The 112,408-nt window shown below is 62.0% G+C and carries 117 protein-coding genes, 2 tRNA genes and 1 riboswitch (2 of these 120 only partly in view); of the genes, 84 read left to right on the top strand and 35 right to left on the bottom strand.

Annotation, left to right across the window (positions count from 1 at the left end; genetic code table 11):
• Together BM173_RS06480 and BM173_RS06470 are read left to right on the top strand one after the other, a co-directional pair.
• Nucleotides 1-1,036, top strand: the 3' end of a protein-coding gene (locus tag BM173_RS06480; RefSeq protein WP_090479008.1) for a site-specific DNA-methyltransferase. It extends 1,940 nt beyond the left edge of the window; only the last 1,036 of its 2,976 coding nucleotides appear in the window; the start codon falls outside the window, past its left edge; the stop codon is at nt 1,034-1,036.
• Between the two features lie 360 nt (nt 1,037-1,396).
• Nucleotides 1,397-3,454: a 3'-5' exonuclease gene (locus BM173_RS06470; protein ID WP_090479002.1), complete on the top strand. Its 2,058-nt coding sequence runs from the start codon at nt 1,397-1,399 to the stop codon at nt 3,452-3,454.
• A 130-nt stretch (nt 3,455-3,584) separates the two neighbouring features.
• Here BM173_RS06470 and BM173_RS06465 read toward each other — a convergent pair whose 3' ends face one another.
• Nucleotides 3,585-4,598, bottom strand: coding sequence for a hypothetical protein (locus BM173_RS06465; RefSeq protein WP_143089583.1), 1,014 nt, complete (start codon nt 4,596-4,598; stop codon nt 3,585-3,587).
• A 729-nt stretch (nt 4,599-5,327) separates the two neighbouring features.
• Here BM173_RS06465 and BM173_RS06460 point away from each other — a divergent pair.
• From BM173_RS06460 to BM173_RS06430, 7 genes are all read left to right on the top strand, one after another.
• Complete coding sequence (locus tag BM173_RS06460) at nt 5,328-6,218, top strand: exonuclease domain-containing protein (protein WP_090478995.1); 891 nt, start codon at nt 5,328-5,330, stop codon at nt 6,216-6,218.
• A 77-nt stretch (nt 6,219-6,295) separates the two neighbouring features.
• Complete coding sequence (locus BM173_RS06455) at nt 6,296-7,147, top strand: hypothetical protein (RefSeq protein WP_090478992.1); 852 nt, start codon at nt 6,296-6,298, stop codon at nt 7,145-7,147.
• Nucleotides 7,148-7,331: 184 nt separating this feature from the next.
• Nucleotides 7,332-8,003 (top strand): hypothetical protein, encoded by a 672-nt coding sequence (locus BM173_RS06450; protein ID WP_143089582.1) that lies wholly within the window; start codon nt 7,332-7,334, stop codon nt 8,001-8,003.
• Nucleotides 8,004-8,014: 11 nt separating this feature from the next.
• Complete coding sequence (locus tag BM173_RS06445) at nt 8,015-8,806, top strand: hypothetical protein (protein ID WP_090478987.1); 792 nt, start codon at nt 8,015-8,017, stop codon at nt 8,804-8,806.
• Nucleotides 8,807-8,894: 88 nt separating this feature from the next.
• The gene (locus BM173_RS06440) at nt 8,895-9,485 is read left to right on the top strand and encodes a hypothetical protein (RefSeq protein WP_143089581.1); all 591 of its coding nucleotides are present in this window, start codon (nt 8,895-8,897) and stop codon (nt 9,483-9,485) included.
• 105 nt (nt 9,486-9,590) lie between these two features.
• A complete protein-coding gene (locus BM173_RS06435) occupies nt 9,591-10,634 on the top strand; it encodes a hypothetical protein (protein ID WP_090478982.1) in 1,044 nt (347 codons plus the stop codon).
• On the top strand, nt 10,612-11,223 hold the full coding sequence (locus BM173_RS06430) for a hypothetical protein (protein WP_143089580.1): 612 nt from the start codon (nt 10,612-10,614) through the stop codon (nt 11,221-11,223). The genes BM173_RS06435 and BM173_RS06430 overlap by 23 nt, the downstream gene beginning before the upstream one ends.
• Before the next feature lie 22 nt (nt 11,224-11,245).
• On the opposite strand, the gene BM173_RS06425 is transcribed toward BM173_RS06430, so the two are convergent.
• The 5 genes from BM173_RS06425 to yghU all read right to left on the bottom strand — a co-directional run bounded on the left by BM173_RS06425 (nt 11,246) and on the right by yghU (nt 16,708).
• The gene (locus BM173_RS06425; RefSeq protein ID WP_245755800.1) at nt 11,246-11,647 is read right to left on the bottom strand and encodes a hypothetical protein; all 402 of its coding nucleotides are present in this window, start codon (nt 11,645-11,647) and stop codon (nt 11,246-11,248) included.
• 326 nt (nt 11,648-11,973) lie between these two features.
• Nucleotides 11,974-13,446, bottom strand: coding sequence for a hypothetical protein (locus BM173_RS06420; RefSeq protein WP_143089579.1), 1,473 nt, complete (start codon nt 13,444-13,446; stop codon nt 11,974-11,976).
• Between the two features lie 141 nt (nt 13,447-13,587).
• The gene (locus BM173_RS06415) at nt 13,588-15,600 is read right to left on the bottom strand and encodes a site-specific integrase (protein ID WP_090478971.1); all 2,013 of its coding nucleotides are present in this window, start codon (nt 15,598-15,600) and stop codon (nt 13,588-13,590) included.
• Between the two features lie 133 nt (nt 15,601-15,733).
• A tRNA-Gln gene (locus tag BM173_RS06410) sits at nt 15,734-15,808 on the bottom strand.
• Between the two features lie 48 nt (nt 15,809-15,856).
• The gene (yghU, locus tag BM173_RS06405; RefSeq protein ID WP_090478968.1) at nt 15,857-16,708 is read right to left on the bottom strand and encodes a glutathione-dependent disulfide-bond oxidoreductase; all 852 of its coding nucleotides are present in this window, start codon (nt 16,706-16,708) and stop codon (nt 15,857-15,859) included.
• A gap of 91 nt (nt 16,709-16,799) precedes the next feature.
• Between yghU and BM173_RS06400 the strand changes: the two genes are divergently transcribed.
• From BM173_RS06400 to BM173_RS06390, 3 genes are all read left to right on the top strand, one after another.
• The gene (locus BM173_RS06400) at nt 16,800-17,804 is read left to right on the top strand and encodes a DNA topoisomerase IB (protein WP_090480198.1); all 1,005 of its coding nucleotides are present in this window, start codon (nt 16,800-16,802) and stop codon (nt 17,802-17,804) included.
• 269 nt (nt 17,805-18,073) lie between these two features.
• Nucleotides 18,074-20,134: an NAD(+) synthase gene (locus BM173_RS06395; protein ID WP_090480195.1), complete on the top strand. Its 2,061-nt coding sequence runs from the start codon at nt 18,074-18,076 to the stop codon at nt 20,132-20,134.
• Nucleotides 20,135-20,243: 109 nt separating this feature from the next.
• Complete coding sequence (locus BM173_RS06390) at nt 20,244-21,587, top strand: MFS transporter (RefSeq protein WP_090478965.1); 1,344 nt, start codon at nt 20,244-20,246, stop codon at nt 21,585-21,587.
• Here BM173_RS06390 and BM173_RS06385 read toward each other — a convergent pair whose 3' ends face one another.
• The gene (locus BM173_RS06385) at nt 21,588-22,181 is read right to left on the bottom strand and encodes an FMN-dependent NADH-azoreductase (RefSeq protein WP_090478962.1); all 594 of its coding nucleotides are present in this window, start codon (nt 22,179-22,181) and stop codon (nt 21,588-21,590) included.
• Between the two features lie 15 nt (nt 22,182-22,196).
• Nucleotides 22,197-22,898 carry a pirin family protein gene (locus tag BM173_RS06380; protein WP_090478958.1) on the bottom strand — a complete coding sequence of 234 codons (702 nt, stop codon included), beginning with the start codon at nt 22,896-22,898 and terminating at the stop codon, nt 22,197-22,199.
• A gap of 106 nt (nt 22,899-23,004) precedes the next feature.
• Here BM173_RS06380 and BM173_RS06375 point away from each other — a divergent pair, with 106 nt between their 5' ends.
• Nucleotides 23,005-23,934, top strand: coding sequence for a LysR family transcriptional regulator (locus BM173_RS06375; RefSeq protein WP_090478955.1), 930 nt, complete (start codon nt 23,005-23,007; stop codon nt 23,932-23,934).
• On the opposite strand, the gene BM173_RS06370 is transcribed toward BM173_RS06375, so the two are convergent.
• The gene (locus BM173_RS06370; protein WP_090478952.1) at nt 23,931-25,010 is read right to left on the bottom strand and encodes a branched-chain amino acid aminotransferase; all 1,080 of its coding nucleotides are present in this window, start codon (nt 25,008-25,010) and stop codon (nt 23,931-23,933) included. The two genes, BM173_RS06375 and BM173_RS06370, sit on opposite strands and share 4 nt — an antisense overlap.
• Before the next feature lie 431 nt (nt 25,011-25,441).
• A complete protein-coding gene (locus BM173_RS06365; RefSeq protein WP_090478949.1) occupies nt 25,442-25,999 on the bottom strand; it encodes a hypothetical protein in 558 nt (185 codons plus the stop codon).
• 71 nt (nt 26,000-26,070) lie between these two features.
• Between BM173_RS06365 and BM173_RS06360 the strand changes: the two genes are divergently transcribed.
• The 11 genes from BM173_RS06360 (at nt 26,071) to BM173_RS06315 (ending at nt 38,733) form a co-directional block, all read left to right on the top strand.
• Nucleotides 26,071-26,787, top strand: a complete 717-nt coding sequence (locus tag BM173_RS06360; protein ID WP_090480192.1) for a TlyA family RNA methyltransferase — start codon at nt 26,071-26,073, stop codon at nt 26,785-26,787.
• 59 nt (nt 26,788-26,846) lie between these two features.
• On the top strand, nt 26,847-28,379 hold the full coding sequence (locus tag BM173_RS06355; RefSeq protein WP_090478946.1) for an acyl-CoA carboxylase subunit beta: 1,533 nt from the start codon (nt 26,847-26,849) through the stop codon (nt 28,377-28,379).
• A gap of 374 nt (nt 28,380-28,753) precedes the next feature.
• Complete coding sequence (locus BM173_RS06350) at nt 28,754-30,793, top strand: S9 family peptidase (RefSeq protein WP_090478944.1); 2,040 nt, start codon at nt 28,754-28,756, stop codon at nt 30,791-30,793.
• A 79-nt stretch (nt 30,794-30,872) separates the two neighbouring features.
• Complete coding sequence (gene mce / locus BM173_RS06345; RefSeq protein WP_090478940.1) at nt 30,873-31,322, top strand: methylmalonyl-CoA epimerase; 450 nt, start codon at nt 30,873-30,875, stop codon at nt 31,320-31,322.
• A gap of 22 nt (nt 31,323-31,344) precedes the next feature.
• Nucleotides 31,345-33,501, top strand: a complete 2,157-nt coding sequence (gene scpA, locus BM173_RS06340; protein WP_090480189.1) for a methylmalonyl-CoA mutase — start codon at nt 31,345-31,347, stop codon at nt 33,499-33,501.
• Entirely contained in the window at nt 33,498-33,779 is a 282-nt protein-coding gene (locus BM173_RS14415) for a hypothetical protein (protein ID WP_143089578.1), read from the top strand. Before scpA ends, BM173_RS14415 begins: the two co-directional genes overlap by 4 nt.
• Complete coding sequence (gene bioB, locus BM173_RS06335; protein WP_090478937.1) at nt 33,779-34,792, top strand: biotin synthase BioB; 1,014 nt, start codon at nt 33,779-33,781, stop codon at nt 34,790-34,792. Before BM173_RS14415 ends, bioB begins: the two co-directional genes overlap by 1 nt.
• Entirely contained in the window at nt 34,789-35,568 is a 780-nt protein-coding gene (locus tag BM173_RS06330) for a heme-dependent oxidative N-demethylase family protein (protein ID WP_090478934.1), read from the top strand. The genes bioB and BM173_RS06330 overlap by 4 nt, the downstream gene beginning before the upstream one ends.
• Nucleotides 35,569-35,716: 148 nt before the next feature.
• Nucleotides 35,717-36,148 carry a hypothetical protein gene (locus tag BM173_RS06325; RefSeq protein ID WP_090478931.1) on the top strand — a complete coding sequence of 144 codons (432 nt, stop codon included), beginning with the start codon at nt 35,717-35,719 and terminating at the stop codon, nt 36,146-36,148.
• Between the two features lie 74 nt (nt 36,149-36,222).
• Nucleotides 36,223-38,289, top strand: a complete 2,067-nt coding sequence (locus BM173_RS06320) for an acetyl-CoA carboxylase biotin carboxylase subunit (protein WP_090478929.1) — start codon at nt 36,223-36,225, stop codon at nt 38,287-38,289.
• A 183-nt stretch (nt 38,290-38,472) separates the two neighbouring features.
• Nucleotides 38,473-38,733: a hypothetical protein gene (locus tag BM173_RS06315; RefSeq protein WP_090478926.1), complete on the top strand. Its 261-nt coding sequence runs from the start codon at nt 38,473-38,475 to the stop codon at nt 38,731-38,733.
• Between the two features lie 6 nt (nt 38,734-38,739).
• Here BM173_RS06315 and BM173_RS06310 read toward each other — a convergent pair whose 3' ends face one another.
• Genes BM173_RS06310 through BM173_RS06295 form a run of 4 tightly spaced genes read right to left on the bottom strand, consistent with a single transcriptional unit; the run spans nt 38,740 to nt 41,653 of the window.
• Nucleotides 38,740-39,201 (bottom strand): GNAT family N-acetyltransferase, encoded by a 462-nt coding sequence (locus tag BM173_RS06310; RefSeq protein ID WP_090478923.1) that lies wholly within the window; start codon nt 39,199-39,201, stop codon nt 38,740-38,742.
• Nucleotide 39,202: 1 nt separating this feature from the next.
• Nucleotides 39,203-39,973, bottom strand: coding sequence for a cyclase family protein (locus BM173_RS06305; RefSeq protein ID WP_090480186.1), 771 nt, complete (start codon nt 39,971-39,973; stop codon nt 39,203-39,205).
• 10 nt (nt 39,974-39,983) lie between these two features.
• Nucleotides 39,984-41,093, bottom strand: a complete 1,110-nt coding sequence (gene aroB, locus BM173_RS06300) for a 3-dehydroquinate synthase (protein ID WP_090478920.1) — start codon at nt 41,091-41,093, stop codon at nt 39,984-39,986.
• Nucleotides 41,084-41,653 (bottom strand): shikimate kinase, encoded by a 570-nt coding sequence (locus tag BM173_RS06295; RefSeq protein ID WP_177201828.1) that lies wholly within the window; start codon nt 41,651-41,653, stop codon nt 41,084-41,086. The genes aroB and BM173_RS06295 overlap by 10 nt, the downstream gene beginning before the upstream one ends.
• A gap of 76 nt (nt 41,654-41,729) precedes the next feature.
• On the opposite strand from BM173_RS06295, the gene BM173_RS14850 reads away from it, so the two are divergent.
• The 5 genes from BM173_RS14850 to BM173_RS06275 all read left to right on the top strand — a co-directional run bounded on the left by BM173_RS14850 (nt 41,730) and on the right by BM173_RS06275 (nt 47,101).
• Entirely contained in the window at nt 41,730-41,864 is a 135-nt protein-coding gene (locus BM173_RS14850; RefSeq protein WP_281247525.1) for a hypothetical protein, read from the top strand.
• Nucleotides 41,861-43,681 carry a hypothetical protein gene (locus tag BM173_RS06290; protein ID WP_090478915.1) on the top strand — a complete coding sequence of 607 codons (1,821 nt, stop codon included), beginning with the start codon at nt 41,861-41,863 and terminating at the stop codon, nt 43,679-43,681. Before BM173_RS14850 ends, BM173_RS06290 begins: the two co-directional genes overlap by 4 nt.
• A gap of 7 nt (nt 43,682-43,688) precedes the next feature.
• Nucleotides 43,689-44,567: a tyrosine recombinase gene (locus BM173_RS06285; protein ID WP_090478912.1), complete on the top strand. Its 879-nt coding sequence runs from the start codon at nt 43,689-43,691 to the stop codon at nt 44,565-44,567.
• Nucleotides 44,568-44,577: 10 nt separating this feature from the next.
• A complete protein-coding gene (locus BM173_RS06280; RefSeq protein WP_090478909.1) occupies nt 44,578-45,522 on the top strand; it encodes an acetyl-CoA carboxylase carboxyltransferase subunit alpha in 945 nt (314 codons plus the stop codon).
• A gap of 112 nt (nt 45,523-45,634) precedes the next feature.
• Nucleotides 45,635-47,101 carry a M48 family metalloprotease gene (locus tag BM173_RS06275; protein WP_090478907.1) on the top strand — a complete coding sequence of 489 codons (1,467 nt, stop codon included), beginning with the start codon at nt 45,635-45,637 and terminating at the stop codon, nt 47,099-47,101.
• An 84-nt stretch (nt 47,102-47,185) separates the two neighbouring features.
• Here BM173_RS06275 and BM173_RS06270 read toward each other — a convergent pair whose 3' ends face one another.
• Nucleotides 47,186-47,377 (bottom strand): Flp family type IVb pilin, encoded by a 192-nt coding sequence (locus BM173_RS06270; protein WP_090478904.1) that lies wholly within the window; start codon nt 47,375-47,377, stop codon nt 47,186-47,188.
• Between the two features lie 123 nt (nt 47,378-47,500).
• Nucleotides 47,501-47,680, bottom strand: a complete 180-nt coding sequence (locus BM173_RS06265) for a Flp family type IVb pilin (protein WP_090478901.1) — start codon at nt 47,678-47,680, stop codon at nt 47,501-47,503.
• 86 nt (nt 47,681-47,766) lie between these two features.
• Here BM173_RS06265 and BM173_RS06260 point away from each other — a divergent pair, with 86 nt between their 5' ends.
• Together BM173_RS06260 and BM173_RS06255 are read left to right on the top strand one after the other, a co-directional pair.
• Complete coding sequence (locus BM173_RS06260) at nt 47,767-48,189, top strand: (deoxy)nucleoside triphosphate pyrophosphohydrolase (RefSeq protein WP_090478898.1); 423 nt, start codon at nt 47,767-47,769, stop codon at nt 48,187-48,189.
• A gap of 44 nt (nt 48,190-48,233) precedes the next feature.
• A tRNA-Arg gene (locus BM173_RS06255) sits at nt 48,234-48,310 on the top strand.
• Nucleotides 48,311-48,494: 184 nt separating this feature from the next.
• Here the strand turns inward: BM173_RS06255 and BM173_RS06250 are convergent.
• Complete coding sequence (locus BM173_RS06250) at nt 48,495-48,860, bottom strand: metallopeptidase family protein (protein WP_245755799.1); 366 nt, start codon at nt 48,858-48,860, stop codon at nt 48,495-48,497.
• Between the two features lie 132 nt (nt 48,861-48,992).
• Here BM173_RS06250 and BM173_RS06245 point away from each other — a divergent pair, with 132 nt between their 5' ends.
• The 4 genes from BM173_RS06245 to BM173_RS06230 all read left to right on the top strand — a co-directional run bounded on the left by BM173_RS06245 (nt 48,993) and on the right by BM173_RS06230 (nt 53,031).
• The gene (locus BM173_RS06245) at nt 48,993-49,484 is read left to right on the top strand and encodes a hemerythrin domain-containing protein (RefSeq protein WP_090478892.1); all 492 of its coding nucleotides are present in this window, start codon (nt 48,993-48,995) and stop codon (nt 49,482-49,484) included.
• Between the two features lies 1 nt (nt 49,485).
• Complete coding sequence (locus tag BM173_RS06240) at nt 49,486-51,036, top strand: phospholipase D-like domain-containing protein (RefSeq protein ID WP_090478889.1); 1,551 nt, start codon at nt 49,486-49,488, stop codon at nt 51,034-51,036.
• On the top strand, nt 51,033-51,644 hold the full coding sequence (gene folE, locus BM173_RS06235; RefSeq protein WP_090478885.1) for a GTP cyclohydrolase I FolE: 612 nt from the start codon (nt 51,033-51,035) through the stop codon (nt 51,642-51,644). Before BM173_RS06240 ends, folE begins: the two co-directional genes overlap by 4 nt.
• Nucleotides 51,645-51,792: 148 nt before the next feature.
• Nucleotides 51,793-53,031 carry an alpha/beta fold hydrolase gene (locus BM173_RS06230; protein ID WP_177201827.1) on the top strand — a complete coding sequence of 413 codons (1,239 nt, stop codon included), beginning with the start codon at nt 51,793-51,795 and terminating at the stop codon, nt 53,029-53,031.
• 88 nt (nt 53,032-53,119) lie between these two features.
• Here BM173_RS06230 and BM173_RS06225 read toward each other — a convergent pair whose 3' ends face one another.
• A complete protein-coding gene (locus BM173_RS06225) occupies nt 53,120-53,380 on the bottom strand; it encodes a hypothetical protein (RefSeq protein ID WP_090478879.1) in 261 nt (86 codons plus the stop codon).
• Between the two features lie 79 nt (nt 53,381-53,459).
• Nucleotides 53,460-53,939 carry a peroxiredoxin gene (locus BM173_RS06220; protein ID WP_090478877.1) on the bottom strand — a complete coding sequence of 160 codons (480 nt, stop codon included), beginning with the start codon at nt 53,937-53,939 and terminating at the stop codon, nt 53,460-53,462.
• A 177-nt stretch (nt 53,940-54,116) separates the two neighbouring features.
• Between BM173_RS06220 and BM173_RS06215 the strand changes: the two genes are divergently transcribed.
• The 11 genes from BM173_RS06215 (at nt 54,117) to BM173_RS06165 (ending at nt 68,967) form a co-directional block, all read left to right on the top strand.
• A complete protein-coding gene (locus tag BM173_RS06215) occupies nt 54,117-54,575 on the top strand; it encodes an S-adenosyl-L-homocysteine hydrolase (protein ID WP_090478874.1) in 459 nt (152 codons plus the stop codon).
• Between the two features lie 110 nt (nt 54,576-54,685).
• Nucleotides 54,686-56,128, top strand: coding sequence for an adenosylhomocysteinase (ahcY, locus tag BM173_RS06210; RefSeq protein WP_090478871.1), 1,443 nt, complete (start codon nt 54,686-54,688; stop codon nt 56,126-56,128).
• 89 nt (nt 56,129-56,217) lie between these two features.
• A complete protein-coding gene (locus BM173_RS06205) occupies nt 56,218-58,560 on the top strand; it encodes a PAS domain-containing sensor histidine kinase (RefSeq protein WP_090480183.1) in 2,343 nt (780 codons plus the stop codon).
• A complete protein-coding gene (gene tsaE, locus BM173_RS06200) occupies nt 58,557-59,006 on the top strand; it encodes a tRNA (adenosine(37)-N6)-threonylcarbamoyltransferase complex ATPase subunit type 1 TsaE (protein ID WP_090478868.1) in 450 nt (149 codons plus the stop codon). The genes BM173_RS06205 and tsaE overlap by 4 nt, the downstream gene beginning before the upstream one ends.
• The gene (locus tag BM173_RS06195) at nt 59,003-59,992 is read left to right on the top strand and encodes an aminoglycoside phosphotransferase family protein (RefSeq protein WP_090478865.1); all 990 of its coding nucleotides are present in this window, start codon (nt 59,003-59,005) and stop codon (nt 59,990-59,992) included. Before tsaE ends, BM173_RS06195 begins: the two co-directional genes overlap by 4 nt.
• Nucleotides 59,989-60,711 (top strand): nucleotidyltransferase family protein, encoded by a 723-nt coding sequence (locus BM173_RS06190; RefSeq protein ID WP_090478862.1) that lies wholly within the window; start codon nt 59,989-59,991, stop codon nt 60,709-60,711. Before BM173_RS06195 ends, BM173_RS06190 begins: the two co-directional genes overlap by 4 nt.
• Entirely contained in the window at nt 60,704-63,736 is a 3,033-nt protein-coding gene (gene addB / locus BM173_RS06185) for a double-strand break repair protein AddB (RefSeq protein WP_090478859.1), read from the top strand. The genes BM173_RS06190 and addB overlap by 8 nt, the downstream gene beginning before the upstream one ends.
• On the top strand, nt 63,733-67,203 hold the full coding sequence (gene addA / locus BM173_RS06180) for a double-strand break repair helicase AddA (RefSeq protein ID WP_090478856.1): 3,471 nt from the start codon (nt 63,733-63,735) through the stop codon (nt 67,201-67,203). Before addB ends, addA begins: the two co-directional genes overlap by 4 nt.
• Before the next feature lie 51 nt (nt 67,204-67,254).
• Nucleotides 67,255-67,575 carry a thioredoxin gene (gene trxA, locus BM173_RS06175; protein WP_090478853.1) on the top strand — a complete coding sequence of 107 codons (321 nt, stop codon included), beginning with the start codon at nt 67,255-67,257 and terminating at the stop codon, nt 67,573-67,575.
• Nucleotides 67,576-67,642: 67 nt separating this feature from the next.
• Nucleotides 67,643-68,428, top strand: coding sequence for a LysR substrate-binding domain-containing protein (locus BM173_RS06170; protein ID WP_090478850.1), 786 nt, complete (start codon nt 67,643-67,645; stop codon nt 68,426-68,428).
• Entirely contained in the window at nt 68,356-68,967 is a 612-nt protein-coding gene (locus BM173_RS06165; RefSeq protein WP_245755797.1) for a GNAT family N-acetyltransferase, read from the top strand. The genes BM173_RS06170 and BM173_RS06165 overlap by 73 nt, the downstream gene beginning before the upstream one ends.
• Here the strand turns inward: BM173_RS06165 and BM173_RS06160 are convergent.
• The 4 genes from BM173_RS06160 to BM173_RS06145 all read right to left on the bottom strand — a co-directional run bounded on the left by BM173_RS06160 (nt 68,964) and on the right by BM173_RS06145 (nt 72,856).
• The gene (locus BM173_RS06160) at nt 68,964-69,572 is read right to left on the bottom strand and encodes a GNAT family N-acetyltransferase (protein WP_090478843.1); all 609 of its coding nucleotides are present in this window, start codon (nt 69,570-69,572) and stop codon (nt 68,964-68,966) included. The two genes, BM173_RS06165 and BM173_RS06160, sit on opposite strands and share 4 nt — an antisense overlap.
• Nucleotides 69,573-69,682: 110 nt before the next feature.
• Complete coding sequence (locus tag BM173_RS14580; protein ID WP_177201826.1) at nt 69,683-70,177, bottom strand: hypothetical protein; 495 nt, start codon at nt 70,175-70,177, stop codon at nt 69,683-69,685.
• Nucleotides 70,178-70,454: 277 nt separating this feature from the next.
• Nucleotides 70,455-70,712, bottom strand: a complete 258-nt coding sequence (locus tag BM173_RS06150; protein WP_090478840.1) for a hypothetical protein — start codon at nt 70,710-70,712, stop codon at nt 70,455-70,457.
• Nucleotides 70,713-71,047: 335 nt separating this feature from the next.
• The gene (locus BM173_RS06145) at nt 71,048-72,856 is read right to left on the bottom strand and encodes a DUF7380 domain-containing protein (protein ID WP_090478836.1); all 1,809 of its coding nucleotides are present in this window, start codon (nt 72,854-72,856) and stop codon (nt 71,048-71,050) included.
• A 462-nt stretch (nt 72,857-73,318) separates the two neighbouring features.
• Between BM173_RS06145 and BM173_RS06140 the strand changes: the two genes are divergently transcribed.
• Nucleotides 73,319-73,588 (top strand): hypothetical protein, encoded by a 270-nt coding sequence (locus tag BM173_RS06140; RefSeq protein ID WP_090478833.1) that lies wholly within the window; start codon nt 73,319-73,321, stop codon nt 73,586-73,588.
• Between the two features lie 69 nt (nt 73,589-73,657).
• Nucleotides 73,658-74,092: a hypothetical protein gene (locus BM173_RS06135; protein WP_090478830.1), complete on the top strand. Its 435-nt coding sequence runs from the start codon at nt 73,658-73,660 to the stop codon at nt 74,090-74,092.
• A gap of 173 nt (nt 74,093-74,265) precedes the next feature.
• Here the strand turns inward: BM173_RS06135 and BM173_RS14575 are convergent, their stop codons facing one another.
• On the bottom strand, nt 74,266-74,433 hold the full coding sequence (locus BM173_RS14575; protein ID WP_177201825.1) for a hypothetical protein: 168 nt from the start codon (nt 74,431-74,433) through the stop codon (nt 74,266-74,268).
• Between BM173_RS14575 and rpsL the strand changes: the two genes are divergently transcribed.
• From rpsL to BM173_RS05960, 35 genes are all read left to right on the top strand, one after another.
• Nucleotides 74,432-74,803, top strand: a complete 372-nt coding sequence (rpsL, locus tag BM173_RS06130) for a 30S ribosomal protein S12 (protein WP_006831873.1) — start codon at nt 74,432-74,434, stop codon at nt 74,801-74,803. The two genes, BM173_RS14575 and rpsL, sit on opposite strands and share 2 nt — an antisense overlap.
• A gap of 24 nt (nt 74,804-74,827) precedes the next feature.
• Complete coding sequence (gene rpsG / locus BM173_RS06125; protein ID WP_090478824.1) at nt 74,828-75,298, top strand: 30S ribosomal protein S7; 471 nt, start codon at nt 74,828-74,830, stop codon at nt 75,296-75,298.
• Nucleotides 75,299-75,418: 120 nt separating this feature from the next.
• A complete protein-coding gene (fusA, locus tag BM173_RS06120; RefSeq protein WP_090478821.1) occupies nt 75,419-77,512 on the top strand; it encodes an elongation factor G in 2,094 nt (697 codons plus the stop codon).
• Between the two features lie 92 nt (nt 77,513-77,604).
• On the top strand, nt 77,605-78,780 hold the full coding sequence (tuf, locus tag BM173_RS06115; protein ID WP_090478818.1) for an elongation factor Tu: 1,176 nt from the start codon (nt 77,605-77,607) through the stop codon (nt 78,778-78,780).
• Between the two features lie 315 nt (nt 78,781-79,095).
• Nucleotides 79,096-79,407 (top strand): 30S ribosomal protein S10, encoded by a 312-nt coding sequence (rpsJ, locus tag BM173_RS06110; RefSeq protein ID WP_006831877.1) that lies wholly within the window; start codon nt 79,096-79,098, stop codon nt 79,405-79,407.
• A gap of 243 nt (nt 79,408-79,650) precedes the next feature.
• Nucleotides 79,651-80,487 carry a 50S ribosomal protein L3 gene (gene rplC / locus BM173_RS06105; protein ID WP_090478815.1) on the top strand — a complete coding sequence of 279 codons (837 nt, stop codon included), beginning with the start codon at nt 79,651-79,653 and terminating at the stop codon, nt 80,485-80,487.
• Nucleotides 80,488-80,489: 2 nt separating this feature from the next.
• Nucleotides 80,490-81,113 (top strand): 50S ribosomal protein L4, encoded by a 624-nt coding sequence (rplD, locus tag BM173_RS06100; protein WP_090478810.1) that lies wholly within the window; start codon nt 80,490-80,492, stop codon nt 81,111-81,113.
• The gene (locus tag BM173_RS06095; RefSeq protein WP_090478807.1) at nt 81,106-81,414 is read left to right on the top strand and encodes a 50S ribosomal protein L23; all 309 of its coding nucleotides are present in this window, start codon (nt 81,106-81,108) and stop codon (nt 81,412-81,414) included. The genes rplD and BM173_RS06095 overlap by 8 nt, the downstream gene beginning before the upstream one ends.
• Before the next feature lie 14 nt (nt 81,415-81,428).
• Complete coding sequence (rplB, locus tag BM173_RS06090; protein WP_090478804.1) at nt 81,429-82,265, top strand: 50S ribosomal protein L2; 837 nt, start codon at nt 81,429-81,431, stop codon at nt 82,263-82,265.
• 6 nt (nt 82,266-82,271) lie between these two features.
• On the top strand, nt 82,272-82,547 hold the full coding sequence (rpsS, locus tag BM173_RS06085) for a 30S ribosomal protein S19 (protein WP_090478801.1): 276 nt from the start codon (nt 82,272-82,274) through the stop codon (nt 82,545-82,547).
• The gene (gene rplV, locus BM173_RS06080) at nt 82,547-82,924 is read left to right on the top strand and encodes a 50S ribosomal protein L22 (RefSeq protein WP_090478798.1); all 378 of its coding nucleotides are present in this window, start codon (nt 82,547-82,549) and stop codon (nt 82,922-82,924) included. Before rpsS ends, rplV begins: the two co-directional genes overlap by 1 nt.
• Nucleotide 82,925: 1 nt before the next feature.
• Complete coding sequence (rpsC, locus tag BM173_RS06075; protein ID WP_090478796.1) at nt 82,926-83,621, top strand: 30S ribosomal protein S3; 696 nt, start codon at nt 82,926-82,928, stop codon at nt 83,619-83,621.
• A gap of 21 nt (nt 83,622-83,642) precedes the next feature.
• Complete coding sequence (gene rplP, locus BM173_RS06070) at nt 83,643-84,077, top strand: 50S ribosomal protein L16 (RefSeq protein ID WP_090478793.1); 435 nt, start codon at nt 83,643-83,645, stop codon at nt 84,075-84,077.
• Nucleotides 84,077-84,283 carry a 50S ribosomal protein L29 gene (rpmC, locus tag BM173_RS06065; RefSeq protein ID WP_090478791.1) on the top strand — a complete coding sequence of 69 codons (207 nt, stop codon included), beginning with the start codon at nt 84,077-84,079 and terminating at the stop codon, nt 84,281-84,283. Before rplP ends, rpmC begins: the two co-directional genes overlap by 1 nt.
• A 10-nt stretch (nt 84,284-84,293) precedes the next feature.
• A complete protein-coding gene (rpsQ, locus tag BM173_RS06060) occupies nt 84,294-84,584 on the top strand; it encodes a 30S ribosomal protein S17 (RefSeq protein ID WP_090478788.1) in 291 nt (96 codons plus the stop codon).
• A gap of 60 nt (nt 84,585-84,644) precedes the next feature.
• Entirely contained in the window at nt 84,645-85,013 is a 369-nt protein-coding gene (gene rplN, locus BM173_RS06055; RefSeq protein WP_006831888.1) for a 50S ribosomal protein L14, read from the top strand.
• Nucleotides 85,013-85,333 carry a 50S ribosomal protein L24 gene (gene rplX, locus BM173_RS06050; RefSeq protein ID WP_090478785.1) on the top strand — a complete coding sequence of 107 codons (321 nt, stop codon included), beginning with the start codon at nt 85,013-85,015 and terminating at the stop codon, nt 85,331-85,333. The genes rplN and rplX overlap by 1 nt, the downstream gene beginning before the upstream one ends.
• The gene (gene rplE, locus BM173_RS06045) at nt 85,326-85,904 is read left to right on the top strand and encodes a 50S ribosomal protein L5 (protein WP_090478782.1); all 579 of its coding nucleotides are present in this window, start codon (nt 85,326-85,328) and stop codon (nt 85,902-85,904) included. The genes rplX and rplE overlap by 8 nt, the downstream gene beginning before the upstream one ends.
• A gap of 41 nt (nt 85,905-85,945) precedes the next feature.
• The gene (gene rpsN / locus BM173_RS06040) at nt 85,946-86,251 is read left to right on the top strand and encodes a 30S ribosomal protein S14 (protein ID WP_090478779.1); all 306 of its coding nucleotides are present in this window, start codon (nt 85,946-85,948) and stop codon (nt 86,249-86,251) included.
• A gap of 11 nt (nt 86,252-86,262) precedes the next feature.
• A complete protein-coding gene (gene rpsH, locus BM173_RS06035; protein ID WP_090478776.1) occupies nt 86,263-86,658 on the top strand; it encodes a 30S ribosomal protein S8 in 396 nt (131 codons plus the stop codon).
• A complete protein-coding gene (gene rplF, locus BM173_RS06030) occupies nt 86,658-87,191 on the top strand; it encodes a 50S ribosomal protein L6 (RefSeq protein ID WP_090478773.1) in 534 nt (177 codons plus the stop codon). Before rpsH ends, rplF begins: the two co-directional genes overlap by 1 nt.
• Nucleotide 87,192: 1 nt before the next feature.
• Nucleotides 87,193-87,537 carry a 50S ribosomal protein L18 gene (rplR, locus tag BM173_RS06025; RefSeq protein ID WP_090478770.1) on the top strand — a complete coding sequence of 115 codons (345 nt, stop codon included), beginning with the start codon at nt 87,193-87,195 and terminating at the stop codon, nt 87,535-87,537.
• Nucleotides 87,537-88,331, top strand: coding sequence for a 30S ribosomal protein S5 (gene rpsE, locus BM173_RS06020; protein ID WP_245755829.1), 795 nt, complete (start codon nt 87,537-87,539; stop codon nt 88,329-88,331). Before rplR ends, rpsE begins: the two co-directional genes overlap by 1 nt.
• 5 nt (nt 88,332-88,336) lie before the next feature.
• Nucleotides 88,337-88,537 (top strand): 50S ribosomal protein L30, encoded by a 201-nt coding sequence (gene rpmD, locus BM173_RS06015; RefSeq protein WP_090480179.1) that lies wholly within the window; start codon nt 88,337-88,339, stop codon nt 88,535-88,537.
• A 94-nt stretch (nt 88,538-88,631) separates the two neighbouring features.
• Entirely contained in the window at nt 88,632-89,162 is a 531-nt protein-coding gene (gene rplO, locus BM173_RS06010) for a 50S ribosomal protein L15 (RefSeq protein ID WP_090478767.1), read from the top strand.
• A 105-nt stretch (nt 89,163-89,267) separates the two neighbouring features.
• Nucleotides 89,268-90,632, top strand: coding sequence for a preprotein translocase subunit SecY (gene secY / locus BM173_RS06005; RefSeq protein WP_090478764.1), 1,365 nt, complete (start codon nt 89,268-89,270; stop codon nt 90,630-90,632).
• Between the two features lie 32 nt (nt 90,633-90,664).
• Nucleotides 90,665-91,309 carry an adenylate kinase gene (locus tag BM173_RS06000; protein ID WP_090478762.1) on the top strand — a complete coding sequence of 215 codons (645 nt, stop codon included), beginning with the start codon at nt 90,665-90,667 and terminating at the stop codon, nt 91,307-91,309.
• 83 nt (nt 91,310-91,392) lie between these two features.
• A complete protein-coding gene (locus BM173_RS05995) occupies nt 91,393-92,043 on the top strand; it encodes an SRPBCC family protein (RefSeq protein WP_245755796.1) in 651 nt (216 codons plus the stop codon).
• Between the two features lie 279 nt (nt 92,044-92,322).
• Nucleotides 92,323-92,691, top strand: coding sequence for a 30S ribosomal protein S13 (rpsM, locus tag BM173_RS05990; protein WP_040963583.1), 369 nt, complete (start codon nt 92,323-92,325; stop codon nt 92,689-92,691).
• 55 nt (nt 92,692-92,746) lie between these two features.
• Complete coding sequence (gene rpsK / locus BM173_RS05985; protein ID WP_090478760.1) at nt 92,747-93,136, top strand: 30S ribosomal protein S11; 390 nt, start codon at nt 92,747-92,749, stop codon at nt 93,134-93,136.
• A gap of 104 nt (nt 93,137-93,240) precedes the next feature.
• Nucleotides 93,241-94,296, top strand: coding sequence for a DNA-directed RNA polymerase subunit alpha (locus BM173_RS05980; protein WP_090478757.1), 1,056 nt, complete (start codon nt 93,241-93,243; stop codon nt 94,294-94,296).
• A gap of 88 nt (nt 94,297-94,384) precedes the next feature.
• Entirely contained in the window at nt 94,385-94,804 is a 420-nt protein-coding gene (rplQ, locus tag BM173_RS05975) for a 50S ribosomal protein L17 (RefSeq protein WP_090478754.1), read from the top strand.
• Nucleotides 94,805-94,896: 92 nt separating this feature from the next.
• Complete coding sequence (locus BM173_RS05970; protein WP_090478751.1) at nt 94,897-96,354, top strand: serine hydrolase domain-containing protein; 1,458 nt, start codon at nt 94,897-94,899, stop codon at nt 96,352-96,354.
• Between the two features lie 130 nt (nt 96,355-96,484).
• Entirely contained in the window at nt 96,485-97,075 is a 591-nt protein-coding gene (locus BM173_RS05965) for a hypothetical protein (protein ID WP_090478748.1), read from the top strand.
• Between the two features lie 148 nt (nt 97,076-97,223).
• On the top strand, nt 97,224-98,000 hold the full coding sequence (locus BM173_RS05960) for a hypothetical protein (protein WP_090478746.1): 777 nt from the start codon (nt 97,224-97,226) through the stop codon (nt 97,998-98,000).
• Between the two features lie 3 nt (nt 98,001-98,003).
• Here BM173_RS05960 and BM173_RS05955 read toward each other — a convergent pair whose 3' ends face one another.
• The 11 genes from BM173_RS05955 to BM173_RS05905 form a co-directional block, all read right to left on the bottom strand.
• Nucleotides 98,004-98,639: a trimeric intracellular cation channel family protein gene (locus BM173_RS05955; RefSeq protein ID WP_090478743.1), complete on the bottom strand. Its 636-nt coding sequence runs from the start codon at nt 98,637-98,639 to the stop codon at nt 98,004-98,006.
• Nucleotides 98,640-98,644: 5 nt separating this feature from the next.
• Nucleotides 98,645-99,340, bottom strand: a complete 696-nt coding sequence (locus tag BM173_RS05950; protein WP_090478740.1) for a PepSY domain-containing protein — start codon at nt 99,338-99,340, stop codon at nt 98,645-98,647.
• A gap of 43 nt (nt 99,341-99,383) precedes the next feature.
• Entirely contained in the window at nt 99,384-100,718 is a 1,335-nt protein-coding gene (locus BM173_RS05945; protein WP_090478738.1) for an amidase family protein, read from the bottom strand.
• Between the two features lie 157 nt (nt 100,719-100,875).
• Nucleotides 100,876-102,288, bottom strand: a complete 1,413-nt coding sequence (lpdA, locus tag BM173_RS05940) for a dihydrolipoyl dehydrogenase (RefSeq protein ID WP_090478735.1) — start codon at nt 102,286-102,288, stop codon at nt 100,876-100,878.
• A 10-nt stretch (nt 102,289-102,298) separates the two neighbouring features.
• Nucleotides 102,299-103,540 (bottom strand): 2-oxoglutarate dehydrogenase complex dihydrolipoyllysine-residue succinyltransferase, encoded by a 1,242-nt coding sequence (gene odhB, locus BM173_RS05935; RefSeq protein WP_090478733.1) that lies wholly within the window; start codon nt 103,538-103,540, stop codon nt 102,299-102,301.
• Between the two features lie 28 nt (nt 103,541-103,568).
• Complete coding sequence (locus BM173_RS05930) at nt 103,569-106,400, bottom strand: 2-oxoglutarate dehydrogenase E1 component (protein ID WP_090478730.1); 2,832 nt, start codon at nt 106,398-106,400, stop codon at nt 103,569-103,571.
• A 105-nt stretch (nt 106,401-106,505) separates the two neighbouring features.
• Nucleotides 106,506-107,396 (bottom strand): succinate--CoA ligase subunit alpha, encoded by an 891-nt coding sequence (gene sucD / locus BM173_RS05925; protein WP_090478726.1) that lies wholly within the window; start codon nt 107,394-107,396, stop codon nt 106,506-106,508.
• Nucleotides 107,393-107,890 carry a hypothetical protein gene (locus BM173_RS05920; protein WP_090478723.1) on the bottom strand — a complete coding sequence of 166 codons (498 nt, stop codon included), beginning with the start codon at nt 107,888-107,890 and terminating at the stop codon, nt 107,393-107,395. Before BM173_RS05920 ends, sucD begins: the two co-directional genes overlap by 4 nt.
• A 29-nt stretch (nt 107,891-107,919) precedes the next feature.
• On the bottom strand, nt 107,920-108,882 hold the full coding sequence (mdh, locus tag BM173_RS05915) for a malate dehydrogenase (protein ID WP_090478720.1): 963 nt from the start codon (nt 108,880-108,882) through the stop codon (nt 107,920-107,922).
• Between the two features lie 291 nt (nt 108,883-109,173).
• Entirely contained in the window at nt 109,174-109,506 is a 333-nt protein-coding gene (locus BM173_RS05910; RefSeq protein ID WP_090478718.1) for a hypothetical protein, read from the bottom strand.
• Nucleotides 109,507-109,627: 121 nt separating this feature from the next.
• Nucleotides 109,628-110,701, bottom strand: a complete 1,074-nt coding sequence (locus tag BM173_RS05905) for a cell wall hydrolase (RefSeq protein ID WP_245755795.1) — start codon at nt 110,699-110,701, stop codon at nt 109,628-109,630.
• A gap of 81 nt (nt 110,702-110,782) precedes the next feature.
• Nucleotides 110,783-110,973, top strand: a riboswitch (cobalamin riboswitch).
• A 91-nt stretch (nt 110,974-111,064) separates the two neighbouring features.
• Between BM173_RS05905 and BM173_RS05900 the strand changes: the two genes are divergently transcribed.
• On the top strand, nt 111,065-112,408 hold the 5' portion of the coding sequence (locus tag BM173_RS05900) for a TonB-dependent receptor plug domain-containing protein (RefSeq protein WP_245755794.1). It continues 603 nt past the right edge of the window; the window shows 1,344 of its 1,947 coding nt (coding positions 1-1,344); it begins with the start codon at nt 111,065-111,067; its stop codon lies off the right edge, out of view.

The raw sequence follows: 112,408 nt of genomic DNA, 5'->3' as shown, positions 1-112,408 counted from the left end.
ATGGTGGAAGCTGCGCATCGAACGCCAGCAGGAAATTGACGCCAGCATCGCCGCCAAGGCGGACACCGAATATCTCTACGACCAGCCCTACGAGGATAAGTCCCGCGTCCGCGTGGCCGGGCCCTTTACGGTCGAAAGCCTCTCGCCCCACCGCGTCCCCGCCGTGGATGTGGACGACAGCCTGTTCGACGAGATCGAGGCTGCCGAGGGCAGGGCGAAGAAAGGCGAGAGCGGCGAACGCGCCGACTTTGCCGAGATGGTGCTCGAAAATCTCAAGCGCTCTGGCGTCCAGCAGCGCGCCAAAGACGACAAGCTCGTCTTCGAAAGCATGAAGCTATGGCCCGGCGAATGGATCGTCGCCGAGGGCACCGTGCGCCAGAAATCGCTGACCGAGGCGGAGGGCGAAGAGGAAACCGAAGCCGGCCCGACCCGTCGCGCCGCCATCTTCGTCGGCCCCGAATACGGCACCATCACGCGCCCGCAGGTCGTGGCCGCAGCACGCGAAGCACAGGAGAATGGCTTCGACATCTTGATTGCCGCTGCCTTCAACTTCGATGCCCACGCCGGTGAAGTCACCAAGATGGGCCCGCTCACTGTCCTGCAGGCGCGTATCAACCCCGACCTGCACATGCCGGACCTTGCCAATACCGGCGCAGGCAACCTGTTCACCGTATTCGGCGAGCCTGACATTCAGGTGCACGTCGAAGGCGACGGCATGGTCAGCATCGAGGTGATGGGCGTCGATATGTATAAGGGCGGCCAGATCGAAAGCGGCGACGCCGACGACATCGCCGTGTGGTTTATCGACACCGACTACAACTACGAAAGCTTCTTCGTCCGCCACGCCTACTTCCCCGGCGCGAACGATCCCTACAAGGCGTTGAAGACGACCTTGAAGGCCGAGGTAGATCAGGAGGCTTGGGATAGCCTCAACCGTGTCCGGTCGCGGCCGTTTGCAAAGCCGAAAGACGGCCGCGTAGCCGTGAAGGTGGTCAACCACCTGGGCGACGAGGTTATGAAGGTGTTGGAGGTTTAGACATGTCGGGTCGACGGCGAGTTGGTGGATCAGGATGGGCCGGTGTCCACGGTTCGTTTGTCGGCATAGGGAAGAAGATTGGTGCCAAAACGAAGGCGGGAAAGCGGAAGATCAAGCGGAAACATCCGGAGTTTTCCGGCCATCTGACGCTTCAAGAAGCCCGCCACGCAGGCCTCTCGATCAGACAATGGCGGTCACAGTCCGACAAGACTGTGAAGCGGGTGGAGACGGAGTTGATGATAGCGCGCAAGGACGTGAAACGCCTTGAGGCGGAACTTCGCCTCGCAGAAGAGGCACGACAAGCCGCTTACAAATCTACGGACCCTGTCACCAAACAGAAGAAAACTTAGGAGCACGTCGATGACACTCCTCTATGCATCCACGTTCGCAGAGGCACTTGGGAAGCTCACCCACCAAGAGCAGAAGCAGGTCAAGATCACGACCGTAGATCTGATGATGGACCCAAAGGGCACAGGTCTAAGTCTCGAACGGCTGACGAGGGCAGGGGACGACAAGGTCTGGTCGGCGCGCGTCTCACGGGACCTGCGTATCATTCTTCGGCGCGACGGCGACGATAACCTGCTCGCGTATGTAGGCCACCACAACGATGCCTATCGCTGGGCCGAGCGGCGCAAATTCATTCCTCACGAGCGGTCTGGCGCCATGCAGATCGTGGAAGTGATTGAAGGTCAGCAAAGGGCCGAGCCTGAATACGGCGACCATTCCGACGCGAAGGAAACCACTGAAGAGTCCGTCCAGCCCTTCTGGTCGTTGACCGACGACCAGCTCCTCGATGTCGGCGTGCCACGTGAATGGCTGAACCAAGTGCAGGAGATGCCGGAGGCTGAGATCGATACTCTATTCGACCGACTTCCCGCTGAGGCTGCGGAAGCCCTTTACGATTTTGCGACGGGTGGGAAGCTTGAGGATCATATTGTCACCCCGGCCGAACCGGGAGCCGATCCCTATTCCCATCCCGACGCACAGCGCCGCTTCCGTGTGTTCGACAATGTCGACGAACTGAAGGCGGCGCTCGATGCCCCTTTCGAGAAATGGGCAGTATTTTTGCATCCGGCGCAGCGTGAATTGGTGCGTCGCAAGGTGACCGGCCCGACCCGCGTTACCGGGTCGGCGGGAACGGGTAAGACCATCGTAGCACTGCATCGCGCCGTGCATCTTGCAGAGCAAAGCGAGATCGTGCGCGTTCTTCTGACCACTTTCTCCCCAGAGCTTGCGCAATCCCTGTGCGCGAAGCTCGAAATCCAGACGCAGGCTCTCCCTGAATTGCGGGAGCGGGTTACAGTCCGGCCGATCGGTGAAGCTGCGGTAGAGCTTTATTGCGAGCAGTTCGGCGAGCCAGATCTTGTCGAGCATGGCCAGATACGGAAGCTAATTGAGGAGGCCGTATCGGCAGGCCTTGGCGCCGACCTTACACCGCAATTCCTGCTAGAAGAATGGCAGGAGCTGGTCGATGCTTGGGGCGTAACCGACCCGGAGAGCTACGCCACACTCCCCAGGATAGGTCGCCGCACCCGTCTGGGTCCAAAGCAGCGGGAGGCAGCATGGGCCGTATTCGACCACGTCCGAACCCGCATGGCCGAGCACGGTTGGGTCACTCGTGCAATGATTTACGACCAACTGACAGGATGGCTTGAGGACGGCGGCAAAATCCCCTTCGAACATGTCGTCGTCGACGAAGCGCAGGACCTTACGGTCGCACAGGTCCGCTTCCTCGCCGCGGTGGGGAAGGGGCGAGACGATGCCCTCTTCCTTGCCGGCGATATCGGGCAGCGCATATTCCGGCTGCCCTTCAGCTGGGCGAAGCTGGGCCTCGACATTCGAGGCCGCAGTCATTCGCTGCGGGTGAACTACCGCACGTCGCACCAGATTAGGGCAATGGCAGACCGTCTGCTTCCGCCTGCGATTACAGATCTGGACGGCGTGGAAGAGGGCCGGCGTGGCACGGTGTCGATCTTTGATGGTCCCACGCCAGAGGTTCACTTGTTTGAAGATAGTGACGCTGAGGGGGATTTTGTGAGCGGTTGGCTGCAACGGTGCATGATGTCCGGGATTCCCTCACATCAGATTGCGTTGCTTGTCCGTAACCACGACCAGCTCGGTCGCGCCCGGAAGGCTGCTGCGGAAGCTGTTGCAGCAACAGGGGTTTCCAAGCGGCCAGTCGTTACTGTGATGCACGACGCGAAAGGCCTCGAATATCGGGCGGTGGCCGTGATGGCATGCGACGAAGATGTAATCCCGGACCCTGACCGGCTAGCCTCAATCGGCGACGTCGCCGAGATGGAAAGCATATACGAGACTGAGCGGCATCTGCTCTATGTTGCTTGCACGAGGGCTCGTGATCAACTGCTCGTCAGCGGCGTCGATCCTGGGAGCGAGTTTCTCGACGACATCACTTGAAGTCACGCGAGTTGAGCGACCCATCGACGTTTGAATTCCACGGCGAACTTGTATGACGCAAACGCCATTCCAACGCTAGGAATCGAGAGATGCTTGGGGTCGCTCCAATCTCTTCGGTGTGAGCGATCGGCTAATGCTCGAGCGCATTTTGCTCCTTGAGATACTTCACGCCCTCGTAAAAATCTTCAAGGCTTTGGAAGACAGGTCGGCCGAATTCATCCAGTCCGCCGGCTGCTTGGGTGAGCAGCGTTGTCGCCCTAAAAGCGCGCTCTTTTTCAGCGTTTTCCGGATCGCTTCTGGACGCTTTCCTCCGCTCGAAATTTACTGGGCTCAATCGCTGTTCTGCCACGCTAAAGTGCTCTGCTTTTCCACTATATACAGCGCCCGATTGCTGCCCGTGGACTTCTTCTGCTTCAAAACTTTCGAACAATTGTTCGGCATTTTGGGCTGCCTGTATGAGATCGATCTTAGCAATCCCTTCAGCCTGATAGCCTTGAGCAACGAGATCGATAACCGCACCCAAAAGCGTGTTTCCGAGGCGCAAATCGTCTCGTCTTACACCAGCTTTGAGCATCACCGCGACTAGGGGCATCATGAACTTTGGAAGCTTGTATCGCCATTGTTCGTTGACCGTATAACGTCGTGCGAGTTCGGCTACCAATACGTTACGGGCAGCATCATGCTCAGCGATCTGGCATGCCAGAACGGCTCGTAGACGCTCATTCGCCACATAACTTTGAAGGAGCCTTTCGTCTCCTTCCTGCACTAGTTCGGACAGCTTTTCCGTAGATCTTATCGCGCCTTCGGAACTGACATCAATCTCTGCTCCGGACTGCCGCATCAACAGGGCATGGGGCGCTTTCGCGTCCCGCTCCAGCAATGCTTTTAGGCGAGCAGCTACGTCTTTGTCGCGCGACATTCGATGTTGCGGCGGAAGCAGAGACGAGAGGTCAGACACGATTTGCTCGGCTAGTTCTGGTTCGATTTCGAGCTCAGCAAGGAGGCGTCTGAGTTTCCTCGCACGTGACCGAGCGTCGCGCCGATCCGCATTACGACCGCGATCACTAGTCACCGCGTCCCGCATTTCCTCCCCGCCATCAGCCGCCGCTGGATCTTGAACTTGGACCGGCTTGTTCTTTTCCACGTTCGCACTCCCATCGAGCCGCATACGGAAAATGGCTCGCATCAACTATACGTGGCAAGAGATTGAAATTGCGTGAATTCATGCCCCAGGAATGCATTTCCCGTGGGCACGCGACGCGAAGTGCGCCCGATTGTGCTATTTGGGCCGACGTGGCCCTCCCGAGCAGATCAATCGCATCTATCGGTTCAAATCGGCCGCGACCAAGAACTGCAAAACATGGTCTGCGGAGCTGATACGTGGCGAAATCCCATCGTTTCGATAGTGGTCCACGGCTTGGACTCGTGGCAAAATCTATTCAGAATTTCAGGCGCAATACCTCAAAAAGGGGTGCAAAATGCCACCCCTGTTTTCAGGCGCAATACCTCAAAAAGGGACGCACCTTCGGAGCATCCCTGTTTTGCGGCGCAATACCTCAAAGTCATCCGCACCTGCGGTGCTAACGACTTTGCGCGCTCGTTCGGACCCGAGAGGTCCTTCGAGAATAGCTCAGCCCTTCGGCTTCGCACGTCGGCTACGCCTCCTCGGTGCGCACCGCCGCGGCGGTCCTGGGGCGGTGTCGGCGACACCTTGGGGGGAGCGGCACCCTTTGCTGACAGCATCGGGGCCATCGAAGTAGCGGAACTCCTATCGAGGAAATGGCCGGGCGAACCGGCCAGGTGAAAGGAAAAGAGCATAGCGCTCGAGCTTCCGCCTCGCCGGTTCGACGTCACACGAACCGAAAGGCATTACATGATTACGAACCATCTCGATCCCGTGCTCGAACAGCACGCACAGCTGCTTGAGCGGCACGAGGGATATCGCGTCCTGCGAAAGGTCCCGACGCCTTACCCGTTGTTTCCCGATGACGGGGTTCCACCTGACGGAAAATGTATCGGCATTGTAGATCTCGAAACGACCGGGCTCGATGCCGAAAATGATACCATAATCGAGGTGGCAGTAATGCTCGTCTGGGTGGACGAAGAAAGCGGGGTCATTGCCCACATCGGACCGTTTAGCTGGCTCGAGGACCCGAACGTCGAACTGGACCCGCGGGTGAGCCTGGTGACGGGCCTCGCCAACCACATGCTCAACGGTCACAAGATCGACGATTTGTCGGTCGAAGGATACCTCTCGCGGGCGGACGTCCTCGTGAGCCACAATGCGGCATTTGAAATTGGTTTTCTCGAGCGCCGCTACCCGTCGCTCGCGAAAGCCAAATGGGGCTGCTCGCTTAAGGATGTCGACTGGCTGATGGCAGGTCTCGATGGCCGCGCGCAGGGGAGCCTGCTGGCGCAGCACGGATGGTATAGCGAAGCGCACCGTGCAGGGCCCGATGTATGGTCCTTGTTCGTGCTGCTGATGCAGCGCCGACGCGGCATTGGTCCGGGTGCTGTCCGCTCGCATCTGCAGCGGCTCCTCGAGACCGTGGACACCGACACCGTGATGGTCGAGGCGCGCGGCGCTCCGTTCGGCAAGAAAGACCTCCTCAAGGCGCGGCAATATCGCTGGAATGCAAACGCCGGGTTCTGGGAGAAAGAGCTAAGCTCCGAACTCGCCCAACACGAAGAGGCCTGGCATTATCGTAATGGTCTGAAAGCGCCGACCTTGCGAGCCATCACTGCGCGTGAGCGGCACCGCTGAGCGCGCTCCTTTACAAGTCTCACTTTAACGCCAACGACCCGCCATCCGAGCGGGTCTTTTCATATGGAGAATACATCATGCACATCGAGAAAGAATGCTTCGAGCAAGCCCTCGAGCGCGAAGCTCGCAAGTTCCTTGAACTGGATGCCGAAGGCCGGCGCGTCCGCCGCGGCCTGCAGCGTATCATTGTCGCCGACTTTGAATACCGGTGGGACAGGTCCCGCTACGAAGGATATTGCGTCGCCGAAGGCGAGAGCGCCGAGCCCAAGATCCGCTGGCCATTCCACCGGATCGCCGCCGCGTCCTGGATGCAGTTACGGTTTGATTCCGGCGAAGAGGTCCCGACCGTCGAAAGCGTCATCGTTCTGACCGGGGAAGAGGCGAGCGAACAGGAAATGGTAACGCAGTTCTTCGAGGCTCTTCGTCAGGCGCCGAATGCGCAGCTCGTCACGTGGGGCGGGGAGGTCAAGGACCTCGCGGTCCTGCGCCGGTGTGCCGGCGAGTTCGGACTTGTCCTGCCGCCTCATCTGCTGGACGGCTCGCCGCACGCCAGGGAGCGTATCGATCTGTGCCGGGCGGTAACCGTCCAGGCCAAGGCGCCTCACCTTCCGGAATATGCTGCTGCGACCTCCATTCCGGCAAAGCCGTCGCCCAGCAAGCAGATTGGCCAACTGGTGGAGAAGGGCGACTGGCCCAAAGTGCGCGAGCAGGTGCTCGCCGATGTCATAACCACCAGCGTGATCGCGCTGCGTCACCTGGCGTCGCATGGCGAGATTGCGATTGATGCCGAAGCGTCGACCATCGCGATCGGGGAGGCAGCGCTAAGCGCTGTTCCCGAGAGCAGTTTCTTACGTGCCACCTACCGCCCTTGGGCACGCGACAGGCAGCGTGCCGCGGGCCTGCGCGGTGTGGTTTACCGAACCCCATGAGCAGCAGCGGGGATGAGATAGAGAGGAGGGAGGAAAAAATGACCTGAACCGATCGAGATACGGCGCGAGGCACCGCCGCAAGACAAGTTACGTGCCAGACAGGACCTGCAGAGTGCGCAGGTCTTCCAGCAGCCGCTCCCCGTCCGGGTCAGCGGCCTTTTTTATGTCCGAAGGAATTTTGAAAATGCCAAAGAAGAAAAAGCCCTCCAGCCGTGCGCTCGCACAGGCCAGGACTACCAATCTCGCCAAGCTCCCCGAGCGTTTCGCCATCGGCAATACCGAGGTGCGGCCCGAACAGGCGTTCGTGATTCCGGACCACCGTCCGAACCTGCCCGGACCCTGGTCGCACGAACCGGTCGACAAGCTCGCCTGGCGCGATGCTGCGACCAATCTCGATTGCATCCTCCTGCGTCAGGCCTCCGGCGTGTGGGCTGGCTATGTAGCCGTGCCGCCCGGGCATCCGCTGCACGGCTTCAACACCGATGCTGTTCCGCCCACCGCCGGTCTCTCGCCGCATGGCGGGATCGACTATGCTGAAGTCTGCTCGCGGGACGATCCAGAAGAACTGCAGATCTGCCATGTGCACGTCCACGTTCGCTCGGGCCCGTCGGCAGCGAACACGGCGCAGGACGATGCCTGGTGGTTCGGTTTCGCGGCCGACAAGCCCGGTGACCTCGTCCCGGTGGGTGTCAGACCGATCCTGGCGATCGAGGAAGGCGAGACCTATCGCTCCATCGATTACATGTATGACGAGACGGTCAAGCTCGCGCGCCAGCTACATGAAATCGGCAGAGGTCAATCCGCAGGATCTGACACTGCGCTCGGGTCTCTCTCGCACAAGCTCGGCAAGTCATGAGGGAGGCTCATATGGAACAGGACCTTCCCTACGAAAGGATCCGCAACCCGAACCTGCCCTGGGGGTATTGGTGTGTAGCCGATTCCGAATACGAGCCCGCTCTCATCGACGAGACAGATCGGCGCTGGGATTCCTTGCGCGAATACCTGTGGTGCGGCCGGCTCTCCATGGCGCGCAGATCGCATTGGGAGTTCGTCAACCAACTTGAATTGCTGCTCGCAGTTCTTGCTTGCATCGATCGGCGCATCGTCCATATCGAAGAGCATGTGCGAGACCTCTTTAAGGGCTCGTGGGATATCGCGTTCCACTATGCCTGCTGGCTCAAGGGGCACGGGCTTTCCGATGGCTTCGACAAGCTTACCATCGAGGGCCGCGCCGTCCTCGTCATGCTCGCCAGCACACGGCCTCGCAGCGCGGCGCCGATCCCGATCGGACTACCGACCCTTGTTCCCCAGCGCGGGTTTGACCGCGGGGAAACTCGCGAGGAGCGCGAGCGCATCTTCGCGGTGAACGAGAAGTTCGCGCTGAACCTGCCGGCAAGGTTCATCCGCGCAGAGATCGACGAATTTCCCGGCATCAAGCTCATCGGGCCTCCCGAGGGTGCGAACATCCCGCTTGGCCGGGTGTTGTGGTCGATGACCTTTGGCGACGATTTCGCGCGCGACCGGCTGTTCGCCTGGCTGATCCACCGGCTCGACCGCTGGGAGGCATGGACCGAGCTCGCGAGCCTTCAAGGTGCTCAGGCACTGAGCGAGCATTTCCTGCAGCTGCGCTTCGCCGATGAGCCGCTGGAGACAGGCTGACAAGCTCAGACACCCACATGTCCAACAATCCAAGCGGGCGGCATCCGATCTGGATGACCGCCCGCTTCTTCTTGAAAGCACCATAATCATGCAAAGAACTATCCGCCGCACCCTGCCCATCCGCATGGTCGCGCTCTCGCTACTGCCGCCTCCGAACTCATTTGCGCCGAAGGCACCCTTCGGGTTCGGAGCCTTCGTCATCGACCCAAAGTGCCGCGGGGAGGCAAGCTTCGCGCTTCACATGCACGGCTACGGGGCGGGGCATGATCCTGCACCAATGCGCGATGCAATCCGCGCGTTGTTCGACCCGGACACGATGGCGCTGATCTGCGCCCTTTCGCTACCCCCTGCTGGTGAGCACGCACCGGCCCCATTCCCTGAGGCTTATCTCGATATCGTTCCGCGAATAGGACTTCGGCGTAACCTGTTCGCCCCATTGCCCCGTCATATCCTGGCGAGCGCTGGCCGGGTAGGCGGGCTTGACCTGCCCGAGATCGAACCCACGCCGCTCGCGCGCCTCGGTCAGATCGGCTGCGAGGCGCAGGCTGCATGGATATTCTGGCTCCAGGCGTATTGTCCGGTCAATCACCGCCGCAAACTGCTCGCCAGCTATCTGGCCTGGAGGCAGCTGCAGCGGGCTCGCTTGCAGCCTGCTAGCGCTATACGAAAGAGGAGCTGACAACGCCCTTTTTTGCATCCGCACTCGCCACCAGAAGGCCCCCGAACCATATTTTCTGGACAATCAGTCCCTTAAAAGTCACCAATCAAGTCTAAGGGGGACTCGATGGCCAAAAAGCCTTGCCGCATTCACTATCGTCGACTTTCGCGCGAGGAAGGTGCATTTCCAGACGAAACCTTAAGCGATCGGATAGCGGCCGCACTGGAGGCTGACGGCGGAGACGGCTCGAAAATCAAAGAGCACGTGAAGCACCGAACGGTGAACGTGCCGACGCAGCCGGAATATCAGCGCGCCCTCAACAATTTTGCTGTCGATGATACCTATGTATTCGGGACAACATGCTTGTTCGCCCCTGGTCAGATGCAAGCGCTGCTGAAGCTGGCTGATGACGACGCCCAGCCCGAACTGGAGGCTGTCCTAGAAGCGTATGAAATTGCCGAGCAGGCAGCTCCCGAGGGCCATGAATATCTTCACGGGCTTAGCTATTGGTTGGCTGTGGGCGATCACTTTTACCAGATCCAGTCCGCGTCGTTGCAAGTTGGCGCGATGGAGCAATATCTCACCTGGTTGCTCGCTAGCAAAGCGAATGTGATTGGCGCGGAGCATTATGTGCAGCTCCAGGCGCTTTTCGATCAAGATCAACTCGCGGATGATGAGCCAACGTTCATTCAGGTGGGGGGTATTGTGCCAGAAACGCTCCATGCCGATCCGCCGCAGCCTGAGGACCCTGCAAACGTAATCGAGGTCGAGGAGCGCGAAAAATTAGGTGGCGGAGCTCTGGGGTGGGCTAAAAGCCGAGAAATACTGAATGATCTCTACGGGGCACTCAAAGCCCAGGAACTGATTGATGCTGTGCCTGACGAAGCCGCACTCGAGGTTCTCGTCAGCATCGGATATCGTGCGAAGAAGCGTAAAATTCAGAAGAATTTCATGAAGGACCTAGCATCCGGGCTGCGGAACCTCCCAGATGGCGAGGTGACCGTGCGAACGAAGAGCGGAACGTCCAAAGGCGCTGACGCCCGCTTATTCCAAGACATGGGGATCACTAAGGTGGATGGGGCGAGCGGCTTGCTCGTTCTAGAGGACGCGCGTGACCAAATGCTCGAAGTGCATCGGCGATTCCTTCATGATGGTAAAATCACTCCATGAAACGTATATAGATGGTATGAAGATTTCTTGGCCTACTGTCGCGATCACCACTGCGGGCTTGCTCGCAGCGGGGTTCTTTGTGCCGGTGGGAACTTGGGAAACATTGCGGCCGGCTCTCCTTCCGGCAATATCGATCATCGCCGCAGCGGTGCTGGTCAGACTGGCCCGTGGCATGCCATTCACGAATGCCGATCACTTCGATCTCGATCAGTTTCGACAGGTTGCGAAGAACCTTGAAGCCAACGCTCGCAAGCTTCGCGCGCTTATTTTCGTGTGTTTGGCTGCGGTCGTATTGCTTATTGTCGCAAACGATGCGGTCGAGGTTATCGATCGGCTCACGGCACAGGAATGGGTCGCTGACATTGCCGGTCGAGGGATGTCCGCAACGATTGCTTGGCTTTTGCTCTATGCGTTTTGGCGTATCGTCGAGGTGGTTCACAGCGACGTTAGTCTTCTGAGGCTGCAGTCGAAGATTCTTGAAGGGGTGATTACTTCGAAGAACGCCGCCGACTTCGAAGGCCGCGTGATAGAAAGGTCTCCGGCAAAAATCGCGGGTGCGGACAATTTCGGGAAGCAGCTCCCGCACTGAACGTCGCGAGAGGTGAACTTTATCAAAGCACCTTGGCTGCGGAGATCGCGCCCATGAGCGTTTCGATCGGCACAGGCACGTTGCTCGACCGATAGCCCGGGTTCATCGCGAACCGCTCCCCATATCGCTCGATCCACTGCCGACCGTTCAGGCGCAAGGCGCGCTGCAATTGCACCACCGGCAATAGATAGCACCGGCGGCTGGGAGCGAAGGCATAGGCGATGAAGTCGCAAGCTAGCGGCTTCTTGATCCAGCCGGGCGTGCCCCGCTGTTCGTCGCTCCAACGCTCGAGCAGGATGTCAGGCCAATCGTTCATCCTCACCTTCTCGTCGACGGTGTAGGCCCGGCCGGAAGCGAGTGTGATCACGCGATCGATACCGCTGCGCTGGGCCGAACCGTCGTGACGAGCACTGAGGCCGCTCACCATGCTGGCAAAGCGCGCCGGCAAAGTGCCTGCAATTCCGAAACGTCAGTGTATCTTTTTGAAAAAGACACCTCGACTTGGCAGCGTGTGCAAAGGACCCGCATGTATTGCCAGCAATTTCGCTTAGTGTGCCCTTTCTGAAGATCTTGGTGGGATTCCTTCGCCGATCTTCTTGGACATTTCTAACAGTCCGGATGGCTTTCACGACACAGGCAGTTCCGTGTCTGTCTCGAGTTGGCCTTGTTAGTTCTAGGCTTTGCACGCCAAGCACGGGTGTTAGTCATGGCTTTTTCTTTTTTTATCAATGAGTCCATCTTCTCCGTTCGCTACATCCTTATTCGTTTCCGCTCCTCGAGAAGATGGGCGTATGTGAAGGGTCTCTCGCGAAAATCTTCGCCAAAGACTTCGTGCTGCAGACATTTCGCTACGATCTGTTCGAGATCACGAACAGCATCCTCGTGATAACTCTCATAGTAGCGGCGATAGCTCTTCGACTCGTAGACATTGGGAGCGCCGCCATGGATTACGCTTCCGCGCAGGCTGAGAAGCATCCGGATGCGAGCGCTGTCGTATTCCTTGCCCATGAGTGGCTCCACCGCATCGACAACGGCTTGCGTTGCACCACTTCCGTCGCCGCCAAATATCGCATCAATGGATCCCACGAGGCTGGGGAAACGCTTGGCTGGGTCGGGGGCCCATGCTCGAAACTGATATTCGAGCGCGCGCATCCGTCGCCTATGGGCCTTCTTCGGACTGGTGAGCATATGATCGAGCTTGTTGAGCCATTTTGCATCCTCACTAACGAGGACGATGTCTTCGGAAAGGCCCGGCGTGTGTGGGTCGCCGATAGAAATGGAATACCGTGGACCGATTAGCGTGCACCTGCCCGATACGACCTTTCGCATGGTAAAAAGGTATCGCTCGATCGCATTAGGCACTAGCGCAAGCGCACCCAAGACAGTCGCGCGGAATCTTTTGGCGGTCTCAACGTTCGGAGCCCAAATGCCAAGCCATGAAGAGACTGGTTTCGGTGGGGCACTCGCCCCTCGAAAAGGAGGAAATTGGTTTGCGATAAAATCCTTCGAGGAGCTTACCGAACCGATCATCTCGGGTGTGAGGTCGTTCGGTCCAACAAGGAAAAAGTCCCGGCCGATGAATGGGTGTTCGCACTTGATAACCGTGAGGGGGAATAGAGTCAGTTCCCGTGGCTCTATGAAAAGGCGCGAAGTCGCCAAAGCTTGGCCCCATTCTGTCAAACTTTTATCGGATAGGCGCTCTCGAAAGCTTTCCGAAAACCAAACACCCCAGATTTCGTTGGAGACAAGGTAAAAGCTGCTCGCCACAAAATCTGTGATGAGTGACCGCACGTCAGAGAAAGACAACGAACCGAGGTAGGGCGCACCATATCGACGGACATACAAAATTGCCTTCGTGAATGCCGTTTCGCAATAGTGTAAGTTAATGCCGAGACCGGACATGCGGTATTCTTCGCCGGGGTGCTGAATAATGAAGCTATGGGATGATCGATCTGCATCAGGTTGGTGAAAGGCAGCCTCTGCGATAAGCTGGATGGCGATGGCGGAATGATCAGGTTGGCTCATGGTCTCACCATGAAGGACACAGCCTGCATCGCAAACTAAATCGCTCTCAGGGATTCTGCCACCTTGTAATCGGTTAAACAGGTCGAGTTCATCTTGGCCTAGACCGATTCCACGCTGCTCGCGCGCCTCGGTCAGATCGGCTGCGAGGCCCAGGCGGCATGGATATTCTGGCTCCAGGCGTTTTGTCCCGTAAATCACCGCCGCAAACTGCTCGCAAGTTATCTGGCGTGGCAACAGCTGTAGCGGGACCGCGCCCTGCCTGTCCACACATGACAAAAGGGGCGCCGATCGTGCCCCTTTTTTGCATCCGCAGTCGCCTGCATCAGAGGGAAAGCCTGACTACACTTTTTTTTCGCGCGATGGGCGCTGGACGCGCAGCTCAGCAGGCAAAAGATTAATCTCGCTGACGTCATCCAAATGAAGGGTTACCGAAGGGATGTCCGTAAGCATCTCCTTCATTCCTTTGAGGGCGAGCGGTTCGGAGTATCTCGCAGCGCCTTCGCCAAGAGCTTTTTGGCTTTGCCCTAAAAAGTCGTTGCGCTTCTCGAGAGTTATACCGGCTTGCTTGAGAGCATCGGAACAAGAGTGCCGAGCGGCATGCATCGCCTGTCCGCGTTTCAGGTCAGGCACGAAGGGGCGCAAGTAAATCCACCAGTTCTTGTAGAACACGTCGCCGATCTTTCGCTTGGTCCCGCTTGACGGATACATCTCTGCAAAAAGAAGGGTCTCACCTGCGGCCCTCAAAGCCGCGACATACTTTAAGAAGCCAAGGCGGAAGAGTTCTTCATGCAATGGGATTTTTCGTTTCGAACTCTTGCACTTGATCCTGCCGGTATCGGTCGGACGAATGAAGATATAGGGAATGCCATGCGGTTCGCTGTCGAAAACATCGTCCAGCTTGAGCTTGCAAATTTCCTCCCTGCGCGCGCCCGTATACCAGACTAGCAGGAGAATGAAGAAGAGCGCATCGTGAATGATGTGGGTGCCTGACTTCAGTCTGTCGTCGAGGCCTGCACAACCCGTCCAAGGAGGTAGGCTGAAAATCGCCTGGCCCTGTTCTTTGGTGTAAGCGTCTCGAGCTTCTCGCTCGTCCTTCGTTTCAGGAGTGACGAACTTTGAAACGTCTACTTCGAACACTCCGGGAACGAGCGATCGAAGGTATTTGTGCATGCGCGCGAAGTTCTGCCAGTGCTTGTTGCTGGTGTTAACGCTTAGGCCGATCTGTTCGGGGCTCAGCTCCCCGCTGTCGATTCGCTCAAGCGCACGTTCCCTGATCATTTCGAAGGTCGTTTCCGGCTCCCTATCCTTCGGCGACTTTCCAATGGTTGTCGGGAGAAGATCAAACCAGCTATCGAGGTTGGTCACGTGTTCCATCGTGACCTGTGAGAAGGGCACTCCCTCGGGCATCGCCTTCTCAAGCAATACCGCTACCCAACGGATATCTCGGAAGGTGGATTCTTGGACGATTTCGCGCTGGCGCTTGTTGCCCTCACGGTGTTCCAATCCACCAAATTTTTCACCTATGAATACCTCGGCGAACTCGGTCGGTGACATCGCTGCGTAGCGTTGCTGTTCTGCGTTCAGAGACGCAGGTAGCAAAGGCGACGCGCTAGGGAAGTGGCTTGCGGCAGGGGCCTCTGTTCCGTGAGGCATCACCGACTTCACAAATGAAGTCGCGAGAGATGCGAGCTTGGCCAGATCGTTGAAATCGGAATTTTCCTTCACGCGCCGGGCTGCCTCGGCGCGGGCGCGGGCGATCACATCCACAGCAACCGGTATGCTGACCGCGTTGCTGGGAGCGCCAGCCTGCTCAAGGCGCGCCTGCGCGGTCAGCCGAAGCGATTCCGGCAGGTCGCGGTGATCGCGGAGCAGATCGCGCACACGGCATTGCATGTCATGGTCGAACTCCGCGAAATGCTTTTCGACAAAGTCCCAGTCTCTCGGCACGCCAACACCTTCATCGGCAATGCCCTTCCAGAGTGCCTGGAAAACTCCCAGATCATCCTCGCGGTTGGAAACCCTGCTCCACTCTGGATGAGCCTTCCAAGTGGCTTCGAGATGGACCAGCTCGTTGCGGTAGCTGCGAACCTCTTCCACAAAGATCGATGAGATAGTCTGCTCGTCGAGTCCAAACTGTGCGACGTTATCCCGGAAACTCATTTTCAGCCTTTCACTATAAGCGGTCATCGCCGCGGCACGGCCGCGGGCGCTGTCCAGCTCTTTTGTGAAGAGGCTGAACTCCAAGCTTATGAGTCGATTTTCTGAAAATGCCAACTTTCCGAGCGAAAGGGTGCGTCGCCACCAGTAAACGGCGCCGCGGCGTTTGATATTCTGAACTGGTGATCGGGGCATGGAACGAGCCTTCGTGAGGCCGCTGTCATCCCTGCCTGGGACAGCCGCTTGGGACAGTTGCTGGGGACAACTGCGAATCCCTTGGAATCGAATCCGCGGAATTCTCGGCTTTTCTGTCTTTCTCGAGGCTGCTTGGCTGGGGTGGCAGGGATCGAACCTGCGAATGCCGGTACCAAAAACCGGTGCCTTACCACTTGGCTACACCCCAGCAGGCGGGCGCTCCTATAGCGTGCCCGCCGTCAATGTGAAGGGGGGATTAAAGCTTCTTTCCTTCAAAATCCGCAGCCGAGTGACGCTCTAGCAACTGCGTGTCTTCATCGCCCCATGCCTTGTTGACGATCCGTCCGCGCTTAACCGCCGGGCGGTCGGCGATCTGCTTTGCCCAGCGCGCGACGTTCTCGTACTCGTGGATCGACAGAAAGGTCTTTGCCTCGTTGTAGATGGTGCCTTCAACGAAGGGCGCCATCCATGGCCATGCCGCGATATCGGCGACCGTGTAATCCTTGCCGCCAAGATATTCACTGTCCGCGAGCCGCTTGTCGGCAACATCGAAGAGACGCTTGGTCTCCATGGCGTAGCGATTGATGGGGTACTCGAACTTCTCCGGCGCATAGGCGTAGAAATGCCCGAAGCCGCCGCCGATGAATGGCGCGCTGCCGATCTGCCAGAACAGCCAGCTGAGCACTTCGGCGCGCGTGTGGTCTGTCGGGAGGAATGCGCCGAACTTTTCAGCGAGATGCATCAGGATCGCGCCGCTTTCGAAAACGCGAACGGGCTTGTCGCCGCTGCGATCGAGGAGGGCGGGGATCTTGCTGTTGGGGTTCACGTCGACGAAGCCGCTGGTGAACTGCACGCCGTCGCCGATATTGATCGTGTAGGCATCGTATTCGGTGCCGGAGTGACCGGCTTCCAGCAGCTCTTCCAGCATGACGGTTGCCTTCACGCCGTTCGGCGTTGCCAGCGAGTAGAGTTGGAAATCGTGCTTTCCGACCGGGAGGTCCTTCTGCTCGCGGGCACCTGCTGTCGGAGCGTTGATACTGGCGAAGCGCCCGCCGTTTTCGGCGTCGTGGGTCCAGACTTCGGGCGGGGTGTAAGTCGCATCGGCCATAGTGATCTCCTTTTTGGTCGGGCTAATTCACCCTTCCATTCGTCGCAAGGTGGGGAACCGCTACACGCTTGCCACGGTTCTTCCCTTCGCCATGACGAAGCTCATCTATGTAGACGACAGCCTGCCCGGCATCACCCGCAAGGGCGCAGGCAAGGGCTGGGCGTATTACGATCCCAAGGGCGAGCTTATTCGCGACCGCAAGGAGAAGGAGCGGCTCAACGCGATCGCCCTTCCGCCCGCTTATGAGGACGCATGGTTCTGTCCGGCGCCGAACGGCCATATTCTCGCGACCGGCCTGGATGCGAAGGGTCGCAAGCAATATCGCTATCACCCCGATTTCCGCGCTGCCCGCGAAGGCGAGAAATTCGATGGCTGCATCGCGTTCGGCGCATTGCTCCCCCTTGTTCGCAAGCGGGTGGAGGAAGATTTGCGCGGCCGAAAACTGACCCGCGACCGGGCAGTGGCAAGCGTGGTGCGACTGCTCGATCTCGGTGCGGTTCGCGTCGGCAATGAAGGTTATGCCGAGCGTAACAAGAGTTTCGGCGCGACGACTTTGAGGCGACGGCATGCAGAGGTGACCGGCAAGACCCTGCGCCTTCGCTATCGTGGAAAGTCCGGCAAGCAGCGTGAAGTAACGCTGACCGACGGCAGCCTCGCTCGGCTGGTGCGCAAGATGCAGGACCTGCCCGGCCAGAACGTATTCAAATATGTCGACGATGATGGCGAGGTAAATCCCGTCGGCTCGAGCGATGTAAACGCCTATCTCGAAGAGGCCATGGGCGAGCGGTTTACTGCGAAGAATTTTCGAACCTGGCATGCAAGCGTGCTGGCCTTCGAGTGCCTGCGCCAGGGCGAGGGCAGGCTGCCGATCAAGGAACTGCTCGATTGTGTTGCGCAGAAACTCGGCAACACCCCCGCCGTAACGCGCAAGAGCTATATCCATCCGGCCGTGATCGATTTGGTCGATCGCCAGGAGGAATGGCGTGCTTCGCTTAAGCTGCCACGGGCCACGCAGTGGCTGACGCGGGACGAACGCGGGCTGCTGGAGCTACTGCAGGATGCCCCCGACGTGGCGGAGTTGCTTGCTGCGGCTTGATCCTTGCGCGAATTATCTTTTCGGGATAATCGCAGGAAATGCATAGAGCAGGGCAGAAACTCAAGGCATGGCGGCTGGCGCAGAAACCACCTCTGTCCGCAGAAGAGTTTGCGTCCCGTCATGGCTTCAAGACGCAGACCGTGTTCGGCTGGGAAAGCAAGGGGCGCATAGCCCGCGCACAGGCCCAGCGCACGCTCTCCGAGCTCGGCATTTGCGAGCCTGCGGACTGGATAGAGCCTGCAGAAAACCAACAGAAAGAAACGCGACCCATGGCCAGCGGTGACACGCATCCCTTTTTCGATTTGCACACGCACGGGTTCGTACGCGTCGCAACCGCCACGCCGAAAGTCCGCACCGCGGATATCGCCTACAATGCCCAAGGCATAATCGAGCAGGCCGAAAAAGCGCATGAGCAGGGCGTCGATCTCCTGCTTTATCCGGAACTGAGCCTGTCCTCTTATGCGCTCGACGACCTGCATTTGCAGACCGCGCTTCTGGAGGCGGTCGAACGGCATCTTTCAGAAATACTCGAGCGGTCGCGCACACTCACACCGTTGCTGGTCATCGGCGCGCCGCTGCGGCGGAACGGGCGGATATACAATTGCGCCATCACAATCTCCAAGGGGCGTATCCTCGGCGTGGTGCCCAAAAGTTACCTGCCGAATTACCGCGAATTCTACGAAAAGCGCTGGTTCAGCCACGGGCGCGACTGCGTCGCGCTGGAAATCGACGTGCTGGGCGAAACGGTGCCGTTTGGAACGGACATCGTCTTCGAAGCGGAAGACCTTGCCGGCTTCACTTTCGGTATCGAGATTTGCGAGGATTTCTGGTCGCCCAATCCGCCCGGTACGCTTGCCGCGCTGGCCGGGGCGACGATCCTGCTCAACCTCTCCGCATCGAACATCACGATCGGCAAGTCGGACGAGCGGCACATGCTCACGCGCGCCAGCTCGTCACGCTATGTCTGCGCCTATGCCTATTCCGCCAGTGGCTATGGCGAAAGCACCACCGACCTTTCGTGGGACGGGCAGGGCATGATCTACGAACTGGGCGATTTGCTGATCGAGAGCGTGCGTTTCGATCACGAGCCCGAGCTGTGCGTGACAGACGTCGACACGCGCCGCATCCTTGCAGAGCGCATGCGGATGCAGACCTGGGGCGATGCAGCCGATGCGGCGGGTCGCCCGGAAGACTGGTACCGCACAATCGGGTTCGAGCACGGCGCGGCGCCAAAAGACAACGGACTGGTCCGGCCGATCCGCCGCTTCCCCTTCGTCCCGAACCGCCAGGAGAAGCTGGACGAGGATTGCTACGAGGCTTTCAACATCCAGGTTGACGCCCTGATGCGCCGGATCGAGGCCACGCGCCCCAAGTGCCTGGTCATCGGCATCTCGGGTGGGCTCGACAGCACCCATGCCTTGCTGGTCGCCGCCAAGGCGATGGACCGCCTGGGCCGCCCCCGCACCGATATTCGCGGCTACACCATGCCCGGCTTCGCAACGTCGGACGGGACCAAGTCCAACGCATGGAAGCTGATGAAGGCCTTCGGCATCACTGCAGAAGAAATCGACATCAAGCCGACGGCGACGATGATGCTGGAAAATATCGGCCACGCCTTCGCCGACGGACATCCCGTCTACGACACCACCTTCGAAAACGTCCAGGCGGGCCTGCGCACGGACTACCTCTTCCGCCTTGCAGGACAGCATGGCGGCTGGGTGATCGGAACCGGCGACCTGTCCGAACTCGCCCTAGGCTGGTGCACCTATGGCGTGGGCGACCAGATGAGCCACTATGGCGTCAATTCGGGCGTGCCGAAGACGCTCATCCAGTATCTCATTCGCTGGACCACGACGACGCACCAGTTCGACGATCATGTCGACGAGGTATTGCTCGATATCCTCGATACCGAAATCAGCCCCGAACTGGTTCCTGCGGACGAGGATGGCACCATTCAGAGCACGCAATCGATCATCGGCCCCTACGAATTGAACGATTTTTTCCTGCACCACGTCATTCGCTGGGGACAAAGTCCGAGCCATGTGGCGTTCCTTGCCTGGCACGCATGGAAGGATGCCGAGGCAGGGCAGTGGCCAATCGATTTCCCCGAAGATGCCAAGAACGCATACGACCTGCCCACCATCGCCAAGTGGCTGGAAAACTTCGTGAAGCGCTTCTTTGGCTTCAGCCAGTTCAAGCGCAGCGCCATGCCCAACGGGCCGAAAGTCAGCGCGGGCGGCGCGCTTTCACCACGAGGCGACTGGCGTGCGCCCAGCGATGCCGTAGCGGATCTGTGGCTCGATGACCTGAAGCGAAACGTGCCCGGCTGACCTTGCTAGATCGCCCGCGATAGGGCAGCACTACGCCAATCGGATCGTAGGGACGCGATCGGCCAAGGGCAGATAGCCAGCCGTTACTCATGCTTATGGGGGCTAAGCGATGGCATCTGCCGCGTCCGGAAAATCACTGATCCTTGAAGACAGCCAGCGCTTGCGGCTGTTCACCCTTTTCATTCTCTACGTCGGGCAGGGCATGCCGATCGGCTTGTTCTGGTTCGCGGTGCCGGCATGGATGGCCGTGAAAGGGGCGCCTGCGGCCGATGTCGGCTCCGTGGCTGCGCTGACGGCGCTTCCGTGGTCGCTCAAGCTCGTCAACGGGTTCATCATGGACCGCTATACCTTCCTGCCCATGGGGCGACGCAGGGCGTGGATCCTTGGTGCGCAGCTCGTGATGATCGCATGCCTGCTGATCGCAGCGCTAATAGAGCCTTCCGTGAAAGACGTCGCAATTCTCGGCGGTATCGGCTTTGCCCTGAACCTGGCGACGACGTTCCAGGACGTGGCGGTCGATGGCCTTGCGGTCGATATCATGACCGAGGATGAGCGAGCGCGAGGTTCCGGCATGATGTTCGGCGGTCAGGCGATTGGTATCGCCGCCGCAACGGCCATTTGCGGTTTCGTAATCGGGGACTTCGGAGCGCCAGCGGCATTCCTGATTGTCGCCGCCCTGATTTTTGTCCTGTGCGTTTACATTGCCTCGTTCAGGGAGCGGCAGGGCGAAAGGTCGATGCCGTGGAGTAGCGGCAGGGCCCACGAGAGGAACCTGGAAATCCAGCTCGATGCCTGGTGGCCGCTGCTCAAGTCCACGTTCAACTCGATGCGAAAGTCGTCGAGCCTTTTGTGGCTGCCTTGCCTGTTCGGGCGCGGGGTCCTCTATGGCGGCTTCGCAGGTGCGACACCGCTCATCGGGGCCAATTATGTGGGCTGGGACACTGCCGAAATATCCAGCCTGACCGCAACAGCCGGCCTGCTGGCCGGAGTTCTGTGCATGACGCTCGGAGGCTGGCTCGGAGACAGATACGGCGCGAAGCGGATCGGCATCATGTGGGTGGCGTCGGGCATCGCGATGTGCGCGGTCATGTTCGGAGCGGTCGAACACTGGAGCAACTCGGCCGTCTTCATGGCGTTCGTCTATTTCTGGATCCCGCTCGACATGCTGATCACGGTCGCATTGCTGCCGATCTCGATGCGGCTGTGCGATCCGACCGTCGCAGCGACGCAGTTCACGATCTACATGGCGGTATCGAACTTCGGAATTTCGTTCGGAGCGATCATGCTGGGCAAGACAGAAGCGCTCGGCGGCCTGCCCTCGATATTCATCATCGTGGCTGCCGGACTGTCGGTTGCGCTGCTGCTATTACTGACAGCGAAATTCCCGCGCCGCCCCGAATATTATGAAATCCAGAAGCGGCGGGAGATAATGGCGGCTCACAAGCCCGCGTGATCAGGCGGCGAGGCGTTCGACTTCTTCGTGGGCTTCGGCGATCTTCTCTTCGCCGCCTTCACCCCTGATGCCATCGGCGGCGACCATTTCGACATCGGTGATGCCGAGGAAGCCGAGGAAGAACTTCAGCCACGGGCTCATGAAGTCGATCTCGCTCCCGATCGGCGTGCCGCCCGACGCGATTGCGATATAGGCTTTCTTGCCGGTCAGCAGGCCCTCGGCCCCATTCTCGGTATAGCGGAAGGTCGTGCCTGCGCGGGCGACGAGGTCGGCCCACGCCTTGACCGTGGCGGGAACGGCGAAGTTGTAGACCGGCACGCTGAACACGATGGTGTCGGCTGCCTTCAGTTCCTCGATCAGCTCGTCCGCAACCTTGGCCAGTTCGTGCTGCTCGGGCGAACGGTCGGCATAGGGCGCGAGGTTTGCCGCGAAACGCTCCGCATCGATGAACGGGATCTCGTTCTTCGCGAGGTCGCGGGTGACGACCTCGGCGTCCTGCTTGGCTGCGAGGTTTTCGACCAGCTTGGTGCCGAGGCTGCGCGAAACGCTTTCGCCGTCACGGATACTGGCGGTGATGTGAAGAATAGTGCTCATGTGTCTGTCTCCTGTTCAGGCCGCATCGACGAGGACAAGTTCGCTGTCCTCGAGAGCGGTAATGGTGATGCTGTCTTCCTTGGTGATGGCGATGCCGTCGCGGGCTTTCGCTTCGATATTGCCGATACGGATGCTTCCGGTCGCCGGCACGAGATAGAGGTGCCGATCGGCTGCTGCGGGCGTGTAGGTCACGCTTTCGCCCGCCTTGACCGTCGCACCCAGAACACGGGCATCCGTCCGGATGTTGAGGGCGTCGTCGTCGTTTGCGGCTCCACTGGCGAGCGGCACGAACTGGCCGGCGCGGTCGTCCTTGGGAAACTTGCGTGCTCCCCAGCCGGGCTGGCCGCCGCGTTCCGAAGGAATGATCCAGATCTGGAAGAGCGTGGTTTCCTCGTCTTCCAGATTGAATTCCGAATGCTGGACGCCGTTTCCGGCGCTCATCACCTGGACGTCCCCTGCCTCGGTCCGGCCTTCGTTACCCATGCTGTCGCGGTGGGTGATCGCGCCGGTGCGGACATAGGTAATGATTTCCATGTCCCGGTGCGGGTGCGTCGGAAAGCCGTTCTTCGGCGCGATGATATCGTCGTTCCAGACACGCAGGGCGCCCCAGTTCACGCGCTCCGGATCATGGTAGCCGGCAAAAGAGAAATGGTGGTTCGCATCGAGCCAGCCGTGGTTGGCCTTGCCGAGCGTATCGAAAGGGCGGTGTTCGATCATGTCGGGTCTCCTCAAACGGATTGCTTCGTTGGAGCAACAAATAGCGATTGCGCTATGTTTCGATAACTGCGATAAAATGCGTTAAGATGTTCAGGAAATACGAACAGTGAAGCTTGGCGAGCCTAGCCTCGACCAACTCCGCATCTTTCTCGCAGTGGCCGAGGAGGGGAGCTTCGGCGCCGCGGCGCGCAAGATGGGCCGGGCGGTCTCGGCCGTAAGCTACGGCATTGCCCAGATGGAAGCGCAATTGGGAGTAACGCTGTTCGAGCGCGAAGGCTCGCGCAGGCCGGTGTTGACCGATGACGGCAAGGCGCTGCTCCCTGAAGCCATGGCCGTAACCGACGGTGTCGACACGCTCCTTGCGAAGTCGCGAAGCCTCCATGCCGGCCTCGAGAGCGAGGTTTCGCTGGTCGTCGACGTGATGCTGCCGGGCGAGGTGACAGCGGGGGTGCTGCGCGAATTTCGCAAGATGTATCCCAGTGTCGCTCTGCGACTACAGGTGGAAGCCTTGGGTGCTGTCGAGGCTTGTCTTATTGGAGGCGGCGCGGACCTGGCGATCGGCGGTCCGCTGATGGCCGACAGGGCGGAACTTGAAAGACAGGCCGTCGGCGCCGTGGAACTGGTCCCGGTTGCCGCCCCCGACCATCCGCTCGCGCGCGCCGGCATCAAGCCGGGGCAGAGCCGCAAGCACCTCCAGCTCGTACTGTCGGACCGCTCGCCCCTTTCGGAAGGGCGGGAATTTTCGGTGCTGTCGCCGCAGAACTGGCGCCTGGCAGACCTCGGCGCGAAGCACGCGCTGCTCAAGGAGGGGATCGGCTGGGGCAATATGCCGCGGCACATGGTGCGCGGCGATCTTGAGGAAGGCAGGCTGTGTCTGCTGGACCTCCCCGAAAAGCCCGGCGCGAACTATACGCTCAGCGCGCTTTGGCGCCGCGATGCTCGGCCAGGCCCTGCAACCAGCTGGCTTATCGATGCAATCAGAGATCGACTGGCCGCGTGCGAGGGAGTGGAGCCTTCGGTGACGGCTCGGCCTTAGAGCTTCGTGACCCAGCCGTGCGTATCGTTCACGGCGCCCTTCTGGATGCCGACCAGCTTTTCGCGGACCTTGTTGGTGATCTGGCCGGTACCGCCAGTGCCAATGGTGAAGTCGCCATCAGGGCCAAGTACGGTGCCGACTGGCGTCACGACCGCAGCGGTGCCGCAGGCCATCGTCTCCAGCAGCTTGCCGGTGGTCGCATCCACGCGCCACTGGTCGATGCTGTATGGCTCTTCGCGAACGTTGAGACCCTCTTCGCGCAGCAGTTGGATCAGGCTGTCGCGGGTGATGCCCGGCAGGATCGTGCCCGTCAGCGGCGGAGTGATTACCGTGCCATCGTTGAATACGAAGAACAGGTTCATGCCGCCCAGTTCTTCGATCCATTTCTTCTCGACCGCATCGAGGAAGACCACCTGATCGCAGCCGTTTTCGATACCCTCGGCCTGGGGCACGAGGCTGGCAGCGTAATTGCCGCCGGTCTTCGCCGCACCGGTCCCGCCGGGAGCTGCGCGCGTATAGTTGCGACTGACCCAGATCTTCACCGGCTTCGCGCCGCCCTTGAAGTAGGGCCCGACGGGACTCGCAATCAGGATATATTTGTACTGCCTCGCGGGGCGCACGCCGAGGAAGGCCTCGGATGCGAACATGAAGGGGCGCAGGTAAAGCGAGCCGTCGGGATCGCTCGGCACCCAGTCACGGTCGGCGGCGACCAACTGGCGGATGGATTCGAGGAAAAGCTCTTCCGGCAATTCGGGCATCGCCATCCGCCGCGCGCTTGCGTTGAAACGCCGCGCATTCTGTTCGGGACGAAACAGGCCGAGCGTGTCGTCGCCGTGCTTGTAAGCTTTCATCCCCTCGAAAATTTCCTGAGCGTAATGCAGCACGGCCGCCGCAGGATCGAGGCTGATCGGCTGGCGCGGTCCCAGTGTCGCCTGATGCCATCCACCCTTGTCGGCATCATAGTCGATGACGACCATGTGATCGGTAAACAGCTTGCCAAAACCGGGGTCCAGGAGAGCCTGCTGGCGGGTCTCGCCGGGGACGGGGGCGGGGTGGGGAATGTGCGCGAAATCCATGACGCGCGGTTAGTGTGAAGGGCGCGCGGGCGCAAGTATCGAGACCCTCAAATGAGAAGGGCGACCCTCGCCCGTAGGAGGATCGCCCTTCGCATGGTCAGCGGTCGGAAGCGCCGCTCACGTAGCCTTACTCGGCAGGAATGTTACCGAATATGCTCCGTAGGGATCTTCACCGACCTCGCTACTGAACCATGAGACATCGGATCACCTCCTTTCAAGCTTGTGAGCTAGACCGCCGTTTCACTGGTGGCCAAGACCGCGTGCGCCGCTGATCTTGCTTACAATTTGTTGCGGAAAAGAGGTGAAAACAAGGCTTGTAAAAAAGTTATCCCACGTCAGAATTGACGTTTGTGGCTCGGGACGAATCCCGGGCCTTTTTCGTATCCGCCGACAGGGTTGCGATACGGAGGTTCGGCGACGTCCGAATCAGTCTAACGGCAATCCTCGATCACCCGCGTCACTTCGGACCATGCCGGGAGGTAAAGCGACGGGGAATTGCTTGTTTCCACAGCGAATCGTCCGCGCGTCAGCGCCATGGCATCAAGCAGCGGGTCTCTCGCCTGCACATCGGCTGCGAGCGAGGAGGCACTGTCGCCAGTGCGGGTCGCAAGTGTGCGCGTGGCCGTTTCGGTCCGGATGGTCATGGCCGGATTGGTGCTGCTGCCTGCCTGGTAGCGGATCAACGCGACACGGGCGCTTCCGCGCATGCAACCAATGGCGAAGAGCGGCCCTGTATCGCGCCCAGAGAAGCGTGCGATCGTGCCGCCGTTGACCGTCCCATAAGACCAATCGCCGGTAGTTTGCGGGGCATCGATCCAGTTTTCGGTGACGGGAGCCTGCGCCACCGATGTAGGCGTCGGTGTCGGCGAAGGCGTGCTGACGGGTGCAGGGCTGGGCGCGGGTGTCGGCTCGGGCGAGGGCGGGATGCAGGCTGCAAGGCCGATGGTCAGCGCACAGGCGGCGGCAATTTGTCCGTAGATCGGTTTCATACCGGTCCAATGCGCGCTAACGCCCTTGGTTTCAAACGGAGTTTGCTGTGGCGAAGAAACGTCTCGACCAAATGCTTGTCGATCGCGGCCTGGTGGAAAGCCGGACCCGTGCGCAGGCGCTGGTCATGGCGGGGCTCGTATTTTCCGGCGAACAGAAGCTTGCGAAGCCCGGTCAGCAATTGCGCGAGGACGCCCCGCTCGAAGTGCGCGGGCGCGACCATCCCTGGGTGAGCCGCGGCGGGATCAAGCTTGCACACGCGATCGAGCATTTCGGTCTCGATCCGAGCGGCGTTACCGCAATGGACATCGGCAGCTCGACCGGCGGCTTTACCGATGTGTTGTTGCAGGGCGGGGCTAGCCACGTCTTCGCTGTCGACAGCGGCACCAACCAGCTGGCGTGGAAGCTGCGGCAGGACGAGCGGGTTACGGTGCTGGAACAGACCAGCGCGCGAATTCTTACGCCGGAGATGATCGACAAGTCCGTTACCTGGGTGGTGTGCGATGCAAGCTTCATCGGGCTCGCCAAGGTTCTCGAACGCCCGATCGAACTCGCCGAAGAGGATTGCCGCCTCGTCGCCCTCATCAAGCCGCAGTTCGAGGTCGGACGCGAGGAAGTCGGCAAGAAAGGCGTGGTCAGCGACCCCGCGCTCCACGCTCGCGTCTGCGACGAAGTGCGCGCTTGGGTCGAAGGGCTTGGCTTCGAGGTTCAGGGCATTGTCGAAAGCCCCATCACGGGCCCGGAAGGCAATATCGAATTCCTGATAAGCGCACAGCGAGGCCAAGCCTGACATTGACGCTTCGCCACTGCGCGCTCTAGGCGCTTCGCGAGAGAATTTACGGAGAGAGCATGTCCGCCAATATCGCCGAAATGGAACGCCGCCGCGAAGCCGCCAAGCTGGGCGGGGGCGAGAAACGCATCGCCGCGCAGCACGCCAAGGGCAAGGTGACCGCACGCGAACGCCTCGACGTGCTGCTCGATGAAGGCAGCTTCGAAGAGCTGGACACCTATGTCGAACACGACTGCGTCGATTTCGGCATGCAGGACCAGAAGATCCCCGGCGACGGCGTCGTCACCGGCAGCGGCACGATCAACGGCCGCCTAGTCTATGTTTTCTCCCAGGATTTCACCGTTTTCGGCGGCTCTCTTTCCAAGCGACATGCAGAAAAGATCTGCAAGGTGATGGACACCGCAATGAAGGTCGGCGCGCCGGTGATCGGCCTCAACGACTCCGGCGGCGCACGTATCCAGGAAGGTGTGGCTTCGCTAGGCGGCTATGCCGAGGTGTTCCAGCGCAATGTGCTGGCGAGCGGCGTGGTGCCGCAGATCAGTCTCATCATGGGGCCCTGTGCAGGCGGGGCGGTTTACAGCCCCGCGATGACCGACTTCATCTTCATGGTGGAGGACAGCTCCTACATGTTCGTCACCGGTCCTGACGTGGTGAAGACGGTGACCAACGAGGTCGTCACGCAGGAGGAACTGGGCGGGGCAAAGACGCACACCACCAAGACCTCCGTCGCCGACAACAGCTTCGAAAACGACATCGAGACGCTGCTCGCAACGCGCAATTTCTTCGATTACCTGCCGCTGTCGAACCGCGAGGAGGTGCCGGAACGGCCCACGGCGGACGCGTGGGACCGCGAGGAGCCGAGCCTCGACACGCTGATCCCCGACAACGCCAACCAGCCCTATGACATGCACGAAGTCATCCGGAAGACGCTGGACGAGGGCGATTTCTTCGAAATCCAGCCGAACCACGCCGCCAACATCATCTGCGGCTTCGGCAGGGTCGAAGGGCGAACGGTGGGCGTCGTCGCGAACCAGCCGATGGTGCTCGCCGGCGTGCTAGACATCAACAGTTCCAAGAAGGCCGCGCGTTTCGTACGCTTCTGCGATGCCTTCGAAATCCCGATCCTGACCTTCGTCGACGTGCCCGGCTTCCTGCCCGGCACGGCGCAGGAGCACAATGGCATCATCAAGCACGGCGCGAAGCTGTTGTTCGCCTATGCCGAGGCGACCGTGCCCAAGATCACCGTGATCACCCGCAAGGCCTATGGCGGCGCATACGACGTGATGGCCTCCAAGCACCTGCGCGGCGACCTCAACTACGCTTGGCCCACCGCCGAAATCGCCGTGATGGGCGCGAAGGGCGCGGTGGAGATAATCTTCCGCCAAGACCGCGACGATCCCGACAAGATCGCCGAGAAGACGAAGGAATACGAAGACCGCTTCGCCAACCCCTTCGTGGCAGCGCAGCGCGGCTATATCGACGAGGTGATCTATCCGCACTCAACGCGGCGGCGCATTGCGCTCGGGCTGCGCAAGCTGCGGACGAAGCAGCTCGAGAACCCGTGGAAGAAGCACGATAATATCCCTCTTTGAAATCTATCTACCTTGGCTAGTCGCGGCGGCAACTTTACTTGCCCTCGTTACGGCAGTTCAGGGAACACGTAGGAAGTCATTCGGGATCGCACCGTTCGCGTGCACTCGTGTCGACGATCCCGCCGGATATTGGTTCTGGTTTTCGGTCCATTGGATGATCGCAGTTTTCGCGATACTGATAACGCTGAGCGTCTTTGGGCTCGATGTGAGGTATTGGTTATGAAACTCGGCCGTCCCAACCATATCCGCGTTGCTACCCCCTTAATCGACTGAACTCTGCCGTCCATCGAGGCCCGCGCCGCGAGAGGGCGTGTTACCTAGACAACACAGTCTCCCCCGGTTAGTCTCCCCGTCATCGAGAGGAGACTGACTTCATGAAGAAAATTTCCCTAGCCGCCGCTGCGCTCGCAGGTTCGGCGTTGATGACGGGCGTCGGCCATGCCGAACATCACGCCCTTTCCGATTACGAGCTGATCGACCGGGACGAATTGTTCGGCAATCCCGTGGCCAGCCAGGGCCGCATCAGCCCGGACGGCCAGTGGGTCAGCTGGATCGCGCCCGACGAAGGCGTGATGAACGTCTGGGTCGCGTCTGCCAGCGATCCTTCGAACGGCAAGGTCGTGACCGACGACCGCCATCGCGGCATTTCCAACCACCAGTGGACCGTCGACAGCCAGTACGTATTGTTCGTGAAGGACAATGACGGCGACGAGAACTTCCACGTCTATGCCGCCAATCCCGAAACCGGCGAGACGCGCGACTTGACCCCGCTGCCCGACGGCATCCGCGCGCAGCTGATGGGCGCCAGCCGCGACCGGCCCGGCGTGATCCTGGTCGGCACGAATGAGCGTAACCCGCAGCTGACCGATCTCTATGAATACAATATCGAGACGGGCGAGCGCACGCTGGTCGCGGAGAACCCCGGCTATGCCGCTTGGGTCACCGACAACACCTACAAGCCGCGCATGGCGCTGGCCCCGCAGCCGGACGGCGGCATGAAGGCGGTCTATCTCAACGAGGATATGACGCCGGGCGAAGTCTTCGCCGACATTCCCAGCGAGGACATGCTCAACACCAATATCGTCGGCTTCTCGCGCGACAACAACACGGTCTACATGATCGACAGCCGCGAGCGGAACTTGGCGGCAGGCTTCGCCATCGACCTGACGACGGGCGAGCGTTCGCTTCTGATCGAACCGGACAAGGCGGACCTGAGCCGCGTGCTGGTCGATAACGAGACTTACGAGCCGATCGCCTATTCAACCAATTACCTCCAGGAAGAATGGCAGGCGCTGAACGACGAGGCGGCCAAGGAACTGCAGTTCCTCTCCTCGAAGATCGACGGAGAGTACCAGATCCTTTCGCGGACCGAAGACGACAGCAAATGGATTGTATGGGGTGGCTCTGCAGAGGCTCCGGGCCAATATCATGTCTATGATCGGACTGCGCTGACGCTGACGCCGTGGTTCGTGACACGTCCCGATCTCGCCGATGCTCCGCTGCAGCCGATGCACCCGCTGGAGCTCAAGTCTTCGGACGGCAAGACGCTTGTGTCCTACCTCACCCTGCCGCCGGGCAGCGATCCCGATGGCGACGGGCGTCCGGACGAAGCGGTCCCGATGCTGCTGTGGGTCCATGGCGGCCCGTGGGCACGCGACAGCTACGGCTACAACACGGTGCACCAGTGGATGGCCAATCGCGGCTATGCGGTATTGAGCGTCAATTACCGCGGCTCGACCGGCTTCGGCAAGGACTTCACCAATGCCGCCGTCGGCGAATTTGCCGGCAAGATGCACACCGACCTGATCGACGCGGTCGACTGGGCGATTTCGGAGGGCATTGCGCAGGAAGACAAGGTCGCGATCGGCGGGGGCAGCTACGGCGGCTATGCGACGCTGACCGGCGTTGCCTTCACGCCCGACCGCTTCGCCTGCGGTGTCGACATCGTCGGCCCGTCGAGCCTCGTCACCCTGATCGAGAGCTTCCCCGAATACTGGAAGCCGTTCCTCGCCGGGACCTGGTATCGCTATGTCGGCGATCCCGCCGATCCAGAACAGCGCAAGGACCTGCTAGCGCGCTCGGCCATCAGCCGGATCGACGACATTCGCGTGCCCCTGCTCGTGGGGCAGGGCGGCAACGACCCGCGCGTGACCAAGCAGGAAGCCGACAATTTGGTGGAGGCCATGCAGGCGAAGAACCTGCCCGTCACCTACATCAACTATCCCGACGAAGGGCACGGCTTCCAGAAACCGGAAAACCGGCTGAGCTTCTTCGCGGCGATGGAAGGCTTCCTCGGCACCTGCCTCGGCGGCCGTACGCAGCCCATCGGCGACAGCTTCGAAGGCAGTTCGGCGGAAATCCTCGCCGGTGCCGAATATGTCGAAGGACTGGGAGATGTCGAAAGCGGCGGTTGATTGCTGCCTGCCGACGTTCCAAAGAAGCGGCGCGCTCCTGTTTGCAGGGGCGCGCCGTTTCTGTTCTGGAGGATGACGCATGAAGCTCGGCCGTCTCAATCACATCGGTGTCGCGACGCCGTCGATCGAGGAATCGATCCGCTATTACCGCGATGTCATGGGCGCGACGCGCTTTCACAAGCCGTTCGATCTGGAAGCGCAGGGCGTGAAGGTCTGCTTCGTCGACACTCCGGGCGAGAATGGCACCAACGGCACACAGATCGAACTGATCGAGCCGCTGGGCGAAGACAGCCCCATCGCCAAATTTCTCGAGAAGAACCCCTCGGGCGCGCAGCACCACGTCTGCTACGAAGTCGAGGACATCGAGGACGCGCGCAAGTGGTTCGAGGACATGGGCAAGCGTATCCTCGGCCCGACGCGCATCGGCGCACACGGCACGCCGATCTTCTTCCTCCACCCCAAGGACATGATGGGCCAGCTGACCGAAATCATGGAAACCCCCAAGGAAAACGCGCACTGGTCGAACTGACCGCGTGGACACGGAACTCACGATGACTGACAAGCCGACATACGACGACTGGAAGGCCCGCGCCGACAAGGAAGTGAAGGGCCGCGACCTGACCTGGCACACGCCCGAAGGCATCGAGGTAAAGCCGCTCTACACCAGCGAGGATACCGAAGGTCTCGAGCCCGGCGTGCCCGGAATCGCGCCGTTCACGCGCGGGCCTTATGCCTCGATGTACACCGGCCGTCCGTGGACCATCCGCCAGTATGCGGGCTTCTCGACCGCCGAGGAATCGAACGCCTTCTATCGCCGCAACCTTGCCGCGGGTCAGAAGGGCCTTTCGGTCGCTTTCGACCTTGCCACCCATCGCGGCTATGACAGCGACCACCCGCGCGTGGTCGGCGATGTCGGCAAGGCGGGCGTCGCGATCGACACCGTGCGCGACATGGAAATCCTGTTCGACCAGATCCCGCTCGACGACATGAGCGTGTCGATGACGATGAACGGCGCGGTGATCCCGGTGATGGCGTTCTACATCGTCGCGGCGGAGCGGCAGGGGGTGAGCCAGGACAAGCTCGCCGGGACCATCCAGAACGACATCCTCAAGGAGTTCATGGTCCGCAATACCTATATCTACCCGCCCGAACCGAGCATGCGGATCGTTTCGGACATCATCGCATATACCTCGGCCAACATGCCGAAATTCAACAGTATTTCGATCTCGGGCTATCACATGCACGAGGCCGGGGCGACGGCGGTGCAGGAACTCGCCTTTACCATCGCCGACGGCAAGGAATATGCCAAGCGCGCGATGGAAGCGGGCCTCGATATCGACGCCTTCGCGCCCCGCCTGTCCTTCTTCTGGGGCATCGGCATGAACTTCTTCATGGAGATCGCCAAGATGCGCGCCGCGCGTGCGCTGTGGCATGATGTGATGGAAGGGCTGGGGGCCGAAAACCCCAAGTCGAAGATGCTGCGCACCCACTGCCAGACGTCCGGTGTCTCGCTGCAGGAGCAGGACCCCTACAACAACGTCATCCGCACCACGATCGAAGCGATGGCGGCGGTGCTGGGCGGCACGCAGTCGCTTCACACCAATGCGCTGGACGAGGCGATTGCGCTGCCGACCGACTTCTCCGCCCGCATCGCGCGCAACACGCAGCTGGTGATCCAGGAAGAGACCGGCATCACCAATGTCGCCGATCCCCTGGGCGGCAGCTATTACATCGAAAGCCTCACCGCCGCGCTGGTGGACGAGGCGAAAAAGATGCTCGACGAGGTCGAGGCGGCAGGCGGAATGACTGAGTACGTCGCCAGTGGCAAACCCAAGGCGCAGATCGAGCAGGCGGCCGCTGCCAAGCAGGCGAGCGTCGACCGGGGCGAGACGGTGATCGTGGGCGTCAACAAATACCGCCGCGACAAGGAAGACGAGATCGACACGCTCGATATCGACAACCACGCCGTGCGTCAGAGCCAGATTGCGCGCCTTGAAAAGGTCCGTGCAGGCCGCGACGAATTCGCTTGCAAGGCCGCGCTCGACGCGCTGGCACGCGGCGCTGCGCAGCGCGAGGGCAATCTGCTCGAACTCGCGGTCGAGGCTGCACGCCACGATGCGACGCTCGGCGAAATCAGCCAGGCGATGGAAGACGCCTATGGCCGCTACGACACCATGCCGAAGCCCGTGCGCGGGGTTTATTCCGAAGCCTATTCGGACGACGATCGTTACCGCCAAGTGGTCGAAGGGGTGAAGGCCGTCGAGCGCCGTCTTGGACGTGCGCCCAAGCTGATGGTCGCCAAGATGGGCCAGGACGGCCACGACCGCGGCGCGAATGTGATCGCATCCGCCTTTGCCGACATGGGCTTCGAGGTCGTCTCCGGCCCGCTGTTCCAGACGCCTGCGGAAACGCGCGACATGGCTCTGGAGAACGACGTCGACGCAATCGGCGCGAGCAGCCTTGCGGCGGGGCACAAGACGCTCATCCCCGAACTCATCACCCTGCTGAAGGAAGCTGGCCGCAGCGACATCAAGGTCATTGCCGGAGGCGTGATTCCGCAGAAGGATTACGACTTCCTGCGCGATGCCGGGGTGCAGGGCATCTACGGCCCGGGCAGCAATGTCGTCGAATGTGCAGCGGACGTGCTGCGCCTACTGGGCCACAACATGCCGCCTGCTGGGGAGGATCTGGACGAGGCGGCGGAGTGAGCGACAACCAACTTGTAGCGGCTTTGACTGTAGTAGTCGTCTTAGTTGCAGTCTCAGTTGGAGCATGGATAGGACTGCGATTGGTCAGGGGAAGCAATCTGAAATCGGATCCACCGCGTCTTAAAAAACTAACGATCGCAATCTGGATAGCTGCTGTGATAGCGCTCGGCGTATGGCTGCTCAGCCGCGGAGCAGTAGGTTTTTCCGATGCCGTGTTCGGCTTTGTACTCGCGAGCATTGTGACCTTTGCTGTTTTTCGTCAAACTGAGGCTTCTTGATGCATTCTAAAATCCGCACCGACTGGACCCGCGAGGAAATCGCGGAGCTCTTCGACCTTCCCTTCACCGAACTGCTGTTCCGCGCCGCCACTGTGCACCGGGAGTTCCATCCGCCCGAGCAGATCCAGCTCTGCACGCTGCTGTCGATCAAGACCGGCGGGTGTCCGGAGGATTGCGGCTATTGCTCGCAGTCGGTGAAGGCCGACAGCGGGGTCGAGGCGACCAAGCTGATGGAGGTGCAATCGGTCCTCCAGCGCGCGGCGCAGGCGAAGGATGCAGGCTCGCAGCGCTTCTGCATGGGCGCGGCCTGGCGCAATCCCAAGGACCGCGACATGCCCGCGATCGTCGAGATCGTGAAGGGCGTGCGCGCCATGGGGCTGGAAACCTGCATGACGCTGGGCATGCTGACGCCGAAACAGGCGGACATGCTCAAGGAAGCGGGCCTCGATTACTACAATCACAATGTCGACACCGGGCCGGAATATTACGAGCGCGTGATCTCGACGCGCAATTACCAGGACCGGCTCGACACTCTGCAAAACGTGCGCGATGCGGGCATCAATGTGTGCAGCGGCGGGATCGTGGGCATGGGCGAAACGCGCGAGGACCGGGTGGGCTTCGTCCACACGCTCGCCACCCTCGAACGCCATCCCGAAAGCGTGCCGGTCAATGCGCTGGTGCCGGTCAAGGGCACGGTGCTAGGCGACATGCTGGCCGATACGCCGCTCGCCAAGATCGACGATATCGAATTCGTCCGCACCGTGGCCGTGGCGCGTATCGCGATGCCGATGAGCATGGTGCGACTGTCCGCAGGCCGCGAGTCTATGTCCGAGGCGACGCAGGCTCTGTGCTTCATGGCTGGTGCGAACTCGATCTTCACCGGCGACAAGCTGCTGACCGCGCCCAATGCGGGCGATGACAGCGATGCGGCGCTCTTTGCCAAGCTGGGCCTCACCGCGCTTGCACAGGAGGAGCCGATGCGGGCTTGCAAGGTGGCGGAGCCTGCCGAGTGAGCTTGGGCTTCTCCGTCGACGACCTGCTGCCGAAGGCACGCGGCGGCGGAGTGCTTAAAATGGGCCTTGCGAAACTCGACGAAAGCGACTGGCTCCAGCCCGATCCGGACCTGGCTGCCCGTGAGGCAGGCTTTGCGGCCTATCCGGAAGGCATCCAGCTCTCGCCGGAGGGTGAGGCTCCCGGGGCGGATCTTGCCGCCATGCTTGGCCTGTCGGGTGGATTGGCTGAGGCCGCAAAGGCGCATCACGAGGACATGTGCCTGCTCACCCTGCGCGAAGGCGACGAACAGTACCGTCTCGTCGGTGCGGCAGTGGCATGGCCTTCGGATTGGACGCCGGCGGACAAATTGGGTCTGCCGCTGCGTGCGCTCCATGCGCCGATCCAGGGCTACGAGGAGCAGCTTGCCAGCGGGGTCGATCACTTCATGGCCAAGCTCAAAGCGGGCGCGATTTACGGGCGCTGCAACTGGTTTATCGCAGCCACCGGCGAACAGCGCTGGGTGGCCGAGCCGCCGGAACAGGCGTTTGCGCATGTGACGCCGGAAAATGCCGGCGAAACGCTCTTCGTGCGCTCCGAACGCCAGACCCTGAGGCGTCTGCCGGAAACCGGAGCCATCCTCTTCACGATCGGCATCTACGTCTCGCCGCTGGGTGACCTATCGGCGGAAAACCAGTCGCGTCTCGCAACCGCAATGCATGGCCTGCTGGAGGGTGAGGGCGAGCGCCGCGGGGCGCAGCACTACGCCCATGCCCTGATCGATTTCGTCCAGGCCTAACCGAAAATTTGGGGTCGGATCAGTGGGTTAGGCTGACTGCTTGACTCTCGCTTGATTCAGGTGGCTAATTCGCCGCGCTGGGGGACAACAGCATATAACCGAACGGATCGCTTCTTAGGGTCGTATTCCTGACTAGGGGGAAGACTGCATGAAGAAGCTTATCTTGACCGCCGCCGCCATTGGCCTCGCCATCCCGGCAACACCCGCCTTTGCGGACGATCACACGCCCGAACTTTCCAAGGTCGACTGGTATCGCGTCAACATGATCAAGTGGAAGCCCGGCAAGGGCGAGCGTGCCCACGAAATCATCGAGATGTTCGCAAAGGTCGATGCGGCACTGGGCTATAACGACGTGATCGATTTCCACATGCAAACCGGCGATTACGACAGCATCGTCGCCTTGCCGATGCGTGGCGGGATCGCCCAGTTGGGCTGGGCCGAAAATCCGGAAGGCAAGAAGTGGGAAGCCGAATTCGTGCGCCAGGTCGGCGGCGAGGCCAAGGCCAAGGCGCTGTGGGAGGAATTCGACTCCCTGATCCTGCGCCAGGACCGCCAGATCGGTCATATCGACCGGGATTGAGGCACTTGCCTTGATACGGGGCCTCCGCTGCGGCATGGACTGCTCACGCTAGTTCGCCTGCATCGGAGGCCCGTTTGTTTTCCAAGATCCTGATCGCCAACCGCGGTGAAATTGCCTGCCGCGTCATCAAGACCGCCAAGCGCATGGGTATCGCCACTGTCGCGGTCTATTCCGATGCCGATGCGCGCGCGCCTTTCGTGCGCATGGCGGACGAGGCCGTTCATATCGGTCCGGCGCCAGCGGCGGAAAGCTACCTGATCGCGGACAGGATCATCGCCGCTTGCAAGCAGACGGGCGCAGAGGCGGTGCATCCGGGCTATGGCTTCCTGTCCGAACGCGCCAGCTTCGTGGAGGCGCTGGCGAAGGAAAACATCACTTTCATCGGCCCGCCGACCGGCGCGATCGCGGCGATGGGCGACAAGATCGAATCGAAGAAGCTCGCACGCGAAGCGGGGGTGAACGTCGTCCCCGGCTTCGTCGGTGAAATACGCGACACAGAGCACGCGGTCGAGATCAGCAATGACATCGGCTATCCGGTGATGATGAAGGCCAGCGCGGGCGGCGGCGGCAAGGGCATGCGCCTCGCCTGGTCCGAAAAGGATGTGCGCGAAGGTTTCGAGGCGACCAAGCGTGAAGGTTTGAACTCCTTCGGCGACGACCGGGTCTTCATCGAGAAATTCATCGAGAACCCGCGCCATATCGAAATCCAGATCCTGGGCGATAAGCACGGCAACATCATTTATCTGAACGAGCGCGAATGCTCGATCCAGCGGCGGCACCAGAAGGTCGTCGAGGAAGCGCCGTCGCCCTTCGTCACACCCAAGATGCGCAAGGCCATGGGCGAGCAATGCGTCGCATTGGCGCGGGCGGTGGACTATCATAGCGCAGGCACCGTGGAATTGATCGTTTCCGGCGCCGACAAGACGGGGGAGAGCTTCTACTTCCTCGAAATGAACACCCGACTGCAGGTGGAACATCCTGTAACGGAAGCGATCACCGGTGTAGACCTTGTAGAGCAAATGATACGGGTCGCAGCCGGCGAGAAGCTCGAGATCACGCAGGACGATGTAAAGATCGACGGTTGGGCGATCGAGAACCGCGTCTATGCGGAAGATCCCTATCGCGGCTTCCTCCCGTCCACCGGTCGTCTCGTGCACTACCAGCCTCCGGTCGAGCCCTGGGTGGACGATGGCGCCGAGAACGGGCGACGGGGCGTCGATGGCGTCCGCGTGGACGATGGCGTCTTCGAAGGCGGCGAGGTGTCGATGTTCTACGACCCGATGATCGCCAAGCTCGTAACCTGGGGCGAGACCCGCGACGAGGCGGCGGACCTTCAGGTGCAGGCGCTCGATGCATTCCGGATCGAGGGGCTGGGGCACAATATCGATTTCCTCAGCGCGATCATGCAGCACCCGCGGTTCCGCTCGGGCGAGCTGACCACCGGCTTCATCGCGGAGGAATATCCCGAAGGCTTCGAGGGCGCGCCTGCTTCCCACGAACTCAAGCGCGTTCTGGCTGCGGTGGGCGGCGTGATCGCCACTGCCGATGCCGACCGTGCGCGGCGGATCGACCAGCAGTTGAACGGCGACGAATACGCGCCGGGTGACTGGACCATCCGGATCGGGACGCGCGAAGAAGGCTCCTCCACCCACGAAGTGCGCCTGGAAGAGAACGCGCTCACGGTCGACGGTGAGCAGGTCACGATCGAGATGCAGTACACACCGGGCCAGCGCATGATCGACGTGGCCCTGTTCGACAACAACGCCGACGAAGACGCCGAGCCGCTTGAAACCTACACTTTCCAGCTGGCTCCGTCGCGTACCGGCTATGCGATCACGACGCGCGGGGCGACGCATCACCTGCGCATCCTCCAGACGCGGATCGCGCATCTGGCCGGTCACATGATCGAAAAGGAACCGCCGGATCTTTCCAAGATGCTGATCTGCCCGATGCCGGGCCTGCTGGTGAAACTGCATGTGGCAGAGGGCGAGGAAGTCCAGCCCGGACAGCCGCTCGCCACGGTCGAGGCGATGAAGATGGAAAACATCCTGCGCGCCGAAAAGCAGGCCGTCGTGGGCAAGATCAACGCCGGAGAGGGCGACAGCCTCGCGGTGGACGAGGTCATTCTCGAACTCGAATAGAAAAGTCGCGCGCGCTTTCTGGTAAAGTATCGCGTTTAGATTATTGCCCGTTTTGCGCCGATCCTTGCGAAATGCAGGGGTCGGCGTGAAATCGTGGTTAAGGGACTTTTACCGAATCGAACTTGTGGAGATACTGTGGGCCTTCGGTTCGCTTCTGACGCAACACACTCAGGAGTAGTAAGCATGGCACATAGGGGCACTGGATTTTTCGATACCAGGGGGAATTACCACAAGACCCCCGAGGATGCGACGATCGCCGATCTCGCAGGAATCCTCGGCAAGATCGGCGATGGCGACAGCCTCGCACCGGGCATCGCGCAGATGCTCTTGCAACGCAGGACCGAGATCGAGCGGCTGTTCGGCGAACACGATGCGATGATGGCGGATTACGAGCCTGTGGGGGCAGGCGCGAAGGTCACACGGCTGGAGCCGCGCGCAAGCTGATCCCGACTAGGCAGTAAGGTCCAGATGGTAGCACTGGTTGTGCGGCCCGTTGACGTATTCCGAAAAGGCATCGCCCCGCTCGAAGCCGCGCTTCGTGTACAGCTTGATAGCCGGTTGGAACGCCTCCGCCGTACCCGTCTCAAGACTTAGCCGGTCGAAGCCCTCCTGCGCAGCCATGGCGATGAGAGCCTCGAGGATAGCGCTCGCGGCACCCTTACCCAGATGGTCGGGATGGGTTCGCATGGACTTCAGTTCCGCCTGGCCTTCCGGCAATCGCTTCAATGCGCCGATTGCGATCAGGCTCTGCTCCTCCCAGGCCCCCACGATCGTGATCCCGGCCTTCTCCAGTCCCGACACATCGAGAGCGAAGTCGGTACCCGGAGGAGAGGCGCGATACATTTCCCGCTGGTGATAGGCGGCAAGGTCACGAACGCCGGGATCCGCGATGTCGGCAATCGCAATGTGCATGCTATTCTTCCACCATCGCTACGGCCCTGATCCATCCCGCACTGGCGCGTTCGATCTTCACCGGAAAACAGCTGAACATGAAGCCATGGTCGGGCAGGCTTTGAAGGTTGGTCAGCTTTTCGATCTGGTAATAGGGGCGAATGCGGCCTGCCTTGTGGCCTTCCCAGATGATCGAAGGATCGCGGGTCTTAGCCCAGCGCTTCGCGGTGTGGCTGAAGGGGGCATCCCAGCTCCACGCATCGGTGCCGACGACTTCCACGCCGCGCTCCGTCAGCCATAGAGTCGCTTCCGCGCCGAGGCCCACGCCCTGGTCGGTGAAGTTCTCCGTGCCGTAGACTGCGCCCGACTGGACAAGGACAATGTCGAGCGGTTGCAGGTCGTAGCCTATCTTCGCCAGCGCCTCTTCCACTTCCGCCGCCCTGACGACATGGCCATGCGGCAGGTGACTGAAATCGAGCTTCACGCCGGGGCGATAGAACCGGTCGAGCGGGGCCTCGTCAATGCTGGGGGCGGGACTGGCGCCATCGTGTGTCGTCGAATGATAATGCCAGGGCGCATCCATGTGCGTGCCGTTGTGCGTCGACAGCTCCAGCATCTCGACCGCCCAGCCTTCGCCGTCCGGCAGGTCGTATTTTGCGAGGCCGGGAAAGAACATGGCGATCTGCTCCCACGTGCTTTCGTGGGTCATGTACTGGATCTTTGGGCGCATCACGTCGGGGTCGGACACGACCTCGTTGGTGATCGGGATGGAAAGGTCGATAAAGCGCGTCATGCGCGCCACGTTAGTGCGCCTGAAGCTGCTCGTCGAGGAAGAGCGCAACGTCGTCCAGCGCCACGTCCTTCGCGAGATATGCCGCACCGATGCCGCGCAGCAGGATGAAGGGCAGGGTGCCTGCATCCATCTTCTTGTCGTGCAGCATATGGTCGGCCAGCGCACGCCCGTCGCAGGTCAGGCCAAGCGCGGAAATTTCCGATGGAAGGCCGGCGGCATCGACCGCGCGGGTCACGCGCTCCGCTTCCTCGATACCGATCTCGCCGCGCCGTGCGGAATAGCGGGCTGCAAGCACCATGCCGAGGGCAACGCCTTCGCCATGCAGCAGGCGGTCGGAAAAGCCTGTCTCCGCCTCCAGCGCATGGCCGAAGGTATGGCCGAGGTTGAGCAGCGCACGCGCACCGGACGTCTCGCGCTCGTCCTCAGCGACGATGCGCGCCTTCGCCGCAACGCTGCTCGCGACGGCGTGTTCGAGCGCTTCGTTCTCTCGTGCCACCACTTTCGAGCCGTTTTCCTCGAGCCAGGCGAAGAAATCCGCATCGCCTAGCACGCCGTATTTCAGCACTTCCGCATAGCCCGCGCGCATCTCGCGGTCGGCCAGGGTGTCGAGCGCCGACAGGTCGGCCAACACCAGCGAGGGCTGGTGGAAGGCTCCGATGAGGTTCTTGCCTGCCGATGTGTTAATTGCGGTCTTGCCGCCCACCGAACTGTCCACCTGCGCCAAGAGCGTGGTCGGCAATTGGACGAAGCCGCAGCCGCGTTTGAGGATTGCGCAGGCAAATCCGGTCAAATCGCCAACCACGCCGCCGCCAAGCGCCAGCACATGGTCGCCGCGCTCGACGCCTTCGGCCAGCAGCCAGTCGGTGAGCCGCGCCAGGCTTTCCCAGCTTTTAGAGCTTTCGCCGGGTGCGACGTCGTACCAGCGCGGTTCCTTGTCCGCCGCGCGCAGGGACGCCTCGACTTCTGCGCCCCAGTGTCGGCGCGCATTGGCATCGGCCACGATCGGCACGGACTGTTTGCGCAGGAAGGGGGCAGCCTCTTCGGCAACACGCGCGAGCAAATCGCGCGCGACCCGCACCTCGTAGGTTCGTCCGGCAAGTTCGACGTCTATCACTGCCATGCCGCAAGCTCCTCGATGATGCGCTCGACTGCAAGCTCATGCGGCCCATCGCCCGTCACGACGTGTATTTGCGCCTGCGCATAGACGGGACTGCGCTGTTCCTTTAGGTCGCGCAGGATGGCGTGCGGGTCGCTGGTCTTCAGCAAGGGGCGCGTATTCTTGCGCGAAGTCCGCTCGACCAGGGTTTCGATGTCGCAATCGAGCCAGATCGCCAGCCCCTGATCAAGGACGAGAGCGCGGGTTTCGGGATCGACGAAGGCGCCGCCACCGGTGGCGATCACGCCGTGCCCTTCCTCCATCAACCGCGCAATCACGCGGCGTTCGCCGTCGCGGAAATAGGCTTCGCCGTGGGCTTCGAAGATTTCCGCCACCGTGCGGTCGGCGGCGCGCTCTATTTCCTCGTCTGCGTCAACGAAATCGCGATCGAGCGCCGAGGCGAGGCGGCGACCGATACTTGTCTTGCCAACGCCCATCAGTCCGACCAGCACGAGCGGGCGTGTAATCCTGCGCGCCTGCCGCAGAGGATCGGACATATCGTGGGGTGTATGCGCGTTGCTCATTGCCGCTCGGCCTATAGATGGGCTAGGGCGCGGGCAACCCACACGAATATTGATCGAGGATACGAAAATCTTGGCCGTGAAACGCTCGCGTATGATCCTGATCGCTGCGCTCGCCGTGCTGGCGGTGCTGGTCGTGGCTTGGATCGACGGCGGGGAAGAACCGCTGCGCCCGATTTCCGAATCTGTCGACCTGCCAGGAGCAGCAGGATGAAGCGCGGCTATTGGCTGGCCGGTGCGGCCCTCGTGATTTCATCGAGCGTCGTGGTTGCGCAGCGCACGCCGGAGAGCATTCTGCCCGGCGCAGCCAATACGCCTGCCCCGGCCGCCACTCCGGCTCCTGCCACGCCTGCGCCTGCGGAAAGCCCGTCGACTTCGGGCGAAGTCGTGCAGCCCCTGCCGAGCGCGCCCGCGCCCGTCGACACATCCGGCGTGAGCCTGAGCGACATTCCGTCGGTCGAGGAACTGGAGGCGATGAGCGCGGCGGAACTGGACGAAGCTCTGGGCCTTCGACCGCGTTACGATATTCCGCCTGCCGCGCGCCGGGCCACCAGCGAAATCGGAATTATTGCGCCGACCGAGGGCGGCTTGCCGACCGGCTCGCTCGCGCGCCAACCCGCGTCCATCGTCCGTGCTGCCCTGGGCGGTGTCCAAGGGCCGATGGTTTCGCGCTGGGGTCACATCCTGATGCGCCGCGCGCTCGCCAGCCGCCTCGATGCGCCGCAGGGGATGGGTCCGGTCGAATTCGCCACGCTGCGTGCGCGCGCGCTGAACAGCATGGGCGAGTATGCTGTCGCCCGCGCTTTGGTGCAGGATATCGACACGGCGAATTACTCGCCTGCGCTGACCCGCGCCGCGATCGACGCCTATGTCGGGACGAGCGATATCGTGGGGGCGTGCCCGGCCATCCGGCTGGGCAAAGCCTCCGACGAAACACCGCATCGCGAGATGCTGGAGGGTATCTGCGCAGCATTTGCCGGCGAGACCCAGCGGGCGCAGAACGACTTGCGCCGCCTGCTGTCGCGTACCGAGGAAGACGCCCGGCTCGACGTCCTGCTGGCCCAGCGCTACGCCGGTGCTGCAGGCGACGGACGCCGCGCGGTGACCATCGAATGGGAAGGGTCGGGCGATCTGACCCCCTGGCGCTTTTCCATGGCGAATGCGCTGGGCGAACCGGTTCCGGAAAACCTTACCGACGATCTCGATAATTCGATGCTGATTTCCAGCGCTCTGACGCCGGCGCTATCCCCGGGCCAACGCATACGCGGCGCCGATGTGGCAGCGGCTTCGGGCGTTCTTTCAGCGCGTGCCATCGTCGATCTCTATTCGCTGCTCTATGCTGAGCGGGAGCAGGCAGGCGAGGATCCTGCGCTGCCGGTAGCCTCGCGCCTGCGCTCTGCCTATGTCGATCCTTTGCCCGCTGAACGCATTAGTGCCATCCGCGACGTGTGGGGCGGGGCAGACAACCAGTACGGTCGTTACGTCCTGACCGCCTATGCCGCCGCGCGCGTGACGCCGAGCGCGGATTTCGCAGACGATTCTGGAGACCTCATTGCCTCGATGCTGACCGCAGGGCTCGACCGGGACGCGATGCGATGGGCCAATGCTGTCGAGGAGGGCAGTCTCGGCTGGGCGCTGCTGGCGCTAGCCAATCCGCAGGGCGGCACCGTAACTGACGGCCAGCTCGACACCTTTTTCGACGACGACGAATCCGCTCGCAGCCGCAAATCGCGTATGTTTCTCGCCGGTCTCGCCGGATTGGGGCGTGTCGGGCAGGACGAGATCAACGAATATTCCGACCGGCTCGAAATGAACTTCACCGCGCCCACACGATGGACCCGGATGATCGACAAGGCTGCCGAAGTGAACAACGGTGCCCTGGTAGCCTATCTTGCCGGGCTGGGCATGCAGGGCACGAGCTGGGACCAGATGACCGCGCGCCACCTCTACCACATCGTTTCCGCACTCAATGCCGTGGGCATGGAAGCAGAGGCCAGGATGATCGCCGCGGAGGCGGTCGCGCGGGCCTGATCGGTCCATGAGCGCAATCGAGGATTTCCTTGCCATGCTGGCCGCGGAACGCGGTGCGGCCCAGAACACCTTAGCTGCCTACGGACGCGACCTTGCGCAGGCAGAGGAGATCGTCGGCGGCGACCTTGCCTCCGCCAGCAAGGCACAATTGTCGAAGCTCGGGCAGGGCTGGTCGTCGCTCGCCGCGTCGACGATGGCTCGCAAGATTTCCGCGCTGCGCCAGTTCTACGGCTTCCTGATGGACGAGGGCATGCGCGAGGACGATCCGACCCATGCCCTGCCGCGGCCCGCCACACGACGCCCCTTGCCGAAGATCCTGACACACCAGCAGGTGGAAGCGCTCTTCGCCCGCGCCGAGGACGAGGCGGCAAGCGAGCGGCCCGAGGCGGTCCGGATGCTGGTCATGCTCGAATTGCTCTATGGTTCGGGCTTGCGCGCGACCGAACTCGTCTCTCTGCCCCTTTCCGCCGTGCCCCGCGACGAACCTTTCCTTACTGTGACCGGGAAGGGCGGCCAGACCCGGCTGGTACCGATCAGCCGCCGTGCCAAGAAAGCGCTATCGCGCTGGCTTGCGCTCCGACCGGGCGGATCGACCTTCCTGTTCCCCTCGCGCGCCGGACATATCTCGCGCGTGCGCCTGTTCCAGATGCTGAAGGAACTGGCCGTGCGCGCCGACCTGCCGCCGGAAAAGCTCAGCCCCCACGTGCTGCGCCACGCCTTTGCGACCCACTTGCTGGAGGGCGGGGCGGACCTGCGCGCGCTGCAGACCCTGCTCGGCCATGCGGATATCGCGACGACGCAAATCTATACCCATGTCGATGCGGCCCGGTTGGTAAAGCTGGTCAACGAGCGGCATCCTCTTGCCCGCCCGCGCGCGAGCGACTAGCGGGGTGGCGATGGTTTCCTATCTTGAATTCGAAAAGCCCGTTGCCGAACTCGAAACGCGCATTGCGGAACTGCGCAGCGCTGCCGAGGGCGACGAGGTCGATATCACGAACGAGCTCCAGCGCCTTGAACTCAAGAGCGCGGACTTGCTGGCTTCCACCTATGCCTCGCTTACTCCGTGGCAGAAAACGCAGGTCGCGCGGCATCCTTCGCGACCGCATTTCCGCGATTACGTCGAATATGCGTTCGAGGAATTCGTGCCGCTTGGCGGTGACCGCGCCTATGGCGAAGACGAAGCGATCATGGGCGGATTTGCCAAGCTGAATGGTCGCAAGATCGTGCTGATCGGCCATGAAAAGGGCAATGATACCGCCAGCCGCATCCGTCACAATTTCGGCATGGGCAAGCCCGAAGGCTATCGCAAGGCGATCCGGCTTATGGAACTTGCCGGCCGGTTCGACCTGCCGGTCGTCACCCTTGTCGACACTTCCGGCGCGTTTCCGGGCGTCGAGGCGGAAGAGCGCGGCCAGGCAGAAGCGATCGCGCGTTCCACCGAAGCCTGCCTCGCATTGCCGGTGCCAATGGTCGCCAGCATCGTGGGCGAGGGCGGTTCGGGCGGCGCAGTGGCGCTGGCCAGTGCCGAACGCGTGCTGATGCTCGAACATGCGGTCTATTCGGTGATTTCGCCCGAAGGCTGTGCATCCATCCTGTGGCGCACGGCAGAAAAGGCGCCCGATGCGGCTGAGGCCATGAAGGTGACGGCGCAGAACCTGAAGGAACTGGGCGTGATCGACCGCATCGTGGCCGAACCTGTGGGCGGCGCACACCGCGATCCGCGTGCAGCGGCGCACAGCCTAGCGGAAGCGATCGGCGAGGAACTCGACAAGCTGTCGATCCACTCTGCGGAAGAGCTCAAGCGTATGCGCGAGGAGCGTTTCCTGCAGATTGCAGGCTGACCGACCTGAATTTCGTGGTGCGGGAACAAACAGCCGCATCCCCCTGTTCTCCCTAGCGTAAACAACCGGCCGGCGGCGGTGGGACCCGCTTGGCCAGACGAAGGGGAACCCAATGTCCGTCATGAAGACACTCGCCGCATCCACCGCCACCATGGCGCTGGCCCTTACGGGCTGCGCCAGCATTCCAGACGCATCCGCGCCGATTTCGCAGGGCGAAGCGCAGCAAGGCGCAGAGGCGCATCCGCAGCTTCTGGCCGAATTCGGCGGAGCGATGACCGGTCCGCAGGCCCAATATGTGGAAATGGTCGGCCAGAACATCGCCGTCCAGTCGGGCCTTGCCAATGCGCGCGGCAGCTTCACCGTTTCGCTGCTGAACAGCCCGGTCAACAACGCTTTCGCGATCCCCGGTGGCTACGTCTACACGACGCGCCAGCTCGTATCGCTGATGAACAACGAAGCCGAACTGGCGGGCGTGCTCGGTCACGAAGTCGGCCACGTCGCGGCTCGCCACTCGCAGCGCCGCAAGCAGGCCGCACAGCGCAACTCGATTCTCGGAGTGCTCGGCGCGATCGCCAGCCAGGCACTGCTTGGCGGCACCGGACTGGGGCAGCAGCTCGGCCAGCTTTCTCTGCAGGGCTCGCAATTGCTGACCCTCAAGTTCTCGCGCAGCCAGGAACTGGAAGCCGACCGCCTCGGTATCCAGTATCTCAACCAGGCAGGATACGACACGCGTGCCATGGCGACCGTCCTCTCCAGCCTCGCGGCGCAGAACTCGCTCGATGCGCAGTTGATGGGACGCGATAACGCCCGCCTTCCGGAATGGGCATCGACCCACCCCGATCCTGCCAGCCGCGTACAGACCGCTCTGAACTATGCGCAGGAAGTCGGCGGAACCGGCCGCGTGACGAATCGCGACACCTTCCTCACCCGCATCGACGGCATCCTTTATGGTGACGATCCGGAACAGGGCGTCGTCGAAGGGCGCCAGTTTATCCACCCGGACCTGCGCCTGGCGTTCACCGCGCCGCAGGGTTTCTACATGGTCAACGGCACGCGCGCCGTCACCATCAGCGGGCAGAGCGGCAAGGCGCAATTCTCGCTTGGGCCGTATAATGGCAATCTGCAGAGCTACGTTACCAGCGTATTTGGTGCGCTGAGCGACCAGCAGCAGGTTCGCCCCGCCAGCATCCAGACCACCACCGTCAACGGATTGCCTGCCGCCTACGGCACTGCGCGGGTCAATTCGGGCAACCAGAACCTGGATGTCACGGTGTTCGCGTATGAGTTCTCGAACGACCGCGCCTATCACTTCCTGGCGCTGACCCCGGCGGGCCAGTCCGGCACCTTCAATTCGATGTTCTCGTCGATGCGCCGGATTACCGCGCAGCAGGCCGCCAATGTCATTCCCCGTCATGTGGATGTCGTGACGGTCGGATCGCGCGATACGGTTGCGACGATGGCAGCGCGCATGGCCTATGACAGCGGACAGGAAGCGCGCTTCCGCGTGCTCAACGGCCTCTCCTCGACCGATCGCCTGCAGGCAGGCCAGAAGGTAAAGATCGTGGTGCGGGGCCGCTAAGCCCCTCATCGCTTTTACCGCGGACAACGAAAAAGGCGGCGAGGTTTCCCTCGCCGCCTTCTTTTTTCGTTACCGAAGGGTCTATTAGACGCCGTTCGGAGCGTTGCCGTTTGCCACTCCCAATTCGGTATCGACCGCATTATAAGTGGTCGCAATTTCGCCACCGAGGTTCTGCATGGCGGTAATTGCAGCGACAGCGATAAGTGCAGCGATCAGGCCGTACTCGATAGCGGTTGCACCTTCTTCGTTACGGCGCAGCGATTTGATGAATTTCATGTGTAGTCTCCTGGTTCAGTCTTCGTTACCCGGCTCTCGCCCCTGTTGAAGCTTGAGCAATTCTCGTTCTGACTCCGACAAGTTGACAAATTGCTAATCAACCGGCCGACTTTTCACTCCCGTTCAGATTCCTATGGCGGCCGAAATCGTCGCGGCCACCCTGTTCCACATATCGATGGTGGTCTGCCCGAAGGAGCTGACCGCACCGATCATGGAGAGGAAGATCAGAGCGAGAATCAGCCCGTACTCAACAGCGGTGGCACCTTCGGTGTCGCGTCCCAGTTTTTTGAGAAATTCGACCACTTGTGTTGCCCCCAAAGTCAATTCGTAGCTGACATCGTCGAACTACTCGGTCAGGCGTTAAGAAAAGGTTTCGCGAAGGATCAGTTTTGGAAAATAATCCGACATGGCGCTGCGTGGTCGCCCTTGCGCTGGGTGACGGGGAGGGCCGCTGGCTGATGCACAAACGCCCCGTTCACAAGCATCACGGCGGGCTGTGGGAGTTCCCCGGCGGCAAGGTCGAGCAGGGTGAAACGCCCGCCTGCGCCTTGGTTCGCGAGGTGAAGGAGGAATTAGGGATAGATGTCCGCGACGAGGATCTCTCGCCCTGTTGCTTTGCGCAGGAGAGTTCAGAAAACAGCGAGCGCCCGATTGTCATACTTCTTTACACCTGCACCCGTTGGGCCGGGAAACCCGCTGCACTGGAAGGTGGCGCGGTGGAGTGGGTGAGGGGCCGGGACATCGATAAACTGGCCAAGCCGCCGCTGGATATCGAGCTTGCTGCACATTTGCTCGCCAAAATGCCCGATTAGGTGTTGCCAAGGCCGCATCGCCTGCCTATGTGCCGCCCTCCAACGCGCCAGTAGCTCAGCTGGATAGAGTACCTGACTACGAATCAGGCGGTCGGAGGTTCGAATCCTTCCTGGCGCGCCAAACAAGCCCATGACCCTTCCGGGGTCGTGGGCTTTTTTGGTTGGTCGGTATGAATGTTCGAACCGTTCGGAGTCGAAGCCGCGCAGCGGCGCAGACGGCCAGAGCCGCGAAGCGGCGGCGGCCAATCCTTCCTGGCGCGCCAAACAAGCCCATGACCCTTCCGGGGTCGTGGGCTTTTTTGGTTCTAGGGCTGATCTTGGTCCGCGCGGTCTTCCAGAGCGTGCATGTCTTCATCGCTGAAGCCGAAGTGGTGGCCGGCTTCATGGATGACGACGTGGCGCACCAAGTCGTCCATCCGCACGCCCGTTTCCCTCCATTCCGCGATCAACGGCTTACGGAACAACCAGATGCGTGCCGGCATACGTCCGCTGGCCCAGATCGAGCGGTCGGGCAGCGATTCGCCTTCGTAGAGGCCGGTAAGGTGCCATTTGCTCTCGATCTCGACGGCGGCGAGCTGTTCCTCGGTGGCGAAGTCCTCCACCCGCAGGACGATTTCTTCCATCAGCACGCGGAAGTGATCGGGCAGCGATGCGCGTACGGCTTCTGCCATCTGTTGCATCTGCTCCTGTGTGGGTCCCGATCGATCGTGAAGCATCCGTCCTATATGAGTCGCCACCTATCATCGTGCAAGGACGGAACCCGCTGCGCCTTCGCCTGTTCAAACAGCAAAGGAGAAACACGCATGGCCGATGCCACCGAAATTTTCGATCGCCTGAAAGAAGACCACGATCGCCACCGCGAGCTGATCGACAAGCTGCTGGAGACGAGCGGGGACAGCCAGGAACGCGAAGAACTGTTCACCGAGCTTACCAAGGAACTGAAGAGCCACGCAGCCGCCGAAGAGCAGGCGCTCTATTCCACCATGCTGCGCAAGCCGCCGACCACGGATGAGACCCGTCACTCGGTTGCCGAGCATCACGAAATCGACGAGATGCTTAACGACCTCGCCGCCACCGACATGTCCGAAGGCGGCTGGCTGACCAAGTTCAAGACCTTCGCCCACGATTACCGCCACCATATCGACGAGGAAGAGGAAGACCACTTCCCCGACTTCGCCAATTATCTGGACAAGGAAGACGAACAGCATATGCGCGAGGTCTTCGATCGCCGTAAGAAGGAAGAGAAGGCGGAAGCCGAAGTGACGCCCGAGAAGAAAGAGGACGCCAAGGAGTAAGATGGCCAAGGGGGCGGAGGGGCAACCCGCAGATCCGAAACAGGTGACCCGGCTCGACGAAGGCGTCGAGCCGGGTGTCTGGCGTTATGCCAAGGTCGACCGTGCGCGGGTGATCATCGATGCGGCGGACTATTTCGCCGCGATGCAGGAAGCGATGATGAATGCGAAGCATCGCATTTTCCTCATCGGCTGGGATTTCGATACCCGCATCCACCTGGGCGAGGGACGCCGCTGGTGGCAGCGGCCCTTCAGGGACAAGTATCCCGCGCGTCTGGGCAGTTTCTTCTCCTGGCTCATCAATCGTGAGAAATCGCTGGAGATCCGCATCCTGAAGTGGAGCTTCGGGGTTTTCAAGTTCGTCCTGCGCGGCTCCATGTGGTGGGACCTCGTTCGCTGGGCGCGCCACCGGCGGATCGATTTCAAGTTCGATAGCGCCCACCCGACCGGCTGCAGCCACCACCAGAAGATTGGCATCCTCGACAATTCGCTGGCCGTGTGCGGCGGTATCGACATGACCGTGAAGCGGCTCGACACGCGCGAGCACAAGGAGGACGAGCCGATGCGCCGTACTCCCCGCGGCGAACCCTACGAGCCCTGGCACGATGCCTCGATGATGATGGAAGGCGAGATCGCCGAGGCTCTCAGCGACCTGGGGCGCGATCGCTGGATCAGGGCGGGCGGCACTCCGCTGCTGCCGATCCAGTCCCGCGAGGAAAGCCTGTGGCCCGAAGGGCTGGAGGCGACTTTCGAAAATGTGGAGGTCGGCATCGCCCGCACCCGCGCCGAACATCGCGATTGGTCCGAGGTGAAAGAGATCGAGCATCTCTTCGTCGACCACATCAAGCGCGCCGAAAAATTCATCTACGCCGAAAGCCAGTACTTCGCCTCGCGTGCGGTGTCTGAAGCGATCATCGAGCGCCTGCAGGAAGAAGATCCGCCGGAAATCGTCATCGTCCATCCCGAAAAGGCCGATGGCTGGCTGGAACAGCAGGCAATGGACCATGCGCGCGCCGAAATCGTGCGCTGTATCGAGGAAGTCGATCACAAGCACCGCTTCACGATCTGGTGCCCGTGGTCGGGGGAAACCCCGATCTACGTCCATGCCAAGATGATGATCGTCGACGACAAGATATTCCGCATCGGTTCGGCCAATCTCAACAATCGCTCCATGGGCCTCGACAGCGAATGCGACGTGTTTGTCGATTCGACCCGGTCCGGTAACGAGCACGCCGCCGATCCTATCCGAGCGATCCGCCACTCGCTTCTCGCCGAACATTGCGGCGTGGAAGAGGATGAGGTGCCCGAGATGCTGGCACGCTACGGCTCGATGGCAGCCATGATTGACCACACGGTCACCGAGGGCGGCCGCAATCTGCGCCGCTATCACCCGCCTGACCTCAACGATGCCAAGAAAGCCGTCGCTCAAAGCGGTGTCCTGGATCCCGAAGATCCCGACGATATGTTCGAGCCGTTTGCAAATGGCGGTCTTTTCCGCAAGGGAAGCCGCCTCGAACGGGTTCGCACCAAGATCAAAGGGAAGTGGGGCAAGTGAGCAGCCTTGTAGGTCCAGACGAAGACGATCCGCGCGCCAAGCCGCCGGTACCGGAACACGTGCAGGACGCGATCCGCACCCTGATCGAGTGGACCGGAGACGATCCCACCCGCGAAGGCCTCGTCGACACCCCCGCGCGCGTCGCGCGCGCGTGGAAGGAATACTGTCTCGGCTATACCGAAGACCCTTCCTACCACCTGAGCCGCGTGTTCGAGGAAGTTGGCGGGTATAACGAAATCGTCCTACTCAAGGACATTCCTTTCCAGTCGCATTGCGAGCACCACATGGCCCCGATCATCGGCAAGGCGGCCATCGCCTATCTACCGAACGACCGTGTGGTCGGTATCTCGAAACTCGCCCGCGTGCTCCACGGCTTCGCGCGCCGCCTGCAGGTGCAGGAGCGCCTGACCGCCGAGGTCGCCGATTGCATCTGGGAGCATCTGCAGCCTCAGGGCGTCGCTGTGGTGATCGAAGCCTCGCACAGCTGCATGACCGCCCGCGGCGTGCGCACGCCCGGCGTCGGCATGATCACCAGCCGCATGATGGGCACCTTCCTCGAAGACCAGCGCAGCCGGAAGGAAGTGCTGAGCCTGATGGGGTATGGCTGAGCGTCATAGGCGCGGAAAAACCTGGAGCATCACTTCCTCAGGTGGTTGCGTCTCATCCGCTTAGGTGTATTATCCATGTATGTCACCGAAGCATCTGATCGGATTGAGCCTCTTTGCACTGACAGCATGCGGCAGCTCGCCGACAGAGGTGGCGTCTGCCAGCGCTCAGGCCGCGGCACCCACCTTTTCCCCGGGTCCATGCGAGGTTGGAATTTATGGTGAGCCGAGCGGTCGCTTCGTCGCCATTACGCGGTCTCAAGATGGCTTTCGCTACGCGTTCGAAGATGGCCGGACCGGATCGATCGAGGACGCGGATGAAGTCGTTCGATGCGCAGAAGGCTCCGTCCTCGTCAACGGCGAACACCTCTGGTCCGCCATCCCGATACAGGTGACGAACACCCGCTTCGCCTCCGGTGAGGTAATGCTGGCCGGACAGCTGCTGGAACCTGCCGATGCCGATGGTGACACGCCCCTTATTGCCTATGCGCACGGTTCCGAGCCGACAGGGTGGATAGAGGCCGTCCGCGATCCGTATCAAATGCTCGGGCGGGGCATTTCGGTATTCGTTTTCGACAAACGGGGCACCGGACAGTCGGAAGGACGCTATTCGCAGAACTTCCCGCGTTTGGCCGGAGATCTGGTTGCCGCATCGATGGAGGCCAAGCGCCTGGCGGCGGACCGGTTCGGCCGTTTCGGCCTTGTCGGCCTGAGCCAGGGAGGATGGGTCGCGCCGCTGGCTGCAGAACGGTCGCAAGCCGACTTCATCGCCATCGGCTACGGCCTCGTCGCAGATATTCGCGAAGAAGATGCCAGCCAGGTGCAAAAGGAACTTCGCGACGCCGGCTACGGTAAGGAAGCCCTCGCGATCGCGCAGGAGATCACCGACGTCACGGCGCGGGTGGCGTCCTCGGACTATAAAGAAGGTCTGGACGAGCTGGCGGCGATCCAGCAGCAATATGCATCAGAACCATGGTTCCAGCTCATTCACGGCGGCTACACAGGCGTTTTCCTCAACACGCCCGTAGAACAGCTGAGGGAAGAGGGCGTGCCCCGGTTCAACGACCTCGATATCGATTGGTCGCTAGAGCCGATGAGTGTCCTAAGGGATGTGGAGGTACCCCAACTTTGGGTCCTTGCGGGCGAAGATCGGGAAGCCCCGATCGGCCTCACGCTTGAACGTCTCCAGCGCCTTCGTCGCTCCGGGAGCGATATTGCGATCCGTGTCTTTCCCGAGACCGATCACGGCATGTGGGAGTACGAGCAATCTCCCGATGGAGCGCGCGATTACCTTCGTGTCACGCCGGGATATTACGATCTCATGGCCGACTACATCAAAGGAATGTCCGATCGCGACTACGGGCGCTCCGTTTCGGTTACGGTAGAATGAGGTCGAACCTTCGTTAGCCGGGGAAGGGCCCGTCTCCCCTAACTCCGGTCAAAAATCGCCAACGGTGTGTGCTCGGCCGTGACCGCGTCTATCCGCCGAAGAGCCTCTCGATCAGCCCGCGCTTCTTGCGGATCGGCGCGGTCTCTCCTGCGAGGGTGTAGAGGTAGTTGCCCAGCTGGACCGCTTGTTCCTTGCTCAGGAAATAGCGGTACTCGCGCACATCCTCTTCGCTCTCGACGATCTTGCGCGTGCTTTGCATCTTGAGCGCGATGCGTTCGCCCGCCGGTGACGAGTTCCATCCCAGAAGGATGCCGAAATTCTCGTCGCTGCTGTCTTTCCCCTGCGTCATGCCCCAAAGACTGCGCCCCGCCGTGCCGTGAGGCAAGACGGGGCGCCGCTTTGTCCGCAATCGGGACAAGTGATGCAGATTACATCTGGCCGAGCATGTGCTCTGCGCTGGAAACCGAGAAATCGCCCGGTGCTTCTACGTTGAGCTGTTTCACCACGCCGTCTTCGACCAGCATGGAATAGCGCTGACCGCGCTTGCCCATGCCGAAGCCGGAGCCGTCCATGGTGAGACCGACCGCTTCGGCGAAATCGGCGTTGCCGTCTGCCAACATGGTCACGTCATCCGCGTCGTTGGCACCCTTCCAAGCGCCGAGAACGAAGGCATCGTTGACCGCCGTGCAGGCGATCTCGTCGACGCCCTTGGCTTTCAGGTCGTCGGCTTTTTCGACATAGCCCGGCAGGTGCCGTGCAGAGCAGGTGGGGGTGAAAGCGCCCGGCACCGAAAACAGTGCCACGGTCTTGCCCTTGAAATACTCGCTCGACTGGACCTGCTCGGGTCCATCGGGCGTTGCCTTCACCAGCGTTACATCGGGGAGGCTGTCGCCTACAGCGATTGTCATTTGTTAAAACTCCTGTGTCTTCCCGTCCACACTCACGATGTAGAGAGACGAACCGTGCATGCAAGGGAGTCGAATGGTTAACCTCGGTTTACTGCGCGGGTTTAAATCCCGGTAAATTTTTGCACTCATGGTTTCCATCGCGGGCAACGGGTCGTCCGCGAAGGGAGACCAGGGACTATGAAATATCTGAAGAATTTTGCGCTCGCGGCTTCGGCGGCAGCGTTGCTTTGCGTGCCGACCACTGCCAGCGCCGGGACGGGCGACGAGCAGATCCGCAAGCTGGACATCATGCTGATGGTGACCTCGCTGCGGTGCCGCATGGGAAGCGACGACTTCCAGCACCATTATCGCAAATTCTCTGCCAACCACCTGTCTACGCTCAATGGCGCGGCGCGGCGGATGGAGCAGGGCATGGTGAAGCGCCACGGAAGCAAGGGTGCCAAGCGCAAGCTCGATCAGATCAGCGTCGGCATGGCGAACCAGTACGGGCAGGGACACCCGTGGCTGGGTTGTGCCGAACTGAAGGAGATTACCTCGGACCTTGCAGGCTCCAAGGATCCTGCGGTCCTGGCGCAGGCGGCCGACGAATTGCTCGGACCGCGTCCGCGCAGCGGCGGGCGTTACGCACGACGCTGAGGCCTTTCGGGATACGCGAGGGAGGGCAGCAGAGGGGCGCTGTTGCCCTCCTATAAAGGAAGGGCTAGGGGCGGCGCATCTGTGTGCCGCCCCTTTTCCGTGCGCGGCGCATGAAGCCGGACATATCAAGAAAAGGACCGCCAGTGGCCCAGTTTACAGACTACGTCGTCAAGGACATTTCGCTCGCCGATTACGGCCGCGAGGAAATCCGCATCGCAGAGACCGAAATGCCGGGCCTGATGGCAACGCGCGAGGAATACGGCGCATCGCAGCCGCTCAAGGGCGCGCGCATCACCGGCTCGCTCCACATGACGATCCAGACCGCGGTGCTGATCGAAACGCTGACCGCGCTGGGTGCCGAAGTGCGTTGGGCAACTTGCAATATCTATTCGACGCAGGACCACGCCGCCGCAGCAATGGCCGCCAACAACATTCCCGTATTTGCGGTGAAGGGCGAAAGCCTTGCCGAATATTGGGACTATGTCGGCAATATCTTCGACTGGTCTTCCGATGAAGATCCCGATTGCACGGCCAACCTCATCCTCGACGATGGCGGCGATGCGACCATGTTCGCCCTGTGGGGTGCGCGGATCGAAGCGGGCGAGGAAATGCCCGAGCCGCAGAACGCCGAAGAAATCGAGATGCAGCGTGCCCTCAAGGCGTTCGTCGCGAAGAAGCCGGGCTACCTCACCAAGAGCGTCAAGGCGATCAAGGGCGTCTCGGAAGAAACCACCACCGGCGTCCACCGCCTCTACCACCTTGCCAAGCAGGACAAGCTGCCGTTCCCGGCGATCAACGTAAACGACAGCGTGACCAAGTCGAAGTTCGACAATCTCTACGGCTGCCGCGAATCGCTGGTCGACGCGATCCGCCGCGCCACCGATGTCATGTTGTCGGGGAAGGTCGCCTGCGTTGCCGGTTATGGCGACGTCGGCAAGGGTTCGGCCCAGTCGCTCCGCAACGGCGGTGCGCGCGTGCTCGTGACCGAAATCGATCCGATCTGCGCCCTCCAGGCTGCCATGGAAGGTTATGAAGTGGTGACGATGGAAGACGCGGTGAAACGTGCCGACATCTTCGTCACCACCACCGGCAACGAAGACGTTATCACTGCCGAACACATGAAATCGATGAAGCCGATGAGCATCGTGTGTAACATCGGCCACTTCGATAGCGAGATCCAGATCTCCGCGCTCGACAATTACGAGTGGACTGAACTCAAGCCCGGCACCGACCTGGTGAAGTTCCCCGACGGCAAGGAAATCATCGTGCTGGCCAAGGGCCGCCTGGTGAACCTCGCCTGCGCCACCGGCCACCCCAGCTTCGTGATGAGCTGTTCCTTCACCAACCAGGTGCTGGCGCAGATCGAGCTCTGGGAAAACACCGACGGTTATGAAAACGACGTCTACGTCCTGCCCAAGAAGCTGGACGAGAAGGTCGCCGCGCTCCACCTCGACAAGCTGGGTGTTCAGCTCACCAAGCTGAGCCAGGAGCAGGCGGACTATATCGGCGTGCCGGTCGAAGGTCCGTTCAAGCCGGAACATTATCGCTACTAAGCGGCGATTCCCGCTTTTCGGCGGGTTATTCAATCATGTGAGGCGGCGGGGCATTGCATCCCCGCCGCTGCACGCATAGCTGGCGAATGATGGAAGTTTCGCCGACCCTCCTGGCCTTGATCGGACTGCTGCTGGCAGTCTGGACCGGCGCGGCCGTGTGGCTGATGTTGCGCGCGACGACGCGGGCACAGGCCGCCGAGGCCCATCGCAAGGCCGCCCTACGCCTCGCGCGCATGGTCGAGGAAGGCCCTGCCATTCCTCTGACGGTGCGGACCGACGGCCGCATCGAGGCGCCCGACCGGCTGGCGCGCTGGCTCGGTCTGGAGAGGGTGCCCGAATACCTCAGCGAACTCGCACGCGAAGACGGCACGGGCCTTGCCGACGAACAGATCGAGGAACTTTCCACGCTCGTCCGGCGCACGCAGCGCACTGCCAAGCCGTTTAAGCTTTCCCTGCGGCCTCCCGGCTCGGGCAAGATGCTGGCCATGCGCGGCGCCTTGGCGGACCCTGCCGTTTCGCCAAGCGGTGCTGCGCTGATCTGGGTGTTCGATTTCACCGAGACCGAAGACGAACTTGCCCGGCTGGAAGAAGAGGCCGCACGCGCCCGCGACGATTTCGGCGCGCTCGTCGGCTTGATCGAAGCCGCGCCCATGCCGATGTGGTTCCGCGGCGCGGATATGCACCTGCGCCTCGTCAATCGCGCCTATGTCGAGGCGGTGGGCGGCGAAAGCGCCGACCAGGTCGTGACCGAGCAGGTGGAACTGGTCGAACGCGTCGGCGGACGCACTGCGGCAGAAGTCGCGCAGCAGGCAGCCGACCGCCGCCAGCCGATCGAGCGCATCGTCTCCGCCACGATCAAGGACGCCCGCCGCACGATCCGGGTCACCGACCTGCCTCTGGTGGGCGAAGGGATCGCCGGATACGCGGTCGATATCGAGGAAATGGAAGAGCAGGCCCGCGAATTCCGCGCTTTCCGCGAAGCGCAGCGTTCCATGCTCGACCAGCTGTCGATCGGGGTGGCCCAGTTCGATGCGCGCCGCCGCATGACCTTTGCGAACCAGCCGTTCCACCGGACCTTCTCGCTCCCGCCGGGCGTAGTGAACGAGCGCACCAGTTTCGAGCAGATGCTGATGGTCGCGCGCGAGAACGGCTGCATTCCCGAAGTGCGCGATTTCCCCGCATGGCGCGGCGAGCTGGTCGAGTGGTTCCAGCGCGACGATCCCGAAGAAATGGCTTGGCCCTTGCCTGACGGGACGCACCTGCGCGTCATTGCCCAGCCGCTACCCGACGGCGGACTGGTCTTGATCGCGGAAGACCGGACCGAGCAGCTGGCGCTTTCCGCCACCCGCGACACGCTCCTGCGCACGCGTACCGCGACTTTCGACAGCCTGTTCGAGGCACTCGCCGTGTTCGCACCCGACGGGCACCTTGAACTGTGGAACCGCGGTTTTCCGAGGGCATGGGGTCTCGACGGCGAAGTGCTCGACAACCATCCGCAGGCCGAAGAATTGCTCGAGGCGATTGCGGGCCAGCTCGCCGACCCCAAGGCGATTGCGCAGATCGGCCAGACCATCCGGTCTGCAACGCTGGATCGCAAGAACCGCGAAGGCCGGATCGAGCTCGCTGACGGTCGCACGCTCGATTACGCCGGCGTGCCGCTGCCCGACGGCAACGGCCTCCTCACCGTCCTCGACGTCACCGCTTCACAGCAGGCAGAAGAGGCATTGCGCGAGCGCAATCGTGCGCTCGAAGAGGCCGATGCGGTCATGACCCGCTTCCTTGCCAATATGAGCTATGAATTCCGCACCCCGCTGACCACGATCGGCGGATTTGCCGAAATGCTGGAAAGCGGACTGGCGGGCGAATTGACCCCGCAAGCCGCGGAATATGTGGCGGCGATCACCCAGTCGGTCGGCAAGCTGACGGAGCAGGTGGAAAACGTGCTCGACCTGTCGCAGTCCGAGGCCGGCCTCATGCCGCTGCGCAAACAGCGGGTGGAACTGCTGCCACTGCTGACCCGTATCGTGCGCAAGCGCGAACAGGCGATCCTCGACGGCGGGCTGACGCTCGATCTCAAGGGTAATGCGAACAAGGTGGTCGAGGCCGACCAGCAGCAATTGCAGCGCGCGCTCGGCCAATTGCTCGACAATGCGATCAACAACACGCCGCAGGGCGGGAAAATCGTGATCGATGTCGCCAAGCAGCGCGGCCTCAACCGCATTGCGATTACCGATACCGGGCGCGGCATGAGCCAGCACGAACTGGCCCGCGCGCTCGAAGGCATCCGCATGTCCGCCGACGGTAAGGGCATCGAGCGGCGCCACGGTCTCGGCATCCCGCTCGCGCGCCAACTGGTCGAGGCCCATGGCGGCACGCTCGATATCCAGAGCCGGCGCAACGCCGGGACCAGCGCGGTCATTACGCTGCCGTGATAGTCGACCTGCCCGATCTTGCAGCGATGGATGCGTTCGGCGCCAGGATCGCCGCGAAGTTGCAGCCCGGCGATGTCGTGGCGCTGTCGGGAGGCCTGGGCGCGGGCAAGACCACGCTGGCCCGGGCGGTCATCGCGGCGCTTGGTCACGAAGGCGAGGTGCCGTCGCCGACCTTCACGATCGTCGAGACCTACGATCATCTGCGCGTGCCGCTCGTCCATGCCGATTTTTATCGCCTGGAGGATCCCTCGGAAGCCGAAGAGATCGGGCTCGACGATTACCGCGAGGGCGCCGCGCTGCTCGCCGAATGGCCCGACCATGCGGGTGGATTTTCGCATGAGACGACCTGCCTCGAAATCACGCTGGAAACGGTGGGAGAAAATGGGGGTGAGGGGCGCAGGGCCGTTGTTAATGCAGGCGAAGCTTGGCAAAGCCGGAAGCCATGAGCGATACGCTGCCCGACGGCATTCACGACTTCCTTGGCGACACTGCATGGCAGGGCGCCGAAATCGCCCCGCTGGTAGGCGACGCCAGCTTCCGCCGCTATTTCCGCCTGCGCATGGGTGGCCGCAGTGCCATGCTGATGCACGCGCCGCCGCCGGAGGAAGACCCCAAGCCGTTTCTCCACGTGGCCAAATGGCTTGCCGACCACGGCATGCGCGCGCCGGCGATCCTGGCTGAACGCGCGGAAAAGGGATGGATCCTGACCGAGGATTTCGGCGACCAGCGCATGAAGGAATGGATCGACGCCAATCCGGATGACGAGCACGCGATCTATGGGCAGGCAATCGATGCGCTGGTGGACCTGCACAAGCTGCCGCCGGGGCCATTCGAGCCTTACGACATGGCGGTTTACCAGCGCGAGGCGGGGCTGTTCGTCGAATGGTTCTGCCCTGCTGCGGGCCTGAAGGTGGACGAAGAGGGCTGGCGTGACGCTTGGGACAGGGCCTTGTCCCCGATGCTTTCCCGCCAGCAGCCCGGCGTAAGTGTTCTTCGCGATTATCACGCCGAGAACATCATGCTGCTCGAACCCGGCAAGGCGGGCGGCGGGCAGGGGCTGATCGATTTCCAGGACGCGCTCGTCGGCCACAAGGCCTACGACCTCGTGAGCCTGTTGCAGGATGCGCGCCGTGACGTGTCGACCGAGCTGGAAGCTGCCATGCTCGACCGGTATCGAAAGGCTGCGTCCCCCGACGAGCATTTCGAAGCCGATTACGCTCGCCTGGGCGCTCAACGCAATGCCAAGATCGTCGGTATCTTCACGCGCCTGTTCAAGCGCGATGCGAAGCCGCGCTATCTCACGATGATCCCGCGCGTGTGGGAGGCGATGGAGAGGGATTTGCAACACGAGGCGCTTGCACCAGTGGCCGAATGGTTTGCCGGCAACATTCCCGACGACATCCGCGTCAATCATGGCGGGAAGATCGCATGAGCGGCCTCGTTTCCGATACCGCGATGCTGATGGCTGCGGGCCTTGGCAAACGGATGCGCCCGCTGACCGCGACCACGCCGAAACCCATGGTCCGCGTTGCAGGCAAGCCGCTGATCGACCGGGCGCTGGACCGCGTGGAAGATGCCGGGATCGCGAAGGCGGTCGTCAACGTTCACTACCTCGCGGAATCGATCGAGGCGCATATCGGCGCTCGGCAGGCTCCGGCAGTCACCTTCTCCGACGAACGTGCCGAGTTGCTCGAAACGGGCGGCGGAATGGTCAAGGCGAACGCGGCGGGGCTGCTGCCCGACCCTTTCTTCGCCTGCAATGCCGACAGCATCTGGCTGGACGGGCCGCGCAACGCCTTCCTCGACCTGTCGCAGGCGTGGGACCCCGACAAGATGGATGCGCTCCTTCTCGTCGTCACCCATGCACGGGCGCATAATTTCGACGGGACGGGCGATTTCTACATGGACGGCGCGGGGCGCCTGTCGCGCAAGCGGCCCGACCGGATCGCCCCGTTCATCTACACCGGCATCCAGCTGGTATCGCACCGCCTGCTGCGCGACGCGCCCGAAGGCAAGTTTTCGACCAATATCCTGTGGGACCGTGCGATTGCCGAGGACCGGCTCTACGGTGTGGCCTTCACGGGCCAATGGTATGAGGTCGGCACGCCGCAGCACATCAGGCCCACGGAAGAGGCGCTGAAGGGTGTCTGACAAAGGCAGGGTCGCACCGGAGCCGAAAGTCTACTCGATTGCCGCGCACCGCGGCTTTGCCGATGCCCTGGTTGCAGGGCTGGTCCCCCGCTATTCCGATGACGAGCTTGGCCTTGCCAAGCTGACGCTGCTTTTGCCCAGCAGCCGTGCGCGGCGAACCGTTTCGGAGGCCTTTATCCGCCATGCAGGCGAGCTCGGGTGCCCCGGTCTGCTCATGCCGCGCATGGTGGTCGTCGGCGATCTCGACCTCGATGAAGCCTTGGGGCCGCTGCTCGATCCGCTGGGCTCTTCCGGCATAAAGCCTGCCATCGACCCTCAGCGCCGCATGTTTGCGCTTGCCGCCCTGATTGCAGAGGAAATGGGTGACGATGCGCCCAAAGGGGCGACCTTGCTGCGCCTTGCACGTGAGACTGGCGCCACCATGGACCGCCTGTTGGTGGAGGATGTGGGTCCGGAGCAATTGCTCGACGAGAAGGTCCTCGAGATCCATCCGAGCCTGTCGGAGCACTGGCAGAAATCGCTACGCCTGTTTGCGCGGGTCCAGACGCGCTGGCTGGCGTGGCTCGACGCAAACAATTGGCTCGATGCGGCAGCGAGGCGCAATCGCCTGTTCGATCACGCGGCAGCCGGGTGGAAGGCCAATCCGCCCGCGACGCCGATCGTCGCTGCAGGCGTAACCAGCGCGGCCCCTGCGCTTGCAAGGCTGCTGCGGGTGGTGAGCGAATTGCCGCAGGGCGCTGTCATCCTGCCCGACTTCGACCTGACCATGGATGCGGACGTGTGGGAGGAACTGGGCAGGGCGGGTAACCGTCCGTCGCCCGGCGATACCGTGTTCGCGAAAGAGGATGCGGTCACGCACCCGCAGTACCATCTCAAGCTGCTACTCAACCGCATGGGCGTGCGGCGCGAGGAAGTGCAGCCCTGGCATCGCAAGGGCATGACCGCGGCTCCGCCGGAGCGCAGCCATGCGATTGGCGCACTTTTTCTGCCCCCCGAGGGGAGCAAGGTATGGGCCGCGCTACCTTCCGAGAAACGCCGCCTGTCCGGCGTGCGAGTGATGCAGGCCGCTAATCCGGAAGAAGAAGCGCAGGCGATCGCCTTGCTGGTGCGCGAGGCGGTGGAGGCACCGGAAAAGCGTGTCGCTGTCGTGACGCCCGACCGGGCATTGGCGCGGCGAGTGGTGCATCATCTTGCACGCTGGAATATCGTCGCCGACGATTCCGCAGGCCGTCCGCTCTCGCAAACGGCGGCGGGGCGTGCTTTCCTGCTCGCGGCCGAGGTGATGGCGGAAAATGCCATGTCGGTATCGCTGATGGCGCTGCTCGGGCACCCTCTCGTCAAGGGCGGGATGGAGCGTGGTGTCTGGCTGCGCCAGCTGCGCCGGATCGAGCGCGAATTGCGCGGGCCGAGACTGGAGGCCGGCCTCGAACCGGTGAGCGAAATCGCCGCCAAGCTTTCGGAAACGCACAAGAATGTCGGTGAGTTCTGGTCCCAGGCAGAGGCGGCTCTCTCACCGCTGGTCGAACGGGATAACGAGGCTCCTTCTTCGCTGGCGGAGCTGATCGACACGCTCGCCTCCAGCGCCGAAATGCTGTGCGGAGAACGCCTGTGGGCACGAGAGGACGGGCGCAGCCTGTCAGCTTTCGTCGAGGAATTTCGCCTCCATGCGCGTGAGGCAGGCTTCACCGTGGCGCCGCGCGATGTGGCCGCGCTGCTGTCCGATGCGATGGAACAGGTCGCGGTTCGTCCGCCCTATGGCGGCCATGCGCGCGTCCAGGTGCTCGGCCTGCTCGAAGCGCGCATGAACCGCGCCGACCTAGTCATCTGTGCGGGCCTCAACGAAGGCGTGTGGCCTGCGCGCGGAAGCGTGGATGCGCTGCTCGCCCCTTCGGTCCTGCGAACGCTCGGAGTGCCGGGTGGCGACTTCCGCATCGGCCTGTCTGCGCATGACCTCTCGGGCGCCCTCGGCGCGCCCGAAGTCGTGCTCAGCCGCGCGGCGCGGGACGAGGGCGGCCCGGCCATCCCCAGCCGCTTCCTCCTGCGCGTGCAGGCGCTGCTTGGCGACCAGTTGCCACGCCACGAGGAGGTGCAGGCCATCGAATGGGCGCGCGCGATGGCGAGGGCCCCCGATGCGGGTATCTATCCGCGGCCCAAGCCGATGCCCGATGCAGAGCAGCGCAAGGTGGCGATCTCGGCCACCGCGCTCGACCGGCTGCGCGGCGATCCCTACCAGTTCTACGCCCAGCAAATCCTCGGCCTGAAGGACCTCGACGCGCTCGACGCAGAGCCATCGGCTGCGTGGCAGGGCACGGTTGCGCACGAAATTCTCGAGCGCTGGCACAAGGCCGATCCCAAGTCACCAATTGCCGAGGTGATGGACGCAGTGTTCGACGACCGCAACGTCCACCCGCTGATGCGCGGTCTGTGGCAACCGCGTCTCGAAAACGCGCTCGAATGGGTGGAAAGCGAGATCGCCGGCTACGAAGATCGCGAAGTCGTCGCAGTGGAAGCATGGGGCGATATGCACGTCGAAGGCGTGCGCGTTCACGGGAAGATCGACCGCCTCGACCGGCTCTCCGACGGAAGCCTGGCGATAGTCGACTACAAGACCGGTTCGCCCCCGTCTTCCAAGATGGTCGAACAGGGCTTTGCGTTGCAGCTCGGATTGCTCGGCATGATGGCCGGGCGGGGCGGCTTCGAAGGCGTCACGGGCGAGGCCAGCGCCTTCGAATACTGGTCGCTCGGCAAGGCGAAGTCGGACAGCAATTATTTCGGCTTCGGCTATGTAACAACGCCAATAAGAGTCGAGGGAAAGCGTGTCGGAATTGAGCCAGAGGAATTTCTTCCGAAAACGGAGGCGCACCTAACGGAAGCAATCAACCGTTGGATTAAGGGGGATGATCCATTTACCGCTCGGCTCAATCCTGACTTCGGAGGCTTCCCGACCTACGACCAGCTGATGCGGCTCGAAGAATGGCTCCCCCACATGGACGCCGAAGAAGATGTCGAAGGCGGCGCGGCATGAGCGGCAAGGTATATCCCCTCAAGGGCCACCAGATGGACGCGGTGGACCCGCAGGAAAGCGTCTGGCTGTCGGCCAGCGCGGGCACCGGCAAGACGCAGGTGCTGTCCGCGCGCGTGCTCCGCCTGCTGCTGGAGCCGGGTGCCGACCCATCGCAGATCCTGTGCCTCACCTTCACCAAGGCGGGCGCTGCGGAGATGGCCGTGCGCGTCAACGAGGTGCTGGCCCGCTGGGTCCGCATGAGCGACACGCAGCTGGCGGAAGAGCTCGCCAATCTGGGCGCAAAGAGCGATCCGGACACGCGCGAGAGGGCACGCTCGCTCTTCGCGCGGGTACTCGATTGTCCGGGCGGCGGCCTCAGGATCGATACGATCCACGCCTTCGCGCAATATCTCCTCGCTGCTTTTCCTGCAGAAGCGGAAATCCTGCCCGGCAGCCAGCCGATGGAGGACCGCGAGCGCGACCTCCTTAGCCGGGACGTGCTGGGCGAACTGCTCGAAGAGGGCGATCCCGGTTTCCTTGCCGCAATCGGCGAGATGAGCCGCCGCAAGGGCGCAGACGCCGTGCGCGGCTGGCTGATGAAATGCGCCGGTTTCCTCGACCTCTGGTACCAGCCGCAATGGCAGGGAGACCTTTCCGGTGCGGTAAGGCGCGTGCTGGATGTTCCTTCCGATGCCGGACCCGAATGGGTCGCCGAGGCGTGCAGCGACGAGAGTTTCCCGGTTTCAATCCTTCGGGCAACCTTGCCGGCCATGGATGGTTGGAAGGCGCAAGCGGCCGACAAGGTGCGCGACTTCGTACCGGCTTGGCTCGAACGCGATCCTGCAGATCGACTGTCGACGTTGGACGGCTTCTTCGACACGCTTTTGAAGAAGGACGGCGCGCCGCGCGCCATGAAAGGCGCTGAGAAGAACGATCCCGATTTCGTGCGCAAGCAAGAGTTGATCGCGGATGCAATACGGGACGTAGCCGAACGCCGCGCCCTGCTGGACCTTGCAGATTTCCTCGCCCCGCAACTGGAGGCTGGACGCGCCTTTGCGCTGCGGTGGGAGCAGGCCAAGGCGCGCGAAGGACTGGTCGATTTCGACGATTTGATCCAGCGCGCCGCACACCTGCTGTCTGATGCCGCGGTGGCCGACTGGATCCGCTACAAACTCGATCGCAGTTTCGACCACATCCTCGTCGACGAGGCGCAGGATACCAATCGCGCCCAGTGGCAGATCATCGAGGCGCTGACGGACGATTTCTTCTCCGGTGAAGGCGCGCGCTCCGACCGGATCCGGACGATCTTCACCGTGGGCGACTTCAAGCAGGCGATCTTCGGCTTCCAGGGCACCAGCCCGCGCAATTTCGCCGAAGCGCGCGATCGCTATGCCGAGAAGATGCGGCGCACCGCCGATGCCGCACAGGACGCACGCGGCGCGCCCGATCCGCGATATCTACGCCAGTACGGCCTCGGCCAGAGCTTCCGCTCCGCCGACAACGTCCTCGACTTCATGGACGAGGCGATAACGGCGATCGGCTCTGCCGAACTCGGCCTCGACCGGGAGGCGGAAAAGCACGACGGGCAGGATCGCCCGGGACTCGTGACGCTCTGGAACACCGTCCACGCCGACAGCGGGATGGAAGAGGGCGAGGAAGACGAAAGCTGGCTCGGCAAGCATGATCGCAAGCTGGCGGATCGTATCGCGCGGCAGGTAAAGCGGTGGATGGACGATCCCAATGGCTTCCCACTGGTGAAGGACGGCACGCCGCGCCGTGCGGGACCCGGCGACGTGATGGTGCTGGTCCGCAAGAGGCGCGATCTCGCTACTCTGATCGTCGCGCGGCTCTATCGTCACGGGGTGCCGGTGGCGGGCGTCGACCGGTTGCGGCTCGGCAATCCGCTGGCCGTCAAGGACCTGATGGCGGCAATCCGTTTCGCCGCGCAGCCGCTGGACGATCTGACCTTGGCGAGCCTGCTGGTATCGCCGCTGGTCGGCTGGTCGCAGGACGATCTCCTGAAGCATGGCTACCGCGACAAGGGCGTGCGCCTGTGGGAGCATTTGCGCCAGAGCGACGACCCGGTCGTTGTCGAAACGCTGGCGGCCCTGCGCGAGATTTTGCGACGGGCGGACTTCGATACGCCCCAGCAATTGCTGCACTGGATTCTCGTCGGACCGATGGATGGCCGGCGCAAGCTCGTTTCCCGCCTCGGGCGCGAGGCAAACGACCCTATCGACGAGTTGCTCAACGCCGCCAACGCCTATGCCGCAAGCCACGTCGCGAGCCTCCAGGGCTTCATTCGCTGGTTCGATGCGGGCGAAGGCGAGATCAAGCGCGAAGCGGGCGAGGGCGGCGACCAGGTGCGCGTGATGACCGTGCACGGATCAAAGGGCTTGCAGGCACCCATCGTAATCCTTGCCGACGCCGCAATCGGCCCCGACGGGTCTGGCGATCTCGAGCTGGAAGATGCTCCGCTCGGCGGCGACCGGAAATTTGCCGTTCCCGTCCCGGGCCTGAAGAAGGACGAGAGGGTTGGCCCCCTGCGCGAGGCAGAGGACGTCGCTTCGTCCGCCGCCCTGGAGGAGCATTGGCGGCTGCTTTATGTCGCGATGACCCGCGCGGAAGAGGCGCTGTTCGTCGGCGGATCGCTCGGCCCGCGCGATGCGAAGAACGGTCCGCACGAGGACAGTTGGTACGCCCGGCTCAAGCCGCTTTTTCCGGATGACGCGCTTGCGGACGACTTGTGGGGCGCCCGCTACGAATGGGGAAGCTTGAGCGATGCAAAGCTCCCCAACGTGTCGGCGCGTCCTGCTTCCGAAGTGGAATTGCCGGGCTGGGCATCGGCTCCCGTAGGGCCGGAGCCGCGACCGCCGCGTCCGCTTGCCCCGTCCGGGCTTGGCGAAGTCGAAGGCAGCGATCCGCCGCTTCCTCCGGAAATTGCCGCCGGAGCCGCACGGCGCGGTGTGCTGATCCATGCCTTGCTGGAACGTCTTCCCGAAGTGCCGCAGGGCGAGAGGGAGGCAAGAGCGCTGGACTGGCTGGCCCGCCAGGCACCCGAGCTGACCGAGACGGAGCGGCGCGAAATGTACGAACGCGCGCGCGCCGTTCTCGACACGCCCGAGTTCGCGTCGATCTTCGGTCCCGATGCGCTTGCGGAAATACCGCTTGCCGCAACGGTTCAGGGCCAGGTCGTGATGGGCACTGCAGACAGGCTGCTGGTGACGGCAGAGAAGGTCATCGTGGTCGATTTCAAGACCGCGCGCCGCCCTCCTGCCTCGCTCGATGCGGTTCCGGAAACGACGATGCGCCAGATGGCTGCCTATGTCGCGGCGCTGGAAGCGATCTATCCGGGCAGGGCGGTAGAGGCCGCGGTGCTCTATACCCAGACGCCGCAATTGATCGCCTTGCCCGAGCCGGCGCTCGCGCCTTACAAGACCGCGTTTCCGGATCGGCAGGAAAGCTTTGCCTTGCCGCCCGTTGAGTAATCGACCAAGCCGCCCCACATCGGCGGCAGACACGAATTCAGGAGATATCCCATGGCCACCATCAACGTAACCGACGAAGGCTTCCAGAAAGACGTCCTCGACAGCGACAAGCCCGTCCTCGTGGACTTCTGGGCCGAATGGTGCGGGCCGTGCAAGATGATCGCTCCGGCGCTCGAAGAACTTTCCGAAGAAATGGCCGACCAGGTCACCATCGCCAAGATGGACATCATGGAAAATACCGGCGTGCCCGGCCAGATGGGCGTGCAGTCCATCCCTTACCTGGTCCTGTTCAAGGATGGTCAGCCGGCGGCACAGATGCGCGGCGCGGCTCCCAAGGGCCAGCTCAAGCAGTGGCTCGAAGGCGCGCTCTGACGCACTTCGGGACATAGTCTTGCCGCAATCTTGTTTTGCGGCGCAACATTGCTAAACGCGTGGAACCATGAAGCGCACGCACCTGCCTCTCAACGCTTTGCGCGTCTATGACGCTGCTGCCCGTCACCTGAGCTTTACCCGCGCTGCGGACGAGCTTGCGGTGACGCCTGCGGCCGTGGGCCAGCAGATTCGCGCGCTCGAAGACCATCTCGGCACCGTCCTGTTCCGCCGCACCAGCAAGGGGCTGGAGCTGACGCAGGAAGGCTCGGCAGGGCTAGACGCGCTGCGCGAAGGTTTCCTCAAGTTCGAGGAAAGCGTCTCCGCGATGCAGGCTGGCCAGGCGAGCGACAATTACACGGTCGCCTGCCCGCGCGAATTCTACGCGCAATGGCTCGCGCCGCGGCTGGCGAAGTTCGCCGAGGCGAACCCCGACATAAAGTTCACCTTCGTCGCCGACGAGAACGCTGATTTCACTGAGGCGAATCTCGACTGCGCCATCCGGTTGGTCGACGGGCCCGGAGATCTGCAGGGCGTCGAACTCGCCGCGGCACGCCGCGTGACCGTGGCCGCGCCCGGTGCGCCGGACAAGTGGATCGACTGGGGCTTGCCCTTGCAGGACGGCACTGTTGCACACGTCACGGTGAGCAATGCCGGACAGGCGCTTTCGGGCGCGATGGCGGGGCTGGGCAAGGCGATCCTGCCCGAACTGCTCGCCAAGGAAGCGATCGAGGCGGGTCAGCTCGAGGTTCTCGACGGGCCCGAGCCTGGCACGCGTGCCTATTGGCTGGTCGCTCCGACCCCGCAATGGCGGACCAAGAAGGTCAAGGCGCTGGTCGCCTTCCTGACGGCCTGATCGCCGCGCTGGCTGAGTCTATGCGCGACGTAGAGACGCTCCGTACCGACCGTTTCACCCTGCGCCCGCTGAGGCGCGAGGATACGGCTGCCCTGTATCCCACCTTCGCGAATGAGGTGCAGTGCCTCTACCTCTCCCGCCAGGCCTTCACCTCCGAGGAGGAGCTGTGGGGCTGGCTGGCAGAGCCGGACTGGAACGGGCGCACCTGGATCGCCGAGGATGCGGAGGGCCGCGTCGCGGGGCGCTTCGTCGCTGTGCCTGCGCACGAGGACGGTATCGAGGAGATCGGCTACGTCACCTGTATGGACCGGCAGGGCGGGGGCGTGGCGCGCGAATGCACTGCGGCGCTGGTGGATCACCTGTTCGCCAGCGGCCTGCGCAAGCTCACTGCTGAGGTGGACACGGAAAATACCCCCTCGATCCGCCTGCTCGAACGGCTCGGCTTTACGCGCGAGGCGCTCTTTCGCGAGCATGAGACGACTCACGCGGGCCTGCGCGATGTGGCGGTTTACGGCCTGCTGGCGAGCGAGCGGGCCTAGCTCTCGAACGCGGAAAAGACGTGCGCAATGCCGGGCGGGTCGGCCTGGTGCCGCAAGCGCTCCAGCGCCTCGTCGATATCGAGCACCCAGCCGCGCGAGGCGTCGACCGTCCCGCTCCCCACGCCGCCCAGCATCCGCGTGAACTGCGTCGCGCTGCGGTTTTCGCTTAGCGTTTCGACATGGAAGCGCGTGATCCCTTCCTCGCGCGCGTCGAGCAGGATCGTCGCGGTCAGCAGCTTGCCGAGGCCGAGGCCGTGGAAATCGTCGATGATGGCGACTGAGAACTCCGCGCATTCCGGATCCTCCTCGTCGCGAAAGGCGTGGACGGCCCCGATGGCGGAGCGCGGCGGGTCTTCCGACAGGTCCAGCGCGCCCCAGGCGAGGTGCATCACCCCGTCCGCGTCAAGCAGGCGCTCGATTACCCAGTCGGGCGGGGTCCGCATGCCGGAAAAGAACCGCAGATACCGCGAGTGGGGCGACATCCGCTCGATCCCTGCGCGCATCAGCGCCTCGTCCGCGCGGTCGACGCGGCGGATGCAGACGCGGCGGCCGTCCTCGATCGCGGTGGTGATCGAACCCGGCCCGCAGCCACCGCGCCAGGGCACGTGATCGGGGGAGGGGGGATCGTCGGCGATGGGGCGGCTCCTTCGTCTGTGCGGGCGGCATAGCACAGGGTCGGCAGGCGGCTAAGCCCTTCCATGCGGAGGCGGGCGGCCTAGATCAGACATTCTTCCGCCAGCACCTCGTCGCGGATCCATTCGTAGACGGGGTGGCCGGGGACGATCTTGCGCACGTCCTCGCGATAGCGGCCGCGATAGGCGAGGACGAAGCAGAGCAGCGAATTGGCGCGCGGGTTGTAGAGCCCCTCGGCCAGGGCGCGCTCGATCGCGCAATCCTCGAGCCGCCACACGCCATATCCGACCGCCTCGTCCCACGCGGCGGCAAACCCTTCCGCCCCGGGCCTCGCACGCAGCTTGTAAAGCGCCTCCATGCTCTTCCCGATCGAGCGCGCTGCCTGCACGACGATCCCCGTCGCCGCGAGCGTGGCGACGAAGCGGCGCTGCAGGTCTGGCGTGAGGGAATTGCGCCGCGGCTGCTTGTGAATATAGGGCGCAAAGGCGAGCAGCGGATCGTCCGGATCAAGCTCCGGCTCGGGATTGGCAACGGCAGAAGTCGCCTGTCGAGGCGTAACACGAGTGGTTTCCTTCATAGGCCGAGGCAAGATGCAGAAAGCCACCGAGTAGGAAACAGCTATCTCTCAGGCAAAATCCGGCGCGCCCAGCGCGCCGCAAGGCCGACCGGCCGCCCGAGCTTATGCGAGGAAGCCAAGCGACGCGGACGCGTCGCGCCTGGCTCCTGAGGGCGCAAACAAAAAACCCCGCCCTGCGTTTGAGGGCAAAAACAAAACCCCAAACAAAAAAACGGCATCCGTCTTTCGACGGACACCGCTTTTTGTCGCCTGCGGAGTGAACCGCGGGCTGTGTGGCTTACATGCCTTCGTCGACAGCGTCTTCTGCTGCGTCGCCGGCTTCGCCCATGGCGTCTGCTTCGGCGTCGAGAGCTTCTTCAGCTGCTTCGTCGCCCTGTGCTTCTGCGAGGTCGGCCTGCTCTTCAAGGAGGTCTTCCTGCGATTCAGCCTGCTGCTCGACCAGGTCTTCCTGAGCTTCCTGCTCGCTTTCGGCGCAAGCTGCGAGCGAGAGAGCGGCTGCCGAAGCGGCGACGATTGCCAGTTTGTTGAACTTCATGTGGTATTCCCCTTTATGTGGATTCCGAGCGCGGAAACCCGCGCTTCGACCATACTACGCACCGATGACAAATTTGTGCCACATTTTTTTTCGTGTGGTGCGAAATCAGTGGGATGGGGTGGGGGGACCCTCGCGCAGCGGCGAAATCCGGCGCGCGAGCAGCGCGCCGCAAGGGCGACCGGCCGCCGCGCCTTATGGCGCGAAGCCAAGGAGCGCTGACGCGCTCCGCCCGGCGTCTGAGGGACGAACACAAAAAGAATGCTGAGTAGGAAAATGGTTTCTAGCTGGGGGAAGAATCTCTGACCGCCGCGACTTATGGCATGAAGCCAGGGACGTTAGGACCAGCCCCCTCGTTCATACATGGGGCGTACTTGGCGATCCCAATTCTTCAGCGTGAAAACACACACGAGGAAATAGCAGTACCAAGCGCAAATCTGCCCTAGGTCGCCGTAGAATGCTCGATACGGCAGGTTGCCATGCGATAGTTCGTGGCGAAATGCTGAGCCGGGTCTGAAACTGAAGAGCAAGTCCAATTCCCAAACGATCTCCTCAGTCAGGATCGAGTTTAATTCAGATTCGAAGTTTTTCAGCAGACTGCTCAGTGATTTATCGCCTTCGCTTCCATCGCTGGAAATCGTTGCATGGTCTACGCCAGCGATATCGAGCAAGTGCCTCAATGAGTTTTCAATCTGTGGTACGAGAAGGTGCGAAGATATAAGAAAGTTGCCTTGCCACAGGTGAGCTAATCCAGCAGCGAATATGGGGGCTCTATCAGACGGAACGAATCCCGAATTTATTATCAGCGGGTACATGTGATGCTCTGTGATTGCATATCTGCGGTACAGCTCTTCTCGAGCGGGTTCGAGCAATCCGACCACCTGGAAACGCCGCTCGACGCCGAGATCACGACCAGCCCGCTCCTTATAATAATCGTCCGAGCCAAAATGTTCGTTGGGGTCCAAGCCGTGGCTTGTCGTGCGGCCCTTTTCGTCCATGTAAGAGGTGCTCACGATCTTGTCGAAGATGGTGTTCTTCGAAATTTCGTCGATCGTGCTTTTCGTTTTAGAGACCTCACTGGGCCAAAGATGCATCGCTACTTGCCTGAGACCTTCGGACAACGTGACCTCCGAAAAGTATTTCCGGCTTTTGCTTCGCATCCCGCGCAAGCCCGTCAATTTGATGGAGAAGGTACCCACCTCCTCTGTAGCTCGCCCCTGCAGTTCGCGAAGTTGCGCCTTAAGACTTGCGATCCATTGCTCGTTTCCTCCGACTTGCCTGATTTCTGTGATTGCTGTCTTTATCCAACCGGCGGCAGCCAAAGGTTGTGGATTCTGTTCTGCCATGGCCAAAGAGCATTTGGCGGCTTCGAGAAGAGCATCGTTTCTGAGTTCGCGATTTTCCTCCCCGAACCATCCGGCAGCGGCCTCGAAGCATGACTTTACGGCCATGGGGTAGTCTTCGGAGGTTCCCGCTTTTGCGAGGTCTCGCGCCATGTTGGCAGCGTCGAGTCGCGTCAAAACTCGATTGAGTACCCCGATTTCCAAGGCTTCCGAGTAGCGGAAAAAATCGCGTTTGGAGAAAGCCAGATCGCAGACAGTTTTGATGGTCGTTTGTGATCTGTCTGAGATCCGATTTCCCTTGGTTATCCTACGATCAATCTCAGTCATCCGAATTAGAAGTGACATGACGTCCATCGCGGGTGCGTCAATATCATCGAACTTTCGAACGAAATCGCCGGAAGCTATCCTGCGGATTTCATTATTGTAGGCTTGAACTGTCTCTCGACCTACTTCCCAATGTCCACCGACAAATGCGGTGTCGAGGAGCCTGGCCTTCACCGTATTATGTTGGATCGACCTCGCAACTTCGATTGCTTGCTGTTGTTGTTTTTCATCAAGGTCATTCGGTAGAAGTGAGCGCTGATCATCTGCTTGCCAGATTGGGGCATAAGGTCCGCCCTCATTCGCAGGCGTCAATCGCATCCTTAAAAGGGCAACAACCATCGCGACAATGGCACGGCTTTCTTCTCCGATCCGATCTTCGACCGCCGACAGTCGATTGTCGATCAATGTAGCGAGCCCGTAGTCGTATATTTCTAGTGAGCCGTCAGTTGCCGCCTCCACAACTCGAATTGCTTCCTTCATGAATGCTCCCCTTTACTCCGCATATTTGGGCGTTTGTGGTCTTGATCAATCCCTTGACCCATCCCCCCTCTCACACTTTGTGCGCGCCCATCCGGTGAGGGAATCGCCCCGTGCGAAACCAACGCTGGCCAGATAGAGGTGAACATTGCCGGTCATGACCCGGGGGCCTGTCGCTTATGCGACGAGGCTCTTTTCTATTGCAGCGGAGGTCAACTCCGTTCGGGGCAGCCGTCAAAGTAACCCGGTGGCCGTGTGGGCCGATGGGTGGAGCGTTTCAGGCTCGCCCGGTCAAGTACGCGGGCCCCTTGTAATCCGGCGAAAACACCCCATCTTAGATTTAGCTACCAGTCGCGATCGACGGTCCCGAGGGCCAGTTGCCCTCTCTTCTTTCCATTTCGCCTTCTAGCCCGCGCACAAGCGGTCGCTGATGAACGCCTGCGCGAAATCGAAGGACTATTCCCCATGACACATTATGGCACCATCCAGAACTACGACAGCGGCAAGGGCAGTGGCTCGATCGCGCCCGAAAAGGGCGGAGATGCGCTGAAGTTCGGCAAGTCCGATTTGCAGCAGGAAGCCTCGGAGCCGGAAACCGGCCAGCGTTTCAGCTACGACACCAGGCAGGCCGACGGCGGCAGCAACTATGCGACCAACCTGCGCCAGCAGGAACAGGAGCAGGGTAAGGGCAGCCAGGGAACCCAGCGTATCCAGGCCGGCAAGCAGCAGGGCTGACGCATGATCTTTCGGGCGCGTCGCAAGGATGCGCCCGAATTCCCGAACGGTTGCCGCAGGAGGCGAGCCATGGATCTCAATGAACTGCTACACAAGCACCAGATTGCGGTGATGAAGGCTTCGGCTTCCGGCGATACGGCGGCCAAGGACAGTCATTTCGCCAAGGTTGCCGAATACGCCGCCCGCATTCGCGGATTGCGAGACACGTTGCGCGCGGAAAAGCCGGATGAAGCGGTCAACCGGCCGGAAACGATCATCTACGGCAGCTATGCCGGTGATACCGAACCGCTCAAGTCGCTTGCGCCGGCCATACCCGTCGATCCGGTCAAATCCTGGGAAGACGAAGGCGGCGCGGTCCGCCATCCGGCACAACCGACGCCGCCGCAGATTACCGAGCGTATAGCGCGGTCTTACCATGTGGGGCCTTACGTTTACCAGGACCTCGACCTTGCGGTGGCCGAGCACCTGCGTCAGTTGAGCGCCGAAGAGGGCGGCACGGCTTGACCCATCTCCCCTCTCACACTATGTGCGCGGCCATCCGGTGAGGGAATCGCCCCGTGCGAAACCAACGCTGGCCAGATAGAGCTGAACATTGCCGGTCATGACCCGGGGGCCTGTCGCAGTTAGCGACGAGGCTCTTTTCTATTGCAGCGAACCAGTTTCGCTCGGGGCAGCCGTCAAAGTAACCCGGTGGCCGTGTGGGCCGATGGGTGGAGCGTTTCAGGCTCGTGCGAACAGACCGCCCAGGTGCCCTTCGCGGCATCGGTGCGGCGCTTGGCACGAACCCGACGAACCATCCTCAGCCCGCTAGTCGCCGCCATCGAAACGGTGAAGAGAGAACTCATGCCGACTATTAACCAGCTGGTCCGCAAGGGCCGCGTTCCGCAGAAGGCCAAGTCCAAGGTCCCTGCGATGGAGCAGAACCCGCAGAAGCGCGGCGTTTGCACCCGTGTCTACACGACCACTCCGAAGAAGCCGAACTCGGCTCTGCGTAAAGTTGCCAAGGTTCGCCTGACCAACCAGCGCGAAGTCATCTCCTATATCCCGGGCGAAGGCCACAACCTGCAGGAGCACTCCGTTGTGCTCATCCGCGGCGGCCGTGTTCGCGACCTTCCCGGCGTTCGTTACCACGTCCTTCGCGGCGTGCTCGATACGCAGGGCGTCAAGGATCGCAAGCAGTCGCGCTCGAAGTATGGCGCGAAGCGTCCGAAGTAATCCACGGGACTTAGGAGATAATCAATGAGTCGTCGTCGTCGTCCCGAGAAGCGGGAAATCCTGCCTGATCCGAAATTCAACGATCAGGTCCTTTCGAAATTCATGAACAACCTGATGTATGACGGCAAGAAGGCCGTTGCAGAAGGTATCGTCTACACCGCGCTCGACGTGGTCGAGGAAAAGGCGAAGGCCAACCCGGTCGAGGTTTTCCACGCCGCGCTCGACAACATCAAGCCGCAGGTCGAAGTTCGCAGCCGCCGTGTCGGTGGTGCGACCTACCAGGTGCCGGTCGAGGTTCGCCCCGAGCGTGCCCAGGCACTCGCGATCCGCTGGCTGATCTCGGCTGCTCGCGGCCGCCCGGAAACCACCATGGCAGCACGTCTGTCGGGTGAGCTGATGGATGCGTCGAACAACCGCGGCAACGCCGTGAAGAAGCGCGAAGACACGCACCGCATGGCGGACGCGAACCGCGCTTTCTCGCACTACCGCTGGTAAGCCGTTCCGCTTGTGGGGCCGGGGGAGGGCGTTTCCTTCCCCGCGGTCTTCAAGCGGTCACAATGATACCCATATGGGGCTGGAGAATTCGTCTCCTCCCCCAGTCTTAAGGAAAAGCACATGGCTCGCGAATATCCGCTGGAGCGGTACCGCAACATCGGCATCATGGCCCACATCGATGCCGGCAAGACCACCACGACCGAGCGTATCCTTTACTACACCGGCAAGTCCTACAAGATCGGCGAAGTCCACGACGGCGCCGCTACCATGGACTGGATGGAGCAGGAGCAGGAACGCGGCATCACCATCACCTCGGCTGCGACGACCACCTTCTGGTCGGCCGAAGACGGTGAAGGTCCCAAGCACCGCATCAACATCATCGACACGCCCGGACACGTCGACTTCACCATCGAAGTCGAACGCTCGCTGCGCGTACTCGACGGTGCTGTTGCAGTTTTCGACGGCGTCGCCGGCGTAGAACCGCAGTCCGAAACCGTCTGGCGCCAGGCCGACAAGTACGGCGTTCCCCGGATGTGCTTCGTGAATAAGTTGGACCGCACCGGTGCCGACTTCTATTACTGCGTGCAGTCGATCATCGACCGCCTCGGCGCGACGCCGCTGGTGCTCTATCTCCCGATCGGTGCGGAAAGCGATCTTGCTGGCGTGGTCGACCTCGTCAACATGCGCGGCATCGTCTGGGAAAACGACGGTCTGGGCGCGACGTTTAACTACGTCGACATCCCGGCCGACCTCGCCGACAAGGCTGCCGAATACCGCGAGAAGCTGGTCGAGACCGCCGTCGAACTCGACGACGATGTCATGGAGCAGTACCTCGAAGGTAACGAGCCCGATGTCGCAACGCTCAAGCGCCTGATCCGCAAGGGCACCATGGACCGTGCATTCGTTCCGGTTCTGTGTGGCTCGGCGTTCAAGAACAAGGGCGTCCAGCCCCTGCTCGACGCGGTCGTCGACTACATGCCGTCGCCGCTCGACGTTCCGGCCATCAAGGGTGTCCTGCCCGACAGCGACGAAGAGCAAACCCGTCCGTCTTCGGACGAGGCTCCCTTCTCGGCGCTCGCCTTCAAGATCATGAACGACCCGTTCGTCGGCTCGCTCACCTTCACCCGCATCTACTCGGGCCAGCTGTCGAAGGGCAGCGTCCTGAACTCGGTGAAGGACAAGAAGGAAAAGATCGGCCGTATGCTGCTGATGCATTCCAACAACCGGGAAGACATCGATGAGGCATTTGCCGGCGATATCGTCGCAATTGCCGGCCTCAAGGAAACCACCACCGGCGATACGCTGTGTGATGCCTCCAAGCCGATCATTCTCGAGCGTATGGAATTCCCCGAGCCGGTGATCGAGCTGTCGGTCGAACCGAAGACCAAGGCCGACCAGGAAAAGATGGGCGTCGCCCTCAACCGCTTGGCCGCCGAAGATCCGAGCTTCCGCGTCACCACCGACCACGAATCCGGTCAGACGATCATCAAGGGCATGGGCGAGCTTCACCTCGACATCCTCGTCGATCGCATGAAGCGCGAATTCAAGGTCGAGGCGAACGTCGGTGCACCGCAGGTTGCTTATCGCGAATACCTCGGCAAGCCGGTGGACGTGGATTACACCCACAAGAAGCAGTCGGGTGGTTCGGGTCAGTTCGGTCGCGTCAAGCTCAAGGTCACTCCGGGCGAGCGCGGTCAGGGCTTCGTCTTCGAAGACGAGATCAAGGGCGGTAACATTCCGAAGGAATACATCCCTGCGATCGAGAAGGGTCTGCGCGAGCAGGCCGAAAGCGGCCACCTGGTCGGCTTCCCGATCATCGACTTCACGGTCAACCTGTATGACGGTGCCTACCACGACGTCGACTCGAGCGCGATCGCGTTCGAAATCGCCGGTCGCGGCGCTATGCGCGAAGTCGCAGAGCGTGCGGGCATCAAGCTTCTCGAACCGATCATGAAGGTCGAAGTCGTCACTCCCGAGGATTACCTCGGCGACGTCATCGGCGATCTTAACTCGCGTCGTGGCCAGATCCAGGGCACCGACAGCCGCGGTAATGCACAGGCCGTCGAAGCCAACGTGCCGCTCGCGAACATGTTCGGTTACGTGAACGAACTGCGCTCCTTCACTCAGGGTCGTGCTCAGTACACGATGCAGTTCAGCCACTACGACGAAGTTCCGGCTAACGTGGCACAGGAAGTCAAGGAGAAGCTTGCGTAAGGCAGCTTCACCGTCTAGGGGCGGCGCCTGATTCCGCGGGCGCCGTTTCTTCCCGCAGAAATCCCAATTTTTAAGACAGAGGTTATTGGAAAATGGCGAAGGAAAAATTCGAGCGCAATAAGCCGCACGTCAACGTTGGCACCATCGGCCACGTCGACCACGGCAAGACCACGCTGACCGCAGCAATCACCAAGGTTCTCGGTTCGGCCGTCGATTTCGCAAACATCGACAAGGCTCCCGAAGAGCGTGAGCGCGGCATCACCATCTCGACCGCACACGTCGAATACGAAACCGACGCACGTCACTACGCGCACGTCGACTGCCCGGGTCACGCCGACTACGTGAAGAACATGATCACCGGTGCTGCCCAGATGGACGGCGCTATCCTGGTCGTGAACGCAGCTGACGGCCCGATGCCGCAGACCCGCGAGCACATCCTGCTTGCTCGTCAGGTCGGCGTTCCGGCTCTGGTCGTTTACATGAACAAGGTCGACCAGGTCGACGACGAGGAAATCCTCGAACTCGTCGAACTGGAAGTTCGCGAACTGCTCAGCTCGTACGACTTCGACGGCGACAACATCGCCATCGTCAAGGGTTCGGCTCTGGCCGCTCTCGAAGGTCGCGATCCGGAAATCGGCGAAAACTCGATCAAGGAACTGATGGACGCCGTTGACGCGAACATCCCGACTCCCGACCGTCCGGTCGACAAGGACTTCCTGATGCCGATCGAAGACGTGTTCTCGATCTCGGGTCGTGGTACGGTTGTCACCGGCCGTGTCGAAACCGGCGTTGTGAACGTTGGCGACGAAGTCGAAATCGTCGGCATCAAGGACACCGCCAAGACGACCGTCACCGGCGTCGAAATGTTCCGCAAGCTGCTCGATCGCGGTGAAGCCGGCGACAACATCGGTGCCCTGATCCGCGGCGTCGGCCGTGAAGAAGTCGAGCGTGGCCAGGTTCTCGCGAAGCCGGGTTCGGTTACGCCGCACACCGAGTTCAGCGCAGAAGTCTACGTCCTTTCGAAGGACGAAGGCGGCCGTCACACGCCGTTCTTCGCGAACTATCGTCCGCAGTTCTACTTCCGCACCACCGACGTCACCGGCGAAGTGATCCTTCCCGAAGGCACCGAAATGGTGATGCCGGGCGACAACGTGACGATCGACGTCAAGCTGATCGCACCGATCGCTATGGACCAGGGCCTGCGCTTCGCAATCCGCGAAGGCGGCCGTACGGTCGGCTCGGGCGTTGTTGGCTCGATCAAGAAGTAAGCTAACGCTTCAATGGCAGGCCCGTCCTTCCTTACGGGGAAGGGCGGGCCTTCCGCTTTTCTGGGGGCTTGCGATCGATGCTGAGGCACGGTTGATCGCACCTCGATCCCGCTTGTTGGATTTGGCGGAAATCGGGGGTTGCCAGATGCGGGTGTCACCCGTATATGCGCGCCCACAGACAGAGATTCGTCTCTGATTTATCGAATTCATGGAAGGTCGCTCGTTCCGGGAAACCGGGTCCAATGCGAGGCGGACCTTTCTTTTTGTTTGCGGGTCACCCCCGGCCCGCTTGGCTCTTTCGCATCGGTGTAGGTAATGGAAGCACAGAATATCCGCATTCGCCTCAAGGCGTTCGACCATCGCGTTCTCGACCAGGCAACTGGTGAAATCGCAGACACCGCACGTCGTACGGGTGCCCTCATTCGTGGTCCCATTCCCATGCCGACGCGCATCGAGAAGTTCACCGTGAACCGCGGCCCGCACATCGACAAGAAGTCGCGCGAGCAGTTCGAGGTGCGCACCTACAAGCGTCTGCTCGACATCGTGCAGCCCAACGCCCAGACCGTCGACGCGCTCATGAAGCTCGACCTCGCAGCTGGCGTAAACGTCGAGATCAAGCTGGCCTAAGCCACTGATCGGGTCCCCGGCAGGACTGTAAAGCAGCCGGAAGTTAAAGGGGCGCTCGATAGCCCCGCCGGATCGCAAGATCAGGCAAGACATCGGGATACCGCCGGGCATCAGCCCGGGACTGCGTCCCCCGTCTGCTTCCTTCTTGGAAGCAATCAGCCCGGACGGGGCACGCATCACATCATCGGGCTGGCAAGCACCCTGGGGGTGGGCCTCTGGGTGCCTCTGTTGAGGAGTTTGACGATGCGCACAGGCGTGATCGCAAAGAAAGTCGGGATGACCCGCCTCTTCCAGGAGGACGGACGGCACGTACCCGTGACCGTTCTTTCGCTGGAAGATTGCCAGGTCACCGCACATCGCACGCAGGACCGTGACGGCTATTATGGCGTCCAGGTCGGTTCGGGCGAAGCGAAGCAGAAGAACGTAAACAAGCCGCAGCGCGAAGCTTTTGCCAAGGCAGAAGTCGGGCTGAAGATGAAGGTCGCGGAATTCCGCGTCGACAGCGAAGAAGCTCTGCTTCCGGTCGGCGCCCGTATTTCTGCCGAGCACTTCATTGCCGGCCAGAAGGTCGACATCACCGGTCACACGCAGGGTAAGGGCTTTGCCGGCGCCATGAAGCGTTGGGGCTTCGGTGGTCTGCGCGCCACCCACGGTGTCTCGATCTCGCACCGCTCGCACGGTTCGACGGGTAACCGTCAGGATCCGGGCCGCGTGTTCAAGGGCAAGAAGATGGCCGGCCACATGGGCGACCGTCAGCGTACCCAGCAGAACCTCGAAATCGTGCGCACCGACGCCGATCGCGGTCTTCTTTTCGTCAAGGGTTCGGTCCCGGGCGCGAAGAATGGCTGGCTCATGGTTCGCGATGCCGTGAAGGTTGCTCCGGCCGAGGAACTGCCGTTCCCGGGCGTCATGCGCCGCAACCAGGACGAGTTCGCTTCGCAGGAAGCTGACGCCGGTCTGGTCGAAAGCGCAGCCGAGCACGAAGTGAACACCGAGGTGGACGCCGAAACTCAGGCGAAGCTTCTCGCACAGCAGGAAGCTGGTGCCGAGGGCGATGCCACCGATAGCAAGGAGTCCTGATCGTGAAGGTCAAGGTCCAGAAAATCGACGGTAAGGCGTCGGGCGACATCGAACTGAATGCAGATGTGTTCGGTCTCGAGCCGCGTGCCGACATCCTTCACCGCGTAGTAACGTGGCAGCTCGAAAACCGCCGCGGCACTGCACGCCCCACGCGTGAGCGTTCGGACGTTGCCCGCACGGGCAAGAAGTTCGGCCGCCAGAAGGGTTCGGGCGGCGCTCGTCACGGCGATCGCGGCGCTCCGATCTTCATCGGCGGTGGTAAGGCTCATGGTGCGCGCAAGCGTGACTTCGAGCAGTCGCTCAACAAGAAGATCCGTGCACTCGGCCTCAAGATGGCTCTCTCGAGCAAGGCTAAGGACGGCCTCGTCGTCGTCGACAGCCTCGAGCTCAAGGATGCCAAGACCAAGGCGCTGAAGGGCATGTTCGACAAGAATGGCTGGAACGGCAAGGTCCTGGTCATCGACGGCGAAAGCGTGAACGACGGCTTCAAGAAGGCCGCCGGAAACCTGCCGGGCGTGAACGTCCTGCCCGCCATGGGCGCCAACGTTTACGACATCCTGAAGCACGACACGCTGGTCCTCACCAAGGACGCGGTCGAAAAGCTGGAGGGCCGTTTCAATGGCTAAGAAGCAGGCAGTAGACGCGCGTCACTACGACGTCGTGCTCGCACCGCACATCACCGAAAAGTCGACCCTTGCTTCCGAGCATAACGCGGTCGTCTTCAAAGTGGCCAATGACGCAACGAAGCCGCAGATCAAGGAAGCCATCGAGGCGATCTTTGATGTGAGCGTGACGGGCGTCAACACGATCAATGTGAAGGGCAAGACCAAGCGTTGGCGCGGCAAGCCCTACAAGCGCAACGACGTGAAGAAGGCTGTCGTCACCCTGAAGGACGGCGATAGCATCGACGTCACCAGCGGTATCTGAGGGGCTAGGAAACAATGGCACTCAAGAACTACAAACCGACGAGCCCCGCGCGCCGCGGCCTCATCCTCGTCGACAAGTCGGGCCTGTACAAAGGCAAGCCCGTCAAGTCGCTCACGGAAGGCAAGCGCAAGACCGGTGGCCGGAACAACAAGGGCCATGTCACCTCGCGTGGCATCGGCGGCGGTCACAAGCAGAAGTACCGCTTCATCGACTTCAAGCGTCGCAAGTGGGACGTTGAAGGCACCGTGGAACGGATCGAATACGATCCCAACCGCACCGCTTTCATCGCACTCGTGAAGTACGAAGACGGTGAGCAGGCCTACATCCTGGCTCCGCAGCGTCTCGCTGTCGGCGACAAGGTGATCGCAGCCGAAAAGGCCGACACCAAGCCCGGCAACGCAATGCTGCTCGGCCAGATGCCGGTCGGTACGATCTGCCACAACGTGGAAATGAAGCCGGGCAAGGGCGGCCAGATCGCCCGCGCTGCAGGTTCCTATGTCCAGCTGGTCGGTCGTGACCGCGGCATGGTCATCGTGCGTCTCAACAGCGGCGAGCAGCGTTACCTGCGCGCCGACTGCATGGGCACCGTTGGCGCCGTGTCGAACCCGGACAACCAGAACCAGAACCTGGGCAAGGCCGGTCGTCGTCGCTGGATGGGCATCAAGCCGCTGACGCGCGGTGTCGCCAAGAACCCGGTCGATCACCCGCACGGTGGTGGTGAAGGCCGCACCAGCGGTGGCCGTCATCCCGTCACTCCGTGGGGTAAGCCGACCAAGGGCGCCCGCACCCGCAAGAACAAGCAGACGGACAAGTTCATTATCCGTTCGCGTCACGCGAAGAAGAAGAGGTAATCCGACATGGCTCGTTCCGTCTGGAAAGGTCCGTTCGTCGAACTCAGCCTTCTGAAGAAGGCCGAAGAGGCTCAGGACGCAAGCAATGCCAAGCCGATCAAGACCTGGTCGCGCCGCAGCACCATCCTGCCCCAGTTCGTCGGTCTCACGTTCAACGTGTACAACGGCAACAAGTTCATCCCCGTAGCCGTTTCGGAAGAAATGGTCGGCCACAAGCTTGGTGAATTCGCGCCCACGCGCACGTTCCCGGGTCACGCTGCCGACAAGAAGGGTAAGCGCTGATGAGCAAGCAGAAAGCTCCCCGTCGCGTCGCCGACAACGAGGCTCTGGCAGTAGGCACCACCATCCGTGGTTCCGCGCAGAAGCTGAACCTCGTTGCCGAGCTCATCCGCGGCAAGAAGGCCGAAGAGGCCCTCAACATCCTGGCCTTCTCCAAGAAGGCGATGGCCAAGGATGCCACGAAGGTTCTCGCCTCGGCGATCGCCAACGCGGAAAACAACCACAACCTCGACGTCGACTCGCTGGTCGTAGCCGAGGCTTCGGTAGGCAAGTCGATCACGATGAAGCGTTTCCACACCCGTGGTCGCGGCAAGTCGACGCGCATCCTGAAGCCGTTCAGCCGCCTCCGTATCGTCGTTCGCGAGCAGGAAGAGGCGTAAGATGGGCCATAAGAGCAATCCGATCGGTCTGCGCCTGCAGATCAACCGCACCTGGGACAGCCGCTGGTACGCCGAAGGGCGCGACTATGCGAAGCTGCTGAGCGAAGACATCGAGATCCGCAAGTACATCCTCGAGAACGCCGCTCAGGCTGCCATCTCGAAGGTTGTGATCGAGCGTCCGGCCAAGCTGTGCCGCGTTTCGATCTATGCTGCGCGTCCCGGCGTCATCATCGGCAAGAAGGGCGCGGACATCGAAAAGCTGCGCGCCAAGCTGTCGCAGATGACCGAAAGCGAAGTGAAGCTGAACATCGTCGAGATCCGCAAGCCGGAAGTCGATGCGAAGCTCGTCGCCCAGGGCATTGCCGATCAGCTGATCCGCCGTGTCGCTTTCCGCCGCGCGATGAAGCGCGCCATGCAGTCGGCCATGCGCCTTGGTGCCGAAGGCATCAAGATCATGTGTGGCGGCCGTCTTGGCGGTGCAGAAATCGCACGTGTCGAACAGTATCGCGAAGGCCGCGTGCCGCTGCACACGCTGCGCGCCAACATCGATTACGCTGAAGCCGAAGCGCTTACCGCTTACGGCATCATCGGCATCAAGGTGTGGGTCTTCAAGGGTGAGATCCTCGGCCATGACCCGACCGCGCAGGACCGTCTCATGATGGAATCGCAGACGTCCGGCGTCCGTCCGGCTCGCTGATTGCAGGATTAGGAAAGAACCATGCTGCAACCGAAGAAAACCAAGTACCGCAAGGCGTTCAAGGGCAAGATCCATGGCAACGCCAAGGGCGGAACCACGCTGAACTTCGGCTCGTACGGCCTCAAGGCCCTCGAGCCCGAGCGCATCACCGCACGCCAGATCGAAGCTGCGCGTCGTGCGATCACGCGTCACATCAAGCGTCAGGGCCGTCTCTGGATCCGCGTCTTCCCCGATGTGCCGGTGTCGAAGAAGCCTGCCGAAGTCCGTCAGGGTAAGGGTAAGGGCTCCGTCGAATACTGGGCCGCTCGCGTGAAGCCGGGCCGTATTCTGTTCGAACTCGACGGCGTTGCCGGCCCGCTGGCCGCCGAAGCGTTCAGCCGCGCAGCGATGAAGCTGCCGGTAAAGACCAAGGTTGTTGCCCGTCTGGGTGACTCCTCGCACCTGGGAGGCGAATGATGAGCAAGATCGAAGATCTGCGCCAGAAGAGCGACGACCAGCTGGCAGAGGAACTGACCAACCTGAAGCGTGAGCAGTTCAACCTGCGTTTCCAGGCTGCGACGAACCAGCTCGAAGCGCCCGCCCGCATCCGCGAAGTCCGCCGCTCGATCGCCAAGATCAAGACGCTGCAGACCGAGCGCGCCAGCGCCGCTGCCAAGGCTTAAGGAGTAGACCATGCCCAAGCGTATTCTGATCGGGACCGTCACCTCCGACAAGACCGACAAAACCGTGACCGTACTGGTCGAGCGTAAGGTGAAGCACCCCCTCTACGGGAAGATCATCCGTCGCTCGAAGAAGTACCACGCACATGACGAGAAGAACGAGTACCAGCTCGGCGACGTCGTGCGCATCGAAGAGACCAAGCCGATCTCGAAGACAAAGACCTGGATGGTCAAGGACCGGGTAACGGCAGGCGGAACGCAGGCTGTCGAGGCTGACCTCGAAGTCGAAGCCGCAGGCAACTGAGTTAGACGTTAGGAACTGCCGGGCAATCGTCCCGGCAAGCCAAGAGAAGGAACCGGATCGATGATCCAGATGCAATCCAATCTCGACGTCGCGGACAACAGCGGCGCAAAGCGCGTCCAGTGCATCAAGGTACTGGGCGGCTCCAAGCGCCGCACCGCGTCCGTCGGCGACGTGATCGTGGTTTCCGTTAAGGAAGCCCAGCCGCGCACGAAGGTGAAGAAGGGCGATGTCCATCGCGCTGTCATCGTGCGCACGAAGAAGGACGTACGCCGCCCCGACGGCAGCGTGATCCGCTTCGACAGCAACGCCGCGGTTCTCGTCAACAAGAACGAAGAACCGATCGGCACCCGTATCTTCGGGCCGGTGGTACGCGAACTGCGTGGCCGCGGCTTCATGAAGATCATCTCGCTTGCTCCGGAGGTGCTGTAATGGCGTCCGCAAAGATCAAGAAGGGTGACACCGTCGTCGTCCTGTCCGGCAAGGACAAGGGCAAGACCGGTACGGTTTCGAAAGTGAACCCCAAGGACGGCAAGATCGTCGTCGAAGGCGTGAACATCGCAGCCCGTCACCGCAAGCCGACCCAGCAGAACCCGCAGGGTGGCATCGACCGCTTCGAAGCACCGATGCCGATCTCGAAGGTTGCTGTTGCTGATCCCAAGGATGGCAAGCCCACCCGCGTCCGTTTCGAAGAAAAGGACGGCAAGAAGGTGCGCGTCGCCGTCAAGTCCGGGGAGACCATCGATGGCTGATTATACGCCTCGTATGAAGCAGCGCTACGACGACCAGATCGTCAAGGCGATGACCGAGAAGTTTGGCTACAAGAACCGTCTCGAAGTTCCGAAGCTGGAAAAGATCACGCTCAACATGGGTGTGGGCGAAGCCAGCCAGGATAAGAAGAAGGTCCAGACTGCAGCCGAAGAAATGGCACTGATCGCCGGCCAGAAGCCGGTTATCACCAAGGCCAAGAAGTCGATCGCGCAGTTCAAGCTGCGTGAAGGCATGCCGATCGGCGCGAAGGTCACCCTTCGTCGTGAGCGCATGTACGAATTCCTGGATCGCCTTGTGACCATCGCAATGCCCCGTATCCGCGACTTCCGTGGCCTCAACGCCAAGTCGTTCGACGGTCGCGGCAACTATGCAATGGGCCTCAAAGAACAGATCATCTTTCCCGAGATCAGCTACGACCAGATCGACAAGGTCCGGGGCATGGATATCATCGTAACCACCACGGCGAAGACCGACGAAGAAGCGCGCGAACTGCTGCGTCTGTTCGGTTTCCCGTTCCCGGCTGAAAAGTCGGAAGAGAAGGAGGCGGCGTGAGCCGCCTTCCGATCGAGAGATAAGGAAGGAACTTAAGTCCAATGGCGAAACTGAGTTCGATCAACAAGAACGAGCGTCGCAAGAAGCTCGTCAAGCAGTATGCGGATAAGTTCGCAAAGCTGAAGGCGATCGCAGACGACGAGAGCCTCGATGAGGGCGAGCGACTGATCGCGCGCCTCAAGATGGCTGAACTGCCGCGTAATGCGAACCCAACCCGGGTGCGCAACCGCTGCTCCACCACCGGCCGCCCGCGCGGCTATTACCGCAAGTTCGGCCTTAACCGTATCGAACTGCGCGACCTCGGCAACAAGGGCCTGATCCCGGGCCTGACCAAGTCGAGCTGGTGAGGAATCGATAGATGGCTATGACCGATCCCCTGGGTGATATGCTCACCCGCATCCGCAACGGCCAGCAGGCGAAGAAGGACAGCGTCCTTTCGCCCGCCAGCAAGCTGCGTGCAAACGTCCTCGAAGTGCTGCAGCGCGAAGGCTACATCCGTGGCTACTCTGCAGACGACAGCGGCAAGCACCCCGCGCTGCGGATCGAACTGAAGTATTTCGAAGGCGAACCGGCTATCAAGCACGTCGCCCGCGTCTCCAAGCCCGGCCGCCGCGTCTATGCGGGTTCGAAAGAACTCCCCGTCGTCCGCAACGGCCTTGGCATCACCATCGTCTCGACGCCGAAGGGCGTGCTCTCGGACGCCGAAGCACGTGCCGACAACGTCGGTGGCGAAGTGCTCGCGGAGGTATTCTGATGAGCCGCATCGGTAAAAAACCCGTCGCGATCCCGAGCGGGGTCGAGGCCAAGATCGAAGACGGCACGCTGAGTGTTAAGGGTCCCAAGGGCACCCTTTCCATGGGCATGTCCGATCTGGTCGAGTACAAGCTGGAAGACGGCGAGATCTCGGTCAAGCCGGCCAACGACACGCGCGCCGCTCGCAACCACTGGGGTATGCAGCGCACGCTGGTGTCAAACCTGGTCGAAGGCGTTACCGAAGGTTTCACCAAGGTCCTCGAGATCAACGGCGTCGGTTACCGTGCACAGGCGCAGGGCAAGAAGCTCAAGCTTCAGCTCGGCTTCTCGCACGACGTCGACCTCGATGTTCCGGAAGGTATCGAGGTGAAGACCCCGGACCAGACCACCGTCGAAATCAGCGGTAGTGACAAGCAGGCCGTGGGCCAGTTTGCGGCCAACGTCCGCAAGTGGCGCAAGCCCGAGCCGTACAAGGGCAAGGGCATCAAGTACCGCGGCGAGTATATCTTCCGCAAGGAAGGGAAGAAGAAGTAAGATGGCAAAGCTTTCCCTTTTCGAACGCCGCCGCCGCCGTGTGCGCACTGCGCTTCGCAGCCGCGCTGGTGGCAAGCCGCGCCTGTCGGTCCATCGCACCGGTAAGCACATTTACGCGCAGATCATCGACGACGCTGCAGGCAAGACCGTTGCCGCTGCCTCGACGCTGGGCGTGAAGGGCTCGGGTGCCAATGTCGACGCCGCCAAGAAGGTCGGCTCCGACATCGCCGCTGCTGCAAAGAAGGCTGGCGTCACCAACGTCGTTTTCGACCGCGGTGGTTTCCTGTTCCATGGCCGCGTGAAAGCGCTGGCCGACGCCGCCCGTGAAGGCGGGCTGGAGTTCTGATCATGGCTGATGAAAACAAGACCGAAGAAAAGACCGAAGAAAAGGTCGTGACGGCAGAAACCGAAACCGCTGTGACCAACGAAGAGCCGGCTATTGCCGATACGCCTTCGGAAGCTGCTGCCAACCAGGACCCTGCACAGGGTGCTGAAGGTCAGCCGCGCGGACGTGGCAACCGTGGCGGTGGCCGCGGTGGCAACGATCGCGGCCGTGGCCGTGGTGGCCGTGACAACCGCCGTGGCGGTCGTCGCGAAGAAGAAGACGATGGCATCATCGAGAAGCTCGTCCACATCAACCGCGTCAGCAAGACGGTGAAGGGCGGTAAGCGCTTCGGTTTCGCTGCTCTCGTAGTCGTGGGTGACGGCTCGGGCCGTGTCGGCTTCGGCAAGGGCAAGGCCCGCGAAGTGCCGGAAGCGATCCAGAAGGCGACTGCCGCTGCTCGCAAGAAGATGATCCGTGTCCCGCTGAAGGAAGGTCGCACCCTCCATCACGACGGCAACGGTCGCTTCGGTGCCGGCAAGGTAACCGTGCGTACGGCGCCTCCGGGTACCGGTATCATCGCCGGTGGTCCGATGCGTGCCGTCTTCGAAAGCCTGGGCGTTGCAGACGTGGTGACCAAGTCGGTCGGCACCTCGAACCCCTACAACATGATCCGCGCCACGTTCGACGCGCTGACCGACCAGACTTCGCCGAAGTCGGTTGCCCAGCGTCGCGGCAAGAAGGTCGCTGACCTGCTTGGTCGCGGTGGTGCATCGGAGGCAGAGGCTGAAGCCGACGCCGCCGCTATCGCGGAGTAAGAATGATGGCCGCTAAGAAAAATGATGGGGCTAAAACCATCAAGCTCAAGCAGATCGGTTCGCCGATCCGCCGTCCGGAAGGGCAGCGCAAGATCCTCATCGGTCTTGGCCTGAACAAGATGCACAAGGTCGTCGAGCGCCAGGACACTCCCGAAGTGCGTGGTGCCGTCGCCAAGGTCCCGCATCTTGTCGAGATCGTCGACTAATCAGTCGACGGAACAATTTGACGGGAGCGGCCTGCTGCGATAGCGGGCCGCTTCCATTTTTCAGCGCGAACAAAAGCGAAAGCGAGTGCAAGACATGACTATCAAACTCAACGACATCCGTGACAACCCCGGCGCCCGCAAGGAGCGCATCCGTGTCGGCCGTGGCATCGGTTCGGGCAAGGGCAAGACCGCTGGCCGTGGCCAGAAGGGTCAGAAGAGCCGTTCGGGTGTTGCCATCAAGGGCTTCGAAGGCGGCCAGATGCCCCTTCACATGCGCCTGCCGAAGCGCGGGTTCAACAACCCGTTCGGCAAGGACTACGCCGAAGTGAACCTGGGCATGGTCCAGAAGTTCATCGACGCCAAGAAGCTCGACGCCAAGAAGGACATCGACCACGCAGCGCTGAAGGCCGCAGGCCTCGCACGCGGCGGCAAGGACGGCGTCCGCCTGCTCGGCAAGGGTGAGATCAAGGCAAAGGCGAAGTTCGTCGTTGCCGGTGCCTCGAAGGGCGCGATCGAAGCCGTCGAGAAGGCCGGTGGTTCGGTTGAAGTGCTGCCCAAGGCGCAGCCCGAGCACGAGAAGAAGGCTGCTCGCACCGAGGCCAACAAGGCCAAGAAGGCAAAGTAATCGATGGAAATAAGGGAGCGGGGGTTCGACAATCGGCCTTCCGCTCCCTATCTGTCCGGTCAGCGCCGGGACGGGCCGGCGACAAGCTAGGATCGAAGACGACCAATGGCATCAAGCGCCGACAGTTTCGCGAGCAACATAAGTCTCGCCAATTTCTCCAAGGCCACTGAGCTCAAGCAGCGCATCTGGTTCACGATCGGCGCGCTGATCGTTTTCCGTTTCCTGAGCTTCGTTCCGCTGCCGGGCATCAACGCCCGCGCACTGACGCAATTGGCCGATGTCACTCAGGGTGGCATCATCGACATGTTCAACATGTTCACGGGCGGCAGCCTGGAGCGGATGAGCCTCATCGCGCTCGGCGTCATGCCATACATTACCGCCTCGATCGTCGTGCAGATGGCTTCGGCCCTGCATCCCACGCTCGCTGCCCTCAAGAAGGAAGGCACGGTCGGACGGCAGAAACTCAACCAGTATACCCGCTACGGTACTGTGCTGCTCTGCACGGTGCAGGGCTGGTTCCTCGCCGCCGGACTGGAAAGCTTCGGTGCCTCCGAAGGTATCGCCGCAGTCGTGGACCCGGGCTACATGTTCCGTGTCGGCGCGGTGATCAGCCTTGTCGGCGGCACGATGTTCCTGCTGTGGCTGGGTGAACAGATCACCAGTCGCGGTATCGGCAACGGCGTTTCGCTGATCATCATGGCCGGCATCGTCGCTCAGTTCCCGACCTTCGTGTCGAACATGGCGACCGGTTACAGCGAAGGTTCGATCGCCACCGGCATCCTGCTCGGCTTCATCGTGATGGTTGTCGGCCTGATCCTCCTGATCAGCTTCTTCGAGCGTGCCCAGCGCCGCCTGCTTATCCAGTATCCCAAGCGTGCAACCCAGCGCGGCGGGATGCAGGCGGATCGTTCGCACCTTCCGCTCAAGCTCAACACTGCCGGCGTCATTCCGCCGATCTTCGCCAGCTCGCTGCTTCTGCTGCCGCTGACGATCACGCAGTTTGCCGGTAACTCGCTGGACACGGAAAGCAGCTTCGGCGGCGGGGTGCAGACGGTTCTGCAATACCTCCAGCACGGCCAGCCGCTCTACATGACGCTGTACGGCCTCGGCATCATCTTCTTCTGCTTCTTCTACACCGCAGTCGTCTTCAATCCGGAAGAGACCGCAGAGAACCTGAAGAAAAACGGCGGCTTCATCCCGGGCATCCGTCCGGGTAAGCGCACCGAGCAGTATCTCGACTACGTTCTCACGCGCATCACCGTGATCGGCGCCATCTACCTGACGTTCGTCTGCGTGGTGCCCGAATACATGATCGCCCAGACCGGTATCCCGCTGTTCCTTGGGGGAACCAGCCTGCTGATCGTCGTGAACGTGACCGTCGATACGATCAGCCAGATCCAGTCGCACCTGCTGGCACACCAGTACGGCGATCTCATCAAAAAGGCCAAGTTGAAGGGGCGCCTTCGTTAAGGCATGAGCGAAGGCGAAAGGGACGTCACGCGATGGATATAATTCTTCTCGGCCCTCCGGGCGCAGGCAAGGGCACGCAGGCACAGCGCCTGGTCGAGCATCATGGCATGATGCAGCTGTCCACCGGCGACATGCTTCGCGAAACGCGCAAGGCGGATACCGAACTCGGTCGCAAGGTCGCGGACATCATGGACTCCGGCAGCCTTGTCTCGGACGACATCGTTTCCGCCATGATCGATGCCAAGCTTACCGACATGGGCCCGGAGACCGGTGCCATCTTCGACGGCTATCCGCGCACGGCAGCGCAGGCTGAACAGCTCGACGAAATCCTCGCCAAGCATGGCCGCAGCCTCGACCATGTCATCGAACTCGAAGTGAACGAGGATGCGCTGGTCGAGCGTATTACCGGTCGCTTTACCTGCGCCAATTGCGGCGCGGGCTATCACGACACCTTCAAGCAGCCCAAGGTGGAAGGTGTCTGCGACCAGTGCGGTTCGACCGAGTTCAAGCGTCGTCCCGACGATAATGAGGAAACCGTGCGTCACCGCATGCAGGTTTATCGCAGCGAGACCGCTCCGATCCTGCCTGGCTACGAAGAGCGCGGAATCGTCAGCCGGGTCGACGGCATGGGTGTCATCGATGACGTCACCCACGCGATCGACGCGATCCTGACCTGAGGAAGGGGGAGGGCGGTGCGAACTGCCCTTTCCAAATATCCTCCGCACTCATACAACTCGCCCGAATGATCCGGGAGAGACGAATGCTGCGTTTTCATGCAACCCTTGCTGCCATCGGTCTCGCGACACTCGCGGTGCCGGCGAGCGCAGAGATCGTCGCGACAAGCGAGAGCGGCTTCGTGACCAAGGCGTCGGCGCGGGTTGCGGCAACCCCGCGTGAAGCCTGGCTTGCCTTGATCAAGCCTTCCGACTGGTGGAACGACGCGCACACCTGGTCGGCCGATGCTGCGAACATGACGCTGGTGCCGAGCGCAGGCGGGTGCTTCTGCGAGAAGATCCCGGGCGAGGGCGACATTCCCCTCGATGGCAGTGCGCAGCATGCAATCGTGGTGCAGGCCGTGCCGGATCGGGCGCTGCGTCTACGCGGAGGGCTGGGCCCGCTGCAGGCTGTCCCTGCGACCGGGGTCCTGACTGTCACACTCTCCGAAATTGACGGCGGCACGCGGATCGACTGGGAATACAATGTCGGTGGGCCGATGGGTTTCGAGATCGGCCAGATATCCAAGGCTGTCGACGGGGTGATGAACCAGCAATTGTTAGGATTGCGCGATCACCTCGGTGCACTGGATGGTGATGAAGCGGAAGCCGCGGGCGAAACGCCGGACCAGGAGGACGAAGATCAACCGGCCGAGGAAGCCAGTGTCGGGGATCAGGTAGACGCTCTGGCCGACTGAATTTTGACGCAGCTGCCTCCACCCGTTATGACGGTGTTGTAATAGACGGAAGGCCTCCTACATCGGTGGCCTCGTCGTTTGCGTGCGCGGGCTGTTGACCTCAGCGGCGAATCCGCCTAAGCGCGCGTTTCATTCGACACTTTCGGTGAGTCCGGCAGGCGGGAGCTGTAAGCACGCCATCCGGGCTTTTTGCGTGAAGAACGACCGGTTGTGTCAATGGAAACAAGGCGTTGAGATAGGGTCCCGCTTTAAAGGACCCTGTGGAGCATGGAGAATTAAGTGGCTCGTATTGCCGGGGTAAATATCCCCACCAACAAGCGCGTTATCATCGCGCTCACCTATATTCACGGAATCGGCCGTACCAAGGCTGTTGAGATCGCCGACAAGCTCGGCATCGATCACGCTCGCCGCGTCCAGGACCTTTCCGACGAGGAAATCCTGCGCGTTCGCGAAACGATCGACGAAGAGCACATGGTCGAAGGCGATCTTCGTCGCAACACCGCGATGAACATCAAGCGCCTGATGGACCTGCGTTCCTATCGCGGTCTTCGTCACCGTGCCGGCCTGCCCGTTCGCGGCCAGCGCACTCACACCAACGCCCGTACCCGCAAGGGCAAGGCCAAGCCGATCGCCGGCAAGAAGAAGTAAGCCTGGGTCCACCCAGCGCTTTTCCCTTCTTGAGAATATGTAAGGAAGTAACATCATGGCACGCGAACCCGGCCGCGTTAGGCGCCGCGACAAAAAGAACATTTCCAGCGGCGTTGCGCACATCAACGCCAGCTTTAACAACACGATGATCACCATCACCGACGCACAGGGCAATGCTATCAGCTGGTCCAGCGCCGGGATGATGGGCTTCAAGGGCAGCCGCAAGTCGACTCCCTATGCTGCCCAGGTCGCAGCAGACGATGCCGGCAAGAAAGCTGCCGAGCATGGTGTGCGCACCCTCGAAGTCGAAGTGAAGGGCCCGGGTTCGGGTCGTGAGAGCGCGCTTCGCGGTCTTGCAGCTGTAGGCTTCACGATCACTTCGATCCGCGACGTAACGCCGATCCCGCACAATGGTGTGCGGCCGTCCAAGCGTCGTCGCGTCTGATCCGTACCTGCCTGGCGGTCCGGCAACGGGCCGCCGACAATCTTCACGGACCGGACGCTCACTGAGAGCTCCGGTCCTGCCCGCATCCACACCAGGGGAAATCCATGTCCGTCAACATCAAGAACTGGCAGGAACTCAAGAAACCCAACACCCTCGACATCAAGGACGGTGGCGACAAGAAGCGTAAGGCGACCTTCGTTGCCGAACCGCTCGAGCGTGGCTTCGGCCTGACGCTCGGCAACGCTCTGCGTCGCGTGCTGCTGTCCTCGCTCCAGGGCGCGGCCATCACCTCGATCAAGATCGAGAACGTGCTGCATGAATTCTCCTCGCTCGCAGGCGTGCGCGAGGACGTCACCGACATCGTCCTGAACGTGAAGCAGATCGCGCTCAAGATGGAAGGTGAAGGCACCAAGCGTCTTCAGCTCTCGGCCACCGGTCCGGGCGAAGTGAAGGCTGGCGACATCGCCGTTTCCGGCGACATCGAGGTCATGAACAAGGACCTCGTGATCTGCCACCTCGACGAAGGTGCGACGCTGAACATGGAACTGACCGCCGACACGGGCAAAGGCTATCGCCCTGCCGTGATGAACCGCCCGGCCGACGCGCCGATCGGTCTCATCCCGGTCGACAGCCTGTATTCGCCGGTTCGCCAAGTCAGCTACAAGGTCGACAACGCGCGCGTGGGCCAGGAACTGGACTACGACAAGCTGTCGCTGACCATCGAAACCGACGGCACCGTCACTCCGGAAGACGCCGTGGCCTATGCCGCGCGCATCCTCCAGGACCAGCTGACCCTGTTCGTCCACTTCGAAGACGGCATCCCGCAGCCGACTTCGGCGATGATCGGCCAGGCTGCAGAGCCGCAGGAAAGCGACACCAACCAGCTCAACCGTTACCTTCTCAAGAAGGTCGACGAGCTGGAACTGTCGGTTCGTTCGGCAAACTGCCTTAAGAACGACAACATCATCTACATCGGCGACCTGGTCCAGAAGACCGAGGCCGAGATGCTCCGTACGCCGAACTTCGGCCGCAAGTCGCTCAACGAGATCAAGGAAGTCCTGAGCTCGATGGGCCTGCGCCTCGGCATGGACATCCCTGGCTGGCCGCCGGAAAACATCGAGGAAATGGCCAAGAAGCTCGAACAAGAGCTGCTCGGCTAATCTATCTCAAGGGGCATAGGCCGGACCCCGTCTTCCGGCCTGTTTCGGGCTACCTCATACGGGCCCCCTACGAACGAAGGACTAGAAAATGCGTCACAAGATTTCCGGCCGCAAGCTGCAGCGCAAGACGGGTCACCGTCACGCAATGTTGCGCAACATGGCTGCTGCGCTGATCAAGCACGAGCAGATCATGACCACGCTGCCCAAGGCGAAGGAAATGCGCCCCTACATCGAAAAGCTGATCACGCTAGCAAAGCGTGGCGGCCTTTCGAACCGTCGCCTTGCGATGGCTCGCCTGCAGGACGAAACGCAGCTGAAGAAGCTGTTCGACGTTCTGGCAGAGCGTTATGCCGATCGTGAAGGCGGTTACAGCCGCGTGATCAAGGCCGGCTATCGTGGCAGCGACGCCGCGCAGATGGCCGTGATCGAGCTGGTCGACCGCGACGTCGACGCCAAGGGCCAGGACAGCGGTCCGGTCATGGGCGACGAGGAAATGGAAGACGCGTAAGCGCGACTGCCTCAAGAACAACGAAGGGCCGGGGGAGCGATCCTCCGGCCCTTTTGTTTTGCGCGCAAGGCAAGTCGTGCCACAAGGCGGGAATGATCAGGAAAGCCCTTGCCGCTACCGCACTCCTCGCCGCGACACCGCTTGCCGCGCAATCGACCACACAGGACGAACTCGACGCCCGGTACGACCGTGCCCTTGCGGCGGGATACAAGGCGCTCATGCTTTGCAGTGCGATCAGCAGCGCCGAAAACGCGCGGCAAAACAGGACTGCACAGAGCGTCCTGGAATGGGAGCTCGCAGGTATCCAGCAGCCACTCGCTGGTTTGGTAAGCGAGCTTCCCTACGAGATCCACCGCCGGGCGGACGGCGAACGCGTGATGCATGTCGAGGTTGAATGGGCACAGGATATGCCGCCGCGCATCGCCCGTTCGTTCGGGGCTGGCTGTACGCTCGGGCCGATCGGGATTGCGATCCCCGAAGATGAGACAAGCGCCGACTATCAGCCGCCGAAATTCAGGGAGCGCGATAGACGCTATCCGACCGATACATTGCCGCGCAATGTCCAGGATGGGGCCTTTGGCGACGCCTATGGTCCGGGCACCCGCACAACCGCTGTCCTTATTTCCAAAGAGGGTCGTCCGCTCTTCGCCCGGTTTGCCGAAGGCTTCGACGAAGACACGCCGCAGCGCACTTGGTCCGTGGCGAAGAGCATAGCCGCGACCTACCTTGGTGCTTTGGTAAATCGCGGTGATCTCGACATGCACGATAGTGCAGGTCTCGGCCTCAATTCCGACGATCCAAGGCGGGCCATCACTTTCGATCACCTGCTTCGCATGGCGTCGGGACGCTATTCCGACACTGCGGGCAATCGAACCGATCCGACCTATTTCGGAGGCGCCACGGTTGCCGAGCGGGCAGCACATTGGCCGTTGCTGCACCCGCCCGGCTCGGTATTCCGCTATGCAAATAATGATACGCTCATGGCTGTGGAACGGGCCGTGTTTCACAAGTCCAGCTTTCTTCCCGAGCAGCTGCTTGGGAAGTTGCGGATGAGCGACACCATTCCGGAGAAGGACTGGGGTGCGGCGCTCCTTGCGCGTCCTTCCCAGTGGACGGATGAAGTCGATATCCAGTCGATGCTGGACGCCATGGCAAAACGCCCGTCTCGAGACTATTCGGGAGGGTACATTCTCTCCAGTCAGGTATGGTCCAGTCCTAAGGATCTGGCGCGTCTCGGACAGCTATATCTCGATGGAGGCGTCGGTCCGGATGGCAGCCGCATCCTGCCCGCAGGATGGGACGAATACGTCTCTTCGCCCTCAGGGCCGCAGCCCGACGGCCCGTTCGGCTATGGTGCGGGCTTCTGGCTGTTCAACAAATCGGACGGCGTTCCTTCCGACACCTTCGCTGCGATGGGTAACCGCGGCCAGTATGTCGTGATCGTCCCGAGCCTTAATGTTGTCATCGTGAGAAGGGGAGAGGACCCCAGCGGATCACGCTTCGATATCGCGGCTTTTACGCGTGATGTCCTTGAATCGCTTGAGAAATAGACATTCAGGAAAAGATTGAGTTTCCTGAACGCCGCCTGCAATCGGGATTCAGGCTCACCTCAGTGCGACTCGCCTAGAACCTCATTCAACCGAGGCAATCCCGCCTGGGTAGAGATGAGGAGAACCTCACATGACCAAGATTACCAAGAACATTGCGAAGGGTGGGATCGCAACAGCTGCAGTCGGCGCCATGGCGCTGGCCACCGCAACTCCGGCCCAGGCCCGCGACCGCGACGATGGTATCTCCGTCGGCGACGTGATCGCCGGCGCAGTCATCATCGGCGGCATTGCCGCCATCGCCAATTCTGCCAAGCGCGACCGCGACTATTACCGTGACGGACGCTATTACCGCGATGGACGTTACTACCGCGACGGTCGTGACTACCGCCGCAACGCTTATCGCAACCGCGGCAATCCGCGCGCCGCAGTGGAGCGCTGTGTTCGCGCCGCCAAGCAGGACGCGCGCCGCTATGGCTATCGCTACGCCCAGGTCACCGACATCCGCGATGTCGACGACACCCGCTATGGCTGGAAGGTCAAGGGCCGGATCGTCGTCGATGGCCAACGCGGCGGTCGCTGGGGCAATTACGATCGCTACGACCGCTATGATCGCGACGACCGTCGTCGCTACCGCGGCGGAGATAACGGCAAGTTCACCTGCTACATCGAGCGTGGCCGTGTGAGCCACGTCGACTTCAAGGGCATTCGCGGTCTCCGCTAATCCCCGACCAATCCACCAGCGGCCCGGACCTTGCGGTTCGGGCCGTTTTTTTTGTGTCCGGTTCAGCCGTGCTAAAGCTGGGATATGGCACCGGTCGCATCGTCATTCCTTGCGCCAGGTGGGGGCGCGAAGGCAGAGGAAGTTTTGCATGAAGAAATTGCACACTTGGGCCCTCGCGCCTGCCGTTCTCGCGACCGCTTCCATCGGGGTATCGCCCGTCGCCGCGGCATCCATCCCGCAGGTCTCGGCAACGTCGGCAAAACCGGCAGGCGTCACCAGCTACGATTCCGCCGATCAGACTTATGAAAACCATCGGCACCGCCGTTACCGTCACTATCGTCACCACCGTGGCCCGAGCCTGGGCGACGTGCTGACTGGTGTCCTGATCATCGGTGGCATCGCCGCCATCGCCAACAATACGAAACGTAGCGACGACCGCCGCTATCGCGACCGCGACTATCGCGATGATCGCCGCGACGATGCGCGCTGGGACGATGGCCGCGGTATCGACCGCGCCGTAAGCATGTGCGTCGATGCGGTGGATCGTGACGAACGCGTCGAGACCGTGGACCGCGCAGATCGCACCGCTCGCGGTTGGCAGATCAGCGGCACGCTTTCGAGCGGCGCAGGATTCTCCTGCGAAATCGGCAACGATGGCCGGGTCCGGAACGTGGATTTCGGGCAGTCCGGCAATTGGCAGGGCGACGAAGATCGCGACGATGACGGCTATGCAGCAGTCACCGAAGACAACCAGTGGGACGATGCGCGCTATGCTGCCGAGAGGCAAAAGGCCGATGGTCGGACTGCGATGGTTTCGGACACGGAAGATGCCGTCGTCGAAGGGACCCAACCGGCCTATCCCGGCGGCCCGATCGAGGGCGAGGACGAAGACAATCGCCCCGTCTATCCCGGCGATCCGGTCTGACGACTAGTCCTTGCTCGCCACGCGCTCGTCGTAGGAGGGCAGGGCTAGATTGAACAGGATGGCGGCGAGGCGAAGGCCAAATCCGGCCAGCGCCGCGCCGATCCATACGTACCAGTCCTCCAGCCCGACCAGCGCTCCGACCACGGTCAGGCTCGAGGACAGGGCTGCGGCGGTGACGTAAAGCTCCGGCCGCATCAGGATCGAGGGCCTTCCGGCAAGCACATCGCGGATTATCCCGCCGACGCAGCCGGTAATTACTCCCATCAATGCTGCAGGGACGGGCGGGACGCCGTATTGCAGCGCCTTGGCCGTGCCGAGGACGGCATAGGCGGCGAGGCCCATCCCGTCGGCGATCGACAGGAACCGGCCCTCCCACCAGCGCGTGGGCGTGAACCAGGCGAACAAGGCGATGCCGAGGCAGGTGGCCGACACCCAGGGGTCGACCATCCAGAACACCGGCGCGCCGATCAGCAGGTCGCGGATCGTGCCTCCGCCGACCCCGGTGATCAGGGCGAAAAACGTCAGGGTGACCAGCGTCTGCTTTTCCTTGGCCGCGACCAGGGCCCCGGTCAGGGCAAAGATCGCCACTCCGGCGACATCCAGCCAGTCGAGCACAGGCGTGAGGATTTCCTCGTTCACCTTGCCTAGACCTTACGGGCCTTGCGGCGGCGGAACATCAGGACGAAGCCCAGCAGCGAAGCCAGGACGCCGAGGATCGCGAACAGGATCAGGATCGGGTGGCTGGTGTCTTCGCGGGTCTGGAGGTCCATGATGTGCAGACCCCAGACGAAATCGAACGTGCGCCACCATTGCGTGCGGACGGCCTCGATCTCACCCGTGTGTTCTCCGACATAGACGTGTGTCCCGTCCGTCAGGGCGACTTGCCAGACCGGCATTTCCCGGCGGAAATCGAAGGGGACGCTATCGGCATCGTACCGCGCGGTGTCGGCGACACGGTCGCCGCCCTTGATGCGTTCGGCCACGATCATGCGTGCCTCGACTTCGGAAATCGGCCCCATTTCGGATCCGTCGGCACGAAACCTGTCGCTTGTCCCGTCCATGTAGGTGATCCGCGTTACCGTCTCGCCGCGTTCCACCTGCGTCGTAACGGAACGGACCGGCCGGGTGCTCTCGGCAGGCAAGGCGACGGATATCTCGGTGTCGCTCGGCAGCGCCCGTTCGGTGACCGTATAGCGCAAATGGTTGCCGCGCACTTCCTCGATCGGCTTGATTACCATGACGAGGCCGGTGACGGTCCACATCAGGATCGGAACGCCAGCCAGCCAGGCCAGCCAGATGTGCCATTTGGCAAAGCGCCGCATCATTTGCTGCTGACCCACAAAATCCTCCGTCTGGTCCGCCGACCGGAATGGGCCGTGCACCTCAGGAGTGCAACACCTGCCCGATGGCTTCTGCGGCCGCGATCGTGGAAAGATCGGCATAGCGCGGACCCATCACCTGCATTCCGCAGGGCAGGTTGCCTGTCGCGCCGATCGGAAGCACGGTCGAGGGCAGATTAGGGAAGGTCGCCAGTCCGGCCCAGCACAGTCCGGATGCACCGGGGACCGTCCCACCGTTGATCTCGATCTCTCCGTCGAAGACCCTTCCATCGCGATGCGGCACGGCAAGCACGGGGGCTGGCGGGGCGAGGACGAAATCGTAGGTTTCGAACAGCTTCGCCCAGGCCAGCTCGTTGCGATACTGAATGTCGAGGAGGTTGAACCAGTCGGTGGCGGTCGCCCTCTGACCATTCCTGCCCGGGGCGCCGCGTGCCATCGCCACATTGAGCATGCGCATGTAATCTGCATGCTGGGCCCGGAGATCGGGCAGCAGTTCGCTGGTCAAATCGACTGACGCTCCCGCTTTGCGAAGTACCTCAAGGGCTGCTTCGATCGGACCGCGGACTGCCTCGTCGCTTGCGCAATCCGGGTGGTCGACAAGCGCGAGGAAACGCGTTTGCGAAATCGGTTTGCGACGCTGCTCCAGCGGCCGTTCGCTGGTGAGGCGCGTTAGCAGGTCGAGATCGGCAGCATTGCGGGCGAGGGGGCCTGCAATCGAGAGCGCGCCGTCATGCGCGCCGCGACCAGCCATGAGAGGATGGTCGTGCCCCTCCTTGCTGATGATGCCCCAGCTGGATTTATGACCCCACACGCCGCAAAAATGGGCCGGTACGCGCACGGAACCCCCGATGTCGGTTCCGAACTCGCAGGGCACCATCCCGCTGGCGACCGCTGCTGCCGATCCGCCGGACGAGCCGCCGGGTGAGCGGTCGTGGTCGTGCGGATTGTTGGTCCGGCCATATACGGGGTTGTTGGATTGCCAGTCAGCCAGATCTGGCGGCACGTTCGTCTTGCCGAGGAAGATCGCCCCGGCAGCCTTCAGCTTGCGGACGACTGCAGAGTCACGCGTCGCGATATTGTCGCGGTGCGCTTCGTGGCCCCATGTGGTCGGAAGGCCCGCAATGTCGAAGCTTTCCTTGATGGTCATGGGCACGCCGAAAAGGGGCGTAAGGTCGGAAGCCTCAGACTTGTCCATGCCCTTCGCGGTCTCGCGGGCGCGGTCGAAATCGCAGACCACCACCGCATTGATATGCGTATCGAGATGCTCGATCCGCGCGATCGCCGCATCGACAGCCTCGAGCGCGGACAATTCCCCTGCGGCGATACTCGCAGCCGTTTCGATGGCTCCGGGCTTCTTGGTCAGTTTCGGATAGGCCATGCAATCTCCCCTCGATCTCCAGACTATGTCAGGAGGGGAAGGGGGGCAATCGCCTTGCTCATAGTGCCCGGCCACGAGGCACGCGCGAGCCGGAAATGGCAAAGGCCACCACCCTAGCGCTCAAGGGCGCTGGAGTGGTGGCCTTCCAGTCTCTTGATCAGATGTGGATAGGCTTGCCCTGGACGCCCATCGCCGCTTCCTTGATCGCTTCGGAGTGCGTCGGGTGCGCGTGGCAGGTGTAGGCGATGTCTTCCGACGTCGCGCCGAATTCCATGGCCTGCGTCGCCTGGGCAATCATGGTGCCCGCGACGCTGGCAATCGCCCAGACGCCAAGGACGCGGTCGGTTTCGGCTTCCGCGATGACCTTCACGAAACCTTCGGGTTCGTGGTTGGTCTTGGCGCGGCTGTTGGCCATCATCGGGAACTTGCCGACCTTGATGGCTTTCTTGTCGCCGCCCATTTTCTCGATCGCTTCGTCCTGCGTCAGGCCGACGCCGGCGAATTCGGGCCAGGTGTAGACGACGCCGGGGATGAGATCGTGGTTCACGATGCCGGTCTGGCCCGCGACGTTCTCTGCACAGGCGATGCCTTCGTCTTCCGCCTTGTGGGCGAGCATGGGGCCGGGAACGACGTCGCCGATGGCCCAGACACCGTCGACCTTGGTGCGGAAGTCGTGGTCGACTTCGATCTGGCCGCGCTTGTTGGTTTCGATGCCGATCGCATCGAGGCCGAGACCGTCGGTATTCGGCTTGCGGCCGATCGACACCAGCACGCAATCGGCTTCGAGCGTTTCCGCGTCACCGCCAGCAGACGGTTCCAGCGTCAGCATGGCCTTCTTGCCCTTCACGGTGCAGCCGGTGACCTTGGTCGAGAGGCGCAGTTCCATGCCCTGCTTCTTGAAGATCTTGCCTGCTTCCTTGCGGACATCGTCGTCCATGCCGGGCAGCAGCTTGTCGAGGAATTCCACCACGATGACTTCGGCACCGAGACGCCGCCAGACGGAGCCTAGCTCCAGCCCGATAACGCCGCCGCCGATGACGACCATCTTCTTGGGCACGGACTTGAGTTCCAGCGCGCCGGTGGAATCGACGACGATCTGCTTGTCGTTGTCGACCTCGACACCGGGCAGCGGAGTGACCGAAGAGCCCGTGGCGATGATGATGTTCTTGGCCGTGACCGTTTCGTCGCCGACCTTGACCGTGTGCGCATCCTGGAAGGTGGCATGGCCCTTCTTCCAGTCGACCTTGTTCTTCTTGAACAGGAATTCGATGCCGCCCGTGAGGCCTTTTACCGCGTCACGCCGCTGCGCGTGCATCGCGTCGAGGTTCAGCTTGGGCGAAACCTCGATACCCATTTCGGCCATTGTGCCATTGCTTGCCGCATCGAAATATTCCGATGCGTGCAGCATCGCCTTGGAGGGGATGCAGCCCACGTTGAGGCAGGTCCCACCCAGCGTCTCGCGGCTTTCCGCACAAGCGGTCTTCAGGCCCAGCTGCGCTGCGCGGATCGCGGCGACATAGCCACCCGGGCCAGCGCCGATGACGAGGACGTCGTAGTCGTATTCAGCCATGATTTCTTCCTCAGAGGTCGATCAGCATCCGGGTCGGATCTTCGATCGCTTCCTTGATGATCTTGAGTGCGGTGACCGCCTCGCGGCCGTCGATCAGGCGGTGGTCGTAGGACAGGGCGATATACATCATCGGGCGGATGACGATTTCGCCGTCGACGACGACCGGGCGGTCCTCGATGCGGTGGAGGCCAAGGACGGCGCTCTGCGGCGGGTTGATGATCGGGGTCGACATGAGCGAGCCGAACACGCCGCCGTTGGAGATGGTGAAGGTGCCGCCTTTCATGTCTTCCATCGTCAGCGTGCCTTCCTTGGCGCGCTTGCCGAAGTCCGCAATGTCCTTCTCGATGCGGGCGAAGCCCTTGTCCTGCGCGTCACGGATGACCGGGACGACGAGGCCGTTGGGCGCCGAAACGGCGACAGAGATGTCGACGTAGTCGTGATAGACGATCTCGTCGCCCTCGATATAGGCGTTGACCGCGGGCACATCCTTCAGCGCAAGGCAGGCGGCCTTGGCGAAGAAGCCCATGAAGCCGAGACGGATGTCGTGCTTCTTGGCGAAGAGGTCCTTGTACCTGGTACGGGCCTCGATCACCGCGGACATATCGACATCGTTGAAGGTGGTGAGCAGCGCCGCATTGTCCTGCGCGCCCTTGAGGCGCTTGGCGATTGTCTGGCGCATGCGCGTCATCTTGACGCGTTCCTCGCGGCGCTCGCCCGCCGGAGCCGACGGAGTAGCAGCCTGGGCAGGCGCGGCATCTGCGATCGTGCCGCCGTCCTTCTTGGCCTTGGCAGCCGCGATCACGTCTTCCTTGGTTAGGCGGCCGTCCTTGCCGGTGCCCTTGATCGTCGAAGGATCGACGCCGTGTTCAAGAACCGCGCGACGTACGGCCGGCGAAAGCGTCTGCGATGCGTCGGAAGAGGCCGCGGGAGCGCTCGCTTCGGCGCGCTCTTCCTTTCCCTCTTCCCGCTGTTCGGCAGCGCGACCGGCTTCCTCGCCCTTGGCAGCAGGGGCGCCGCCTTCCTCGATCACTGCGAGAACCGCGCCGACTTCGACGGTATCGCCGACTTCGACCTTGAATTCGGTGATCACGCCCGCGACGGGCGAGGGTGCCTCGACCGCGACCTTGTCGGTTTCGAGGCTGACGATCGGTTCGTCCACGGCGACGGCATCGCCGACGTTCTTCAGCAATTCGCCGATGGAGGCTTCGGTAACGCTCTCGCCGAGCGTGGGGACTTTGACTTCGGTGGCCATGGTCAGGTGGTTCCTTTTACGACCTCGATCAGGGGCAATTGCTGGTGGCGGCGGAATTGTCGCCGTTCAGGCCGAGCGCGATGTTGACCAGCGCTTCCTGCTGGACCTTGTGGCGGCTGGCATATCCGGTGGCGGGCGAGGCGGCGACTTCGCGTCCGGCGTAGCAGGGGCGCATGCCCTTCTTGCCGGCCTTTTCCGCCGCTTCCTCGATCAGTCGGTCGACGAAGAACCAGGCGCCGTTGTTCTTCGGCTCTTCCTGGCACCAGACGATGGTCTCGAGATTTTTCATCCGTTCGATCCGGACCGCAAGCGGTTCGCCGGGGAAGGGATACAGCTGCTCGATGCGCACGATGGACACATCGTCCACCCCGGCTTCGTCGCGGCGCTGCATCAGGTCGTAAGCGACCTTGCCCGAACACAGGACGAGGCGCTTCACCTTCTCGTCGGGAATGTCGGTCAGATCCGACTTGATCCGCATGAAGTGCGTTTCGCCCATAAAGCCATCGGCATCGCTCTTGGCCATCGGATGGCGCAGCAGCGACTTGGGCGTCATGATGACCAGCGGCTTGCGGAACGAACGCAGCATCTGGCGGCGCAGCACATGGAAGTAGTTCGCCGGGTCGGTGATGTTGCAGACCTGGATATTGTCGTTCGCGCACAGCTGCAGGAAGCGTTCGAGCCGCGCGGAGCTATGTTCTGGGCCCTGACCTTCGTAGCCGTGCGGCAGCAGTAGGACGAGGCCGTTCGCACGCAGCCATTTCACTTCACCGGCCGCGATGAACTGGTCGATCATGATCTGCGCGCCGTTGGCGAAGTCGCCGAACTGCGCTTCCCACATCACCAGGCTTTTCGGATCCGCCATGGCGAAACCGTATTCGAAGCCGAGCACGCCGTATTCCGACAGCGGGCTGTCGTAGACCTCGAACTTGCCGTGGGGCAGGGTGGTGAGCGGGATGTACTTGCGCTCGTCCTTCTGGTCGACCCAGACGGCGTGGCGCTGGCTGAAGGTGCCGCGTCCCGAATCCTGGCCCGACAGGCGAACGCCGAAGCCTTCGGTAACGAGGCTGCCGAAGGCGAGCGCTTCCCCAGTGGCCCAGTCGAAGCCGGTGCCGCTGTCGAACATTTCCTTCTTGGCCTTGAGCACGCGGCCCAGGGTCTTGTGGATGGTCACGTCTTCGGGGACGGTCGTCAGCGTGCGGCCGAGGCTGTCGAACAGCTTCTTTTCGATCGCGGTTTCTACGTTGCGGCGTGCACCCTCGGGATCGGCAGGCTTGTTCATGCCGGCCCAGCGACCGCCGAACCAGTCGGCCTCGTCGGGCTTGTAATCCTTGGCCGCGGAGAACTCTTCCTCGAGATGGGCGTCGAATTCGCTGCGCAACTGGTCGGCGTAGCCCTTTTCGATGACGCCTTCTTCTTCGAGGCGCTTGGTGTAGAGCTCGCTCACCCGCGGGTGATTGCGAATGGCGTCGTACATCAGCGGCTGCGTGAACTTGGGCTCGTCGCCCTCGTTGTGGCCGAAGCGGCGATAGCACCACATGTCGATCACGATGTCGCGCCCGAAGGTCTGGCGGTATTCGATGGCCAGCTTGCAGGCGAAGGTCACGGCTTCTGGATCGTCGCCGTTGACGTGGAGGATCGGTGCCTGGACGCCCTTGGCGACATCGCTCGGGTAGGGCGAGCTACGCGCGAATTGTGGGCTGGTGGTGAAGCCGATCTGGTTGTTGATGACGAAGTGCAGGCAGCCGCCGGTATTGTACCCGCGCACGCCGGAAAAGCCGAGGCATTCCCACACGATGCCCTGGCCCGCGAAGGCGGCATCGCCGTGAAGGAGGACGGGCAGGACCTGTTCGTGCTTCTTGAGGTCGTCGCGGATCGCCTGCTGCGCACGGCTCTTGCCGAGGACCACCGGGTTCACCGCCTCGAGGTGCGAGGGGTTGGGGACCAGGCTCATATGCACGTCGATGTCGTCGAACGAACGATCGGTGCTGGTGCCGAGGTGATATTTTACGTCGCCCGAACCGCCGACATCGTCAGGGTTGGAAGACCCGCCCGAGAATTCGTGGAAGATGACCTTGTAGGGCTTGCCCATGACGTTCGCGAGGACGTTGAGGCGGCCGCGGTGGGCCATGCCGTAAATGATCTCGCGCACGCCGAGCTGGCCGCCGTACTTGATAACCGCTTCGAGTGCCGGGATCATGCTCTCGCCGCCATCGAGGCCGAAGCGCTTGGTGCCGACGTACTTCTTGCCGAGGAACTTCTCGTATTCCTCGCCGCGCACGACCGCTGCAAGGATGGCGCGCTTGCCTTCCTCGGTGAACTGGATCGTGTCTTCGGGCGTCTCGAACTTGTCCTGGAGGAAGCGACGTTCTTCCGTGTCCGAGATATGCATGTATTCGAGGCCGACATTGCCGCAATAGGTGGCGCGCAGGGCGTCGTAGAGCTCTCGCACGGTGACCCAGTCGAAGCCGAAGACGCCGCCGACGAAGACTTCGCGGTCTTCCTGGCCGGTGAAGCCATGCCACTCCAGCGTCAGGTCTTCCGGCACTTCGCGATGGGAAAGGCCCAGCGGGTCGAGGTCGGCAGCCAGGTGGCCGCGCACGCGGTAGAGGCGCACGAGCAGCATGGCGCGGATGCTGTCGTCGGCCGCCTGTTCGATAGCCTTGGGATCGGTGGCCTTGCCGGCCTTCTCTGCGGCCTGCTTGACCGCGAGACGCATCTGGGTGGGATCAAGTGCGGCCGTGAGGTCCGCATCGCTGTCGACCACTTCGGCCAGCCAGCGCGGGTTGCCCCAGCTCGGCCCCTGCTGCGGACCTTCCTGGTCGCCCATTTCGGGCAGGAAATCGTGGCTCTCGTTACCCATCGGGCTACCTTTCGCGCCGACCCTGTTGTCGGCCTATACTGCCAATGCCTCGGCGGTGCGGAAGGCTCCCGGGGAGGAGAAAACCTTTCCGCATCACTGAGTGGATCAGGCGAGTTCCTTCAGCATCGCGTCGAGCGTGGTGCCAAGCTCGCTGGGCGAGGGCGAAACGCGGATGCCCGCGTCTTCCATCGCTGCGATCTTGTCGTCCGCGCCGCCCTGGCCGCCCGAAACGATAGCACCGGCATGGCCCATGCGACGGCCCGGTGGCGCCGTGCGGCCTGCGATGAAGCCGACCATCGGCTTCTTGCGGCCCTTGGCAGCTTCCTGCTTGATGAATTCGGCCGCTTCTTCTTCCGCGCTGCCGCCGATTTCGCCGATCATGATGATCGACTTGGTGTCGTCGTCGTCGAGGAAGAGGTCGAGCACGTCGATGAAGTTGGTGCCGTTGACCGGATCGCCGCCGATGCCCACTGCCGTTGTCTGGCCGAGGCCGACCATGGTGGTCTGGTGCACGGCTTCGTAGGTCAGCGTGCCGGAGCGCGAGACCACGCCGACGCTGCCCTTCTTGAAGATGGAGCCGGGCATGATGCCGATCTTGCATTCTTCAGGGGTCAGGACGCCGGGGCAGTTCGGGCCGATCAGGCGGCTCTTCGAGCCGGTGAGGGCGGCCTTCACCTTGACCATGTCGAGCACCGGAATGCCTTCGGTGATTGCGACGATCAGTTCCATCTCGGCATCGATCGCCTCGAGGATGGCGTCTGCTGCGAACGGCGGCGGGACATAGATGCACGAGGCCGTCGCGCCGGTTTCAGCCTTGGCTTCGCGCACGGTGTTGAACTGCGGCAGGCCGATGTGGTCGGTGCCGCCTTTGCCGGGCGTGACGCCTGCGACCATCTTGGTGCCGTAATCGAGCGCCTGCTGGGTGTGGAAGGTACCGGTGTTGCCGGTCATCCCCTGGGTGATGACCTTGGTGTTCTTGTCGACGAGGATGCTCATTCGGCGCTCTCCTGGGCAGTAGCCTTGATTTCAAAACGGGCGATGGGTTTGTCCTTATCGCCGGTGGGGTCGATCCGCATGTTCATGCCATCGCCCAGCGACCAGAAATAGGTCGGGCCATCGGCATGGGTCGGCATGCCGACGAATTGCGAAACGGACTGGGCCGTGGGGCCATAATCGGCCGTACTGTCGAGCCGGGCGAAGATGACGCAGGCTTTGTCCCGCAGTTCCGCCTTGCTGATGATGATGAGCGCTTCGTTGCCCTGCTTTTCATAGGCGCCTCGTACCACTTGCGCGCGGCGACCGGCGGGCTTGCGGTAAGGCTTCCAGCCGTGCTTGCTGAGATCGTCCAGTTCGATCCACGTGGGCGAGGTAATCGCCTTGCAGGCATCGATCGCGTCGACGATTTCGGCGGCAGAGGCCGGCTTGTCCTGTGCCGCTGCGGGAGCCGCGGCGGCAAGGGCAAGGAAAGGAAGGAGGCGAAGCGTCTTCATCGTATTACGTCCCTGGCTGGAAGGTTCGCTCAGGCGAGCGAGCTGTCGAGGCCCTTGCAGGCTTCGAGCAGTTCTTCGACCGCGTCGGTCGAGACCTTGAGGTTCTTCTTCTCTTCGTCCGACAGTTCGATCTCGATCACTTCTTCGGTGCCGCCTGCGCCGATCATGGTGGGCACGCCGACATAGAGGCCGTCGAGGCCATACTTGCCTTCGACGTAGCTGGCGCAGGGCAGGATACGCTTCTGGTCGCCGAGATAGGCTTCGGCCATCGCGATCGCACTGGTCGCCGGGGCGTAATAGGCAGAGCCGTTGCCGAGCAGGCCGACGATTTCCCCGCCACCCTTGCGGGTACGGTCGACGATTTCGTCGATGCGGCTTTCCGAAACGCCCTTGATCTTGGCGAAGTCGTTGACCGGGATGCCGTTGATCGTGGTGTAGCTGGTGACGGGGACCATGGTGTCGCCGTGACCGCCGAGGACGAAGGCGTTCACGTCCTTCACCGAAACGTCGAATTCCCAGGCGAGGAAGGTGGCGAAACGCGCGCTGTCGAGCACGCCGGCCATGCCGACGACCTTGTTGTGCGGCAGGCCGCTGAATTCGCGCAGCGCCCAGACCATCGCGTCGAGCGGGTTGGTGATGCAGATCACGAATGCGTCGGGGCAGTTGTTCTTGATGCCTTCGCCGACCGACTTCATCACCTTGAGGTTGATGCCGAGAAGGTCGTCGCGGCTCATGCCGGGCTTGCGGGGCACGCCGGCGGTGACGATCACGACGTCCGCACCGGCGATATCGGCATAGTCGTTCGAACCGGTGATCTTGGCATCGAAGCCTTCGATCGGGCCGCACTGGCTGAGGTCGAGTGCCTTACCCTGCGGCATGCCTTCGGCGATATCGAACAGGACGATGTCGCCCATTTCCTTCTTCGCAGCGAGGTGGGCGAGGGTGCCGCCAATCATGCCGGAGCCGATGAGCGCGATCTTCTTGCGTGCCATAGGGTGAGTGCGTCCTTCAAACAGCGCGGGACGAGATTGCCTGGACCGCTATGGCGCGTGGAGTCCCGCGTGGGTACGCGCGCCCGGTGTTCGAAGGGCGACCTAGGCCCCGGAGCATAGGATTGCAACCGGCAAAAGGTCGCATGCGGCAACTATCTTTGCAAATAGTTCGCAGTAGCAATAATGCTCGTTTTCGTAGGGAAGTGACAAAGAAATGGCCGCGCGGCTTTCAGGTTCCGCGCGGCCAGTGCTTTTGTCGTCGCACCATTCAGGTGAGGCGAAACGACAGGCTCAACCAATCAGCGGCGCATCCTGCAGGATGAGCGCGCGCTCGAACTTGCTGGCTTCCCGGGCATCCAGTGTGCGGCAGATGCCAACCCAGTGCTCGCGATCGTCGACATTGTCAGCTTCGTGCGCGACGAGCGCCAGGCGATGTGCCTCCTTTGCGGCCCCCATCCCGTGCTCGGCGAAATGCATCAACGCATCACGCAGGCTCTCCATCGCAAAGGGCTCGCCAACCGGATAGTCATTGTCGTTGGCCGCAATCCCCGGCGACTGCTTTGCAAGTATGCGCGCAACGGGCGAGCGCGCGGCTGTGCGCGCGGCGGCAAAATGAACTGGCATGGACCCGATCCTCCTGTGCTGCCGCGGGGCTATCTACCCTCGCGGCCCGGCTTCAGGAGACGGTATAAGCGGCAGCCGCTAAACTTCGGTTCCGCGGTATGCTTGAAAAGAGGTTAAATGCCTATTCCGCTGTCATTTTTCGCGCGCCGGGTTCCCTGATCCATCGTCCGCTGTTGCGGTATTCCGGCTTCACGTCGCCGGACTGCGGAGAGCCGATGACCGGTGCGGAGGCGCTGGCCTCGCCGACCTTGGGCTCGGGCGCGATTGTCGCCCCGATAACCGGGTCGGCCGGGGGCGGCGGAACGCTGCCCAATGCTGCCTGCGAGGGCAGGGGCGAGGCGCTCGGCGTATTGGGTAGGGCCAGCGGTTCTCCGCCCGCATAGGCCCCCGAAAATGCGGCTGCGCGGCCTGCGCTACCCTTCCAGCGATAGAACCGGTGCGCGCCGATCGAGCCGATCAGGTCCAGGCTGCTCGCCCAGTAAGGATTGACGGCATGGGTGTGATAATGCGTCGCGAGGCCGACCGGCTGGAAGACGTGACCCGATAGCGCGGCGAGGGCCACCGATTGCGCTCTGGCCCAACCGGCGCGCGACGGCTGGCGATTGAGCGATCCGTCGCAGGTGAAGGTGAACTGGCAACCGGTCTTGCGCTCCGACCCCTGGAAGACCACCCCGCAGATGCTTGCCGGATAGGCGGGGTGCGAGACCCGGTTGAGGACCACTTGCGCGACGGCTTCCTGCCCCGCCTGGCTTTCGCTGGCGGCTTCGTAATAGACCGCCATGGAAAGGCACCGCAGCGCGCGTGCCTTGTCGATCCCGCTGCCCGCGCTCTGGAATGCCCGTGCGGTGGCAGCCGCTCCGAAGCGCTCGGTAAAGCGTTCGGTATCGAGGTTGCCTTCGGATACGCGAAGCTCGGCAAGGTCGATCACCGGTTCCGGCGGCTGGTCGAGATAATAGAATGCCGAGCCCGGAAAGCTCTGGCCAGCAATCTCGAACGGCATCGGCTGGACCTGCGGCTCGCCCTGCGCGATGCCCATGGCCTTGGCAAAGCCGGGCCATGCACCCTGCGCAGCAGCCGTGGGCAGGGCGATTGCAAGGATCACCACAGCCACCCGCCGCAGCATCTGGCGGCGCGAGCGGGCCTGCGCCTCGCGCGCAGCCCTCCTGCTCGACACTGGTGTATCCTGATGCTGCATGACGCGCTCCATACCGCAGGATCGCATAGCGGGGAAAGGTTAATAGCAAGGCACTTGCCCGCCCTGCGAACCCACCCTATTGGCGCGGTCATTGGTACGGGTTGTCCGCGAAGGCGGACCTAAGAGAGAACGGGGTGACGAAGCCCCGGCTGCCCCCGCAACTGTGACCGGGGAGCGATCCCGCCAGATGCCACTGCCCCTCGCGGGTGGGAAGGCGGCGGGAAAGCGTCGATCCGGCGAGCCAGGAGACCTGCCTGTACCAGTCGTTCGGCCACGGGCGGGGTGCCCCGATGGCAAACGCGGATGGAAGCGATCCTGCTCCCTCCCGTCATGAGCGGCAGTTCGTTCATGATAGGAGGTTTCGTGTATAAATACCTGTTTCTGATTACTGTTTCGGTTCTTCCAGTTAGCGCTGCCGCGCAATCGGCAAGCGAGGAGGCGCTGGCGGAAATCATCGCTGCGCAAGATGCCGAGCAGGCACAGGAAGTCGATGACCAAGCGCACTACGGCACCCGCATGGAGCGCGAGGCGCCCGAACCGATCGTAATCGCTGACATGCTGGTCCCGCAGATCACGGTCACCGCCAATGGCCTATCCACCGCCATCGAGAACACGGGCCAGGCAGTCACGATTATCGAGCGCGACGAGATCGAAAGCGTGCAGGGCGGTGACGCAACGCGCGTACTGCAAAGGACACCCGGCCTCTCCTTCTCGCGCAATGGCGGGGTAGGCGGTTTCACCGGCGTCAACATTCGCGGTGCCAGTGCCGATCAGGTGCTGGTGCTGGTAGATGGCGTGCGGGTGGCCGATCCGGCCGCGCCGGGCGGCGGCTTCGACTTCGGCAACCAGCTGACGGGAATGGCGGGCAAGTTCGACATCCTGAGAGGATCGAACTCGACCATCTGGGGCAGCGAGGCAATCGGCGGCGTCGTGGACATCTCCACCCGCACCGAAACCGGTATGAAAGGCACGCTGGAATATGGCGCGCGCGAGACATTCCGGGCGAATGTCGCCACCGGGGTAAGCGGTGAAAAAGCCTATGTCGGGCTCAATGGGTCATGGTTCACGAGCGACGGTTTTTCCGCCGCCGCGAATGGCATCGAGGCGGACGGTTTCCAGCAGTTTGCCATCGGAGGTGTCGGCTTCCTCGACCTGACCGACAGTCTCGAAATTTTCACCCACCTAAACTGGAGCGAGGGCAAGCTCGACATAGACGGCTTCCCGCCTCCGGCATTTGCCATGGCCGATAACCTGGAAACGCAGGAAACGCGCCGCCACTGGGGCGATATCGGCCTGGCGTACTACGGCAACGACCTGACGCTGCGCGCAGCCTACAGCCTCTCGGACACCGAGCGGGACAATCTCGGTGAGGACGGCGGTGTCACCTTCGGTAGCAAGGGCAGGTCCGAGCGTGTGCAATTGCGCGGCGAGTATCGCCTTCTGGGCGGGCTGAGCCTCGCGTTCGGCGGCGAGAAGGAATGGACCGAGTTCGAGACGAATTTCGACGCTCCTGCCGAGACGGGCATTGCCGGTTTCTACGGCCAGCTCGGCTGGGTGATGGGCCGCCTAGTGATCCACGTAGGCGGGCGGATCGACGATCATGAGCAATTCGGCACGTCGACCAGCTTTGGCGGCGATGTCAGCTATGGTTTCGGCGACGACTGGCGCGTGCGGGCCAGCCTTGGCGAAGGGTTCAAGGCGCCGACG

This window comes from Qipengyuania nanhaisediminis (assembly GCF_900115585.1).
GTDB lineage: Bacteria > Pseudomonadota > Alphaproteobacteria > Sphingomonadales > Sphingomonadaceae > Qipengyuania > Qipengyuania nanhaisediminis.
Note: the sequence above shows the minus strand (reverse complement) of the source record. Positions and strands in the feature narration are given on the sequence as shown.

What these genes read in the sequence shown, in the direction of transcription:
- BM173_RS06325 (WP_090478931.1), top strand. Translation starts at nt 35,717, where the DNA reads ATGAAGAAGCTTATCTTGACCGCCGCCGCCATTGGCCTCGCCATCCCG.
- BM173_RS06415 (WP_090478971.1), bottom strand. Translation starts at nt 15,600, where the DNA reads ATGCCCCGATCACCAGTTCAGAATATCAAACGCCGCGGCGCCGTTTAC.
- BM173_RS06380 (WP_090478958.1), bottom strand. Translation starts at nt 22,898, where the DNA reads ATGATCGAACACCGCCCTTTCGATACGCTCGGCAAGGCCAACCACGGC.
- BM173_RS06280 (WP_090478909.1), top strand. Translation starts at nt 44,578, where the DNA reads ATGGTTTCCTATCTTGAATTCGAAAAGCCCGTTGCCGAACTCGAAACG.
- odhB (WP_090478733.1), bottom strand. Translation starts at nt 103,540, where the DNA reads ATGGCCACCGAAGTCAAAGTCCCCACGCTCGGCGAGAGCGTTACCGAA.
- trxA (WP_090478853.1), top strand. Translation starts at nt 67,255, where the DNA reads ATGGCCACCATCAACGTAACCGACGAAGGCTTCCAGAAAGACGTCCTC.
- scpA (WP_090480189.1), top strand. Translation starts at nt 31,345, where the DNA reads ATGACTGACAAGCCGACATACGACGACTGGAAGGCCCGCGCCGACAAG.
- BM173_RS06215 (WP_090478874.1), top strand. Translation starts at nt 54,117, where the DNA reads ATGAAATATCTGAAGAATTTTGCGCTCGCGGCTTCGGCGGCAGCGTTG.
- rplN (WP_006831888.1), top strand. Translation starts at nt 84,645, where the DNA reads ATGATCCAGATGCAATCCAATCTCGACGTCGCGGACAACAGCGGCGCA.
- rplE (WP_090478782.1), top strand. Translation starts at nt 85,326, where the DNA reads ATGGCTGATTATACGCCTCGTATGAAGCAGCGCTACGACGACCAGATC.
- BM173_RS06315 (WP_090478926.1), top strand. Translation starts at nt 38,473, where the DNA reads ATGGCACATAGGGGCACTGGATTTTTCGATACCAGGGGGAATTACCAC.
- BM173_RS06135 (WP_090478830.1), top strand. Translation starts at nt 73,658, where the DNA reads ATGGATCTCAATGAACTGCTACACAAGCACCAGATTGCGGTGATGAAG.
- rpsK (WP_090478760.1), top strand. Translation starts at nt 92,747, where the DNA reads ATGGCACGCGAACCCGGCCGCGTTAGGCGCCGCGACAAAAAGAACATT.
- BM173_RS05920 (WP_090478723.1), bottom strand. Translation starts at nt 107,890, where the DNA reads ATGAAGACGCTTCGCCTCCTTCCTTTCCTTGCCCTTGCCGCCGCGGCT.
- mce (WP_090478940.1), top strand. Translation starts at nt 30,873, where the DNA reads ATGAAGCTCGGCCGTCTCAATCACATCGGTGTCGCGACGCCGTCGATC.
- rpsH (WP_090478776.1), top strand. Translation starts at nt 86,263, where the DNA reads ATGGCTATGACCGATCCCCTGGGTGATATGCTCACCCGCATCCGCAAC.
- aroB (WP_090478920.1), bottom strand. Translation starts at nt 41,093, where the DNA reads ATGGCAGTGATAGACGTCGAACTTGCCGGACGAACCTACGAGGTGCGG.
- BM173_RS06460 (WP_090478995.1), top strand. Translation starts at nt 5,328, where the DNA reads ATGATTACGAACCATCTCGATCCCGTGCTCGAACAGCACGCACAGCTG.
- BM173_RS05910 (WP_090478718.1), bottom strand. Translation starts at nt 109,506, where the DNA reads ATGCCAGTTCATTTTGCCGCCGCGCGCACAGCCGCGCGCTCGCCCGTT.
- rplO (WP_090478767.1), top strand. Translation starts at nt 88,632, where the DNA reads ATGACTATCAAACTCAACGACATCCGTGACAACCCCGGCGCCCGCAAG.
- BM173_RS06385 (WP_090478962.1), bottom strand. Translation starts at nt 22,181, where the DNA reads ATGAGCACTATTCTTCACATCACCGCCAGTATCCGTGACGGCGAAAGC.
- rplX (WP_090478785.1), top strand. Translation starts at nt 85,013, where the DNA reads ATGGCGTCCGCAAAGATCAAGAAGGGTGACACCGTCGTCGTCCTGTCC.
- BM173_RS14580 (WP_177201826.1), bottom strand. Translation starts at nt 70,177, where the DNA reads ATGAAGGAAACCACTCGTGTTACGCCTCGACAGGCGACTTCTGCCGTT.
- BM173_RS06195 (WP_090478865.1), top strand. Translation starts at nt 59,003, where the DNA reads ATGAGCGATACGCTGCCCGACGGCATTCACGACTTCCTTGGCGACACT.
- rpmC (WP_090478791.1), top strand. Translation starts at nt 84,077, where the DNA reads ATGAGCAAGATCGAAGATCTGCGCCAGAAGAGCGACGACCAGCTGGCA.
- BM173_RS06370 (WP_090478952.1), bottom strand. Translation starts at nt 25,010, where the DNA reads ATGGATTTCGCGCACATTCCCCACCCCGCCCCCGTCCCCGGCGAGACC.
- BM173_RS06440 (WP_143089581.1), top strand. Translation starts at nt 8,895, where the DNA reads ATGCAAAGAACTATCCGCCGCACCCTGCCCATCCGCATGGTCGCGCTC.
- BM173_RS06400 (WP_090480198.1), top strand. Translation starts at nt 16,800, where the DNA reads ATGACGAAGCTCATCTATGTAGACGACAGCCTGCCCGGCATCACCCGC.
- BM173_RS06430 (WP_143089580.1), top strand. Translation starts at nt 10,612, where the DNA reads ATGATGGTAAAATCACTCCATGAAACGTATATAGATGGTATGAAGATT.
- BM173_RS06350 (WP_090478944.1), top strand. Translation starts at nt 28,754, where the DNA reads ATGAAGAAAATTTCCCTAGCCGCCGCTGCGCTCGCAGGTTCGGCGTTG.
- BM173_RS05930 (WP_090478730.1), bottom strand. Translation starts at nt 106,400, where the DNA reads ATGGGTAACGAGAGCCACGATTTCCTGCCCGAAATGGGCGACCAGGAA.
- fusA (WP_090478821.1), top strand. Translation starts at nt 75,419, where the DNA reads ATGGCTCGCGAATATCCGCTGGAGCGGTACCGCAACATCGGCATCATG.
- BM173_RS06365 (WP_090478949.1), bottom strand. Translation starts at nt 25,999, where the DNA reads ATGAAACCGATCTACGGACAAATTGCCGCCGCCTGTGCGCTGACCATC.
- BM173_RS06470 (WP_090479002.1), top strand. Translation starts at nt 1,397, where the DNA reads ATGACACTCCTCTATGCATCCACGTTCGCAGAGGCACTTGGGAAGCTC.
- BM173_RS06295 (WP_177201828.1), bottom strand. Translation starts at nt 41,653, where the DNA reads ATGAGCAACGCGCATACACCCCACGATATGTCCGATCCTCTGCGGCAG.
- rpsQ (WP_090478788.1), top strand. Translation starts at nt 84,294, where the DNA reads ATGCCCAAGCGTATTCTGATCGGGACCGTCACCTCCGACAAGACCGAC.
- BM173_RS06285 (WP_090478912.1), top strand. Translation starts at nt 43,689, where the DNA reads ATGAGCGCAATCGAGGATTTCCTTGCCATGCTGGCCGCGGAACGCGGT.
- BM173_RS06355 (WP_090478946.1), top strand. Translation starts at nt 26,847, where the DNA reads ATGTCCGCCAATATCGCCGAAATGGAACGCCGCCGCGAAGCCGCCAAG.
- yghU (WP_090478968.1), bottom strand. Translation starts at nt 16,708, where the DNA reads ATGGCCGATGCGACTTACACCCCGCCCGAAGTCTGGACCCACGACGCC.
- rplC (WP_090478815.1), top strand. Translation starts at nt 79,651, where the DNA reads ATGCGCACAGGCGTGATCGCAAAGAAAGTCGGGATGACCCGCCTCTTC.
- rplP (WP_090478793.1), top strand. Translation starts at nt 83,643, where the DNA reads ATGCTGCAACCGAAGAAAACCAAGTACCGCAAGGCGTTCAAGGGCAAG.
- BM173_RS06310 (WP_090478923.1), bottom strand. Translation starts at nt 39,201, where the DNA reads ATGCACATTGCGATTGCCGACATCGCGGATCCCGGCGTTCGTGACCTT.
- tuf (WP_090478818.1), top strand. Translation starts at nt 77,605, where the DNA reads ATGGCGAAGGAAAAATTCGAGCGCAATAAGCCGCACGTCAACGTTGGC.
- BM173_RS06000 (WP_090478762.1), top strand. Translation starts at nt 90,665, where the DNA reads ATGGATATAATTCTTCTCGGCCCTCCGGGCGCAGGCAAGGGCACGCAG.
- sucD (WP_090478726.1), bottom strand. Translation starts at nt 107,396, where the DNA reads ATGAGCATCCTCGTCGACAAGAACACCAAGGTCATCACCCAGGGGATG.
- rpsC (WP_090478796.1), top strand. Translation starts at nt 82,926, where the DNA reads ATGGGCCATAAGAGCAATCCGATCGGTCTGCGCCTGCAGATCAACCGC.
- BM173_RS06290 (WP_090478915.1), top strand. Translation starts at nt 41,861, where the DNA reads ATGAAGCGCGGCTATTGGCTGGCCGGTGCGGCCCTCGTGATTTCATCG.
- BM173_RS06145 (WP_090478836.1), bottom strand. Translation starts at nt 72,856, where the DNA reads ATGAAGGAAGCAATTCGAGTTGTGGAGGCGGCAACTGACGGCTCACTA.
- BM173_RS06450 (WP_143089582.1), top strand. Translation starts at nt 7,332, where the DNA reads ATGCCAAAGAAGAAAAAGCCCTCCAGCCGTGCGCTCGCACAGGCCAGG.
- mdh (WP_090478720.1), bottom strand. Translation starts at nt 108,882, where the DNA reads ATGGCACGCAAGAAGATCGCGCTCATCGGCTCCGGCATGATTGGCGGC.
- BM173_RS06095 (WP_090478807.1), top strand. Translation starts at nt 81,106, where the DNA reads ATGGCTAAGAAGCAGGCAGTAGACGCGCGTCACTACGACGTCGTGCTC.
- BM173_RS06435 (WP_090478982.1), top strand. Translation starts at nt 9,591, where the DNA reads ATGGCCAAAAAGCCTTGCCGCATTCACTATCGTCGACTTTCGCGCGAG.
- BM173_RS06250 (WP_245755799.1), bottom strand. Translation starts at nt 48,860, where the DNA reads ATGGCAGAAGCCGTACGCGCATCGCTGCCCGATCACTTCCGCGTGCTG.
- BM173_RS05960 (WP_090478746.1), top strand. Translation starts at nt 97,224, where the DNA reads ATGAAGAAATTGCACACTTGGGCCCTCGCGCCTGCCGTTCTCGCGACC.
- BM173_RS06225 (WP_090478879.1), bottom strand. Translation starts at nt 53,380, where the DNA reads ATGACGCAGGGGAAAGACAGCAGCGACGAGAATTTCGGCATCCTTCTG.
- BM173_RS05945 (WP_090478738.1), bottom strand. Translation starts at nt 100,718, where the DNA reads ATGGCCTATCCGAAACTGACCAAGAAGCCCGGAGCCATCGAAACGGCT.
- BM173_RS05965 (WP_090478748.1), top strand. Translation starts at nt 96,485, where the DNA reads ATGACCAAGATTACCAAGAACATTGCGAAGGGTGGGATCGCAACAGCT.
- lpdA (WP_090478735.1), bottom strand. Translation starts at nt 102,288, where the DNA reads ATGGCTGAATACGACTACGACGTCCTCGTCATCGGCGCTGGCCCGGGT.
- BM173_RS06445 (WP_090478987.1), top strand. Translation starts at nt 8,015, where the DNA reads ATGGAACAGGACCTTCCCTACGAAAGGATCCGCAACCCGAACCTGCCC.
- rplQ (WP_090478754.1), top strand. Translation starts at nt 94,385, where the DNA reads ATGCGTCACAAGATTTCCGGCCGCAAGCTGCAGCGCAAGACGGGTCAC.
- rpsG (WP_090478824.1), top strand. Translation starts at nt 74,828, where the DNA reads ATGAGTCGTCGTCGTCGTCCCGAGAAGCGGGAAATCCTGCCTGATCCG.
- BM173_RS06305 (WP_090480186.1), bottom strand. Translation starts at nt 39,973, where the DNA reads ATGACGCGCTTTATCGACCTTTCCATCCCGATCACCAACGAGGTCGTG.
- rpsS (WP_090478801.1), top strand. Translation starts at nt 82,272, where the DNA reads ATGGCTCGTTCCGTCTGGAAAGGTCCGTTCGTCGAACTCAGCCTTCTG.
- rpsN (WP_090478779.1), top strand. Translation starts at nt 85,946, where the DNA reads ATGGCGAAACTGAGTTCGATCAACAAGAACGAGCGTCGCAAGAAGCTC.
- BM173_RS06270 (WP_090478904.1), bottom strand. Translation starts at nt 47,377, where the DNA reads ATGAAATTCATCAAATCGCTGCGCCGTAACGAAGAAGGTGCAACCGCT.
- rplV (WP_090478798.1), top strand. Translation starts at nt 82,547, where the DNA reads ATGAGCAAGCAGAAAGCTCCCCGTCGCGTCGCCGACAACGAGGCTCTG.
- rplF (WP_090478773.1), top strand. Translation starts at nt 86,658, where the DNA reads ATGAGCCGCATCGGTAAAAAACCCGTCGCGATCCCGAGCGGGGTCGAG.
- BM173_RS06245 (WP_090478892.1), top strand. Translation starts at nt 48,993, where the DNA reads ATGGCCGATGCCACCGAAATTTTCGATCGCCTGAAAGAAGACCACGAT.
- BM173_RS05995 (WP_245755796.1), top strand. Translation starts at nt 91,393, where the DNA reads ATGCTGCGTTTTCATGCAACCCTTGCTGCCATCGGTCTCGCGACACTC.
- BM173_RS06390 (WP_090478965.1), top strand. Translation starts at nt 20,244, where the DNA reads ATGGCATCTGCCGCGTCCGGAAAATCACTGATCCTTGAAGACAGCCAG.
- BM173_RS06190 (WP_090478862.1), top strand. Translation starts at nt 59,989, where the DNA reads ATGAGCGGCCTCGTTTCCGATACCGCGATGCTGATGGCTGCGGGCCTT.
- BM173_RS06220 (WP_090478877.1), bottom strand. Translation starts at nt 53,939, where the DNA reads ATGACAATCGCTGTAGGCGACAGCCTCCCCGATGTAACGCTGGTGAAG.
- BM173_RS14575 (WP_177201825.1), bottom strand. Translation starts at nt 74,433, where the DNA reads ATGAGTTCTCTCTTCACCGTTTCGATGGCGGCGACTAGCGGGCTGAGG.
- BM173_RS06140 (WP_090478833.1), top strand. Translation starts at nt 73,319, where the DNA reads ATGACACATTATGGCACCATCCAGAACTACGACAGCGGCAAGGGCAGT.
- rpsL (WP_006831873.1), top strand. Translation starts at nt 74,432, where the DNA reads ATGCCGACTATTAACCAGCTGGTCCGCAAGGGCCGCGTTCCGCAGAAG.
- secY (WP_090478764.1), top strand. Translation starts at nt 89,268, where the DNA reads ATGGCATCAAGCGCCGACAGTTTCGCGAGCAACATAAGTCTCGCCAAT.
- rplR (WP_090478770.1), top strand. Translation starts at nt 87,193, where the DNA reads ATGGCAAAGCTTTCCCTTTTCGAACGCCGCCGCCGCCGTGTGCGCACT.
- ahcY (WP_090478871.1), top strand. Translation starts at nt 54,686, where the DNA reads ATGAAGCCGGACATATCAAGAAAAGGACCGCCAGTGGCCCAGTTTACA.
- BM173_RS06360 (WP_090480192.1), top strand. Translation starts at nt 26,071, where the DNA reads ATGCTTGTCGATCGCGGCCTGGTGGAAAGCCGGACCCGTGCGCAGGCG.
- BM173_RS05980 (WP_090478757.1), top strand. Translation starts at nt 93,241, where the DNA reads ATGTCCGTCAACATCAAGAACTGGCAGGAACTCAAGAAACCCAACACC.
- rpmD (WP_090480179.1), top strand. Translation starts at nt 88,337, where the DNA reads ATGGCCGCTAAGAAAAATGATGGGGCTAAAACCATCAAGCTCAAGCAG.
- BM173_RS06240 (WP_090478889.1), top strand. Translation starts at nt 49,486, where the DNA reads ATGGCCAAGGGGGCGGAGGGGCAACCCGCAGATCCGAAACAGGTGACC.
- BM173_RS06395 (WP_090480195.1), top strand. Translation starts at nt 18,074, where the DNA reads ATGGCCAGCGGTGACACGCATCCCTTTTTCGATTTGCACACGCACGGG.
- rpsJ (WP_006831877.1), top strand. Translation starts at nt 79,096, where the DNA reads ATGGAAGCACAGAATATCCGCATTCGCCTCAAGGCGTTCGACCATCGC.
- BM173_RS06455 (WP_090478992.1), top strand. Translation starts at nt 6,296, where the DNA reads ATGCACATCGAGAAAGAATGCTTCGAGCAAGCCCTCGAGCGCGAAGCT.
- BM173_RS06150 (WP_090478840.1), bottom strand. Translation starts at nt 70,712, where the DNA reads ATGAAGTTCAACAAACTGGCAATCGTCGCCGCTTCGGCAGCCGCTCTC.
- addA (WP_090478856.1), top strand. Translation starts at nt 63,733, where the DNA reads ATGAGCGGCAAGGTATATCCCCTCAAGGGCCACCAGATGGACGCGGTG.
- BM173_RS06170 (WP_090478850.1), top strand. Translation starts at nt 67,643, where the DNA reads ATGAAGCGCACGCACCTGCCTCTCAACGCTTTGCGCGTCTATGACGCT.
- BM173_RS06275 (WP_090478907.1), top strand. Translation starts at nt 45,635, where the DNA reads ATGTCCGTCATGAAGACACTCGCCGCATCCACCGCCACCATGGCGCTG.
- BM173_RS05970 (WP_090478751.1), top strand. Translation starts at nt 94,897, where the DNA reads ATGATCAGGAAAGCCCTTGCCGCTACCGCACTCCTCGCCGCGACACCG.
- rplB (WP_090478804.1), top strand. Translation starts at nt 81,429, where the DNA reads ATGGCACTCAAGAACTACAAACCGACGAGCCCCGCGCGCCGCGGCCTC.
- bioB (WP_090478937.1), top strand. Translation starts at nt 33,779, where the DNA reads ATGCATTCTAAAATCCGCACCGACTGGACCCGCGAGGAAATCGCGGAG.
- BM173_RS05905 (WP_245755795.1), bottom strand. Translation starts at nt 110,701, where the DNA reads ATGCAGCATCAGGATACACCAGTGTCGAGCAGGAGGGCTGCGCGCGAG.
- BM173_RS06205 (WP_090480183.1), top strand. Translation starts at nt 56,218, where the DNA reads ATGGAAGTTTCGCCGACCCTCCTGGCCTTGATCGGACTGCTGCTGGCA.